This is a genomic window from Desulfuribacillus alkaliarsenatis (assembly GCF_001730225.1).
Taxonomy (GTDB): domain Bacteria; phylum Bacillota; class Bacilli; order Desulfuribacillales; family Desulfuribacillaceae; genus Desulfuribacillus; species Desulfuribacillus alkaliarsenatis.
The window spans coordinates 173,015-288,357 of the sequence record NZ_MIJE01000011.1 but is presented as its reverse complement, the minus strand read 5'-3'; the positions used below and the strand labels follow the sequence as shown (position 1 = coordinate 288,357).

The 115,343-nt window shown below is 38.8% G+C and carries 99 protein-coding genes and 1 pseudogene (2 of these 100 running past the window's edge); 24 read left to right on the top strand and 76 right to left on the bottom strand.

Annotated elements, in window-relative coordinates; translation table 11 throughout:
• The 3 genes from BHF68_RS07080 to BHF68_RS07070 all read right to left on the bottom strand — a co-directional run.
• On the bottom strand, window positions 1-518 hold the 5' portion of the coding sequence (locus BHF68_RS07080) for a putative bifunctional diguanylate cyclase/phosphodiesterase (RefSeq protein WP_069642936.1). Its footprint begins 2,041 nt before the window's first position; 518 of the gene's 2,559 nt are visible here — the first part of the coding sequence; it begins with the start codon at window positions 516-518; its stop codon lies beyond the left edge, outside the window.
• 147 nt (window positions 519-665) lie between these two features.
• Complete coding sequence (locus BHF68_RS07075) at window positions 666-1,766, bottom strand: baeRF3 domain-containing protein (protein ID WP_069642935.1); 1,101 nt, start codon at window positions 1,764-1,766, stop codon at window positions 666-668.
• Between the two features lie 25 nt (window positions 1,767-1,791).
• On the bottom strand, window positions 1,792-2,244 hold the full coding sequence (locus BHF68_RS07070) for a CBS domain-containing protein (RefSeq protein ID WP_141706246.1): 453 nt from the start codon (window positions 2,242-2,244) through the stop codon (window positions 1,792-1,794).
• Between the two features lie 200 nt (window positions 2,245-2,444).
• Here BHF68_RS07070 and BHF68_RS07065 point away from each other — a divergent pair, with 200 nt between their 5' ends.
• The 4 genes from BHF68_RS07065 (at window position 2,445) to BHF68_RS07050 (ending at window position 6,665) form a co-directional block, all read left to right on the top strand.
• Entirely contained in the window at window positions 2,445-3,095 is a 651-nt protein-coding gene (locus BHF68_RS07065) for a hypothetical protein (protein ID WP_069642934.1), read from the top strand.
• Window positions 3,096-3,174: 79 nt separating this feature from the next.
• Complete coding sequence (metA, locus tag BHF68_RS07060) at window positions 3,175-4,092, top strand: homoserine O-acetyltransferase MetA (protein ID WP_069642933.1); 918 nt, start codon at window positions 3,175-3,177, stop codon at window positions 4,090-4,092.
• A gap of 109 nt (window positions 4,093-4,201) precedes the next feature.
• Window positions 4,202-4,855 carry a 50S ribosomal protein L25 gene (locus BHF68_RS07055; protein ID WP_069642932.1) on the top strand — a complete coding sequence of 218 codons (654 nt, stop codon included), beginning with the start codon at window positions 4,202-4,204 and terminating at the stop codon, window positions 4,853-4,855.
• Window positions 4,856-4,952: 97 nt separating this feature from the next.
• Window positions 4,953-6,665, top strand: coding sequence for a hydrogenase maturation protein (locus BHF68_RS07050; protein ID WP_069642931.1), 1,713 nt, complete (start codon window positions 4,953-4,955; stop codon window positions 6,663-6,665).
• A gap of 26 nt (window positions 6,666-6,691) precedes the next feature.
• Here the strand turns inward: BHF68_RS07050 and BHF68_RS07045 are convergent, their stop codons facing one another.
• The 15 genes and pseudogenes from BHF68_RS07045 to rarD form a co-directional block, all read right to left on the bottom strand.
• Window positions 6,692-7,777 (bottom strand): AI-2E family transporter, encoded by a 1,086-nt coding sequence (locus BHF68_RS07045; protein WP_069642930.1) that lies wholly within the window; start codon window positions 7,775-7,777, stop codon window positions 6,692-6,694.
• Window positions 7,770-9,152, bottom strand: a complete 1,383-nt coding sequence (locus tag BHF68_RS07040) for an NAD(P)-dependent oxidoreductase (protein WP_069642929.1) — start codon at window positions 9,150-9,152, stop codon at window positions 7,770-7,772. The genes BHF68_RS07045 and BHF68_RS07040 overlap by 8 nt, the downstream gene beginning before the upstream one ends.
• 212 nt (window positions 9,153-9,364) lie before the next feature.
• Window positions 9,365-10,474, bottom strand: coding sequence for a two-component system sensor histidine kinase NtrB (locus BHF68_RS07035; protein WP_069642928.1), 1,110 nt, complete (start codon window positions 10,472-10,474; stop codon window positions 9,365-9,367).
• Window positions 10,475-10,600: 126 nt separating this feature from the next.
• On the bottom strand, window positions 10,601-12,229 hold the full coding sequence (locus BHF68_RS07030) for a restriction endonuclease subunit S (protein ID WP_069642927.1): 1,629 nt from the start codon (window positions 12,227-12,229) through the stop codon (window positions 10,601-10,603).
• 117 nt (window positions 12,230-12,346) lie between these two features.
• On the bottom strand, window positions 12,347-13,477 hold the full coding sequence (locus BHF68_RS07025) for an ABC transporter permease (RefSeq protein WP_069642926.1): 1,131 nt from the start codon (window positions 13,475-13,477) through the stop codon (window positions 12,347-12,349).
• A gap of 11 nt (window positions 13,478-13,488) precedes the next feature.
• Entirely contained in the window at window positions 13,489-14,709 is a 1,221-nt protein-coding gene (locus BHF68_RS07020) for an ABC transporter permease (protein WP_069642925.1), read from the bottom strand.
• A gap of 12 nt (window positions 14,710-14,721) precedes the next feature.
• On the bottom strand, window positions 14,722-15,666 hold the full coding sequence (locus tag BHF68_RS07015) for an ABC transporter ATP-binding protein (RefSeq protein ID WP_069642924.1): 945 nt from the start codon (window positions 15,664-15,666) through the stop codon (window positions 14,722-14,724).
• 165 nt (window positions 15,667-15,831) lie between these two features.
• Window positions 15,832-16,512 carry a response regulator gene (locus BHF68_RS07010; RefSeq protein WP_069642923.1) on the bottom strand — a complete coding sequence of 227 codons (681 nt, stop codon included), beginning with the start codon at window positions 16,510-16,512 and terminating at the stop codon, window positions 15,832-15,834.
• A 46-nt stretch (window positions 16,513-16,558) separates the two neighbouring features.
• The gene (locus tag BHF68_RS07005) at window positions 16,559-17,704 is read right to left on the bottom strand and encodes a sensor histidine kinase (protein WP_069642922.1); all 1,146 of its coding nucleotides are present in this window, start codon (window positions 17,702-17,704) and stop codon (window positions 16,559-16,561) included.
• 37 nt (window positions 17,705-17,741) lie between these two features.
• Entirely contained in the window at window positions 17,742-19,583 is a 1,842-nt protein-coding gene (locus tag BHF68_RS07000) for a pyruvate kinase (protein WP_069642921.1), read from the bottom strand.
• Window positions 19,584-19,680: 97 nt separating this feature from the next.
• Window positions 19,681-20,856, bottom strand: coding sequence for a DUF362 domain-containing protein (locus tag BHF68_RS06995; RefSeq protein WP_069642920.1), 1,176 nt, complete (start codon window positions 20,854-20,856; stop codon window positions 19,681-19,683).
• An 86-nt stretch (window positions 20,857-20,942) separates the two neighbouring features.
• Window positions 20,943-21,506, bottom strand: a pseudogene (locus tag BHF68_RS06990) (peptide-methionine (S)-S-oxide reductase); the annotation flags it as partial.
• A gap of 172 nt (window positions 21,507-21,678) precedes the next feature.
• On the bottom strand, window positions 21,679-24,744 hold the full coding sequence (locus tag BHF68_RS06985) for an efflux RND transporter permease subunit (RefSeq protein ID WP_069642918.1): 3,066 nt from the start codon (window positions 24,742-24,744) through the stop codon (window positions 21,679-21,681).
• A 14-nt stretch (window positions 24,745-24,758) separates the two neighbouring features.
• Window positions 24,759-26,042: an efflux RND transporter periplasmic adaptor subunit gene (locus BHF68_RS06980; RefSeq protein WP_069642917.1), complete on the bottom strand. Its 1,284-nt coding sequence runs from the start codon at window positions 26,040-26,042 to the stop codon at window positions 24,759-24,761.
• A 55-nt stretch (window positions 26,043-26,097) separates the two neighbouring features.
• Complete coding sequence (gene rarD, locus BHF68_RS06975; RefSeq protein ID WP_069642981.1) at window positions 26,098-27,096, bottom strand: EamA family transporter RarD; 999 nt, start codon at window positions 27,094-27,096, stop codon at window positions 26,098-26,100.
• Window positions 27,097-27,244: 148 nt separating this feature from the next.
• Between rarD and BHF68_RS06970 the strand changes: the two genes are divergently transcribed.
• The 3 genes from BHF68_RS06970 to BHF68_RS06960 all read left to right on the top strand — a co-directional run bounded on the left by BHF68_RS06970 (window position 27,245) and on the right by BHF68_RS06960 (window position 30,723).
• Entirely contained in the window at window positions 27,245-27,889 is a 645-nt protein-coding gene (locus BHF68_RS06970; RefSeq protein ID WP_069642916.1) for an endonuclease III domain-containing protein, read from the top strand.
• 10 nt (window positions 27,890-27,899) lie between these two features.
• Window positions 27,900-28,181, top strand: coding sequence for a metal-sensitive transcriptional regulator (locus tag BHF68_RS06965; RefSeq protein WP_069642915.1), 282 nt, complete (start codon window positions 27,900-27,902; stop codon window positions 28,179-28,181).
• 76 nt (window positions 28,182-28,257) lie between these two features.
• Window positions 28,258-30,723, top strand: coding sequence for a heavy metal translocating P-type ATPase (locus BHF68_RS06960; protein ID WP_069642914.1), 2,466 nt, complete (start codon window positions 28,258-28,260; stop codon window positions 30,721-30,723).
• 9 nt (window positions 30,724-30,732) lie between these two features.
• Here BHF68_RS06960 and BHF68_RS06955 read toward each other — a convergent pair whose 3' ends face one another.
• From BHF68_RS06955 to BHF68_RS06930, 6 genes are all read right to left on the bottom strand, one after another.
• Window positions 30,733-31,305 (bottom strand): TVP38/TMEM64 family protein, encoded by a 573-nt coding sequence (locus tag BHF68_RS06955; RefSeq protein ID WP_069642913.1) that lies wholly within the window; start codon window positions 31,303-31,305, stop codon window positions 30,733-30,735.
• A 66-nt stretch (window positions 31,306-31,371) separates the two neighbouring features.
• Window positions 31,372-32,799 carry an aldehyde dehydrogenase gene (locus BHF68_RS06950; protein ID WP_069642912.1) on the bottom strand — a complete coding sequence of 476 codons (1,428 nt, stop codon included), beginning with the start codon at window positions 32,797-32,799 and terminating at the stop codon, window positions 31,372-31,374.
• 39 nt (window positions 32,800-32,838) lie between these two features.
• On the bottom strand, window positions 32,839-33,405 hold the full coding sequence (locus BHF68_RS06945; protein WP_069642911.1) for a TVP38/TMEM64 family protein: 567 nt from the start codon (window positions 33,403-33,405) through the stop codon (window positions 32,839-32,841).
• A 207-nt stretch (window positions 33,406-33,612) separates the two neighbouring features.
• The gene (locus BHF68_RS06940; protein ID WP_069642910.1) at window positions 33,613-33,921 is read right to left on the bottom strand and encodes a DUF5658 family protein; all 309 of its coding nucleotides are present in this window, start codon (window positions 33,919-33,921) and stop codon (window positions 33,613-33,615) included.
• 6 nt (window positions 33,922-33,927) lie between these two features.
• Window positions 33,928-34,407 carry a TspO/MBR family protein gene (locus BHF68_RS06935; RefSeq protein WP_069642909.1) on the bottom strand — a complete coding sequence of 160 codons (480 nt, stop codon included), beginning with the start codon at window positions 34,405-34,407 and terminating at the stop codon, window positions 33,928-33,930.
• Between the two features lie 155 nt (window positions 34,408-34,562).
• Window positions 34,563-36,269: a glutamine--tRNA ligase/YqeY domain fusion protein gene (locus BHF68_RS06930; RefSeq protein WP_069642908.1), complete on the bottom strand. Its 1,707-nt coding sequence runs from the start codon at window positions 36,267-36,269 to the stop codon at window positions 34,563-34,565.
• Between the two features lie 140 nt (window positions 36,270-36,409).
• Between BHF68_RS06930 and BHF68_RS06925 the strand changes: the two genes are divergently transcribed.
• From BHF68_RS06925 to BHF68_RS06910, 4 genes are all read left to right on the top strand, one after another.
• Entirely contained in the window at window positions 36,410-36,790 is a 381-nt protein-coding gene (locus BHF68_RS06925) for a hypothetical protein (RefSeq protein WP_069642907.1), read from the top strand.
• Between the two features lie 213 nt (window positions 36,791-37,003).
• Window positions 37,004-37,381: a GntR family transcriptional regulator gene (locus BHF68_RS06920; protein WP_069642906.1), complete on the top strand. Its 378-nt coding sequence runs from the start codon at window positions 37,004-37,006 to the stop codon at window positions 37,379-37,381.
• Window positions 37,382-37,393: 12 nt separating this feature from the next.
• Entirely contained in the window at window positions 37,394-38,278 is an 885-nt protein-coding gene (locus BHF68_RS06915) for an ABC transporter ATP-binding protein (RefSeq protein WP_069642905.1), read from the top strand.
• A complete protein-coding gene (locus BHF68_RS06910; RefSeq protein WP_069642904.1) occupies window positions 38,275-39,348 on the top strand; it encodes a hypothetical protein in 1,074 nt (357 codons plus the stop codon). Before BHF68_RS06915 ends, BHF68_RS06910 begins: the two co-directional genes overlap by 4 nt.
• Window positions 39,349-39,499: 151 nt before the next feature.
• On the opposite strand, the gene BHF68_RS06905 is transcribed toward BHF68_RS06910, so the two are convergent.
• From BHF68_RS06905 to gltB, 4 genes are all read right to left on the bottom strand, one after another.
• Window positions 39,500-40,519, bottom strand: a complete 1,020-nt coding sequence (locus BHF68_RS06905) for an alpha-hydroxy-acid oxidizing protein (RefSeq protein ID WP_069642903.1) — start codon at window positions 40,517-40,519, stop codon at window positions 39,500-39,502.
• 63 nt (window positions 40,520-40,582) lie between these two features.
• Window positions 40,583-41,317: a hypothetical protein gene (locus BHF68_RS06900; RefSeq protein ID WP_069642902.1), complete on the bottom strand. Its 735-nt coding sequence runs from the start codon at window positions 41,315-41,317 to the stop codon at window positions 40,583-40,585.
• Window positions 41,318-41,515: 198 nt separating this feature from the next.
• Window positions 41,516-42,988, bottom strand: coding sequence for a glutamate synthase subunit beta (locus BHF68_RS06895; protein ID WP_069642901.1), 1,473 nt, complete (start codon window positions 42,986-42,988; stop codon window positions 41,516-41,518).
• Between the two features lie 20 nt (window positions 42,989-43,008).
• On the bottom strand, window positions 43,009-47,607 hold the full coding sequence (gltB, locus tag BHF68_RS06890) for a glutamate synthase large subunit (RefSeq protein ID WP_069642900.1): 4,599 nt from the start codon (window positions 47,605-47,607) through the stop codon (window positions 43,009-43,011).
• Window positions 47,608-47,879: 272 nt separating this feature from the next.
• Here gltB and BHF68_RS06885 point away from each other — a divergent pair, with 272 nt between their 5' ends.
• The gene (locus BHF68_RS06885; RefSeq protein WP_069642899.1) at window positions 47,880-49,112 is read left to right on the top strand and encodes a DUF6612 family protein; all 1,233 of its coding nucleotides are present in this window, start codon (window positions 47,880-47,882) and stop codon (window positions 49,110-49,112) included.
• A 118-nt stretch (window positions 49,113-49,230) separates the two neighbouring features.
• On the opposite strand, the gene BHF68_RS06880 is transcribed toward BHF68_RS06885, so the two are convergent.
• The 6 genes from BHF68_RS06880 to BHF68_RS06855 form a co-directional block, all read right to left on the bottom strand.
• A complete protein-coding gene (locus BHF68_RS06880) occupies window positions 49,231-49,764 on the bottom strand; it encodes a DUF6512 family protein (protein ID WP_069642898.1) in 534 nt (177 codons plus the stop codon).
• A 48-nt stretch (window positions 49,765-49,812) separates the two neighbouring features.
• On the bottom strand, window positions 49,813-51,048 hold the full coding sequence (locus BHF68_RS06875; protein WP_069642897.1) for a DUF2225 domain-containing protein: 1,236 nt from the start codon (window positions 51,046-51,048) through the stop codon (window positions 49,813-49,815).
• Window positions 51,049-51,122: 74 nt separating this feature from the next.
• Window positions 51,123-52,166, bottom strand: coding sequence for a polyamine ABC transporter substrate-binding protein (locus BHF68_RS06870; RefSeq protein ID WP_069642896.1), 1,044 nt, complete (start codon window positions 52,164-52,166; stop codon window positions 51,123-51,125).
• 93 nt (window positions 52,167-52,259) lie between these two features.
• Window positions 52,260-53,042: an ABC transporter permease gene (locus tag BHF68_RS06865; protein WP_084019264.1), complete on the bottom strand. Its 783-nt coding sequence runs from the start codon at window positions 53,040-53,042 to the stop codon at window positions 52,260-52,262.
• The gene (locus tag BHF68_RS06860; RefSeq protein ID WP_069642980.1) at window positions 53,039-53,887 is read right to left on the bottom strand and encodes an ABC transporter permease; all 849 of its coding nucleotides are present in this window, start codon (window positions 53,885-53,887) and stop codon (window positions 53,039-53,041) included. The genes BHF68_RS06865 and BHF68_RS06860 overlap by 4 nt, the downstream gene beginning before the upstream one ends.
• 11 nt (window positions 53,888-53,898) lie before the next feature.
• Entirely contained in the window at window positions 53,899-54,912 is a 1,014-nt protein-coding gene (locus BHF68_RS06855; protein ID WP_069642894.1) for an ABC transporter ATP-binding protein, read from the bottom strand.
• Between the two features lie 202 nt (window positions 54,913-55,114).
• On the opposite strand from BHF68_RS06855, the gene BHF68_RS06850 reads away from it, so the two are divergent.
• Entirely contained in the window at window positions 55,115-57,043 is a 1,929-nt protein-coding gene (locus BHF68_RS06850) for a diguanylate cyclase (protein WP_069642893.1), read from the top strand.
• 68 nt (window positions 57,044-57,111) lie between these two features.
• On the opposite strand, the gene purT is transcribed toward BHF68_RS06850, so the two are convergent.
• Both purT and BHF68_RS06840 read right to left on the bottom strand, forming a co-directional pair.
• Window positions 57,112-58,293: a formate-dependent phosphoribosylglycinamide formyltransferase gene (gene purT, locus BHF68_RS06845; protein ID WP_069642892.1), complete on the bottom strand. Its 1,182-nt coding sequence runs from the start codon at window positions 58,291-58,293 to the stop codon at window positions 57,112-57,114.
• Window positions 58,294-58,364: 71 nt separating this feature from the next.
• Window positions 58,365-59,885, bottom strand: a complete 1,521-nt coding sequence (locus BHF68_RS06840) for a hypothetical protein (RefSeq protein WP_245669646.1) — start codon at window positions 59,883-59,885, stop codon at window positions 58,365-58,367.
• Window positions 59,886-60,201: 316 nt separating this feature from the next.
• Between BHF68_RS06840 and cspD the strand changes: the two genes are divergently transcribed.
• Both cspD and cshA read left to right on the top strand, forming a co-directional pair.
• Entirely contained in the window at window positions 60,202-60,399 is a 198-nt protein-coding gene (gene cspD / locus BHF68_RS06835) for a cold-shock protein CspD (protein ID WP_069642890.1), read from the top strand.
• Window positions 60,400-60,593: 194 nt separating this feature from the next.
• The gene (gene cshA / locus BHF68_RS06830) at window positions 60,594-62,075 is read left to right on the top strand and encodes a degradosome RNA helicase CshA (protein ID WP_069642889.1); all 1,482 of its coding nucleotides are present in this window, start codon (window positions 60,594-60,596) and stop codon (window positions 62,073-62,075) included.
• A 94-nt stretch (window positions 62,076-62,169) separates the two neighbouring features.
• Here cshA and BHF68_RS06825 read toward each other — a convergent pair whose 3' ends face one another.
• From BHF68_RS06825 to BHF68_RS06805, 5 genes are all read right to left on the bottom strand, one after another.
• A complete protein-coding gene (locus tag BHF68_RS06825; protein ID WP_069642888.1) occupies window positions 62,170-63,420 on the bottom strand; it encodes a stalk domain-containing protein in 1,251 nt (416 codons plus the stop codon).
• Between the two features lie 14 nt (window positions 63,421-63,434).
• Window positions 63,435-63,932, bottom strand: a complete 498-nt coding sequence (locus BHF68_RS06820) for a hypothetical protein (protein ID WP_069642887.1) — start codon at window positions 63,930-63,932, stop codon at window positions 63,435-63,437.
• 11 nt (window positions 63,933-63,943) lie between these two features.
• A complete protein-coding gene (locus BHF68_RS06815; RefSeq protein WP_069642886.1) occupies window positions 63,944-64,396 on the bottom strand; it encodes a hypothetical protein in 453 nt (150 codons plus the stop codon).
• Between the two features lie 139 nt (window positions 64,397-64,535).
• Window positions 64,536-65,939 carry a sensor histidine kinase gene (locus BHF68_RS06810; RefSeq protein ID WP_069642885.1) on the bottom strand — a complete coding sequence of 468 codons (1,404 nt, stop codon included), beginning with the start codon at window positions 65,937-65,939 and terminating at the stop codon, window positions 64,536-64,538.
• A 4-nt stretch (window positions 65,940-65,943) separates the two neighbouring features.
• Entirely contained in the window at window positions 65,944-66,642 is a 699-nt protein-coding gene (locus BHF68_RS06805) for a response regulator transcription factor (protein WP_069642884.1), read from the bottom strand.
• A gap of 159 nt (window positions 66,643-66,801) precedes the next feature.
• Between BHF68_RS06805 and BHF68_RS06800 the strand changes: the two genes are divergently transcribed.
• The 3 genes from BHF68_RS06800 to BHF68_RS06790 are packed head-to-tail and all read left to right on the top strand — an operon-like array spanning window position 66,802 to window position 69,289.
• Entirely contained in the window at window positions 66,802-67,536 is a 735-nt protein-coding gene (locus BHF68_RS06800; RefSeq protein ID WP_069642883.1) for an ABC transporter ATP-binding protein, read from the top strand.
• Between the two features lie 4 nt (window positions 67,537-67,540).
• A complete protein-coding gene (locus tag BHF68_RS06795; RefSeq protein ID WP_069642882.1) occupies window positions 67,541-68,596 on the top strand; it encodes an ABC transporter permease in 1,056 nt (351 codons plus the stop codon).
• A 27-nt stretch (window positions 68,597-68,623) separates the two neighbouring features.
• The gene (locus BHF68_RS06790) at window positions 68,624-69,289 is read left to right on the top strand and encodes a TetR/AcrR family transcriptional regulator (RefSeq protein WP_069642881.1); all 666 of its coding nucleotides are present in this window, start codon (window positions 68,624-68,626) and stop codon (window positions 69,287-69,289) included.
• A 36-nt stretch (window positions 69,290-69,325) separates the two neighbouring features.
• Here BHF68_RS06790 and BHF68_RS06785 read toward each other — a convergent pair whose 3' ends face one another.
• From BHF68_RS06785 to BHF68_RS06745, 9 genes are all read right to left on the bottom strand, one after another.
• Complete coding sequence (locus BHF68_RS06785) at window positions 69,326-69,694, bottom strand: response regulator (protein ID WP_069642880.1); 369 nt, start codon at window positions 69,692-69,694, stop codon at window positions 69,326-69,328.
• Between the two features lie 140 nt (window positions 69,695-69,834).
• On the bottom strand, window positions 69,835-71,409 hold the full coding sequence (locus BHF68_RS06780) for an FMN-binding glutamate synthase family protein (RefSeq protein WP_069642879.1): 1,575 nt from the start codon (window positions 71,407-71,409) through the stop codon (window positions 69,835-69,837).
• Between the two features lie 173 nt (window positions 71,410-71,582).
• Complete coding sequence (locus tag BHF68_RS06775; protein ID WP_069642878.1) at window positions 71,583-72,164, bottom strand: CDP-alcohol phosphatidyltransferase family protein; 582 nt, start codon at window positions 72,162-72,164, stop codon at window positions 71,583-71,585.
• Window positions 72,158-73,231 carry an ABC transporter ATP-binding protein gene (locus BHF68_RS06770; protein ID WP_069642877.1) on the bottom strand — a complete coding sequence of 358 codons (1,074 nt, stop codon included), beginning with the start codon at window positions 73,229-73,231 and terminating at the stop codon, window positions 72,158-72,160. Before BHF68_RS06770 ends, BHF68_RS06775 begins: the two co-directional genes overlap by 7 nt.
• Window positions 73,221-74,096 carry an ABC transporter permease gene (locus BHF68_RS06765; protein WP_069642876.1) on the bottom strand — a complete coding sequence of 292 codons (876 nt, stop codon included), beginning with the start codon at window positions 74,094-74,096 and terminating at the stop codon, window positions 73,221-73,223. Before BHF68_RS06765 ends, BHF68_RS06770 begins: the two co-directional genes overlap by 11 nt.
• 4 nt (window positions 74,097-74,100) lie before the next feature.
• Window positions 74,101-74,994 (bottom strand): ABC transporter permease, encoded by an 894-nt coding sequence (locus BHF68_RS06760; protein WP_084019261.1) that lies wholly within the window; start codon window positions 74,992-74,994, stop codon window positions 74,101-74,103.
• Window positions 74,945-76,210: an ABC transporter substrate-binding protein gene (locus BHF68_RS06755; protein ID WP_245669645.1), complete on the bottom strand. Its 1,266-nt coding sequence runs from the start codon at window positions 76,208-76,210 to the stop codon at window positions 74,945-74,947. Before BHF68_RS06755 ends, BHF68_RS06760 begins: the two co-directional genes overlap by 50 nt.
• A 174-nt stretch (window positions 76,211-76,384) precedes the next feature.
• Window positions 76,385-77,281, bottom strand: coding sequence for a DMT family transporter (locus BHF68_RS06750; RefSeq protein WP_069642875.1), 897 nt, complete (start codon window positions 77,279-77,281; stop codon window positions 76,385-76,387).
• 68 nt (window positions 77,282-77,349) lie between these two features.
• On the bottom strand, window positions 77,350-77,658 hold the full coding sequence (locus BHF68_RS06745) for a hypothetical protein (protein ID WP_069642874.1): 309 nt from the start codon (window positions 77,656-77,658) through the stop codon (window positions 77,350-77,352).
• A gap of 213 nt (window positions 77,659-77,871) precedes the next feature.
• On the opposite strand from BHF68_RS06745, the gene BHF68_RS06740 reads away from it, so the two are divergent.
• The gene (locus BHF68_RS06740; RefSeq protein WP_069642873.1) at window positions 77,872-78,360 is read left to right on the top strand and encodes a rubrerythrin family protein; all 489 of its coding nucleotides are present in this window, start codon (window positions 77,872-77,874) and stop codon (window positions 78,358-78,360) included.
• 100 nt (window positions 78,361-78,460) lie between these two features.
• Here BHF68_RS06740 and BHF68_RS06735 read toward each other — a convergent pair whose 3' ends face one another.
• The 4 genes from BHF68_RS06735 to nhaC form a co-directional block, all read right to left on the bottom strand.
• Complete coding sequence (locus tag BHF68_RS06735) at window positions 78,461-81,394, bottom strand: CBS domain-containing protein (RefSeq protein WP_069642872.1); 2,934 nt, start codon at window positions 81,392-81,394, stop codon at window positions 78,461-78,463.
• Window positions 81,395-81,587: 193 nt separating this feature from the next.
• Window positions 81,588-82,565 carry a diaminopimelate dehydrogenase gene (locus BHF68_RS06730; RefSeq protein WP_069642871.1) on the bottom strand — a complete coding sequence of 326 codons (978 nt, stop codon included), beginning with the start codon at window positions 82,563-82,565 and terminating at the stop codon, window positions 81,588-81,590.
• A 191-nt stretch (window positions 82,566-82,756) separates the two neighbouring features.
• Window positions 82,757-83,080 carry a YbjQ family protein gene (locus tag BHF68_RS06725; RefSeq protein WP_069642870.1) on the bottom strand — a complete coding sequence of 108 codons (324 nt, stop codon included), beginning with the start codon at window positions 83,078-83,080 and terminating at the stop codon, window positions 82,757-82,759.
• Window positions 83,081-83,115: 35 nt separating this feature from the next.
• Window positions 83,116-84,636, bottom strand: coding sequence for a Na+/H+ antiporter NhaC (gene nhaC / locus BHF68_RS06720; protein WP_069642869.1), 1,521 nt, complete (start codon window positions 84,634-84,636; stop codon window positions 83,116-83,118).
• Between the two features lie 309 nt (window positions 84,637-84,945).
• On the opposite strand from nhaC, the gene BHF68_RS06715 reads away from it, so the two are divergent.
• Both BHF68_RS06715 and BHF68_RS06710 read left to right on the top strand, forming a co-directional pair.
• Complete coding sequence (locus BHF68_RS06715) at window positions 84,946-86,502, top strand: ABC-F family ATP-binding cassette domain-containing protein (RefSeq protein WP_069642868.1); 1,557 nt, start codon at window positions 84,946-84,948, stop codon at window positions 86,500-86,502.
• Window positions 86,503-86,537: 35 nt separating this feature from the next.
• A complete protein-coding gene (locus BHF68_RS06710; protein WP_069642867.1) occupies window positions 86,538-86,786 on the top strand; it encodes a hypothetical protein in 249 nt (82 codons plus the stop codon).
• A 101-nt stretch (window positions 86,787-86,887) separates the two neighbouring features.
• On the opposite strand, the gene thiT is transcribed toward BHF68_RS06710, so the two are convergent.
• Window positions 86,888-87,442, bottom strand: a complete 555-nt coding sequence (gene thiT, locus BHF68_RS06705; RefSeq protein ID WP_069642866.1) for an energy-coupled thiamine transporter ThiT — start codon at window positions 87,440-87,442, stop codon at window positions 86,888-86,890.
• A gap of 89 nt (window positions 87,443-87,531) precedes the next feature.
• Between thiT and BHF68_RS06700 the strand changes: the two genes are divergently transcribed.
• The gene (locus BHF68_RS06700; RefSeq protein WP_301553607.1) at window positions 87,532-88,380 is read left to right on the top strand and encodes a nitrilase-related carbon-nitrogen hydrolase; all 849 of its coding nucleotides are present in this window, start codon (window positions 87,532-87,534) and stop codon (window positions 88,378-88,380) included.
• 141 nt (window positions 88,381-88,521) lie between these two features.
• On the opposite strand, the gene glnA is transcribed toward BHF68_RS06700, so the two are convergent.
• From glnA to BHF68_RS06605, 19 genes are all read right to left on the bottom strand, one after another.
• Window positions 88,522-89,850, bottom strand: a complete 1,329-nt coding sequence (gene glnA, locus BHF68_RS06695) for a type I glutamate--ammonia ligase (protein WP_069642864.1) — start codon at window positions 89,848-89,850, stop codon at window positions 88,522-88,524.
• A 267-nt stretch (window positions 89,851-90,117) separates the two neighbouring features.
• Window positions 90,118-91,299, bottom strand: a complete 1,182-nt coding sequence (locus BHF68_RS06690; RefSeq protein ID WP_069642863.1) for a GGDEF domain-containing protein — start codon at window positions 91,297-91,299, stop codon at window positions 90,118-90,120.
• 33 nt (window positions 91,300-91,332) lie between these two features.
• Window positions 91,333-92,334, bottom strand: a complete 1,002-nt coding sequence (gene gshAB / locus BHF68_RS06685; RefSeq protein ID WP_069642862.1) for a bifunctional glutamate--cysteine ligase GshA/glutathione synthetase GshB — start codon at window positions 92,332-92,334, stop codon at window positions 91,333-91,335.
• Window positions 92,321-93,787 carry a glutamate--cysteine ligase gene (gene gshA / locus BHF68_RS06680; RefSeq protein WP_069642861.1) on the bottom strand — a complete coding sequence of 489 codons (1,467 nt, stop codon included), beginning with the start codon at window positions 93,785-93,787 and terminating at the stop codon, window positions 92,321-92,323. Before gshA ends, gshAB begins: the two co-directional genes overlap by 14 nt.
• Before the next feature lie 113 nt (window positions 93,788-93,900).
• Window positions 93,901-96,435, bottom strand: coding sequence for a WG repeat-containing protein (locus BHF68_RS06675; protein WP_069642860.1), 2,535 nt, complete (start codon window positions 96,433-96,435; stop codon window positions 93,901-93,903).
• Window positions 96,436-96,522: 87 nt separating this feature from the next.
• A complete protein-coding gene (gene metF, locus BHF68_RS06670; protein ID WP_069642859.1) occupies window positions 96,523-97,416 on the bottom strand; it encodes a methylenetetrahydrofolate reductase [NAD(P)H] in 894 nt (297 codons plus the stop codon).
• A gap of 95 nt (window positions 97,417-97,511) precedes the next feature.
• Window positions 97,512-98,831, bottom strand: coding sequence for a YheC/YheD family protein (locus BHF68_RS06665; RefSeq protein WP_069642858.1), 1,320 nt, complete (start codon window positions 98,829-98,831; stop codon window positions 97,512-97,514).
• A gap of 132 nt (window positions 98,832-98,963) precedes the next feature.
• Window positions 98,964-99,179, bottom strand: a complete 216-nt coding sequence (locus BHF68_RS06660) for a hypothetical protein (protein ID WP_069642857.1) — start codon at window positions 99,177-99,179, stop codon at window positions 98,964-98,966.
• Window positions 99,169-100,350 (bottom strand): ArsA family ATPase, encoded by a 1,182-nt coding sequence (locus tag BHF68_RS06655; protein WP_069642856.1) that lies wholly within the window; start codon window positions 100,348-100,350, stop codon window positions 99,169-99,171. Before BHF68_RS06655 ends, BHF68_RS06660 begins: the two co-directional genes overlap by 11 nt.
• A 125-nt stretch (window positions 100,351-100,475) precedes the next feature.
• Entirely contained in the window at window positions 100,476-100,955 is a 480-nt protein-coding gene (locus BHF68_RS06650) for a MarR family winged helix-turn-helix transcriptional regulator (protein ID WP_069642855.1), read from the bottom strand.
• A 76-nt stretch (window positions 100,956-101,031) separates the two neighbouring features.
• Window positions 101,032-101,664 carry an ABC transporter ATP-binding protein gene (locus BHF68_RS06645; protein WP_176719892.1) on the bottom strand — a complete coding sequence of 211 codons (633 nt, stop codon included), beginning with the start codon at window positions 101,662-101,664 and terminating at the stop codon, window positions 101,032-101,034.
• Window positions 101,657-102,442, bottom strand: a complete 786-nt coding sequence (locus BHF68_RS06640; RefSeq protein ID WP_069642854.1) for an ABC transporter permease — start codon at window positions 102,440-102,442, stop codon at window positions 101,657-101,659. The genes BHF68_RS06645 and BHF68_RS06640 overlap by 8 nt, the downstream gene beginning before the upstream one ends.
• Window positions 102,417-103,424 carry an ABC transporter substrate-binding protein gene (locus BHF68_RS06635; RefSeq protein WP_069642853.1) on the bottom strand — a complete coding sequence of 336 codons (1,008 nt, stop codon included), beginning with the start codon at window positions 103,422-103,424 and terminating at the stop codon, window positions 102,417-102,419. Before BHF68_RS06635 ends, BHF68_RS06640 begins: the two co-directional genes overlap by 26 nt.
• A 25-nt stretch (window positions 103,425-103,449) precedes the next feature.
• Entirely contained in the window at window positions 103,450-104,187 is a 738-nt protein-coding gene (locus BHF68_RS06630; RefSeq protein WP_141706243.1) for a TspO/MBR family protein, read from the bottom strand.
• 79 nt (window positions 104,188-104,266) lie between these two features.
• Complete coding sequence (locus tag BHF68_RS06625; RefSeq protein WP_084019257.1) at window positions 104,267-106,156, bottom strand: sensor domain-containing diguanylate cyclase; 1,890 nt, start codon at window positions 106,154-106,156, stop codon at window positions 104,267-104,269.
• Between the two features lie 253 nt (window positions 106,157-106,409).
• Window positions 106,410-107,300 (bottom strand): Gmad2 immunoglobulin-like domain-containing protein, encoded by an 891-nt coding sequence (locus tag BHF68_RS06620; protein ID WP_069642852.1) that lies wholly within the window; start codon window positions 107,298-107,300, stop codon window positions 106,410-106,412.
• A 93-nt stretch (window positions 107,301-107,393) separates the two neighbouring features.
• Window positions 107,394-108,122, bottom strand: a complete 729-nt coding sequence (locus BHF68_RS06615) for an Rv2686c family ABC transporter permease subunit (RefSeq protein WP_218070330.1) — start codon at window positions 108,120-108,122, stop codon at window positions 107,394-107,396.
• The gene (locus tag BHF68_RS06610; RefSeq protein WP_069642851.1) at window positions 108,122-108,847 is read right to left on the bottom strand and encodes a fluoroquinolone export ABC transporter permease subunit; all 726 of its coding nucleotides are present in this window, start codon (window positions 108,845-108,847) and stop codon (window positions 108,122-108,124) included. Before BHF68_RS06610 ends, BHF68_RS06615 begins: the two co-directional genes overlap by 1 nt.
• On the bottom strand, window positions 108,840-109,694 hold the full coding sequence (locus BHF68_RS06605) for an ABC transporter ATP-binding protein (protein WP_069642850.1): 855 nt from the start codon (window positions 109,692-109,694) through the stop codon (window positions 108,840-108,842). The genes BHF68_RS06610 and BHF68_RS06605 overlap by 8 nt, the downstream gene beginning before the upstream one ends.
• Before the next feature lie 135 nt (window positions 109,695-109,829).
• Here BHF68_RS06605 and BHF68_RS06600 point away from each other — a divergent pair, with 135 nt between their 5' ends.
• Window positions 109,830-110,987 (top strand): N-acetylmuramoyl-L-alanine amidase, encoded by a 1,158-nt coding sequence (locus BHF68_RS06600; RefSeq protein WP_069642849.1) that lies wholly within the window; start codon window positions 109,830-109,832, stop codon window positions 110,985-110,987.
• Between the two features lie 7 nt (window positions 110,988-110,994).
• On the opposite strand, the gene BHF68_RS06595 is transcribed toward BHF68_RS06600, so the two are convergent.
• Window positions 110,995-112,851 (bottom strand): ABC transporter ATP-binding protein, encoded by a 1,857-nt coding sequence (locus BHF68_RS06595; RefSeq protein ID WP_084019256.1) that lies wholly within the window; start codon window positions 112,849-112,851, stop codon window positions 110,995-110,997.
• Window positions 112,848-114,575 (bottom strand): ABC transporter ATP-binding protein, encoded by a 1,728-nt coding sequence (locus tag BHF68_RS06590; protein WP_069642848.1) that lies wholly within the window; start codon window positions 114,573-114,575, stop codon window positions 112,848-112,850. Before BHF68_RS06590 ends, BHF68_RS06595 begins: the two co-directional genes overlap by 4 nt.
• A 278-nt stretch (window positions 114,576-114,853) precedes the next feature.
• On the opposite strand from BHF68_RS06590, the gene BHF68_RS06585 reads away from it, so the two are divergent.
• Window positions 114,854-115,343, top strand: the 5' portion of a protein-coding gene (locus BHF68_RS06585; RefSeq protein WP_218070329.1) for a hypothetical protein. It continues 173 nt past the right edge of the window; 490 of the gene's 663 nt are visible here — the first part of the coding sequence; it begins with the start codon at window positions 114,854-114,856; its stop codon lies beyond the right edge, outside the window.

The window sequence follows — 115,343 nt, the reverse complement described above, 5'->3', positions numbered from 1 at the left end:
AATGATAGTAAGTATAAGAGCGTATCCCTGCGTGCATCCATCACAATCGGCGTTAAATCCTCACTTACCTCTAAAACGCCAAACACTTCTCCAACCGTTGCATAGTAATGACAGCTCAGGCAACCCGTTTCTATTGTCATTGGGTATATGTAGGTAACTGTGCGCCCATCCTGTATGTGCTTTACTTCCCCCGAGTTGAATGTATCGGCTATAGCTGGCGACAACCCGTTATCCCCGCGAAAATCTAGCCCATAATAATTAACCTGCATATTAATTTCTTCATAAGTGTTTTGGTTAGCACTTAAAAACTCCTCAAGCTGCTCCCCAGTCCAGCCCTTACGCATTAGTTCGTATAGTGATTGGAATTTAACTTCTGCTGTTTTTTCTGTCTTTTGGGCAGTTTGCTTAGTAACATACCATTCATAACCAAGGGTTATCCCTACAAACATAATTAGCAGCATAACTGCAGTGCCAATTACCGCACCATATAACAAAAAATCCTTCAAACTTCGATTCATCGATAACCCCTCCAGAAAACCGAGCTTACTTACTAACTCCTATTTACTATTAACTATTCTGCTACCAACTAAAAAATCCTGCTTTTCCCATGTTTTTTTATATAATAAAAAACCCTGTCTTTAAACGACAGGGCTATAGGTATTATTTTAGTAACGCAACACTGCTGCAACTTCTTGTTTATCAGGTGCTTCATCGCTACCAATTACATAAACAGCGCCACCTTGGATATAGGCTTGTATCGCTGCATCATTTAGTAAATCTCTATTATCAGGTGAAGCTTGTTCGTGAAGTGCTACAAAGAGTGTTTCTATTCGACCAGCATAGGCAGCTCTAATAATTTCTTCAACATCGTTCAAAGTTCTACCAGTACCCTTGAATTCATTATAGCGATCCGTTGCTTCCTTACGCTTCTGCGAGAATATAGGCTCTACAATATTCCAGCTGTGCTCGTGCATTTCCTTCAGTTGCATCTGTTCAGTGCTACCTATTACTCCGTCCGCTACGACTCCATTGTATTTATTAGCCTCACGGTAAATTGGCAGGTAGTACTCAACGCCTGCTAAAACCATTGGCGCATTCGTATCATTAATTGTTTTACGAACGCCTTTATCGATTTCTTGGAAAAATCGTAGCAAATTGGTTTTTTCTTCGTCACTAACACTATGCCCATGGTAGGAAGCTGCCCTTACTGCCCCACCACCTCCTGGCGTGTGTGTAGAAAATTGTAGCTGCTTCTCAGGATCATCATACTTTAAATATGTCTCGATATCAGTCGGTACATCTTCTAAATGTAATTCACTAGCAAAGTGCTTAGAACAAGAGAAAAGTCGTACATGCTTCTGATTTAGACTTAGTATATAGAAATGACCGTCTTCTGTTAACAGCTGCATAAGCGGCTTTAGGTGATAGCCATCTGAGACTACGGCAAGCTCAGGAACTTCAACAGGCAGCTGGTAGTAGCACATGCCCTTCTCTGATAAAAATACCGCCAGACCACCACCCTGGTAGCTCCAAAACAACGTATTATCAATAAGCTTCTGAACGGAATCGGTCATTTCTTCAATTCCAGGTTTTTTATAGCCATGCTCAATAAGCTGATCTTGGGCAGCCCTTAATACATTCTTTAGTCTAATTTGTCCTTGTTTTGCATCTGCGCCTGTGATTCCTGTAGGCATATACAACGATATGTAAATTTCATTATCCTCGTTAACAAGCCTTTTAATTTCCTCACGAGTTATTATACTCATGGAATCCCCCTTCGTGTAGTAATTATTATCTATGTGCAGCTCGAATTAAATCCTGTCTTGTTATAATGCCTACCAACTTATCGTTGTCCACTACTGGTACACGATTTATATTCTTATCAACCATGGCTGTAGCTATATCTTCTATAGTAGTATTTGTATTTACGGTGAAAACATTCTTAACCATTAGCTCCCTAACCGTAGTTGCTAACGTACGCTTAAGGTCATTAAAGTACTTTTCCTGGCTGCCAACCGTAATAATCGCACCAAGAATGTCAACCATAGCTGGAGGAGACAGCTTTTTGTTTTGAAAAATCAAATCACCTTCACTTATCATCCCCACTACTTTAAATTTTTCATCAACTACAGGTAATCCACTGATGCCATTTTCCAATAGAATTTTGGCAACCTGTTCAACATTATCCTCAGGTTTCACTACTTTTACTTCGGTATTCATAATGTCCTTCGCAGTCAACGTCATAAATTTGGCCTCCATTCAGTAAACATATTAACTACTACAAACATTTTAACACCCTTCTTTTTATCTATACAATTAATCTGCTGCATATATTAGCCTATCCAAACATCCCTTAATAAATGAGTAAAGGTTTATTTCCTGGTTGTCGATATAGAAAATGATATATATTGAGCTAGAAGGATATTTATTGAGGAGGATTACCAATGGTTAGAGTCAGCAGGTACTCATCACTTAAAAACAACAGATTCCAGCTTCTATACACCAATCATATTAATAACCCTGATTCTGTACGCAGAGTTGAAGCAGCCGATGCCGCTCGAAAACCCAGAAATCACACAGAACATCCCTCTGACCATTTCTTAAATTTCTTCAACAACTACTACCAGTCAATAGACGAGCTTAAACAGGAATTTAAGAATTTTTACCACAATGAGCTTGCATTGCGAAAAGCACTAGAGGACCTTGACGCTAATAGTGATTTATTAGAAATTAACATGCGCACCCTAGTAAATAAATTCAATAAAACCTTGGAATCTCTGCGAGCACTTGATGATTCACTCAACACTAGACATACAAGCTATGTAGAGAAAAGAATAATAAAGCACCTACCCGTTTTACAGCACTACGGTATATATTTTATGGAAAATGAATTTATCGATTTTGATTCGCAAAAATTTATAAATAAATTAAGTAAAGCAAGCAACACAGAGATAATATTCGATCCCCTCAAACAAGTAATAGTATCAATTCACCGTGCATTGTATAAACTTCGTATCGTCGATGATCATAATAAAAATAGCTATACTAAAAACAAACTTGATACTAGAGGCTTGTACATCGAACGAAAACTATAGCTAAACCATTTACATTATTATTATAAAAATGGTATTATATTTTTTAATCCGTGTTTTTAAGAAGAGGAGGGGTTGAGCTGTGCCAGTAAAGATACCGGATCATCTTCCTGCAACAGAAATTTTGCAAAACGAGAATATTTTCGTAATGGGTGAACAGAAAGCATATCATCAGGATATCAGACCATTACGGATTTTGATTTTAAACCTTATGCCAACAAAGATACAAACAGAAATTCACCTTTTACGTCTGCTTGGTAATACACCTTTACAGGTTGACGTTGTACTATTGCATCCAAAGACATATTTATCAAAAAATACGCCTTTAGAGCATTTGGGTGCTTTCTATAAATACTTCGAAGACGTTAAGCATGAGAAGTTTGACGGAATGATTATTACTGGGGCACCTATCGAGCATCTCTCATTCGAAGAAGTGAAGTATTGGAAGGAACTAAAAGAAATCATGGATTGGTCCGCCAAAAACGTTACCTCTACGTTCCATATTTGCTGGGGCGCACAGGCTGGACTTTATCATCATTACGGCGTCCCTAAGCATAGCTTAGATGCTAAACAGTTTGGTGTGTTCGAGCACATAGTAAACGTTCGAAATACCCGTTTACTAAGGGGCTTTGATGATATATTTTACGTGCCACACTCTCGTTATACCTATACACGTAAGGAAGATATCGAAAATGTCCCAGAGCTAGATATTATGTCAGAATCTGCTGAGGCTGGCGTATATATCGCCGTAAGTAAGGATCGTCGACAGGTGTTCGTAACTGGGCATTCAGAATATGACCCACTAACTTTAAAATACGAATACGACAGAGACATTAACCTCGGTAAAGAAATTGCAATACCTAAAAACTACTACCCAAATAACGACCCAACTAAGGAACCAATAGTCAGATGGCGTTCGCATGCAAATCTACTTTTTTCTAACTGGTTAAACTACTACGTCTACCAGCAGACACCATATGACATAAATGAAATTGGATAAACTAGACAATCATATTAAAATTCTCGACCCTTGCTCTATGAGTAGGGGTTTAATTATGTTTAAAAACCTATAAATAAGGAGATAACAAAAATAAAGGAGTGTGATTTTTATGTCAGAACCAACATTATCATTATTAGACCGTAATACAAGCCAGTATAACAACGCCAAGGCTGCACGTAGAGAAGGGCATATTCCAGGGGTTCTTTATAGCAAGGGTAGTCCTGGTCAGCTCTTTTATGTAGATGAATCTGAATTAAAAAAGCTTATTAGCAGCTATGGCATTAGCCGAAAAGTAGCAGTTACTTTAAACAACGAAAATTCCTTTGCTATTTTCAAGGATTTACAGCGTAACAGCCTTAAAAACCAGTTCGTGCACATTGATTTACAAGCTTTAGATGAAAACGAAAAAATCAAAGTAACGTCAAGTATCCATATCACAAATAAGGATACTGTCGAGGGCGGAGACAAAATCTTACAGGTACAACTTAATGAAGTAGAGATTGAAATGTTCCCAAGGTTTATGCCTGAGAATGTCGAAGCAGATGCATCCTTGCTACAGGAAAAGGATGCAATTACCCTAGGAGATTTAAATATAGCTAATGACAGTAATATAGAAATCTTAAGTGACTTGGATAGTGTTGTTGCCACCCTTGTATATGCTCAGGTGGCACCTGTCGAAGAAGATGAAGTCGTTGAAGCCCCAGAGAAAGCACCTGACTCTACAGGTAATCCAGAAGAAACAAAAACACATGGAGAAGAATAATTTTCATCAGATAACTGTGATTTATTGCACTGCATTCTCCCTCATTTAAGTTATAATAGATAAATAGCAAAAATACTGAGGGGTAGAGATAAAAAAGATGAAAATACTATTTATAGTGACTGCACATAATAGCCTTAGCCAACGCGCATATGTAGAGCTCACCGACCGCGGACATCAAGTAGATATACAACTAGCTACAAGCGCAGAAGCCATGATATCTGCAGTTAATGATCTTTCTCCAGATCTTATCATAGCACCATTCTTAAAAGCCTATGTGCCTGATGTTATCTGGAAAAACCATACCTGCCTAATCGTACATCCAGGCATCAAAGGTGATCGAGGTCCATCATCGCTTGATTGGGCGATTACCACAGAGCAAGAAATCTGGGGTGTTACTATCCTAGAGGCATCAGCAGAAATGGATGCTGGAGCTATCTGGTCAACGCAGGAATTTCTAATGCCTATCGCCTCAAAGAGCGCTATCTATCGCAAGGAAGTTAGTAACGCTGCTATCAAAGGCATCTTAGATGCAGTTGCGAAATTCCAGCAAAACAATTATACCCCTGAGCCTTTAGACTATAGCCAGCCAGATGTTAGAGGGCAGTTATTACCTTCAATGAAGCAAACAGACAGAAAGCTCAATTGGTTCGACACAACTGAGAATATTGTTAGAAAAATAAGAGCTGCCGATAGTCAGCCTGGAGTATTAGATAGTATTAACAGTCAGGAATATTATCTGTATGGTGCGCATGAAGAAGATGCTTTAACGGGTCCAGCTGGAGAAATTATCGCCAAACGTGACGGCGCAATCTGTAGAGCCACAGGAAATGGCGCTGTGTGGATAACACATTTAAAGAAGAAATCAACGAACGGAAGTATTTACTATAAATTACCTGCAGAACAGATCCTTAAGGATACATTAGCTAATGTACCAACTGTTCAGTTATCTCCTTTCGATGCATATGTAGGTAGAACATATCGTGATATCTTTTATGAAGAAAAAGATGAAGTTGGATATTTGCACTTCCCTTTTTATAATGGTGCTATGAGTACTGAGCAGTGCCAGCGTCTAACTGACACCTATATTAAAGCATGTCATAGGGATACGAAGGTGCTTGTACTCAAGGGTGGTAATGATTTTTGGTCTAATGGTATTCATTTAAATGTTATAGAAGCAGCGAATTATCCTGGTCATGAGTCATGGAAGAACATAAATGCAATTAATGACTTAGTTCGCCAAGTCATTACGACAGATAACAAGCTTGTCATATCAGTTATGCAGGGTAACGCTGCTGCAGGTGGCGTAATTCTAGCATTAGCCGCAGATTACGTGTTCGCTAGAGAGGGCGTCGTATTAAATCCACACTACAAAAAAATGGGACTATACGGGTCAGAATATTGGACATATTTGTTACCAAAGAGAGTAGGTAGCGGATTAGCTTTGCGCTTAACTGATGATTGCCTGCCTATTAGTACTCACTTTGCTAAGAATATCGGATTAATCGATGATTTCTACCCTGATACTGTGTTAGCTAGTGAAATTCATAGCTTCGCCCGATTGTTAGCTACGCAATCTGATTACGAACAGCTTATTATTAATAAAAAGAAACGTCGTAATCTTGATGAGCAAATCAAGCCCCTTGCCCAATATCGCAAGGAAGAACTAAAGCAAATGTGGAATAATTTCTTTGCTGAGGACTCTAAATACCATGACTTACGCAGAGCTTTTGTATACAAGCTAACCTGCGATACAACTTCAAACTATACAACTTCAAATATGTCACCTATGATCAAAGAAAGACTGAGATGATGAATTATCTCAGTCTTTCTTAAGTATTAATCCCAACCTAACCGTAAACGCACAAGCCTATATGTATGTGATATAACAACCTTCCCTATTGCGTAAGTAGGAACAGCTAATATTAGACCTAAAAATCCCGCTAGATTTCCTGCTACTAAAATTAGTAGAATAATAGTCACTGGGTGAATATTTAGCTTGCTACCCATAACCCTTGGTGAGATTAGCAAACTTTCTATCTGCTGAACAACAATAATTACAATCAATACCTTTAGTGCCATAAATGGCGAGTGCAATATCCCCACGATAAGTGCGGGAATAGTTCCGATAAATGGTCCAATAAACGGAATTACGTTAGTAACCATAGCTACCAAGGCTAGTAATAATGCATACTCAATTCCTATTATTAGAAAGCCTATATAACAAAGGACACCTACGCTCATACTTACAATTATCTGACCTTGAATAAACGCCCTCAACGTCTGGTTCATATCATTAACAATGGACCTACCTTCATCCTGATGCTTACTAGGCAAAAAGCGAATCATCGCACGGGGAAGTTCGTCTCCACTTTTTAGCATATAAAATAGAATGAACGGAATCATTAGTAGTGTCGTAACAAAATTCGTCAAAGTACCCAAAAACGCTGAGATATTGTTGACCACTGCAAAGAATATCTGGTTAATATATTCAGAGAATCTACGTGCAACCTCTTCAACAGTAACCTGTTCAGGGCTTACGAAGGTCGTCAGCATTGGGTGTTGCTGAACTTCTAGCAACCAGTTTCGCACCTCGTTAAATAGTCCAGGAGCGTTATCTATTAAGCTCATTACCTGCCGCTGGAACACTGGTCCTAATGTTACGACTAACATTGTTACTACAAATATAAATCCAAGATATATTAAGATTATTGATATAGTCCGCGGAACTCTTCGTTCTGTCAGTCTATCAACTATAGGAACCATTAAGTAATAGAGCACCCCTGCTAAGAGGATAGGAAAAAATACCGTTTGCAGTAGTATAATAAATGGAACAAAAACAAACGGAATATGTGATCCCACTAGAATTATTAAAAAGATTAATAAAATCCATACTGCAAATCTAAAATATCGCGAATCAGTCATTTGATTCTAACTCCTCTAATAATCTTTTAGCTTCTACATATTTTGCAATCCCTTGTGCTACCAGCTGCGCTTCCTTCATAGCTAGTACTACAGTAGCAGGTTGATGCACAACGTCCCCTCCTGCAAATACGCCTTTCTTAGTAGTCATACCGTAAGGGCGCTCTTTCGTTATAACATATCCTTCTGGATTAACTTCAATGTCCGTAGCCGTGCTAATAACCTTAGCTGCTGGACGCTGTCCAATTGCGATAACAACCTTATCTGCAGCAAGTGTTTGTAACTCCCCTGTCCCCGTTATGTTCCCTTCTTCATCAACCTGCTGCACTTCGTACTGCAGACTGCGTACATTTTCATCTCCTTCGAATGCTACAGGGCTAGACAGCCATTTGAACTGCACGCCCTCGGCCATGGCATGCTCATATTCCGACTGCAGCGCAGGCATCGTCTCCCTTGTTCTCCGATATACAATCGTAACCTGCTTCGCACCAAGTCTTAGTGCAGTACGCGCTGCATCAAAGGCGACATTCCCAGCTCCAATAACTACTACCTCATCACCTTCATCAATCGGGATTTCTTTGCGATCAATATCTCCGTGATTAAATAAAGTAACCATGCGCAACAGATACATCGCTTGCATTATGCCCGTTAGCTCCTTACCAGGAATATTCAAATTCTTCGGCAATGCTGTACCCGTACCTATAAAAACAGCGTCAAATCGTTCTCGATTTAGCATTTCATCGATTGTAATATCTTCGCCAACAACAACTCCTGTTTTGAATACTACTCCAAGGTTTTCGATTTTCTTTATCTCTCTTCTTACTACCTCTCGGTCTAGACGGAATTTGGGAATACCGTATGTTAAAATTCCACCTGGCTCTAGCTGAGATTCATACACTGTAACACAAAAACCTCGCTTCGCTAAGTCACCAGCTACTGTTAATCCAGCTGGTCCAGAACCAATAACAGCAACATCACCTTCATAGTACTTGGACTTCTCAACGCTACTAATACCCATCTCCGCTTCGAAATCAGCAATAAATCGTTCTATTTTGCCTATTTTAATTGGTTTTTTCTTTATATTAAGCACGCAAGTTCCTTCGCACTGGAGCTCGTGTGGACACACACGGCCACATACAGCAGGGAGGTTACTACGCTTAGCGATAATGCTTCCTGCCTCGCCTATATTTCCTTCTGCTAAGGCTTTAATAAACTGTGGTATTTCATTGTCTATAGGGCAACCCTTGCGACAGGTAGGGTTTTTGCATTGAAGACAGCGCTTTGCTTCTTCTATAGCTTCCCTAATACCAAATCCTTGATCAATTTCACAAAAACCAAGATTCTCTTTATCAAAGTCAGATTGTTTATCTATTTTCATGGCATTGCCCCCCAATATAATAATTTGAGCACCACTCTTTATCCATGACACAATATTACCAGAAGATGTAGTCTAATTCTAGTAGTTTGTGCATTTGTGAAATAATTCACTCATTCTATTAGTATTGCTTAAATTCACAAAAAGTAAACATCCCTGCAGCTTACTCAGGGATGCGTAGGCTTGTTGACTAAAACCTTGATTGTAATACTTATTCATATGCAATAATCTATAATTTCATCTTTGGTCTTCACTGGGAAATGAAGATAGAAGGTAGTCCCTTGAACACTTGTACAGAAATTCATTTTCCCACAATGTCTAGCCATAATATTTTTAACAACTGATAAACCAATACCTGCTCTGTTTGTTTTTGTCGTTACAAAAGGTTTGCCAATAAGCTCCTGAATCTCCTCTGGAATTCCTGTTCCTTGATCAGACACAGCTATTGTCGCATACGTACAATCGTTGAAAGTAGTATTAATAGTAGTAATTTTAACCTCATCTCCCGAACTACTTGCTTCTATTGCATTTTTTAATACATTTATCAGAACCTGCTTAAGCTCCTGTTTACAAGCATGTATTGTTGGTATTGGCTTTACAAGTGTAGTAATCGTTATGTCTTCTTCACGTGCTTGAGCTGTGATTTGTGGTAGGATGCTTTCAATTTCATCTGCAATATTAACTTTTGTAAATACTGGTAGCTCCGTCCGCGACAGGCTTAGGAATTCGGAAATCATATCATTAGCACGATTGATTTCGTTATCAACTAGTTCAAGGTGATGCTTATAAGGAAGGAATTCTGGCTTTGTCTGAAATATTTGTACAAACCCTTTAATTGTCGTCATAGGGTTACGCACTTCGTGGGCAATTGCTGCTGCCACTTTTCCTGTTGTGTTCAATTGATTAAGACGATTTATTTCTTGCTCATATTTTAATTGCTCCGAATAGTCAATAACCATACTCCGAATTAATTTTTCACCATCATATTCAAGCAGATTACTCCTTATTTTCACGGGTATATCCCGTTTCTTTGAGCGGAGCGTTAACTGAATAAGTTCTTCTTCATTTAACCTATCACTTGACAGTTGTTTAATATAACAGCAAAATACATCTTGGCTATCGGGATGAATCCATTGTTGTAGCTTTCTCCCTAATACATCTATTTTATTTAATTCTAGCAAGCTACGAAAGGCACTATTGCACTTCCTAACTGTACCTGCAAAATCAAAAACAACATAACCTATTGGTGCATTATTAAAAAGCTCATAATTAAGTTGTTCTTCGCTTTGTTTTCGCACACCATCGTGTCCAGTCTCCCTCACCATAGTACGTCCCTCCAAGCCTAACAAGGCAATTAAGCTACTAAAAAGACTGACACTAGTTGTTGTATCAATTATTCACTTTTCCCATTATTTTTTCAAGTTTTTTCATGTGTTTGTTAAGAGCAATAGTTACTGCCTGCGCATATCCAATTTTGTATCAATAATACTTTCATATATTTCTGCCCTTTTGTAATTCCAACGTAGCTCTAATTTCTTCTTTTCCTCTAAGTAGTATTGATGCTCTTCGTTATATCTTTTTATTATCTGCAGTTGTTTGGCGTGTGAAACCACTGGAATTTCTATTTCTCCAATATCACTAGGATTAATGTTCATTACTATTGTGCCCCGTTGATAGCTTTGAATTACCTTTTTACCTACAGGACTTTCTAAAAATATTTTAACGTATTGGTTCTCTATGTATTCCTTCAGCCTGATTACGATAATATTCGCTGATGGGATATATATATAATGCTTTTGGTTTCTCTTGTTAAAAATTGCAATTTTGTTAACGGTTCCTCTGCATGTAATTAATATGTCGCCGTCTGTCAAACGGTATCTATCTACCTTTCTTTCCTGTTCATCTATGCTATCCAAGTCTAAATCAGAAATCTGCCCATGCTTGTCTATATTCGAGATGTTGATAACTTTAATCTCCCCTGGTTTTATGTCCTCTTTTTTGATAGATTTACCGCGGAAAATCTCTGCTATATCTTTCAGCTTAAATTTTGATTTTTTTTGTAAAACAAAGCGTTCTATAGCTTGGGCTTCAGCGTCTAAGAGTAACTCAACCTTCCAGTCTGCAAACTGTTGGAACTTACCTTGTGTGATACTGCGTGACGCTGTAATTTGTAGCCTACGGTCATCTTCCATCTTGTCATTATCCTGCGTTTGATTAGCTTCCAATTGCCCAATCAACACGGCCTTCGATGTACGCATCTTACTTATGTTTAGCATATATGTTTTTACGTTTGTGTATGGTCGAAACGTATGCTCAGGAAGCTTATAGATAGAATCTACTTGATAGTTATCTACTAAATGCTTTCGCAGTTCTAGATAACGTCCTCCAGAAAATGTGACATTAGCAGGCACGATAGCCTGCAACTGCCCCTCATCCGTCAGCTGTTTAGCTAGACCCTTGATAATTTCTTCTTTATAAAAATCAGGTAGTGTAAATATAAAATCGAACTGTTTGTCAGTATCACAGTCATTAGTTACTGCCACTTGCTCTATAGTTACGCTCTGGTTTTCTGCAAATACAAGGGTTAACAAGTAATACATCGATTTTTGCGCTGTTGTGAGCATAAATTCAGTATCAGCATTTGCCCTAACTAAATCACTCAATCCAAGCAAATGTTTTTCAGCATTTGTTATTAATGCGCGTTTAGGTTGTACAAATTGTAGCACTTGCGATATATGCATCGTAACATGTTTTGGACAAAGTAGTTTGCTATTTTTAGGCTTCTCTAAAGCTAGTAAATATTTAGTAAAGCTAAATAAGTCAAGACCATCCCCCAAGCTATATAGCTCAAAAAACAAGTCTCTATCTCCTGGAAAATAACCAAACTCTTTTTCTGTAAGTGTTTTCATAGAGCTAAAAATTTCTTCCCTAGTAGTAATGGTAGCACTTATAAGCCTACCTTGTTGCTTTAGCTTTCGCTCAGTTATTTTAATTCTTAGCATTTCATTAAGGATAACATCAAATTCTTCAATACCCCTACTAGATAGCAATTGCAGGAATTCTTTAATTCGACTCTCCACTAATATTCACCCACTAGCGTCGATTATTTTCTTTAATATTAATACAAGGAATTTGGTATTGCAATACCAAATTCCTTGTCATTTGAGTCAATGAGATAATCCATAGTAAAATACCTTCTAATAGCCAAATCTGCTTATCTTATTTAATAACTGCCATCCTCCAAAGAAAACGATAGTGAGTATAGTTAAAGACATAATAGGAGGAAGCAACTGCAATGGGTCTTTATTTAATAGCATGGCATCCACAAGACCATTTAGAGCCCAATATTGCGGCATTAGCTTTGCAAAACTAACCATAAACTCTGGCACAATTTCTAATGGCCAAAATATACCCGAAAGCATTGAACTAGCAATGATAACTAAACTCCCAATAGTCTGTTGTTGTAGATAGTTTTTGACTAACTGACTTAACAACAAGCCGAGGGCTATAATGCTCGCTAAGAATAAGGACACGACAGTTATAACAGAAATTATATTCCCCCAACTGACACCAAACAATACGCTTGCTACCACCATTAAAATGATAAATTGTAGCCAACCAATAACGAAGTACCCGATTCCATAGCCGAAAAATATCTGTGAAGAACTTAGCGGAGCCATCAACATACGTTTCCATGTACCCTGTCTTTTTTCCTCAATCACAGTACCTGCACCGATAACGACATTCATCATCATGAACATCAGAGCAAAGCCAATCGCCATACTAGCTTGGGAGAAGGATACTGTTTTATCTCCTATAGCTTCATCAGCATTCTCAACAGCGTACCTAGGCTGCCATGTAAAACCAACTGTTAAGGTGCTCCATGATTGTTCGATGCGATCGCGCATATCTAAATCAGGGACTAATTGATTTAGCATCGCTAACTCCTGTGCTCGCATTTTTAATAGCGCTTCTAGCTGCATTTGTTCTGGGTAATTATAACGCTTATATACGGTTATATTATTAGTGTCTGCTTCTACCACCGCTATTAGCTGCCCTTGCTGCAAGCTATCCATTAGCTCAGCATAATTACCTTTTATCCATACAAAGTCTTTAGCCGTTTCCAGTTGATTATAGTATAATGAATCCGCCACCTCTGATTGCAGCAATCCCACTGCAGGTAAGTTGCGATTGCCATCTGTGCCCCCATGCACTGAACCAAAGATGACAGTAAATAAAATTGGTAAACCAATAAAGAACACGTACGACTTTTTATCTCTAAATAACGATCTGATTCGTAAAATTGTGATTGCCAGGATTTGAGTCATTGTTTCTCCTCCTAACCTTTCCATTGTTGTGTTAATCTATAGGTTCCAAGTAGGACAAAAGTGGTTCCCATAATCATAAACACTGCAACTGTCTTTAATACTACGGCCCAATCTGTACCTATTATAATTTCTAGTATCGTTTGCAATGCTAAAGCATTTGGTAGTACTTTAGCTATTTGATTGATAAACTCAGGTAATATATATATTGGTGCCATACTCCCACCAATAACAGCCATAATAAGTACAGCAATCGTTCCAAATTGATCTGCTGCTTCACTTTTCGCAAGTAGGGTTGCCAAGATAAAACCTAGTGCAATAACAACAAATACATAACTAATGCTTAATAGTACGAGCTGTACGAAGTTGTTTCCCCAGTCTACGCCGTAGAGCAACTTACTACCAGCAATAAGTATCATAATTTGAAGTACTCCTAGTAGGACCCAGCCTGAAAACTTCCCTAGTAAAACACCGAGAATGGACTGCGGAGTAGCTAGTAATCTCAGCATAGTTTTTTGTTGAACTTCTATCATTAAAGCCTTAGCAGCTGTAACTCCTAGAAACAGCACATACATTACGCCCATCCCTACAGCGTAGTAGGCAAATGAAGAAACTATATTACCATTCGAGCTTCCCACTGAAAGCTCTTGTATTACTGGCAAATCAATTGCTCCTTGCCCTCTGTCTCCACCAAACAAAGCTTCCGGACCTGCGAAGGCGCCTGCACTACTGTTACCCTTTGCTCCATCAGGTACACCTATATGTTGCTGTTCATACATTAGGTACAGCATTTTCGTTTGACGAAGAAACATCTCTACTACCGACTCTACTACTTTAACACCTATCCGATTAGGATTATCCGTTGCTATACGGATTTCAATTACATCACCCGCTAGGCTCCAGCCCTTTTCAGTAAAGTCCTCCGGAATTATGACAAAGACTTCAGCCTGATCTCGGGCATTAGTCAACTTTAGTAACTTCTGGACTTCTTCTGAGGTAAATGCAACCTTCTGTAAATAGTCCCCCATTGGACCTCGATCTAGATTTTCCACATAGACTGACATAGGAGCGACTTTAACTTCCCTAGCTTCCCCATCACCAGTGTCGAAAGCATTCGAGAGTGAGATTCCTAATATTCCAATCAAAATCAGAGGAACCAGCAATAATGAAAACAGAGATGTTTTATCTTTTACAAAGGCATAAAACTCTTTGTGTAGCATCCAAAACCATGCCATAATAATCTCCTCCTAATCTCTCAAGGCGCGCCCAGTCAATTGTAAAAACACTGACTCGAGACTTGATTCGACTACTTTCACACCAAGTAGCTTCATGTCTCTCTGCTTAAGGGTTTCTGCAATTCGTTGGATTACCAATTCAGGTTGTTTGTGTAACAGCGTCATTTGATTGTCTGAAATCTTTATCGTCCCTTGGCTCAATGGCTGAAACCATGCTTGTAATTTCTCTGCGGGAGCTAACTCATCATTATCAAAAGCAAACTGTATCTGAATCTCTGCTAAATCTCCAAACTGTTTAATAATATCTTTTACATATCCATTAGCAATCAATTGCCCTTGATCAATTATCCCGACTGTTTCACACAAATATTGAACTTCTTCCATGTAATGACTTGTGTATAGAACTGTCATGCCCTGTCTGTTTAATTCTTTCACCGTTTCCAGGATATGATTGCGTGACTGCGGATCAATCCCTACCGTTGGTTCGTCCATGATCAATAGCTTTGGTTCATGTAATAAAGCGCAGGCGATATTTATTCGGCGCTTCATCCCACCTGAAAAGGTTTCAACTTGGTCCTTCCTTCGTTCTGTTAGACCAACAATATCTAAAGTCCGTTGAACTGCTACCGTAAGCTCTTTGCCAGTTAAATTGTACATACGACCCCAGAACTTCAGGTTATCTTCGGCAGAAAAATCTTGGTATAATGCAATCTCCTGAGGAACAACCCCTAAGCGCATTTGCGCCTGCTTACGACTGTTCTGAATATCATGGAAATCTATTGATACAGTTCCACTCGTCGGCTGCAATAGCCCTGCAATCATATGAATTGTAGTTGATTTGCCTGCTCCATTAGGCCCTAGTAAACCGAAGGATTCCCCTTGATCTACAGAGAACGAAATATTTTTTACCACTTCCTTGCCTGCAAAAGCTTTTGATACGTTTTTTACTTGTAACATGTCTATTAGCTCCCTTCCTTACATTTATCATTTATTGATTGAATATCGCATTTATTTGTTTCACTTGCTTTATTGTTCTATTTGTTTTAATTGTAGCAACGAAAATAACCGACCACCATATGGCAGTCGGTATATCTTTTTTCTATGACTCAGGGCATAGATTTTCTATTGATTTGGTTTTTCTCCTGTTAGGGCGTATATTACTAGATGACTACGTTCGTGCAGGTCAAGCTTACTCATAATATTCGTCACGTGGTTCTTAGCAGTTCCTTCAGTAATATGTAAACTTTGAGCGAGTTGTTGATTAGAGTACCCTTTTCCTATTAACGAAAGAATCTCCCGTTCTCTAGCTGTTAAGATTCCTTCGTCTATTGGAGCTTGTCTTTTGGACAACGAACCCTGCAGCATGCCATTTTGTCCATAGCCTTGAAGTTGAATATGGGTAAGGAGTTTAGCAGTAATTTGTGGTTCTAGCACAGAGCCCCCTTTATATGTTGTGCGAATAGCGTCCATCAGTTCTTCAGAGGGAATATCCTTTAATAGGTATCCACAGCCACCCACTTTAATTGCTTCAATTACGTACTCTTCATCATCAAAGGTCGTTAAAATCAATACTTTTATGCTTGGATTCCACTGATGAATAAGCTTTGTTCCTTGTACGCCGTCACCCTTAGGCATGCGAATATCCATAAGAATAACATCGGGCAAACATTGTTTTGCTACTTCTAAAGCATCTTTACCGTTGTCTGCTTCTCCGACAAATTCCAAATCTTCTTCCAGGTTTAGCATGATTTTCAACCCATCTCGGATAAGCTTTTGATCATCCACTACCATTACCTTTATCAAGGCTATCACCTCATACTGATATTTGAAGCTTGCTAAATTTGTTATGCTAAGAAGGAATCACGATAACTATCTGAACGCCTTCATTCGATGAATCGAGTTGTAATGATCCGTGCAATTTCATAATCCTTTGCTGCATAGCCTGTAGTCCAAAACCGTAATCAAGATTGTCGCTACCCTTGCCGTTATCTTTTATTTGCATTTCAATTGAGCTTGCTAAGTATTTAATAACAATTTGAACTTCCGTAGCTTCTCCATGCCTTTTCGCATTTGTTAGTGCCTCTTGAATTGCACGATAAAGTGTCACCTGTTGTTCACTAGAAAGCTCTTTTCTATTACCATAAAAATCTACTTCTATCTTCATCCCAGTCTGATTTGAAAAATTATCCACTAGCTGCTTAAGAGTTGTTTCCGCTAATAAATTCTCCGTATCCTCTGGCGCTAAAGCACGGACTGACCGCCTCATCTCATCTAGCATTTGTTTGGAAACTTGTAAACAATTTTCAATTACTGACTCTAGTTCTTCTGGCCGCTTCTTTTTTGATAGGCTTCTAGCTGCTTGCAGCTGCATTATTAATCCTGTTGCGCGGTGAGCGACAGTATCATGAATATCTCGAGCTAAGCGATTCCGCTCCTCTGTTATTGCAAGCTCTTTCACGCGCTCCGTAGATTCTTTTAGCTTATGATTTAGTGATTCTAATTCTTCCTTCTGTTGTATCAGCTTACTTACAGCGCTACCTACAAAGTAGAAAAACAAGTATGGAAGTAACTCTAGCATAATCTGAGATATCGTCATGCCAGTTTTATAGTACTCCCAACTATAAGACAATGAATAAATAAAGGCTACACTCGCTAGTAATATACTATATATATTTCTCTCCCACATGTTGCTAAAGAAAATACAGACAGTGATAATTTGAACTGACAATAATCCGATGTAAATGAGATTGGGTGAAAAAAACAGCAGTATCAAAAACAAGATTGTTTCTATTGCTATAAATATTCGTTTCTTAGTAAGGGTGTCAACAAGTCCACGCAGTAGTAAAGTGTTTGTAGTAATTACTACAAGTGCCAAAAATAAAGTATATACCTGACCAGCTACTGAGTTTGTAGGGTATATTACTGACAACATAATCAATAGACCTAGCACCCTTAATATGCCCATATAGTCGTAAGACTGGAGTTCCTTAAACATTACTGCTCACCTACCAATTAAAAAAATCAAGCAAGAATTAAAAAATTCCGTGTTGCATAGTGAAACGCTTATAGATTTGGTGCTTTTTATGATACCTAAGCTGCTGGCTGCAAAGTATATAAGAGAGGGTCTCAACGGCATTTGCTACATGCTTTCCTTTGTTCAGCATAACGCATTCCGCTCGCTGGGCAATCGCTGCATCTATTGCCTCTCCCCTTGCAGGCACACCTTTTTTCGCAAGGTTCTCTAGGTATTGAGTGGCCAATATTACAGGAGTATGTGCTGCATCACAGAGATCCAGAATATCTTCCTGAACGAATGGCAGAGCTTCAATACCTACCTCAACTGCCAAGTCACCACGGGCAATCATAACAGCAAAGTTTGGCACCTCTAATCCCGCTAATAAAATTTTAGTTAAATTATAGACTGCTTCTTTTGTCTCGATTTTTGCGATAACACCTATATGCTCAGCATTTAATTCTTTCAAGGCGTACTTAAGGTCATAAATATCTGCTGGTGTTTGTACAAAGGAATAATTAATGGCATCGGCGTTTTTAACAATAAACTCTAAATCATTTCTATCTATTTGCGTCAGTGCAGGCATGTCTATACTGCCATCTGGAAAGTTTAATCCTTTATGTTCACCGATTTTTGCAGTTCTCGTCGTTGGACTGACGATGAATAATTTCAGGTAGTCTGAATGAACTTCCTCAATAACTGCACTGATTTTACCGTCGTCAATGTAAACTCGTTCTCCAACCTTCATATTATCTAGTGCCCCTGCTGCAATACATGCGATCCCTAAGTGCTGAGATTCCCTAGCCAAATGACCTTGACGTTCAGGGTCTCTATATAGTAACAATATGTCGCCTGCGCTACACTGTAGCTTCGCAGGTCTAGGTCTCATTGGGCCAGTCTTGCATGCAATGTCTGTTTGCTTTTTTAGCGTTAATCCTTCTGTGACAACGGCTGTTTGCTGTAGCTGTACTTTGATCCTATGCTTATTAATATTTTCGATTACATAGAACTTCCGTTTTTTCCCTCTTGCATCGCTGAATTCTAAGCAGTCTCCTGGCTTTAGCTGATTGAAGTTACTTGCTTCGCGTGCTGCAATTATAAAACTACCTTGGGAGCTACCTGTTTTTACTTCTGAAATATTAAATTCAACTGTTACTTCTTCAGTATATTGAGCTTCAATGTCGATAAATCCTTCACGCAAGCCACCATTTTTGACCGTCAGCTTTAATGGTCTACTAATTTGTTCAATACTACCTGTGCGGAGCTTAGGTCCACCTATATCCATTACAATTTTGCATTTCTTCCCAACTCCTCTGTTGCTAGCTGCTAGTTTTCCTTCAGCAATTCGCAAACCTTCAATGAGTCTTGTCCATTGTTCACGATTATGATGTGCACAATTAATCCGAGCTATGTCCATGCCATTAAGTAATAGACCCTCTAACATTCCATCTTGCTCTAAGTAACTAGAATCTAAAGTAACCATAATCCTAGTCTGTCTACCTTTATGCGGTTTCCCTAAGGTATTAATTGCGCGCTGTTCCGTCAGTTTTTGCGCTTGCGCCTTTGTCAATATTGGTAACGTCTGTGTATCGAACGAGTCATTGACTAGGTGGCTAGCTACCTGCTGTATTGAATGGAGTACATGTCCTTCAATATTCGATAATGAGTTCAGACCATGCTGCTCGAGCTGCAATTGTAGTTGATGAATATCGAATCCCCTCAAAATAGCGTAGCATAGTAGATTATCGCGACTAAGCTGCTTCTGAGAATCTGTTACAGTTATTGAATGGTTTTTTGCAAGCTCAGTTGCTTTACTAACAATCGCATCATGAAGTGCTAGTAGATCTTTTCCAATATCCATACTAAATCTCCCGTCGCATACTTAATTATCGTCGTTTTTTGTCTAATATAGTATTGTTCATGCCTAGCTAAATCATTATCGGAGCTTATTGCCAATTTCACCACTTAGCAATCTTGCGCATAAGCCAAGGGCGGTGGATTGTTACTGCCTTCTTTGGACATAGCTCTTGGCAGCAGAAGCAGCGGATACAAGGATTCAAATCGACAATCGGTCGCTTGTCTACCATCGAAATAACATCTGCTGGGCAATGCTCAGCACATACATTACAGCCAACGCACATGCTGTGGTCAAAGATTGGCTTAGGCTGTAGCATTGAATTCAGAATTGGCTGCAGAAACTTAGGTGTGTTTTTCATAAATAACGTGACTTGACGTATTGGTGGGATATCAAAGTCTTTGATTAAAAAATGTTCAATTGATTTTCCTTGCACGTCAATATCAGTTAAAGTGCCTGTACACAAGCCGCGTAAGCTACTTAATTTAATTGTCGGTACATCAAGGGGGTTAAGATTAATTAGTGAGCTAGCAACGACATCTAAGTGGTAAGGACTCGTTGACGCAATCACTGCACCAATATTTCGCGGATTCCCAGCCGACGGACCAGCACCTTCCATGCCGACAATACCATCCATAAATGACAGCACAGGATTTCCATAAGCACAGATATCAACCAACGCATTACAAAAATCGTCAAGCTCTGGCATTTTAAAGTGATATTCCGCCTTCAGCATACCAGGAATAATACCAAACATGTTTTTCACAGCACCAGTAAACATTGTCATACCATGGGTCTTTAACTTCGATACGGAAATTACCTTGTCTACATCCAGTAGCATTTCTGTAACCGTCAAATGTTTTAATAAAAGGCCGTCTGGATTATCTACGTTCATATGGTTTGTGTTGTAGTTTAATTGGATTCTTGTTCCATAGCCTTGTGCTTCTGCAAGCTCTTCAACAACATTAGTAATTCCACAATACTTATAGATGCCCTTGAGCATTTTCTCGTTAAAAGGTCCTCCAGGACTGTCCCCGATAATAACGTCAGCTCCATATTCTAAGAGGGTTTCTGCCAAAGCCTTTACGAACAGAGGGTGGGTGGTCGTTGCTTCCTCAGGCCGCTTTTTCATTAGCAGGTTCATTTTAAGTAAAACCTTGTCCTCTGCTGCAATATAGCGCCCAATGCCCCCTAGCTGCTGGAAACTTTCTGCGATGGATTGCTTCAGTTGTCCGTACTCATACTCTCTACATTCCACTAAAGAGACAGTTGTTTTCACTTAATAACGTCCTCTCTGTTAATATCTCTGTTATTATCTCTGTTATAATTATGTGATTCTAAACCTGCGTATCAGTTATGCTATTTCTAATATCTGCGTATCAGTCGTAGTAGCCGCTCCTGACCTTTACTTGATAATCCAAGCTTGTCTATCTCTTGTTCGAGCTTGTCATTGTCGCCGTAACCAACAATATATCCATTTACCCGCGCCGTCGCTGTTGAATTTATAAAATCCTGCCAATCTGGATATATGGTGCGGTATTCTTCTGCTATTTCCTTATCTAGCTGCAGGTAATATTTTTGATGATAATTTTCAGCCAAGTAAAAGCTTCGCATTGGCATAAGCTGCGTATAGATTTTCCCATACTGCTGTTCAGCTCGCAGGTAAGATTTCTTTGCAACACGCTCTTGTTTTTCATCATGATATAAAAGGATAGGCAGATATTGCCTAGAGTATACGCGCCTGCTTGGCGTATGGTACTTCCAGAATAAATGCACTACTTCCTCAAAACTGATTTCTAAAGGATTGAAATCAATTTGCAGTACCTCTGTGTGATCCCCAATCCGTTCGTAGGTTGGGTTTGCTGTCGTTCCCCCTGCATAACCGACGCGGGTACGGTAAACCCCCTCTGTGATGCCAAACCTAGCATCAGGACCCCAGAATCAACCGAGGGCCAATGTCGCCGTCTCTAAATTGCTAGGCGCCTCTATATCTATGATTGGTATATCAGCTACTCTTAGGTCACTAGCATGATTGTCATGGGTTTGCATTGTGAAGACTCCTTTCTATTCATTATCGCTATTTACTTATTTGCTCGTTTGCTTAATGTGTATGTTCATAGCTTTGAGTTCTTTCATTAGCCAAAGTCGGCTGTCTATTAAGCCTCGATTCAACAATTGTATAAAAGACAGGCAGCACGATTATCGTAAGCAGCGTCGACACTAGCAAGCCACTCATAATCGAGATGGATAACGGCCTGAACAATTCACTCCCTGAAAGCACTAGCGGAACCAGCCCCATGGTTGTCGTGATTGTACTTAACAAAATCGGACGGATGCGTTTCTCCACGGCTTCGTAGCAGGCCACCTGGATTGCTACGTTGTTGCTTCGTTCACGGTTAATATAGTCCACTAGAACAATCGCGTTATTAACCACAATTCCGAACAAGCTGACAATTCCAAGCATTGCCGTAAAGGATAACGGCTGCTGGAAAAGATAGAGACCAACAATTGAGCCTGTAGCTGACAAAGGAATTGTAATTAATATTAATAACGGCTGACTAAAGGAGTGGAACTGAACAAGTAAGATACCAAAAATCAATAGCACTGCGAATATTGCTGAATAGCCAATTTCACCGAAATATTCATTAATCTTTTCTCGTTCCCCATCAAAGGCAATCCCAACTCCCTGGATGTTAGCAGTAAGCAAGCGTTGCTCTAATTGCTCTTGAATGCGAACAGGATTATAACCAGATAAAACATCACTATATATGGTTACTGATTTGTCTTTATTATATTTATTTATGGCTGGAATTTGTTGCTGTATACGAATTTCAGCTAAATCCTTCAAGGAAGTTTTACTACCCGTTACCGAAGAGGTTATACCAATTCGCTCTAGTGAATCCAGTGCTAGGATGTCGCTTTTGATAATAACTGGATACTCTTTGCCAGATTGCCTTAGGACTGTAGCTTCCCTGCCCCGCAAGGCATTACTGATTTCCCTTTGGATATCGTATTTAGAAATTCCGACAATTGCAGCACGGGTGTCATCGACGTCAATAAATAACTCATGGCTTTTTTTCGGAACATTAGAATGGACGTTGGTAGTGCCTTCGATGTCCTCTAATAGCAGTTGAATTTCATTGGCTACAGAGTACAGATAATCTAAATCCTCACCGTAAACGCGCAAGCGCACTGGCGACCCAATTGGTTCACCTTGTTCTAATTCAGTGACAATGACAGTGCCCCCCGTAACCATCTGATTAATTTCGCTTTGTAGCAGTTCAACAAGCTGTGTATTTTTCACAAAGTCACTACGACTTAAGTCTAGCTCTACGGCGATTTGAGCAAAATCCTGGGAAGGAATAGAAATGTTCATTGTATTAAAAAACTTAGGTAGTCCTGCTCCCACAACTGTTGTATAGTTCGTTACTTCAGAAAACTCATTAATAATATCTTCAACCTGGAATGCCAATGATTCGGTATAATCAAGGTCTCCAAAGCGCTCAGCCGTTATATCAATATGGATGAGCTGTTTATCCGCCTTCGGGAAAAACTGCAATCCTAGCTGGGTGACCGTGAAGCCAGCAAGTCCGATAACCGCCACTAAGCATAAGATAGTAAGAACTCGCCAACGCATAGCCGTAGTTAACACGTATAGAAACAAAGCACGAACTGGCGAGCTTTTGCTTTCCTTTAGCTCTGGCTTGAAAAACAGGTACGCTAATGTAGGCGTAACTAAGATTGCTATCAAATACGAAGCAGATAACGAAACGATTACAATTAGCGGTAAGCTGCGAATGTATTCACCTGCCACATTAGGTAATAACAATAACGGCAAGAACGCAGCTATTGTTGTTAGCGTGGATGTACCTACAGGCATTGCCACGTCACGCACTCCTTCTATACAGGCATGGAGCCGTTCCTCACCCCGGTCGAGACGAACCTGAATCGTATCACTAATGACAATTGCGTTGTCTACAAGCATACCTAAAGCAATGATTAAGGCCACAATAGAAATCTGATGAATTTCTACCCCTAAGAAACGCATCGCTCCAAGGGTTATTAATATTGCTATGGGAATCGCTGTCGATACTACAATTGCGTTTCTAAAGCCCATACCCAAAAACACAACTGTCATAACAAAGGCCATTCCTAGCAACAGGTTTGTTACGAACTCCTTGACTGCTTGATCCACATCCCTAGGCTGGTTTAACACATAGGATACGTCTATATGTGCTGGCAGCTGCTCAATAAGTTCACTTAAGTGCTTATCAATCTCCGCACCAACATGGACTATATTTACGTTGTCTTTAAAATAACCTGTTAATAAAATTGCTTCTCTGCCATTATGATAAATTCTTTGGTTATCTTCAGCGTGCACTACGTTTATCTCTGCGATATCACGCAAGCGTAAAATTGATCCTGACTCAGAGGCCAGCAGAATTGTTTCCTTAATATCTTCTATCGTCTCATATGATTGGGGCGTTTTCACAGGGATTCTTGATTGATTATTCTGCAGATTGCCAGATGGTAAATCTGTATTTTGCAACTGTAGTCTTTGGCTAATGGCATCTAACGACAGTGGCAGGTAGAATAGCTGATCCATATCTACTGCAACTTGGATCTCTTTATGTGCTTCTCCTTCTAAGTCAATCCGCGAAACACCATTGACGCGCCGTAGCTGCTGTCTAATAAGTTCACCATATGCCACTAGCTGCTCATTACTATCTCCTGATACAGCAAGAATAAACCCTGCTGTATCGGCAAGGTCAACATTGATATCTATATCTTCAACTCCATGGGGCAAGCGTCCCTGGAGGTCTCTCATCTTAAGACGCAAATCCTCCCAAGCTTTGTCTATATTTGCATCTTGATGAAGTCGCATGACTACTATAGACAAGCCTTCTGTAGAGGTTGATGTGGAATAATCAAAGCCACGTATTGTAGCTATTTCATCTTCTATTTTATCCGTAACCATCAAATCAACGTCTTCAGGAGAGGCCCCTGGATATAAAGTAGTAATTACTGCTATTGGCGCTTCAATTTCAGGAGCTTCCTGCTTGGGCGCTATATGATAGCTATATACGCCAAAAAATGCCGTTAAAATAACTGTAAACAGCGTAACCTTTCTATATTGAATCGCTGACTTAATGATTCTATATAGCACATCTGGCCCTCCTCTTAATTAAGTACCAATATTTCGTCGCCGTCAGTTAAGCGTCTCATTCCCTCGATGATAATACGCTCCCCTGCGTCGATTCCGTTAATACGAGCCTCACTAGCTGTAAACTCTTCTATGATTACATCACGTCTTTGGGCACGCTGCTGATTAACTACATATATAAAGTCTGTATCATCAGCCATAATTACATGTATTGGCACCCATACTCCCGTGCTATTTTCAATGGTAAATGTAACTGTTGCAAGTGCCCCTAATAGCAACCTATCATTGTTTGCTGATGCTGAGTCTTGTGGTGACACCGATGCTGATGCTGATTCTTGACCTTTAATCTTTTGCAAAGTCACTGGGTATAACCTTGTTGTGTTATCTGGAATTGTACTAATTGAGCTCACTTCCCAGGTACTCGCCTGCTGGTTAATAGTAACTGACGCTTGCATACCTACTGAAATACTATCTAAATCCCGTTGCGGCACCCCGACGGTAATTACCTTTTGCTGATTGCGAACGACGACCAGAGGCTGTCCTGCTCCAATAACTTCTCCTTCTTTAAAAAGTACATCTAATATATACCCATCAATCGTAGCCCTTAGTTCTGCATCCGTTCGCATTTGTAATTTGTGCTCGTAATCTACTTGTGCACGCTCGAGCTGGGTCTGCAGATACTGCAAATCTTCAACATCTGCGCCCCGTTCTACCTGTGCTACAAATTCTTCTGCCTGCTTCACTTCATTCTCCCGGATATCAAGCTCTAGGTTAATAGCATCTAGTTCTTGACGAGGAACTGCACCAGCATCATAAAGAGCTGAGATTCGCTCCTGTTGGTCTTTTGTATACTCATAGGCATCGATAGCCTGTTGTAATCTTAACCTTGCTTGGTTGATCTCCTCCGCAGCCGCGCCACGCACAGCTTTGTCATATTGAGCCTGAGCAGCTTGAATTTGGGCTTCAGCGTCACGAATCGCAAAATCAATCTCCCGTGTATCGAGTTCAGCTATCAGCTGATTCCTACGGATGAACTGATCTTCCTCTACATACAGTTTGTTAATCTTCCCTGAATTTTTAAAACCGAGACGTGTAACTTCATCTATTTCCACAATGCCTGTATAGCTTAAGGTGACAGCTCGCTCTTGCTCCTCAGCCTGCTGAACACGAACTGGCTTCCCCTGCTTTTCAATAACAGGCGCAGCTTCAGGCGAACATGCACTTAATAAGCCTAGCAATATAAAGCTAAATAAAACAACTATGAATTTATTACGCTTTATCTGATGATTTTGTAAAGTCACCGATTCTCCTCCTAAACAGTTACTGCTATGCTATAAAAAATTTATCACCATTCTACTAATCATGTTTTACTTCTTCTATGTTCGTAATCGTCGTCTGTACTGGCTCGATACTAGCAGTCTTCCCTTGCCCTTTGTATATTTGAATAGTAGCTATAATACGCTCACGAAGCCACAGCATAGCCTTCGTGTTAGAGCAAGAGTAGATAGCCAGGGCGCACCAGATAAAGGCAAAGCTTACAGCGTGCACAAGCGTAAACGGCTCTCTAAAAAGAAAAATCCCAATACCTAAACTAATCGTCGGCGCCAAATATTGAATAAAGCTAATTGTTGATAGCTTAATGCGATTAGCCGCCTGGGCAAACCAGAGCAGTGGCATTGCCGTTGCAATTCCTGCACCCATTAGTAGTAAGGTAATACTATCAAAGGCAAAGGTGAATGAACCTATTCCGTCCTGCTGTAAAAATATTATATAAATCAAGGCAACCGGGGTAACAAAGGCTGTCTCCGTAGCCAACCCTGTCATTGAATCGAATTTAACCATTTTCTTAACTAAACCATAAAAACCAAATGAAACCGTCAAAATCAATGCAATCCAAGGAATGCTACCATGCTGCACAGCGATAATTAGTACCCCTGTCGCAGCAAATATCAAGGCAACACCTTGCCAGAAATTTAATCGTTCTTTTAATATTGTAATCGCCAAAAACATACTAAATAAAGGACTAATATAATAGCCAAAGCTAGCTTCTACTAGCTGATTACTGTTAACAGCGTAAATATAAGTGAACCAGTTACCACTAATTAATAGCGAGCATACTAGCATCGCCAAACGGTTCTTCCGACTTGATAATGTAACCTTAATATCTTCCCAACGACCATATATCGCTAAAATACCTATTACAAATACAAAGGACCAAACAATTCTATGGGCTAAAATCTCTGCCGCTGGCACTGATTCTAGTAGCTTCCAATATAAAGGCAACACGCCCCAGGCTATATATGCCAGCAAAGCGAAGCTGACACCAGCCACTTGTACTTTTTGTCCTTGATCCATCTTGTCCCCCATGGTATAACTCCCTATCTTTCATATATTGATTTTCTTAAAAACCACACCGCTAAAGTGCTAAACATTGATTTCTATTGTATACTAAATAATTATAATATAATAGCATCCGAACTTATATAGCGGAGGACTTTTAACTATGATTTATAAAACCTATGACACATTATTAAAACATTATGATAGCCAAAACTGGTGGCCAGCAGATACACCCTTTGAAATAATGGTAGGCGCTATCCTTACACAAAATACTTCCTGGCAGAATGTCACTAAAGCTATCAATCAATTAAAACAATATCCAGGTAATAACCCACTTAATCCTCAGCTTATGTATGCAATGACTCAAGAAACTTTAGCAGATTTAATTCGTCCAAGTGGATTTTATACAATCAAGGCGAAGAGATTACATAATTTTTTGGAATGGTTTAATAGTAAGGATTTCGATATCTCAAATCTATTACCTATAGATACGCAAACATTGCGGGCAGAATTACTATCAATCAATGGTGTTGGAAAAGAAACGGCAGACTCTATATTGCTTTATGCCTTGGACAGACCAATCTTTGTTATAGATGCATATACAAGACGTATTTTTGAACGACTTGGGTTACAAATCCCTAAAAACTACGATGAATTTCAGTCGATATTTGAACAAAGCCTCGAGCACAATCCAAAGCTCTATAATGAGTACCATGCCCTGATAGTCAGACATGCAAAAGAATACTGCAAAACGAAACCACTTTGTAATAACTGCTTTATCCAATATTGTCAAGCAAAACGAAAGTGAGGTTAATACTATGAAAGAGTCTTTAGGTAATCCAGACGAATTAAAAGACAATCTAATAAAGCGACTTAATCGAATTGAGGGACAGATTCGTGGCGTAAAAGGTTTAATAGAAAAAGATACATACTGTGATGATGTTCTAAACCAGATTGCTTCTATCCAATCTGCTCTAAATGGTGTAGGAAAGGCAATCATTGAAAACCATATGAAGCAATGTGTTACAAGAAGAATTAAAGCAGACGACCTAGATGTAATCCCTGAGTTTCTAAAGACGATTAACAAGTTAATGAAATAAGTAAGCGCATAACAACTTGACACATATAGGGTAGGGGGGTACACTATGTTTATTAGGCATTGAAGGGGGATTTATAATGAATAAGGTAATCCTTAGTATTGAAGGGATGTCATGCGCCGCATGCGTGAACCGAATAGAAAAACGGCTAGCCAAAATTGACGGCGTGCATGAAGGTAACGTTAATCTCAGTAATCATAAAGCGATGGTTGTTTTCGATGAGCAGAAAACATCATTATCAGAAATCACTGCAGCGATTGAGAGGCTTGGCTTTAAGGCGTACCCTGCTCAGCTTGAAAAAGTTACTATCCCTATAGGTGGTATGTCTTGTGCAGCCTGCGTAAATCGTATTGAAAAAGCCGTTTTGAAAATAGACGGCGTCGTAAGCGCCTCTGTTAATTTAGCAACCCATAAAGCTGTTGTTGAATTTGACGCAGCTGTTACCACTTATAGTGTCATTAAAGAGCGGATAGAGTCCCTAGGCTTTGAAGCCTTTGATTTAAAGCGGGAAACCTCTGAGGATCGTGAAAAAGAACAGCGCGAAAAGGATATGAAGAAGTTAAAGTTCGACTTCATTTTAGGCGCTGTCCTTACGACAATTGTTCTTATCGGTTCCCTGCCCCATATGATGGAGGGCTGGGGCGAATGGGTTCCAACAATACTGACTTTGCCAATTACACTACTGGTTCTTACTACACCAGTACAATTCGTGTCTGGTTGGAGATTTTATAAAGGTGCATACGCTGCACTATCCCACGGCACAAGTGATATGAATGTACTCGTAGCGATGGGGACAACTTCCGCATGGCTATATAGTGCGCTTATGACCATATTCCCTACTGCTATGACAAACCTTGGCTTCCCATATCAGCTTTACTATGACGTAGCAACCGTAATCACTACGTTAATCTTACTTGGTCGTATATTAGAAGCAAAAGCCAAAGGCAAGACATCGGAGGCAATTCGTCGCCTTATGGGCATGCGCTCTAAAACTGCCAAGGTAATCAGAAATAACGAAGAAGTTGATATACCAATCGAAGAGGTAGTTGTCGGGGATGTAATTGTAGTGCGTCCTGGAGAAAAAATTCCTGTTGATGGTGTACTTGTCAGCGGACAATCAGCCGTCGATGAGTCAATGTTAACTGGAGAGAGCATCCCTATCACTAAACGTGAAGGCGATGAAGTTATTGGTGCAACAATTAATAAGACTGGTTCCTTTAGATTCAAGGCTACTAAAGTCGGAAAAGATACAATGCTTGCCCAAATTATCCGACTCGTCGAAGACGCCCAAGGTTCTAAGGCGCCTATACAGAAGATTGTTGATAAAATCTCAGCTTACTTTGTTCCCGCTGTTGTAGTGACAGCTATCTTAAGCTTTATCCTATGGTGGACATTTGGACCTGAACCATCATTAATATTTGGATTGACTACTTTCATTGCTGTATTGATTATCGCTTGTCCTTGTGCTTTAGGCTTAGCCACCCCGACTGCAATTATGGTTGGTACGGGTAAGGGAGCAGAAAATGGCATTTTAATCAAAGATGCACATAGCTTAGAAATGGCGCACAAAATTACCACTGTCGTTCTTGATAAAACCGGAACAATTACTGTCGGTGCTCCTTCATTAACAGATATAGTGCTTGCTACGGATTTTAAAGAGAATGAAGTGCTCCAGTTAGTCGCTTCTGTTGAAACTGCTTCAGAGCATCCTTTAGGTGAGGCGATTGTTAAAGCTGCTAAAGAACGAAAACTAACATTAGAAGAACCAACAGAATTTGATGCAATTCCAGGTCAAGGAATACGTGCGAGTGTAATGAATCAAGAGATACTAATCGGAAACGCTCGCTTAATGTCTAATAACAATATTTCCGTATCTGAGAATTTATCAGTAGTTGCCGACAAGCTAGCAGACGAAGGAAAAACGCCGATGTTTATCGCAATCAACAATGTATCAGCAGCCATAATTGCAGTTGCCGACACCGTAAAAGAACACTCAAAACAGGCAATTAAGCACTTACAGCAACAAAACATTGAAGTTATCATGCTGACAGGAGATAACCGTCGCACCGCGGAAGCGATTGCACGGGAAGTAGGTGTGGATCGTGTCTTCTCAGAGGTTCTACCTGACCAAAAATCGGAAAAGGTAAAAGAACTACAGGATGAAGGGAAAATCGTAGCAATGGTCGGTGATGGCATTAATGACGCACCTGCCCTCGCACAGGCAGATGTTGGAATCGCCATCGGCACTGGTACCGATGTGGCTATGGAAGCATCCGACGTTACATTGATTTCAGGCGATTTACGTGGTGTTCCGACATCAATAGATTTATCCAAAGCAACAATGAGAATGATTTGGCAAAACCTTTTCTGGGCATTTGGCTATAACGTCGTCCTTATACCTGTAGCTGCTGGACTATTGTGGCCATTCTTCGGCATCCTATTAAACCCAATGCTAGCTGCGGCCGCTATGGCCTTTAGTTCAGTGTCCGTAGTTATGAACACAATGCGCTTAAAATACTTTAAGCCAGCTAAGGAATTCTTATAAAGGCTTGTGTTATTTTTCTGTGTTAACGTGTTTACGTATGAATACCCTTTTCCTAAACACGTAATATAGGATACCGAATGCTACAATGGCTAAAATCAACTTTCCTATCCAATTAAACTGTGTTACCTGGTATACGGAAAACGCTTCAAACAACAATGCTGGCATTTTACCTAAAGCACTAGCAAAGGCAAATGTTATGAAGGATACCTTTCCTACTGCTCCACCAAGGGTCACAATCGCAGAGGGCAAAAATGGCATCATGCGCATCGAGAAGATAATCATAAATGCTTCTGAGCCCTCTGCATCAATTAATCTCTTAGCCCTTGGATAGTTATCCAGTTTCTTTTGGAAAAAGCCACGAAAGCCCATTCTATATAGCTTAAAGGTAATAATAGTCCCTAGCGCTTCCCCTACAAAAGAAATAATTGTCCCTTGCCAAAAACCAAATACCATAATATTAGCGGCCGTAAGTACAAATGGTGGGAATACAGCCGTAATTGCAATTACTATGTTTAAGGAAATGCTAATAATAATTGCCCAGTATCTATACTCATTTAACAGATCTATTATTTGTTCTACCATGTTGTCCCCTAATCTAAGTATTAATAAGTTTTCTTTATTCGAGATTCAATAAAATACTATACGACGTTACCTGAGAAACTTTTTCACGAGCTTTAGTGCGTGCTTGTAATTCGGGTAGCGGATTGGCAAATCAAATAATGTTGTTTGCTTCAAGATGCTTTTCCTATGGGAAAACGTTAGAAAGCTATCTTCACCATGGTATGATCCAACTCCACTTTCCCCAACACCACCAAAAGGTAGGTATGGCGATGCTACATGATAGATGGTATCGTTAATGCAACCCCCACCAAATGATAGCCTTTGAACTATATCTCTTTGAAATGTTTTATCCTCAGAAAAAATATACATAGCTAGCGGCTTCGGACGTTCTTCAATTCGAATGATAAATTCACTAATATCTTCGTATTCAATAATCGGTAGTATCGGTCCAAAAATTTCATCATCCATGACTGGGTCTGTCCAATTCACATCTACCAGTAGTGTCGGCTCAATCTGGAGTGTCTCACGATTTGACTTCCCACCAACGGCAATCTGTCTATTAATCCGACCATCACTAACCTGACCATCATCAATCTGGCCATCATCAATCTGGCCATCACTAAGATAGCCTAGCAGTCTATTAAAATGGTGCTCGTTAACAACCCGCGTGTAGTCGCTGTTCTCTAAAGGATTTTCCGTATACAAGTCTACTATTGCTCTCTTCATCTGCTCTATAAGTTCATTTCTAATATTTTTATGGACGAGCAAATAGTCAGGGGCTATGCAGGTTTGTCCTGCATTTAAAAATTTCCCCCAAATAACCCTTTTTGCCGCTACTTCTAGTTTTGCGTCCTTGTGCACGATACAAGGACTCTTCCCACCTAGTTCGAGGGTAACAGGAGTTAAGTGTTTAGCCGCAGCCTCCATAACTTTTTTACCAACTGGGACACTACCTGTAAAGAAAATATAGTCGAATTTTTCTTCTAGTAGCAATTGACTGGTTTCCTTACCACCCTCAACAACGTGAATATACTCTGGCCTAAAGTTCTGATTTATAATCTTAGCCAATAATTCCGATGTCGCAGGAGTGAATTCTGAAGGTTTAATGATTGCACAGTTTCCAGCAGCTAGTGCACCAATCAGGGGCGCAATGGCTAATTGAAAAGGATAATTCCATGGAGCAATAATGAGCACTGCCCCATAAGGCTCGTAGTGAATGTAGCTTTTCGCACCAAAATGGGTAATTGGCGTCTTAACTTTCTTGGGCTTCGACCAGGATGGTAAATGCTTAATGGTATAACTTATATCTTTCAGCAAAATACCTATTTCAGTCGTATAAGCATCTAGCTCTGATTTGTTAAGGTCTGATTTGAGGGCATTGATTATCTCTTGTTCATAATCAATAATCAACTGTTTTAGCTGCTTCAACTGCGATATTCGAAAAGAAACTTTTTTAGTTTCCTGACTAGCAAAAAACCGTTTTTGCTCCAACAATAATTCTTTCAACGGTTGCATCGCTATTCCCCCTCGCATAATGATTAATCTCCAAAAGCACTAAAGTTCCTCGCAGGTTTTGTCCTGCTTGCGTTTAGTGTATACATAATAAAGTAAGTAAGCCGCTACACCTATTATTATAACTTTACCCACCCACGTAAGCTGCGTAACCTGGTAAACAGCAAATGCTTCTATCATTAAAGCTGGTATTTTCCCCAACGAGCTAGCCAATGCAAATGTCAACAATGACACTTGACCAACCGCCCCACCAAATGTAACTATTCCAGATGGCATAAAGGGTAGTAAACGCAAAGAAATAATTATAATAAATGCGTCCTTACCTTTTGCGTCTATCAAGCTTTTAGCCTTAGGGTATTTCTCAAGTTGTCTCTGAAGATAACTTCGAAACCCCTTTCGATATAAAACAAATGCTATAATAGCACCTAGCGATTCACCTACAAAGGATATAAATGCTCCCATCCAAAAACCAAAAACTACTAAATTCGCTGCTGTTATGAAATAACTAGGAACTACCCCCATCACAGCAATCACGATATTTATAGTAATGCTAATTAAAATTGCCCAATTACGATATTCATTTAATAATTCTATTACGTATTCTATCATGTTAGCTCCTATATGCATTACTTGCAATTTTAAATTCTTCTTGTGATGGCTTAATTCGAATATTCATTTGTCAATCTCCTTGCCTATATTAAAAAACCATGAGTAAATGCTCATCGCTAGTTTTATTAATCAATTATAAAATTGCCCCCTTATAAAGAAGGCTATCTCTATCAATATAACATATAAATCCTCAATATAGTATTGTGTCTACACCAAAAACACCAGATAGACAAAAATATTCCAGCTTACAACCAGCACATAAAATGCAGATAAGATTATTGCTGTTAAATAAACGCGATATCGATTTGAGTTTCTGCGAATCCATAGGTAATACAACACAAATAGAGGCATTAATAATTTTAATGCCCCACCAATATAACTTTCTATTATTGGCGCTAATAGCGGATTAAGTTCCATTGCTCCTAATGGTAACGAAATTCTTGTTATTACGTAATCAAGGCAGGATAATACATAGATTAAAGATAGTTGATTAAGTAATTTGTTATCATAACCCATTATATTTTACTCATGCACACGGTCTGGCTTGTTCTTAATATATATTGCAGTCGAGAGTGCACTCGCAAATGTACTCCATAAAACATACGGCGCTAGCAGAGCTGAGGCTAATTTAGATTCCTTCCTCGCAGTAATTGCCATTAGTAGTGCTGTAAAAGCAACTATTATCGCATCAGCTGTAGATGCCATCATGTTTTTATATCGAAATTGTAGTAATGGAAATATTTGATTTGCAACATAATTAGTGCCCAAGGTAACCATAAACTTTTTATTCTTTTTCGTTGCGCCTTTTTGTATCATGATCACAACGGCAAAGGATATTAAAGCAAAAAGTATTGTCCAAACTAAACCAAAGGTTTTGTCCTTTGGCGACCATGCCGGCTTCTCAAGTTTGTTATACCATGTCTTGTCTGCTGGAATTATTGAACCTATATTAAACAATAAAAAAGTTGCTATTGCCAAAAAAACTGATGATTTTCTCAACATGCTTATCCCTCCATAAATGCTAGTTTTTCCACTACTGGCTTTTTTATGTAGGACATTTTAGGGTGATAACTCATCATCAATATCAAAAAATCACCCTGCAAAGTAAATTGCAGAGTGATAGTATATATCCTCATATCTATTAATGTTATTTCATGTTATTTCATCTTACCCCAACTATCTTTTAACGAAACAATCCGATTAAAGACTAATTTATCCGTTGAAGTATCTTTAGAGTCTAAGCAGAAATAGCCCTGACGCATAAATTGAAAACGGTCGTTTACTGTTGCTTCTGCAAGCGCTGGTTCCACTAAGCAATTTTCTATGACTTCTAAGGAGTTTTGATTGATGTTTGCCCTGAAGTCGCCATCGTCATCGCTATCCAATTGCTCTGGTTGTTCCTTAGTGAATAGCTCTTCATACAGGCGTACTTGTGCTGGAACGGCATGTTTAGCTGATACCCAATGCAGTACTCCCTTTACCTTACGGGCACTACCTGGTAAGCCACTTCTAGTTTCTGGGTCGTAGCTGCAGCGCAGTTCAATAATTTCACCTGTTTGCTCGTCCTTAATGACTTCATTACATTGGATAATATATGCTCCTTTAAGGCGCACTTCTTTCCCTGGTGCAAGTCGGAAAAATTTCTTCGGTGGATCTTCAAGAAAATCGTCTTGTTCTATATATAATACCCTAGAAAACGGCACCTTTCTTTTGCCTGCGTCTTCCTGTTCGGTATTGTTCTCAATTTCTAAAAGCTCTTCATGATCCTCTGGGTAATTATCCAGCACTAGCTTCAATGGCCTTAATACCGCCATCGCCCTAGTTGCATTTTTATTCAAATCTTCACGTATACAATGCTCTAAAAGCGCTTTATCGACAAGGTTACTTGCCTTAGCAACTCCTATCCGGTCACAGAAGTCACGAATCGACTCTGGAGTATAGCCTCGACGACGAAGACCTGATATCGTTGGCATACGTGGGTCATCCCAGCCAGTCACATGGCCTTCCTCCACCAGTAGCTTAAGCTTTCTCTTACTCATCACAGTATAGCTAAGATTCAGTCTGGCAAACTCATACTGATGCGGTCTACCATCAGCTTCGTTAGAGTAATCAACATTTTCTACAAGCCAATCATACAGTGGACGATGATCAGCAAACTCTAATGTACATATAGAGTGTGTAATATTTTCAATTGCATCCGATAAAGGATGGGCAAAATCATACATCGGATAAATGCACCATGCATCTCCAGTACGGTGATGCTTAGCATGCATAATACGATAAATTACAGGATCCCGCATATTTATGTTGCCTGAAGACATGTCAATCTTTGCCCTTAGAACCTTAGCACCATTAGGAAATTCACCTTTACGCATTCTTTCGAATAAATCTAAATTTTCCTCTGGGGTGCGATTACGATATGGGCTTTCTTTCCCAGGCTCAGTCAACGTGCCTCTGAACTCGCGCATTTCTTCCGCAGACAGCTCACATACATACGCTTTACCAGCTTTTATAAGCTGTACCGCATAGCTATAGAGCTTTTCAAAATAGTCAGATGCAAAGTACATCCTGTCCTGCCAGTCATATCCCAGCCATTTCACATCTGCTTTAATCGACTCTACAAATTCTTCGTCTTCTTTAGTTGGATTTGTATCATCCATGCGCAAATTACATAAGCCATTATTCGCATTTGCTAGCCCGAAGTTCAGACAAATAGATTTAGCATGTCCAATATGTAAATAGCCATTTGGCTCAGGTGGAAACCTCGTATGTACTCTGCCGTTATTTTTACCAGACTTTAAGTCTTCAGTTATTATGTTTTGTATAAAATTCACAGGGGTTTGGACTTGTTCATTCGAACTCATGCACCTTGCTCCTTTAGTCAAATTTAATTTCTTATAATACTACCGTTATTTTCGTTTATTGTAAAGAAACTGCAGGTGTAACATTAACATTTTTACTTTACCTCATTTTTTGGTAAAATATGAGCAAGGAGGCTACGCTTATGGGGAAAAAAATTGTTGGCATACCTAACGCTGCTTTACAGGACGTAATAACAACAGAATTAGACGGTATGAAGTTCACTAAAAACTTTCGATCAGCTACCGCTGAAGAATGGTACGTATTTTTACCGAGCTATAAGGACCCTGCCACTGAAGGCGCAGTGGGTAAAGCTATTATACACTATGACCTTTATGGTAATAGGGATGTTTTTATAAACACAACCTTAATACTTGATGACCCAAAATTACACGAAACAGAGCTGCGCCCACTTGTCTATGCAATAGGAGAAGAAATAGTCAATCGCTTAGTTGGCTACGCAGATACCTTGCTGTCAATCCACGCAGGTGCCAATTCTCTTGACGCTGAATTTATTCGAGATTGATATCTATAGCTATCACACAGCATAATATACATATTAGAGCACACCTTGTCAGGTGTGTTTTTCGTGCCTTCAGATTTTGTAGAACTTTTTGCTTGACATATATGTTAATTGGTTGTATGGTTAGTTACACAAGTAATTAACTAATTAAGTTCTCGTATAGCTATTATTAAATGTTAGTAATAATTTAGTTCTGAAAGATTAGAGGTGAACAAAATGCTGCTGTCGCATGATAGTACCAAACCAATTTATATGCAAATTGCAGAACAAATTGAAGATGAGATACTTACGAGCGTATTAAAAGAAGGTGATCAAGTGTACTCTACTAACCAAATAGCTTCTATGTATAAAATTAACCCCGCTACTGCTGGCAAAGGTATTAACCTGTTGGTTGATGATGGGATTCTTCATAAAAGACGCGGACTCGGAATGTTTGTATCAGACGGAGCGGTAGCAATAATCCAAGCCAATCGTAAGCAACTTTTTTATGATGATTACATGCTTAAAGCTTTAATTGAAGCGAAAAAGCTTAACATCAGCAAAAATGAACTACTTAACTACATCAACAATTTCGATTTTTCTAAAACTGACTAGGAGGTACAAATTATGATTGATGCAATTCGGACGGTACAGCTGTCAAAAGCATTCCATAGCGAAATCGCTGTTAACAATATATCGTTAGCGTTACCAAAGGATAAAATCTACGGATTACTTGGTCGAAACGGCGCTGGTAAAACAACCTTGCTTCATCTTATGGCCAGCCAATATATTCCTACAGAAGGTGAAGTTACAATTCTCGGTGAGTCTGTGTACGAAAACAGAGAGGTCTTAAGCAACATATGCTTTATTCCTGGTTTTACTAAGCACGTGCACGCGTATCGCGTCAAAGACTTTTTAGCAACAGCTGCAAGTTTTTATCCAAACTGGGATCAAGCTTTTGCAGATGAACTGCTAGAAACATTTGAGCTGTCACCAAAAAAGAAATACAAAGAATTATCTGCAGGCATGGTTTCGATGCTATCGATAATTATCAGTATGGCTAGTAGGGCTCCTGTTACTTTGCTAGATGAGCCTTATACAGGCTTAGATGCCACCGCTAGACATCTTTTTTACGATTTGCTAGCTGATGATTTCGCCAAAAATCCAAGGACAATAGTATTCTCAACTCATCTAATTGACGAAGCGAGTCGCCTTTTTGAAGATGTGATTTTAATAGATAAGGGTTCACTTATTTTTCATCAGCCGATTGAGGTTCTTGAGGAGCAATCATTCACAATAAGTGGCCAAACTAGCATTATAGAGCACGCTCTCTCTACAAAAAACATTATTCATAAAGAAGCATTAGGCAATACTACACATGTCGCTATTTTCGACCATCTGACAAAACAGGAAATGACAGCTTTAATGGAGGCAGGTATACAGGTTTCTAAGCTAAGCCTACAACAATTATTCGTATATTTAACAGCTAAAAGAAAGGGGGACTCAGTGTGAATACATTATCTGCTCACCTATGGGTATACTGGCGCTCATTAAAGTATGTATTCTTAATCCTTCTGACGATTATGATTATTAATAGCTCTCTGCAATTTATTCTTTATTATATAACTGGAAATGGTTTTGAGAGTATACAACTTGTAACCCTATTATCACCTTTATGGGGGATGATGATTGGCTCTTTAATAGCCCTGCCCCTTGTGCAAATTTACTCAATACCTTTCTTATTAAGCTTTAATAGCCGCCGAAAGGATATATGGTTTTCAAGCGTGGTGCTGAATACGGTGCTAGCAGCAGTCATTGCTATTATTGTGCTGCAACTACTTTTGTTGAGTATATCTGAATCTACTAATGCCCTGCCAGACTTTTATATGGGAATCATCTTAGCTGACCTACAGCTTGTCGATAAATTGTTGATTCTTCTGCTGAGCTTCTGCCTGTTTTTTGCTGTAATTAGTGCTGTATATTTTCTCTGTACGATATTCTTTCGCTTTGGAATAATATACGGTCTTAGCAGTTCTATAGCTTTTGTTGCCATTGTATTATTGTTGTTTGTCGAGAGACTGTACGTATTCTTTGTATGGGGTGGAAGTCATATAGGCCTTAGTCTAATATTGCTAGCTATAGGTGTTGCTTTCATCAACGCAAGTAAGATTGTATTAGCTAAAGTTGATAGCAAGATGCCTAGTCCGAAGGCACGGGATGCAATTTATTTAATTCTAGCAATTATAATATTAGCTGCGAGTTTTCATTATACTGCTATTGCACCAACTAATCAGAAAACCATGCAGGATAGAGGCACTTTTTCTTACTGGGATGAGGGCATTGTCGGAAGAAGCTTCGAGGCTTCTGAGAATCAAAACCTTTACCTAAGCTGGAGGTCTGCAGCTGAAACTGGTTCAATCACGCTGAGAATAGAATCATATCCAACAGCCGAAGTAATATATGAGTTGAAAAATGAATCTATTATTACACAAATCCCCCTTTCTGCAGGCACATACAATCTTATAATTGATATAGACAATGTAACAAACGGACAGTACCGCTATAACAGTATGATTAAATAACACTTAAAAATTTTAACAAGCCAAACACATATCAACTGATCAAAAAAAGAATGACGTTTTATCCACTATAGATAAGCGCGTCATTCTTTTTATAACTATACTATTGTTAACTCACTATTCCCTGAGCTATTTCTTAATTTATCCATTAAATCTATCCGTTAAAAATCTTTGATTCATCGATGTCTTTAATGCTATGGCAGCCTGTCATAATCATAGTTTCCAGTAACTCTTGACCAAGCTTTTCAGTGTAAATCTTTACGCCTTCTGCCTCACCGCCATAGGCTGCTAGTACATAAGGTCTTCCTATAATAACTGCATCAGCACCTAGTGCTATGCCCTTGAACACATCCATTCCACTTCTAAAGCCGCCATCAACAAATATCTTTAATTTGCCTTTAACAGCTTTTGCGATTTCTGGTAGGACTTCAATCGTTGCTGGAGTATGGTCGAGCACACGCCCACCATGATTAGATACTACTATTCCATAGGCACCAGCTTCCATTGCCTTCTTCGCACCTGCTACTGTCATAACGCCTTTAAGGATAACTGGTAGCTTAGTTGCTGAAATCAGCTCTTTCAAATCATCAACGGATTTAGTGCCAACTGGTTTACCTAATAACGCTAAAGTAACTAGCCCCGCAGCATCTATATCCATCGCTACTGCTGTAGCATTACTTTCTTCTGCTTTTTTGATTTTCGCTAGGATTTCTTCCTTCTTCCAAGGCTTAATTGTTGGAATTCCATTTCCTCCATTTTCAGCAATCGCTTTTAATGGTAGGTCGTAAAATTCATCCTTTACACCATCACCAGTAAACCCTAGTGTGCCAGCATCTTGACATCCCTTAAGTATCGCTTGCGAATATGTGTAGTCATCCATATGACCGCCATAGTTAAGCGCTACAGCACCAATCGGCGCAGCAAATACTGGAAATTTGAATTTTTGACCGAATAATTCAACGCTAGTGTCAATCGGCTGCTCTTCGACAATCGTATCTAAGTTTACTTTAATCTCGTTAAGCTTCTCTCTACTACGAATAAAGGCTGCTCCACTAGATTTCCCACCAACTCCAGGTACTTCTCCTACACATACCTTTCCATTACAATCTCTACAAACCTTACAGTATTCCTTCACTACTTCCTTAGCACGGCCTAGAACATCTTCATACTTCATCAATTTACCCTCCTTGATTTATCTTCATTTTAATTTATATTTGTTAGTTTAATTAAATTATTATCATTCTATAACATTATCATCTTCAAAATACTTAGATATATCAGCTACATTTGGCATTCGTTCTTCGAATATCTTTTTATTAATATCTAATAGGTTTTGTTGTTCAAAGAACGTTACGTAGCTCTGTTGATTCAACTCTCTAATTATAGTCAATAGTATGGTTGCCTCAATCTCGATAGTACCTTTAATCAGTTTCTCAAATCTACGGTAAAGGATACGATAATCTGGCTTAAAATTAGTAAATATATAATCAAGAACCTGTCCTTTTAGCTCTTGTTTTTCTGCTTCAGTTAAATCTTTTTGATTGCTAGATGAATTTTCTTCTATAGGCTTCTCGATTATTTCTTGCCCATTATCTTGGTGGTGTTTTGCCTTGCTATTTAGTCTACCCCAAGGTGTTGGTTTTTCTTTTTTAGGTGGCTTCTCTTTTATCGAATGCTCGTCTTTTACTGATTGCTTCGATTCTGAAATTACTTCTTCTTTAGTAGCAGGTTTCTCTTCAAGAGATTGCTTTAGCGGCTTCGTCTCTATAACATCAAGCAACCTGCATATTGCTTCTTCAAGAAATTGACTGTCTTTCATGTTATACTTTTTTGCTGCCTCTTTAATTCTATCTATTGTCGATTCTTTCATATAATAGCTGACAGCTTTTTTCTTGTCTTTTTTTGCAAGTCCTTCGACTACCATTTCTAGCTGTCCATCTAACTCACTAAAATCTGTTTCTTCATTAGACATGCCCAATCCCCCTTTAAAAGTATGTTGGGTAATCTCAATATATTACTTAATATGATACCATATACCTATGATTCATGCACTGTTTCCTTAATATTTTATATTAAAAAGCAGAGAAGCCTTTTTCGTATCTCATTTAAGGGCTTCTCTACTTTCAAATTGATTCATTTGCTAGTTTTTCACTTACTTGCTTCTTTATTTTTATTTATCCGCTAAGTAGCGATCACACTCCGCTGCCGCCGAGCGACCTTCATTGATTGCCCAGACGACCAAGCTTTGTCCGCGACGCATATCTCCAGCAGCAAATACTCCGTCTATATTTGTACTATATTTGCCTTCATTGGTTTTTGCATTTGAGCGCCCATCACGTTCAACCCCTAGCTCTTCAAGCATTGTGTCTTCTGGACCCAGGAAGCCCATTGCTAACAATACAAGCTGTGCTGGCCAAACCCTAGATGTGCCTTCGATTTCCACAGGGATAAAGCGACCTTGTGCATCCTTTTCCCAGTTCACTTCTACTGTGTGAATCTCTTTAACATGACCATTTTCGTCACCAACGAACTTTTTCGTCATGCAGCAATACTTTCTAGGGTCACTACCGTACAAGGCTATTGCTTCTTCTTGACCATAGTCCGTTTTCAACACCTTCGGGTACTGTGGCCAAGGGTTGTTTTCGGCTCTGTCCACTGGTGCTTGTGGCATAATCTCAAGTTGTGTTACAGTTTTGCATTTATGACGGATAGATGTGCCGACACAGTCAGTTCCAGTATCCCCACCACCTATTACTATTACATCTTTACCTTCTGCAGAGATGAAATTCCCGTCTTCAAGCTTAGAGTCTAAGAGACTCTTTGTGTTAGCATGTAAAAAATCCATAGCAAAGTGAATACCCTTAAGCTCCCTACCCTCGGCTGGGAGGTCACGCGGTTTAGTTGCTCCACCCGCTAGTATTATAGCGTCATAATCTTCTTTAAGCTTTTTCGCAGATATGTCTTTACCAACTTCGGTGTTAGTAATAAAAGTGATGCCTTCCTGCTCCATTATCTTAGCACGGCGTTCTATAAAGCTTTTATCTAGCTTCATATTTGGTATACCGTACATTAGTAGCCCACCAACTCGGTCAGCACGCTCATAGACAGTAACACTATGACCTGCTTTATTAAGCTGATCTGCAGCAGCAAGTCCAGCTGGGCCAGAGCCTACAACGGCAACTTTTTTCCCAGTGCGTTTTGTAGGTGGTTGTGGTTTTATCCAGCCTTCCTTATAGCCTTTTTCTATAATTGAGTATTCGGCATTTTTTATTGATACTGCTTCACCATTTAAACCCGCCGTACATGATCCTTCACATGGAGCTGGGCAAACCCTGCCCGTAAACTCTGGGAAGTTATTAGTCTTGAAGAGACGGTCTAATGCTTCCTTCCATAACCCACGATACACAAGGTCATTCCACTCAGAAATTAGGTTGTTAACTGGACATCCTGACGCCATACCTCCGACCATTGCACCTGTGTGACAGAAAGGAATTCCGCAATCCATACAACGGGCTCCCTGCTTACCTAATTCTTCCTCAGATAATGTTAGATGAAATTCCTGCCAATCTCCTATGCGCTCAAGCGGATCGCGATCAGCTGGCAATTGGCGTTGATACTCCATAAATCCTGTTGGTTTTCCCATTTTCCTGCCTCCTCGTCCCTTTAGTTTCCGCTAACGCGCGATTGGTCATTTTTATTTTCTTCAAATGCCGCCATAACAGCCTCTGAACCTGTTAATCCAGCTTCATGGGCACGATTAATTGCTTCTATCATGCGCTTATAGTCCTTAGGAATTACCATGACAAACTTCGATACCATTGCATCCCAGTTGTCTAAAATTGATTGTGCATAGGTACTACCTGTATATGCCACGTGCTTTTCAATCATGCCTTTTACTTCAGCTGTTTCCTGTTCGCAATCAAGTTCTTCTAATAAAACCATTTCTTTATTACACAGGTCTCTGAAATTTCCATTAACATCTAGCACATATGCAACTCCACCAGACATTCCCGCTGCGAAGTTTCTACCTGTTGCGCCTAATATTACAGCACGGCCACCCGTCATATATTCGCAAGCGTGATCACCAACGCCTTCTACAACAGCATGAACGCCGCTATTCCTTACACCGAAACGCTCCCCAGCGATTCCCCGGATATAGGCCTCCCCAGAAGTAGCTCCATAGAACGCTACGTTACCGATTATAATATTTTCCTCTGGTACAAATCTGGAAGTCTTTGGAGGATATACAATTAGCTTTCCGCCCGATAACCCCTTACCAAAGTAATCGTTAGCATCACCTTCTAGCTTCATTGTCATTCCCCTTGGCACGAATGCACCAAAGCTTTGACCTGCTGAGCCCGTGAAATTCAAGCGAATTGTATCCTTAGGCAGACCCTGCTTCCCATATTTCCTAGTAATTTCGCTGCCTGTAATCGTTCCTACAACGCGATTTATATTGCATATTGGCAAATCAGCCTCAACTGGTTGCTTACTTTCTATTGCTGGCTTACAGATACCCATGATTTTCGTCATATCTAAAGATTTATCTAGACCATGATCTTGCTCCATCGAGCAATATCTGCCCACGCTCGGATGTACCTCAGGCTGATGTAATATTGCTGAATAATCTAAGCCTTTCGCTTTCCAGTGGTTTCTTGCTCTCGTTACTTCTAGCCTGTCAGTTCTGCCAATCATCTCATCAATCGTACGGAAGCCTAACTGCGCCATGTATTCACGCATATCCTGAGCAATAAATTTCATGAAGTTAACAACATGTGCTGGGTCTCCCTTGAACAATTTGCGCAGCTCTGGGTTTTGCGTCGCTACACCCACTGGACAGGTGTCCATATGACACACACGCATCATTACGCAGCCAAGGACTACTAATGGTGCCGTTGCAAACCCATATTCTTCTGCACCTAGGAGTGCCGCTATAACAACATCACGACCTGTCATCATCTTTCCGTCTGTTTCTACAACAATGCGGTCACGCAGGTTATTTAGAACTAGGGTTTGATGGGTTTCTGCTAAGCCTAACTCCCATGGAAGACCTGCATGTTTAATACTCGTCTTTGGTGATGCTCCTGTTCCGCCGTCAAAGCCGCTGATTAGTACAACATCAGCCCTACCCTTTGCAACCCCTGCTGCAATCGTCCCTACTCCTACCTCAGACACTAGCTTTACGTTAATCCGAGCGCGCGGGTTAGCGTTCTTAAGGTCATGTATTAACTCTGCTAAGTCTTCAATTGAATATATATCGTGGTGTGGTGGTGGTGATATAAGACCTACACCAGCTGTCGTTCCACGAACTTCCGCAACCCAAGGATAAACCTTACGACCTGGAAGTTGCCCACCTTCACCTGGCTTTGCTCCCTGTGCCATTTTAATCTGAATTTCATCTGCGTTCACAAGGTATTCACTGGTTACTCCGAAGCGACCAGAAGCTACCTGTTTAATAGCACTACGACGTAGGTCACCATTAGCATCTGGAGTGAAGCGGTCAGGATCTTCTCCACCTTCTCCGGTATTACTTTTACCGCCTATGCGGTTCATAGCAATCGCTAGCGCTTCGTGGGCTTCTTTACTAATTGACCCAAAGGACATTGCACCAGTCTTAAAGCGCTTACAAATCGATTCTACCGATTCTACCTCTTCAATTGGTATCGGATTAGACGCATATTTAAAATCAAATAATCCACGTAATGTCGCTTGATTTTGTGTCTCACTATTTAACATATCTGCATAGCTTTTAAACTGCTTATAGCTATTATTGCGGCACGCTTCCTGCAGTATTGTAATTGACTCTGGGTTAAACAGATGGTACTCACCGTCTTTACGCCACTGGTGCTCTCCACCACTATCCAAGCTGCGGTCACGTCCTTCAATATCATCGTAGGCACGCTTGTGTCGGGCTTCCACCTCTTGGGCAATTACATCAAGCCCAATTCCTCCTATACGAGATGGTGTCCACGTGAAGTATTTATCGATTACATCCTGAGCAATTCCTATACATTCAAAGATTTGTGCACCGTGATAGCTTTGAATTGTAGAAATACCCATCTTCGACAGGACTTTAACAACGCCCTTTGTTGCTGCTTTCACATAATTACTTATGGCTTTTTCATAATCAATATCTGTAATTAAACCTGTGTTAATCATATCTTCAAGGGTTTCAAAGGCTAGGTAAGGGTTAATAGCGCTAGCACCATATCCAATAAGAAGTGCAAAGTGATGTACTTCTCTTGCTTCCCCTGTTTCTGCTATGAGGGCAATCTTCGTCCGTGTTCCCTGGCGAACCAAGTGATGATGCACTCCCGAGGTTGCTAATAACATCGGTATTGCCGCTTGATCTTTATTCACGCCACGGTCAGAAAGGATGATAAAGGTCGCTCCCGCTTCAATCGCACGGTCTGCTTCTGCACTTATTCGCTCTAGGGCAGACTCTAGTCCTTTGCTTCCTTCCTTTACATTGTACAGTACGGAAAGTGTAACGGATTTAAAACCTTCACGTTCAACATGAGAAATCTTTGCTAATTCATTATTTTTAAGGATTGGTGATTTTATACGAATTTGTCTACAGCTTTCTGGCTCAGGCTTGATTAAATTTCTTTCTGGCCCAATCGTAGTGTCACTGGCAGTGATAATTTCCTCTCGAATCGCATCAATTGGCGGATTCGTAACCTGTGCAAATAGCTGTTTGAAGTAGTTGTATAGAAGATGTGGTTTTTCGGATAATACAGCAAGTGGCGTATCAATCCCCATCGCTCCAACGGGATCAATTACATTCACTGCCATAGGTTCGATTGTTTTTCTTAGGTCTTCATAGGTGTAGCCAAAGGCTAATTGACGTTCTAAAACAGAATCATGATCTGCCTCAGGTACCTGTGGCGCTTCTGGTAGGTCTTCCAAGTTTACTAAATATTGATTAATCCATTCACGGTATGGCTTCTCTGCGGCCATTTGCTGCTTCAATTCTTCATCGTCAACAATACGACCTGCAACCGTATCCACTAGTAGCATTCTCCCTGGCTGGAGACGTTGCTTATAGACCACGTCTTCTGGATTAACATCAAGCACGCCAACCTCAGACGCCATGATTATCAGGTCATCCTTAGTTACATAATAACGTGCAGGGCGTAGACCATTACGGTCAAGTACCGCACCTATGATACTTCCATCTGTAAACGCGACAGCAGCTGGACCATCCCATGGCTCCATTAAGCAGCTGTGGTACTCATAGAATGCTTTTTTGTTATCATCCATACTCTCATGGTTAGACCAAGGCTCTGGAATCATCATCATAGCTGCGTGTGGCAAGGAATATCCTGACAATGTTAAAAACTCTAAGCAGTTATCAAAAATCTGCGAGTCACTACCGTCTGTGTCAATAATAGGCAGAATTTTTTTAATATCATCGCCGAACAGCTCAGACTCACACATCGCTTGACGCGCGTGCATCCAGTTGACATTACCACGTAAAGTATTGATTTCACCATTGTGAATAATATATCGATATGGGTGTGCACGCTCCCAGCTCGGGAATGTGTTCGTACTAAACCTGGAGTGTACAAGGGCTAAGGCAGTTTTCATTTCTGGATTCTTTAAATCTGCGTAGTAAACGTCGACTTGCTCAGGAATAAGCATGCCTTTGTAAACAATAGTTCTGCTAGAGAGACTAGCAAAGAAAAACTGTTCTCCTCCTGCTACATCTCCGAAACGGATTTGTTGCTCTGCTAGCTTGCGAATAACATACAGTTTGCGCTCAAACGCTAGCTGATCTTCTAAGCCGTCAGCTGCGCCAATAAATACTTGTCGCATGCACGGTTCTACCGACTTCGCCGAGTCTCCTAAGGTAGAGTTATTTGTTGGTAGAGTTCTCCAGCCTAATAGAGTCTGTCCTTCAGCTTCAATAATCGACTCTAGCATCTTTTCACAGACTGACCTTTGTTCAGCATCCTTTGGCAGGAACATCATCCCCACCCCGTATTTTCCAAACTCAGGTAGCTCAATGCCAATATTCTTACACTCAGAGGCTAAGAACGAGTGCGGGATTTGCATAAGGATTCCTGCACCATCGCCTGAATTTGGTTCACAGCCCTGTCCGCCGCGGTGGTCTAAGTTTAGTAGAATCTGCAGCGCCTGCTCAACTGTTTCGTGGGACTGTCTCCCTTTGATATTGGCGACAAAACCAATACCACAAGCATCATGCTCAAACTGTGGGTCGTATAGACCCTGTTTTTGGGGTATACCATTTTGCATCATGTTTTGTTACCATCCTATCCATTGTATTTTTGCTCATTTAGCAAGCTCTACTAATCTAGAACTCTACTAATAAACGTATTTTTCACAATTAAGTGAATTTTTTTAATATTACCACTACTTTGCTTTGCCTTCAATTATATATTATGTATTTATTATAATTTTTTTGTGATTACACTCAAATTCTTAATATGTACATTCGTCTATGTTATAATAACCCCGCATAGGCATTAAGAATAATTCCATAAAATTATGAGGAGGGGAAAAAAATTAATATGAGATTTACTAAAAAAGTAGTTAGCATTTGTGTGATTTTCATGTTTATATTAGGTACAGCTTTGCCTACGGGTTTAGCTGCTGAACAGCAGATTCAAATTAATTTTAATGGTCAATCCTACAATGCAGATTTTTACCTAGAAGATGATATCACCTACATAAATGTAGACTCTTTAAAGAAGATTCCAGGGCTTGAGGTAAATGAATATAACTATGTACCTTTAAGAGCTTTTTTTGAAGGACAGGGCGCTACAGTAACATGGAATGCTCAATCTAAGGTTATTGATATCTCCTGGCGGGAAACTAATGATGGATGGACTGCTAATGATTTAGTAGTAAAAGCCGAGGAAGTCTTAAAGGAGTATAACACTTATAGGATGGCTGGAGACGGTACCATCGATATCAGTATTTCAGGGAACGATGCTGCTGATGCATTTCCATTCGACGGGATGACCTTAGCAATTGAAGGAAGCTTCAGTCAAGAGCCACTTGCTATGTATATGAAACAAACCATGACTATGCCTATTAACTTTGAAGAAATGGGACTTACTGAAGAAGAGCTTGCATTAATGGGTATGGACACTTCTATGGTAACAGAGATGGTCTGGAAGGATAATGCTATTTACCAAAGAATTCTGCCTCTGCAAGAACAATGGATTGTAAATAATATCGAAGATTTAGGGATGTCCGATACCTTTAATGATTTATTGCAGATGACCCCGCAACAAAACCTTGAGCTTATGACTAAGTACGGTGTCTTTTACACCTTTGGGGATGATGTAGAAGTCGATGGCATAGAATATTATGTTGTTAACTCGACATTAAGTGCAGACACTTTTAGAAATCTTATGGAAGATATGTTTGATGACCTAATGCCACCTGAGCTTTTAACAGAAGAATCTGATGAAGTTTCAGTTATGATTGATGAAATTTTTGCAAACATTAACATGAACTTTTATCAGCAAACGTTAATCAATAAAGAGACTTTAACGACTGACTTTTTAATCTATGATATGGTTATGAGCTTAGCCCTTGCAGATATGTTCTCACAAGAGGATGGGCTACAAGAGGATGCTCCTGAATCGATGTTGATGAGCATGAGTGGAGTATACCATTTGTATGACTTTGGAGTAGAAATCGAATTGCCAGATGTTAGTGATGCAATTACTCAAGAAGAATACATGGAGCAGCAAATGCAGCTGTTCGAATCTCTTGAACCAGAAGTTCAGTAGTAGATAAATAAAATCGAACTAACTTGAACTGAATAAACCCCACTAGCTTTGTGAGCAGCAAGAATTGCTTGTTTGTATCACAACTGGTGGGGTTTTATTTTACATTACCTATGGTAGGTTATCGCTTAATAACTACTTCCTCAAACACTGGATATTTGGGTATGTGCTTAGTAAATCTTACAAACAGGAATAATAGCATTAGCGCCAGCACTACTAGTATTATTAAAGGTGAGGCATTCTGTTCTATTGGGTACTGGAATGCTAGCACTTCAAAATAGTACGCGCACAGACCACCAGCCCAAGTAAGAGTTACTACAGAAACAACTTTAATTACTTTATGTTTAATAACTCCAAAGGCTGCATACATAAAATAAAAGAACAAAAAGATAATTGGAACGACTAATAAAGCCCCAATAAGTCTTGTAAACAAAAGACTTGTGACAGAGACCGTATTATCTAAAATAACTGATACCACAAACAACTCCCCCACCGCAAGCAATATCGCCACGTAATACGCAATCTTTAAATGCTCCCAGATAGATTCTGATATTGCAAATATTGGCCAACGAACATAGTCATGCGCAAAATGAAAGAGAGTATATAGAAACAAAAACACTATCGATTTAATAATAATATAGGTGAATGTCAGCATCTTAATTTCCTCTTAACTTACTTATTTCAATTAACATATGTTTTCTAATCATTCCTTGAGGTTTTTGTATTCCATTAAGCGCTCAGACGCTTGCTCCCGTTCCCTCTTTGGCTCTGTACGCATCTGAACAGCTTTGTACAGGTATTTTACTGCCTCATCAATTTTACCCTGTTTCTTAAATAACTCCGCAATCAACATGCAAAGTCGTATTTCTTGACCTTGTGCTAATTGGACTGTATCGTTACTATAAAAATCAATGTATGCATCTAGCGCCATTTGGTTAGCAAATTGAAACATTTCCGTATCCCCAGCATCTTCATAAATCCAAGAAAGATATAGCCAGACCTTTGCAAATGGTAACCGTTCCTTTGGAATCATATTAAATATATCCTGACAGAGGAAAAATTTTGCTATTACTTGTTTTAAAGTTAATGTTCCACTTTTTAGAACTGAGTACTTTGATTGCATTTGATATTTTTGACCTGCAATTTCTTTCTTTTTTAAATAATGAGCCTTTGTAAATGCATGATCAAAATTCCCATAAAAACAGTGCGGACATACCCATATATTGTACCAATAAGGCTCAAAATCTTTATATCGCACACGGAAGTCACAATCCTCACCTGCTTGTTTTAATAACGTGTTACGTATGCGGTCTGTTTCAAAATTTTGTTCACACACAGGGCATTCTACAGTTGACTTTATAAGATACTCTGTATCCATCTTAGAAGCATATATACGTTCATAGTCTATTTCTTTTGAAATCGTCTCCTTGGCGGAAGCGGCAAGCTCTTCTTTAGCTTGAAGATACCCTTGATTTTGCTTTAGCATCTCCATTTTTTGTGCGATTCGCTGTTCAGTGGAATCTACTTCTAAAGATTCTTCCTCAAGACTTTTAGCAGTGTCCCATAGTTCCCTATAGCTATCATTTAGCTTGCGTATTCGTAAGCTCATGCCCTTCATTATCTTAACTGCTAAATCCGGACAAGTTGCTACCACTTTCTCTAAATTTTCATTATCAATGACAAACAATGTTACGTCCTCTAAAGCCTGGACATCAGCACTCCTTGGCTGATTATCTACTAATGACATTTCGCCAAAGAAATCTCCTGCACTAAGTACCGCCAATTCAATTCTAGATCCATCCAGATTATGCTTATAGACTCCCACTGACCCTTGGAGCACAAGGTACATCTCATCCCCTTGGTCATTCTCATAAAAGACAATTTCGTCAGCTGAACACTTTTTCAATCTGCCAATCTGTAGTAGTTTATTTACATCCACCAACATCACCACCCTATGGCTTACTATTCCTACTGTCCTTGCTGCTTTTGCTGTCCCTGCTGCCCTTGCTGCTATTACCTTCCGCCCCTTAGCTCCGTCCAGTAGCGATCATAATCCCTTAATGTTTCACCTACATCAACTAACCATTCAGTCACATTAAGCACCGAATCTGGTAAGAATATCATTTCATTTGTCAAGTATTCTTCACTATGGTATTGATGAGCTGCTTGATTTGGGTTACTGTAGCCAATCCATTCGTAGTTTTGAGCACTTATCTCAGGCTCCATAATAAAGTTAATAAACTTCTCTGCTAGCTCTTGATTCTTTGCTCCCTTAGGAATGGCAAAGGTATCAGCCCAAACTGTAGCGCCTTCCTTCGGCACTACAAACTCTACGTTTTCACTTTCTTCATATATAAATGCTGCATCTCCAGACCAGACAGTTCCAATCCAAGCTTCTTCGGCAATAAATTTCTGCTTAATTGTATCCGTATCAAATGCTAATACATTCGGCAGAAGTGTCTTTAAATCCTCTACAGCTATAGCAAGCTCATTTAAATCCTGTGTACTATTAGAAAAACCATTCTTAATTAAAGCCATACCAATAGTTTCTCGAGGGTCATTCAGTAAAACAACGCGGCCTTGGTATTCATCATTCCATAAATCATTCCAGCTCGTGATTGGCCCAGTTACATAATTCGGGTTATAGGCGATACCTGTAACACCCCAAGTATAGATAATAGAGTATCTACTCTCTGGATCAAAAGGAGGCTTTTGTAGCGTCACTACAATATTATCCTTATTAGGTATGTTATTATGATTTAACTCAGCCAGCATATCTAACTCTATCATTATTTCGACCATATAATCTGATGGTTGAATTAAATCATATTGAGCGGCACCAGCCTGCAATTTTGCTAGCATTTCTTCATTGCTAGAAAACACATCATAGTTCACACGTACATCATAACGCTTCTCGAATTCGCTAATTACATCTGGATCAAAATTGTCTGCCCAGCTATAAATATTCAAAGTATCTTTAGATGATGAACACCCAACTGTTAAAGCTATTGACAATACTAATACAAATGCATAGACTGCTAATTTTTTCACTTTCATCCAACTCCTCATATTGTTATTTTCTAATTATTTTCTTAATATACATTTCATTGCTATGTAATCAAATGATACCTATCCTAATACAACGGTGTGTCAATATATACTCCTTGCGTTCTTATTTCCTCTGCGACGGATAAATTCTGCTGTAACTACTAAAATTATAGTAGTTAGAATTAACAACGTTGCAAGCGCGTTTACTTCTGGCGTAATACCCCTCTTAATCATCCCGTAGATGTATATTGGTAGAGTAGTAGAGTTAGGCCCTGCAACAAAGAAGCTAATGATAAAATCATCTAATGATAACGTAAACACTAGCAGCATACTAGCTATAATGCTTGGGGAAATCACAGGTAATGTAACTTTAAAAAATGTCTGGGCAGGGCTTGCCCCTAAATCTTGTGCTGCCTCCTCAAGCTCTCGGCCCATATCTTCTAGGCGAGTCATAACAATCAAAAAAACAAAGGGTATACTAAATGTCACATGTGCAAGTATTAGTGTAAGTTTACCTAAGGGAATCTGTAGCTGCGAAAACAAAATTAACAGCGACAGCCCCATAAGCAGTTCAGGTATTAACATCGGTAGATAAATCAAGGCCTTCCACAGAAATCGCAGACGGAATCGATACTTATAAAAGGCGTAAGCCGCCATTGTACCAAAAATAGTTGCTATTATAGTTGTTGATACAGCAACTATTAAGCTGTTACCCAAAGCCTCCAATACATAACGATTATTTATTAGCGATATGTACCAATCAAAGGTAAATCCTGTCCAGGCTGCATTTATTCTAGATTGATTGAAGGAAAATATGACTAAGATGAGCATCGGCAAATACATAAATATTATCATTCCATAGGAAAAGACCCTTAAACTCCTCATTTCGTCCCCTCCAGACGCTCTTCCCATTTCATCGCCTTATAATACAAAGCAATTAGTAGTGCAGACATAATCATCATTATTATGGAAATAGCCGCTCCAAACGGCCAGTCCCGTGCTGAAAGAAACTGGTTTTGAATTACGTTGCCCAAGAGCATCGATTTAGCTCCGCCCATAATATCTGGTACCACGAACATACCAAGTGATGATACGAATACTAAAACTGACCCTATAAGTATTCCAGGTTTAGTCAGTGGTAGGGTTATGTGCCAAAAAGCCTGCCATGGTTTTGCACCTAAGTCATGTGCAGCTTCAAGCTTTCTAACATCAAGCTTCTCCAGTGAAACGTATAATGGCAGCACCATAAAAGGCAGCAGTGTATAAATCATACCAAGCATCACTGATCCCCAGTTATATAGAAGTGCCAACGGTACATCTATAATACCTAAATTAATCAAGGTCGTATTTACCACACCCTGGGAACGTAAAATAATTACCCAAGCATACGAACGAATTAAAAAATTGATCCAAAATGGAATCATTATAAGTATTAACCAAATCATTTGCTGCGCTCTAGGTAGACGGGTTATATAGTAGGCAAGTGGATACGCCAGCAAGAGCGTCCCTAAAGTTGTCGCAACTGAAACAACTAAGGTGTCAAACAAAATCCTAAGATACAACGGCTCAAAAAAGCGTATGTAATTCTCCATCGTAAACTCAGCAATTAACTGACCATAAACTCCTCGCTGATAAAAGGAAATAATCAGCATGAATATCAACGGCAGTGCAAAAAATAAAGCTAACCACAAAAGCCCAGGCAACGCTAACAATTTGCCTCTAATTCGCATAAGTACTGCTATCAATTTAGCATCACCTCATCCTCCTGGGACCAAGAAAGCACTACTTCATCATTCTTTTGCCAGCTTGTTTTGCCTTTATGATAATCATATACGATGATTTTCTTATCTGCTTCATCCTTCGGAACGACATAGATTTTGTGGACATTACCTGTAAACACAATTTCTTGAACCAACCCTTGCTTCTTATGTAATAAGTGTTTTTGCAGGTCATTATCTGATCTTTCATTTTTATTAGCCAGTTCAATCGTTATATCTTCAGGTCGCACACAAAACCTCAAATCACCCTGCTGAAAAAAATTATTCTCACCAATAAATTTAGCTGCAAATGTTGTTTTAGGACTCCGATAAATATCCTGCGGTGAACCTATCTGCTCAATTTTCCCCTCGTTAACTATCACAATCCGATCCGACATCATCAATGCTTCTTCTTGATCATGGGTAACATAAACGAAGGTAATACCTAAGGTTTTCTGAAGATTTTTCAAGTCTAGCTGTAGACTTTTCCGTAGTTGGTAATCTAGCGCCCCTAATGGCTCGTCTAACAGCAAGACCTTCGGTCGATTAATAATTGCCCTAGCAATCGCCACTCGCTGTTGTTGTCCACCAGAAAGCTGAGCTGGACGGCGTTTACGAAAATTCGCTAGCTTAGTATAACTTAACACTTCTATAAGCCGTTTTTCCTGTTCGGCTTTTGGTACATTTTTAATTTTCAGTCCAAATAATATATTATCTTCTACATTCATATGCGGAAATAAAGCATATTGCTGAAACACCATATTCATATCCCGTTCATACGGTGCTTTACCCTTTTGGGGTATTCCATCTAGGTATATCTCACCACTCGTAGGCTGCTCAAACCCAGCTACCATACGAAGTAGTGTTGTCTTTCCACAACCACTTGGCCCTAATAACGTCAAGAATTCACCTTCATATATCGATAAATCCAACGGATGAATTACAACCTCGCCATCAAACTGCTTCTCAATCGCCTCTAAACGGATGATTGTTTGCATAGAACACCATCCTTCTATATATAAAATACATTACAAAGCATACTATAAAACCTATTAAAGCTTTTGTAAATAGCATTCAACAAAACACTATAACAGTTATTAATAATTATAGTTAAATTGAAATAAAAATGGTACAATATAATAGATATATAGTAATTTATTCCCATGTATTTGCTATGTTTTGCAAAATGGAGGTGTGCAGATGGAGCTTATTTTAACTGATCACGAACGCTGTGTTAATTGCAATAAGTGCATAAATGTATGTCCGACTGAATTCGCAAACACCGTTGTATCATACAAAGGTAAGTTAGTTCATTCTGTTAACCATGACCTCTGCATAGGTTGCGGCGAGTGCGTCATAGCTTGTAACCATAACGCCAGAGATTACATCGATGATACTGAAAGATTTTTCTCCGATTTAGCTAAGGGGGAAAAAATATCTCTTACCGTTGCCCCTTCAGCAAAATTTAATATCCCAAACCTATATAGGCTGTTTGGTTTTCTAAAAGCCAAAGGCGTTCGTTTGATATATGACGTAAGCCTTGGTGCCGATATAACTACATGGGCTTATATAAAAGAACTGACTGAATTAAATTTAGAAACCGTTATTGCCCAACCCTGTCCTGTGGTAGTCAATTATATTGAGAAATATAAGCCTGAGCTCATAGATCAACTTGCAGCTATCCAAAGTCCTTTAATGTGCACCGTTACCTATCTAAAAGAGTATAAGAAAATTAATGACAGCATTGCTTTTCTCTCGCCTTGTATTGCTAAATTAACAGAGATACGAGATGCAAATACTAACAATATGGTTCAATACAACGTTACATTTAAAAAACTCACTAGCTATCTCGAGAAGTATCAGGTTAACTTAAGCGAGTATGAAGAAATTCATTTCGACGATATCGATGCAGGTCTTGGAGTTGTATTTTCTAAACCTGGTGGCCTGCGGGAGAATGTCGAGTATCATAAACCAGGAGCTTGGATACGGCAGATTGAGGGAGCAAGACATTTATACAAGTATCTCGACCACTATAGCGTCAGATTAAAAAAAAACAAACAGGCCCCATTGCTTGTAGATTGTTTAAATTGTGTAGATGGCTGTAATATAGGTACGGGGACAGAAAAAGCAATTCCAATAGATGATATTGATGTTCAGATAAAGGCTATCAAGAAAATGCACTTAGAAAAGTGGGAAGAGCCAACTACATCTGGCAAACCAAAATACAACCTTTTTAATAAATTCGATCAAGAATTAAAGCTTGATTCATTCAAGCGCAGCTATACTGATAAATCAGACCTCGTTAAAGTTACAGAGCCTACACCCGAGCAATTAGATACTGTCTTTAAGAGCATGTACAAAATGCATGAAAAATCCAGGAAGGTAAACTGCTATTCATGTGGCTATCAGTCATGTACTTCATTTGCCAAAGCGGTCTTCAACGGGTATACACAAAAAGAAAATTGCTTCCGTTATAATTTAGAGATTAGCCGCCTTGAGCATGAGGAAAACGAAATAGTATACGGAGAGATTCAAAGATTAAATGAATTACTAGAACAAAAGGTTATCGAAAGAACAGAGGAGCTAGAAATTGTTAACGCTAGACTCGAAGAACTGTTACGCATAGACGCATTAACGGAAATTCCTAACCGAAAAGCATTTGATGAGCAGCTTGAGCGTGAATGGAACCGCTCAATTCGCGAGCAGGAACCACTATCTTTAATGATGCTCGACATTGATTGCTTCAAGCAATACAACGATAATTATGGTCACATACAAGGCGATTTATGCCTTAAAAACATTGCCAGTGCATTAGTCTCTAGCTTATTACGCACTACTGATTTCGTAGCCCGCTATGGCGGAGAAGAGTTTATCATACTATTACCAAACACTGATAAAAAAGGCGCTATCACTAAAGCAAATACAGTCCTTAAGCAAATTGCAAACTTAAGGTTAAAACACGATTATTCAGTAGTTACAGATTACGTTACTGTGAGTATAGGAGTTAACACAATAGTAGCGAGCGCACTCGATTCTAGTGAAGACTTTATAAAAGATGCCGACTTAGCCATGTATCAAGCAAAGGCAAACGGCCGTAATTCTGTCTTTCATATAAATGAACAAAAGTAAAGCCTAAGGGAATCTGATATGCTCCCCTTAGGCCTTTTTTATATACGTTTATGAATAATTTAATATGTTTAAGAATAGTAGTCTATTCTTAAGCTTTTTGCTGCCTTCGACGCAGTTTCTCTAGCAAGCTCTGTAGTTTGTTCTGTGCTTAACGCCACTGCCATCCTTCTTCCTACCTTAGTTTCTGGCTTACCAAAAACCCTAACCTGCGTGTTATTAAACTGTAATGCATCTCCAATATTTTCGATGGAGAAATCAGTTGTCTCACGACCTGCCTTTAAAGTATAAGTGGCACCAGGTGTAAGTAGCTGTATTGATGGTATCGGAAACCCAAGAATCGCTCTGACGTGCAGGGCGAACTCAGATAAATCCTGGGTAACAAGGGTTACCATGCCCGTATCATGGGGGCGCGGCGATACTTCACTGAAATACACCTTATCTTTTCCTATAAACAACTCAACACCGAACAATCCATAGCCACCTAGCTCATCTGTTACTACCTTTGCAATCCGTTTCGATTCCTCTATTTGCCAATCATCCATGTTGTGCGGCTGCCAGGATTCTATATAATCCCCATCTTTTTGCACATGCCCTATTGGCGCACAGAAGGTCGTACCACTAATCGAACGCACCGTTAACAACGTAATCTCTGATTCAAACTCTATGAACTCTTCGACAATAACCCTAGTACTTTTTCCACGGCTACCCTTCATAGCTATGTCCCAGGATTTCTCTACTTCACTATAATCCTTACATACACTTTGACCTTTACCAGATGAGCTCATGACAGGCTTAATAAAGCATGGTGTCCCAATATCTTCTACCGCTTGCTTTAGCTCCTCTAAGCTATCTGCAAATTTATAGCTAGCTACTGGTAGCTTCAGCTCTTCAGCAGCCAATCTCCGAATACCCTCACGATCCATCGTCAAACGCGTTGCCCTAGCCGTAGGCACAACATGGAAACCCTCTTGCTCGACCTCTAATAATACCTCAGTTGCAATAGCCTCTATCTCTGGCACAATAATGTCAGGCTGTTCTGCCTTTATTACCTCCATAAGGGCATCTCTATCAAGCATGTCAATCACATGAGACCTATGTGCTACCTGCATCCCAGGTGCATTTGCGTAGCGGTCAACAGCTATTGTTTCTACTCCTAATCTCTGCGCCTCAATAATTACTTCCTTACCTAATTCCCCTGATCCTAATAGCATCATCTTCTTTGCTCGTTTTGATAGCGGTGCACCGTACATCAAACAACCTCCTTACTATTATTATCGAAAGTATATACTAAATATATATTTGCTTCAATAACATTCGGTTGTTATCCTACCAATGCGTAAATTACGCCCACTACGCCTATTAGAGCAAAAACAAAGGCTGTTTTCGCTGGCATTTGTCCATCTCGCTCCATTGCTTTACCAAACATCCAAAACACAAACGGATGAACCAGAAATGGCATCGCAAAAATAAAAGGAATTAGCAACGCAGCCTCATCACCAAACATACCGCCTTGGATAGCTGCAAATAGACCAAAATGCGACAATGCAGAGCTTTGCGCCATAACAGCATGATCAATAGAAAAGTTACCTAAGCTAACAAGTAATAATCCGCCAAAGATAGCCGTTAGCTGCCAACCTAGGGAGAACTGCATTAAGCCTTTCACTTCATTTCTTTCAGACAAATCTGATGCTCTTAATGTCCTGATCGCCAAAACTGTGAAAACTATTCCGACAAGGGCAATCAACAGAGCCCAGCCAATCATTAGCTCACCCTGTTGTGCACTAATTGCTAACACAGAAAATACAAATATATGGGCAAAAAACGGTATGTTAATCATAATCGGTGCCCTTGAGGCCGCTTTGCCACCTAGGTCCCCAGCAGTACAAGCTCCTGTCAAACCAGAATGACTTAATCCCCCAGCCATCGCAGGGGCAATGTTACGCACATGATTAGATTTAGCTAAAAAGATTAAAATGCTTATCCCGCCAAACATCCAAAATATTTGACCAAAAAATCCATATAGCATTACATCTGTCATACCTGGCAATTGAAAAGCATCCGCTATTCGTGATCCGCCAATCATAAAATTCGCCGCCAATACAATCGGTATACCTGCGAATAGCATTGACCTGACCGTTGGCCCTGGAATCCAGCTATGCGCAATCGCCCCGATACCAGCTGATAGGAGCATTGCAAAGAAAATGTGCGGCAGCGCTATAACTGGTCTAATCCATTGAGCAAAATAAAACGAAATTACAACTACAGCGAGAATTGTTAGAATTTCTATTACACCTTTACGTATATATAACGGTTTATCTTTGACCGTTGCTTTGTGGTCAATAAATATCATAGCCCCAGCAATGCCTATATACGCTAACAAAGGATAGTATAGCGTTAAACTGTCATTGATGTTAACTGTAATTCTAAACAACGCATCAATACCCATCATTACAAAAAACGCACGTACAATATAAAATAACTGTGTACTTTTTGTGCCTAATATAATTTCTTCTTGAGATGGATTTACTAATGTATCCTCTTTAGTTTCGATGTTAGAAATAATTTTCCGTAGCTCCTGACCACCGACAAAGAACGATACCGTCAGAGCTACAAGTGTCATTTTACTTACCAAATCAATAACAGGAAATTCAATTAAACCAGGAGAAGCGATACCACTTAGCTGTAAAATATACCCCATCGCTAAGCCGAAGATTACTATTATCAATACTGGTGAATACCTTGTGCCCGCTACGGCTGTGCGAGCAATCAGAATCATTGTAATGACAAGAAACAACGTAATAAGTAAATGATTTAAAAATTCTAAGCCTCCAAACTGTCCCATAATAACCTCCACAACTTTTCATTTGTTATACACAGTGCCAACAATTAAATATCTAACAATTTCGCACTATCTATTACCTGTATCATATATAATATCACATCTGTATCATATATGGTAATATATCACTACTATAAAATATACTTTTTACTTTGCATTTAAAGTTCTTGCTTTTATTATCAATATATGATAACCTAAACAGGTGAAAAGTATAGATGATATATAGTTGTTGCGGCCTCTACAAAAATTAAGATGGTTTAGCAAGAGAAATGTTTCAATTTTATGCTTTTTGAATACTTTTTATTAGGAGGCCAATAATATGACTGGCAAAGTAAAATGGTTTAATGCAGAAAAAGGTTTTGGATTTATCGAGCGTGAAGGTGGAGACGACGTATTCGTACACTTCTCAGCTATCCAAGGCGAAGGTTTCAAAACACTTGAAGAAGGTCAAGAAGTTACATTTGACATCGTTGATGGAAACCGCGGACCTCAAGCAGCAAACGTAGTTCGTGCTTAATTAATAAATTAAACATCGTATTACATGAAGGCATTATTCTACAAGTGGAATAATGCCTTTTTATACGTATTATAAATACATCGATATTACTTATGGAATTTCTATTGCATTCATGAGCATAATAATATTAGTTATAATACACAAACAATGATATGCTTATATTTAAGAAACAAACAAAAAAGGAGTTAGATACATTGATTACATTTTATGATTTAGGTTTAAGCCATCACGTTATTAAAGCCATCTCAGATATGGGCTTTGAAATGGCAACACCAATCCAAGAACAAACAATTCCAAAGGCTTTAGAAGGCGCAGATTTAATTGGACAGGCTCAAACTGGAACAGGAAAAACAGCAGCATTCGGTATACCTTTGATAGAGACTTGTGATATCAAAAACAATTCTGTTCAGTGCTTAGTAGTTGCTCCTACGAGAGAACTAGCTATGCAGGTTGCTGAAGAGCTTAATAAGCTCGGTCAATACAAGGGTGTAAAGACAGTACCTATTTACGGTGGACAGGATTTCCAAAGGCAAATCCGCGCTTTAAAAAACAATCCTAGCATCATCGTGAGTACACCTGGACGATTACTCGACCATATTCGCCGTCGCACTATCCGTTTAGACGCTGTAAAAACAATCGTACTAGATGAAGCAGACGAAATGCTACAAATGGGTTTCATTGAAGATATCGAAAAAATTCTGGAAGAGCTGCCTGAAGAAAGACAAACATTATTGTTCTCAGCTACAATGCCTCCGAAAATACAGGCTTTAGCTCAGCGCTTCATGAATAATCCAGAGAGCATTAAAGTTCAATCGAAAGAAGTTACTGTAACAAACATCGAACAACAATACATAGAGCTTCCAGAAAAACAGAAATTCGATGCATTATGTCGCCTATTAGATATCCACTCGCCAGAGCTTGCAATTGTCTTCGGCCGTACAAAAAGGCGTGTAGATGAATTAGCTGAAGCTTTGAGTAAGCGTGGATACGATGCAGAAGGTATTCATGGAGATTTGACGCAGTCTAAACGTGAGCAAGTCTTACGCAAGTTTAAAGAAAAAACCATCGAAGTACTTGTAGCAACTGACGTTGCAGCACGTGGTCTTGATGTTAGCGGTGTTAGCCATGTCTTTAACTTTGACATCCCACAGGATCCAGAAAGCTATGTCCACAGAGTTGGCCGTACTGGACGAGCTGGCAAAAGCGGACTTGCTATTACCTTTGTCACTCCTAGAGAAATATATCACCTTAAAACTATCGAGAATATTACTAAGCGTAAAATTGATCGACATCCAGTACCAAGCATGAGTGATGTAATAGAAGGCAAACAGCGCCAAGCAATGGATGAGCTGCTAGATATGATTGAATCTGGTGACTTCAAAAGTTACCGAGAGTCAGCAGAAGAATTGCTAAAGGATTACGATTCTACAACTGTTGTTTCTGCCGCACTTAAGATTTTAATCAAAGAACCTGATACAACACCAGTTACGCTTACTGGAGAAGCTCCAGTAAGGGCGAAAGGACCTAAAAAAGATTTCAAACAGGGTGGCTTTTCAAACAGAGGCAAAGGCAGCCGTAGCCGCAACTTTAGCGATAAAAACTACGGTGGCAAAAAAGGCGATAAAGGCAAGTACACTGACCGATCAGCAAAAAAACACAGAGATAAGAAAAAATAAATACAAAATAAAGAAACAACAATTTCCTGCTCATAGGCAAGAAATTGTTGTTTCTTTTTTAATTTCAAATTAAATTCAGATAGTTCGTTGTAATTTATTCTTCAAGTTCTTCTTTAAGCTCTTCTTCAAGCTCTTCTAACAGCTTATCAAGCTCAGTCTCTTCTTCATCTTCATCTAATAAATCAAGGGCGTCTAAGTCCCCAAGACCTATATCAATATCTCCTGTTTGGTCTTCATAATCGACACTTTCCCCTAATATCTCACTAACAAATCTAAGCGGAACTAAGGTTCTATTGTTCGTAAGCTGCGCTGGCACTTCCAGTTGATATGCCTCTCCGTTTACTATCACTTCAGCGCTATCTAGAAATAGGATAATTTCTTTACCGTCTTTAGTTATTGTAATCTTCTTTAGTTCTTGATCCCACTGTACCTCTGCTCCAAGACCTTCGGTTATCGCCCTAACAGGCACCAATGTTCTTCCTTCACGAATTACTGGCGGCACATCATACTTCAGCGTTTTACCTTTAATAAATAGTCGTTCTTGCACTGCCCTCGCACGTAGTGCCTGTTTCTCAGCTTGCTCTAAACGCTCCTGAGCTTGCAGCAGCTGCTGTCTCTCAGCTAGCTGCTGGCGTAATTCCAACGCACCTTCTCTACCTAACTGGTTTGTTAAAGCTTGAGCTCGCTCGAATTTCTGCTTGAATGCTACCGCGTTTTCACCCTCTTGGCTGTATAAATCGTAAATCAGCTCTTCTAACTCAGCGATTCTCGTAATCTTATTCTCAAAGGAGTCTCTTGTATTATGAATTGCCTGCGCTTCTCTAAGTAATCGCGTTTTAATTTGCGGGTCTCCGATGCTAGTAATCATTTGTCTGAGTTTTTGCATTTCTGCTAGGTACAGACGATGAACATCTCTTTCCTCAGCTACATTAGGCTGTTTTGGTTCAATCTGCTCGCGCTGCGGTTGTTGCTCGCTACTCAAAATCGCCCTAACCTCTCGCTCAACTTGATTTAAGCGCTTTATTTTTGATTCAAAACTATCCCGTGTATCGTAAACAGCTTGTACGTTTTGGATGTACTCAGATTTTTTATCATTGTTCCTAATTTTAGCCACCATATCTCTAACTTCTGCCATCTTAGTAAGATACTGTTGCTCTATCGACAACTGCTCTCTGATATTTGTATTTTGCTGATTTTGAGGTAATATCTGAGGCCGTTCTACTGAAGGTCTCTCATTTGTTTGATTTGTTGCTCGGTTATTCGAAGTATCTGCTATTGCAATACTGCTAAGCGCTAACATTGCAGCCGTAGATATTACAACAACTCTTTTAATGTTTTTCATCATTGTCACGCTCCTTCTTAATTTATAATCGCTTTCACGCTGTTAATATCAGTTCGTACTCTTGTAATTGCCTGTATTGTTCGGTTTTGGGTCGCTAGTAATTGGTCTAATTGTTCAATAGTATTGCTGCCCTGCGTAGACCGATGTAATCTATTGATGGCGGCTAATTGCCTTTGCAATTCAGCATTAGAACGCTCTAGTAAATGCCTACTGTCTTGCATTAGACTAACTAATTCTCTAATAATTCGAACCTGTTCTTCCGTTATAGATTCTGGCCTCTTCCTCATAGCTTCAATTAGTCGTTGCGTTTCCATTAAATTCCTACGCAGTTCGTTTTGCTGACGAAGCAGGTCTGTCTGCTGACTGCGCACTTCTCTAATTTTCATTTGTACTAACCGGTTTTCGGCTTCTGCACCTATTACCCGCTCTTCTACATGACTACGAGCATACGCTGAATTAGAGGAAACGACAATACATAATGCTAATAATATCAATATAAGTTTTTTTTTTAACATCATCGCTCCTCCTAGTCAGCTTCTGACTCCGTAATTATTTTTTCCATATCATCTAACGACTTTAGTAATTGTTCGATTTCACTTTCAAGCTGCTCAAGTACTTCTTGAGAGCTTGTTACAAGCTGATTTTCCGATTGAATTATAAGCTTCTTGTTTGTCCCTTGTTCATCGTTCTGATTAACAACGTGGGGGTTTTCTTGCTTTTGTTCTTGAGTATTGCTTTTGGTTTCTTGTTGATTAGTTTCTATAGATTCAATAGAGTTTTTATCAGTGTTCATCTGCTGCTCATGCTGTTCTTGCAGCTCTTGCTGCGCTTCTTTAGCTTTTGGTGCTTTTGGTGCTTCTTGCTCTTGTTGTGCTTCAGCCTCGTTATTGTTTTGTAATTGTCCATCCCTAGTTACTCCGCAACCGGTACTGGTTACTAGCAAAATAATAGTTACACTCAGTAACAACAACTTTTTCAAGCCTTTCCCCTCCTTCAGCCCCCTTTCGCAACCTGTTAAGATTATTGTAACGGGAACTTGTTTCTATGGTATGAGCAAATTGTAAACAGTTTGTAAACAAAAACCACATTAATCTTTAACCGTTTACGCTTTGGTAGTTTTATGCTTTAGGTAATTTCACTATCATCGTAGTTCCATTATGCAACTTGCTTTCAACTTGTATTTCGCCATTGTGTAAATTAACGATATTTTTTGCAATAGCTAACCCAAGACCTATACCCCCATGGCTTTGATTCCTAGATTTTTCTACACGATAGAATGTATCAAAAATATATGGTTGTTCAGACTCTGGAATTCCTATACCCGTATCTTCAATAATAATATTTATTGAAAACAGTTCTTCCTTCACATGCACTCCAATTTTTCCACCTTCAGGTGTATATCTAATGGCATTCTCTAGTATATTCCTAACCACCTGCCTAATACGATCATCGTCAATTTCCATTAGCATTTCTCTATTATTATTTATATTTAAATGTAATTGTTTAAGGATTATCTTGTCTTTTAATAATTCTATTACATCGTTAGTGAGTCGCTGAATATTAACTACTTTTTTGTTCAGTCTAATATTGCCAGACTCTAGTTTCGCTAACTCTAGTAAGTCATTTGTAATCCTTGTCAGCCTATTAATTTCTTGCAGCGTGATAGTTAAGTATTTTTGCTGGTCTTTTATATCTATTACTCCATCTAAAATCCCTTGAACAAATCCACGAATAGCAGCTAATGGAGCCCTCAATTCATGGGAAACTCCCGCTATTAGCTCACGACGCATTTTCTCCGTCTGCTGCAATTGCCATTTCATTTCATTAAACGAGTTAACAAGCTGACCAATTTCATCGTTACTAGAGACTTGTAAATCCATCGTGTCCTTACCAGCGGCTAGCTCCTGTGCGCTATTACTAACTGCAATTATTGGTTTTGAAATGCTCTTTGATACGAAAAATACCAAGATAAAGCCAACCGCAAATGCAACCATAGCAGTTATTATAATCATATCTATGACTTTTTCTAAAGTAAGATCAAGTTTACCCACTGGCGTAAATAGTATAATCGCTCCAATAACTTCGCCACCAATTTTTGCTGGCATCCCTACTCCGGTTACATATGAATCGAGGCTTTCCGAATATTGTCTATGGCTAACAACTGTATTACCATAGTAGATTTCCTGTAGGTTTTGCAGCAGCTCATCATCATCAAGGTTAATCTGTTCTTTTAAATATTCACGATTACGCAAGTAATCTCTGCCTTCAATTACTATAATACGAGCATTAGCAATTTGCCCAGTTGTGTTAATTGAGCGAATTAAATCCTGTTCATTTATGTCACCACGTTGATATTGAACAAGTAATGTATTAATATACTGTCCTGCGTCTAATAACATATTTTGATTACGCTCAAATAGCTCAGCTTTAAAAAACTGAAATACGAGCATCGATAAAATAGCTATTATAGCAGCTAGTATTAATAGATATGTGATTAGTAGCTTCCTATAAAGTCCAAACATGTTGTTACCCCTTTGTTTCGATTTCTAACTTATAGCCTACTCCCCAAATCGTCTTCAAGTTTACACCATTGTTATCACCAATTTTTTCCCTCAGCCTTTTCACATGTACATCAACAGTTCTTGTTTCTCCGTAGAACTCATGACCCCAAACCTTATCAAGTAACTGCTCTCTTGAAAAAACGGTTTTAGGATTCTTCAGCAAAAAGAATAATAGTTGAATCTCTTTCGGCTTTAGCTCTATAGGCTTGTCATTAACTAATACTTCATAGGTAGCAAGATTAGCTTTTATATCTCCTGCAATTATAATATTAGCATCTAGCATTTTATTACCATTGGTTACTTTGCTACGTTTTAGCAAAGCTCTCACCCTAGCTACCACTTCCTTGGGGTCAAAGGGTTTAACTACGTAATCGTCAGCACCGTAATCAAAACCCATTAGCTTGTCCTCAGTAGTATCCTTAGACGTCAGCATTACAATAGGAACTTCACTATCTTTACGGATTAACTGACATACTTCCCAGCCATTAATTATTGGTAGCATAATATCTAAAATCACTAGATTTGGACTTTCTTTACGAAACATATCTAAACCTTGACTACCATCACTTGCAAATACTAGACTATATCCTTCACGTTCGAGATATAGCCTAAGTACTTCATGAATATTCAAATCGTCATCAACAATCAACAGTTTATAATCCATTTATACATCACCTTACACTTATTAATTTTCACGTTATCTTAATTATATCGGTTATTAAGATATTATGTTAATTAAATCACTTTACTTCCTACAACTTCCATATTATAATGAGTGAGTACTCACTTTTAATCTAACTTTGAATGAAATGGAGAGGATATTGTGTCTACTAATAACTGTGTTGTTGTAAATGACGTCTCTAAGTTTTACGGGACTAGCCAGGTTCTTAAAAATATTTCCTTGGAAATTAACACTGGTGAAATTTTTGGACTATTAGGTCCATCTGGCGCTGGCAAAACCACTTTAGTCAAAATGCTATCTGGAATCGAACAGGCTACTAACGGTTCTGTTAAGGTACTTAATGACTTGATGCCTAATTTACATACGATGGGACGAATAGGGTTTATGGCGCAATCAGACGCGCTCTATGAAGAGCTGACTGCTGAAGATAACTTGGATTTTTTTGCAGAAATATATGGACTTAATAGCTCACAACGAAGCGCAAGAAAAAAGCAAGTAATCAATCTTGTTAATTTGAACAATGATATCAATAAGCCTGTCCGTCAATTTTCTGGTGGAATGAAACGCCGCTTATCCTTAGCTATTTCTCTCTTACACAATCCCGAGATTCTTATCCTAGATGAACCAACTGTCGGCATAGACCCTATCCTCAGGCAGGCAATCTGGGACGAATTAGAAGCACTACGGTTGCAGAATGTTACGATAGTAGTCACAACCCATGTTATGGATGAAGCTGATAAATGCACACGACTAGCAATGATTCGCGATGGTCATATTATTGCCGTTGGTACTCCCGAAGCATTAAAAAGCAGCACTAATACTTCATCACTTGAAAAAGCCTTCTTACAGTATGGTTCTACAGCTTTGGAGGTGTAATCGCATGCGTATATTTGCTATTGTAAAACGTATAATCAAACAATTTGCCAGGGATAAACGCACCCTCGCCTTAATGCTTGTAGCGCCCTTACTAATTCTTACCTTGATGTATCTTGTGTTTGCATATGATGAATATAAACCAACAATAATCACATACAATCTTCCACCTAGTATCACTGAAGCTTTAGAGCAACGAGGCGCGATAATACTTGTAGATTCCGTTGAACGAAATATTTCACCAGAAAAAGAGCGACGGATAATGATAGAATCACATAACGCTGACGCATACGTATCCCTTAACGTGCACGCACAGACACCTAAATTGTCTGTTACTTTAGAAGGTAGCGACTCGATAATTAATCAATCAATTTTGTTATTAGTCCAGCAGGCCGCCTCGGACTCAATGGTTAGCAGCGATTTCGCCTACGAATTATCCTACATTTATGGCGGCGCCGATTTAACATTATTTGATACAATCGGACCTATACTAATAGGCTTTTTCATATTCTTTTTTGTGTTCTTAATTTCTGGGGTGTCATTTCTTCGGGAACGTACTACAGGCACACTAGAGCGTCTATTAGCTACACCACTAAGACGCTGGGAGTTGGTATTGGGTTATATTCTTGGTTTTGGCATTTTCACAACACTACAAGCTGCACTTATATCCTGGTATGCTATTTCTGTGCTGGGAGTTATACAGGCTGGTGCCTTCTTCAGCGTTTTGTTAATAACATTCCTGTTAGCTATGACGGCATTAACATTAGGAACATTATTATCTGCCTTTGCAAACAACGAGTTGCAGATGGTACAATTTATCCCTATAGTAATTATTCCACAGGTGTTTTTCTGCGGGTTGTTCAATTTAGACGCAATGCCTACTTGGCTTAGCTCTATTAGCTACATTATGCCGCTAACCTATGGAGCTGAAGCCCTACAGGAAATCATGATTCGTGGCAAAGGCATAAATGACGTCCTGCCGAACATCTTAATTTTACTTGGCTTTGCAACAGCTTTTTGCTTGTTAAATGTTCAAGCACTTAAAAAGCACCGTCAGTTATAACGATTAGAAAGGAGCATTGAATTTAACGTGGAAGAGCATAAATGGGTAGAGGAAATTATAAATGCAGCAGAACAAAACAGTTCATCTAGCAAGCTTTCTGAAAAGCAGCTTAAAATAGTAGAAGCCGCGATTGAAATTTTTGCAGAAAAAGGCTATTCCAATACATCAACTAATGAAATTGCAAAAAAAGCAGGGGTCGCAGAGGGGACAATTTTTCGACATTATAAAACAAAAAAAGAGCTTTTATTAGCTATCGTAACGCCTACTCTAACTAAGGTTATAGCGCCTTTTCTAGCGAAAGATTTCGTTAAAGAAGTGTTTGCTCCTGATTATAAGAGCTATGAAGAATTTTTAGAGGTATTAGTTCGTAATCGCTATCATTTTGTAAAAAGTCGTTTGCCTATATTGAAAATTTTCCTTCAAGAGGTTGCATTCCATAATGAACTGAATAAAGAAATTAAAGATTTATTCACAAAACACGTGTACGTAGAGTTCACTAAAATAGTCGACCACTTCCAAGCAAAAAATCAGCTTATCCCGCTCCCATCAGACACGGTAATTAGACTAACGATTACAACAGTAATAGGCTTTCTAATTACCAGATTTATTATTTTACCTGATTACGATTGGGATGATGAGCAAGAGATTGCTTATACTGTTAAGTACATTGTGGCTGGACTTAAAGCCAACTAATATAAATGCTAGCTAATTAGCTATTTAATTAGCTAGCTAACCTAGCAGCTTATGCACTGTCTCAGTAATTCGTTCAAGATTAAATGGCTTTTCAATTAAAAATTGGTATGTACTATCTTCTGGGAAATTGCTAAATTGTTTCTCTGATCCAGTTATTACTATTACAGGTGTTGTTGAATATCTAGGATTCTGCCTCATTGTCTCTATAACCCGCCGACCGTTTAGATGTGGCATGCAGTAATCGACAATCATTAAGTCAATATGCTGTTTCTTATTGAAGATACTTATAGCTTCTAAACCATTATATGCTTTAATAATTGTGTAGCCTTCTTCTGTTAAAAGTTCTTCTAGAACAGCTACAATTGCAGCTTCATCATCGACTATAAGAATTTTTTTGGTTGTCATATACATGCTCCTCAATTTTAGGCCATGGGTTATACTTTAACAACTTAACATTCTATACTTAAACATCTTATACTTACTTATAACATATCAAAAACCCCCTGAAAAGCATTAAAAATTTATACAGGGGGTTTCGCTGTTATTTAGTTTAAAATCTGATTAACTTCTTCTTCATCAACTTCAGTTATGTACGTTATACCACTGATTTCTGCAGCTTCTCTGGTTAGTGTTGCGATATCAGTTCGCTCAATTAAATCTAAACGGAACTTCCTCGATCCACACATAAGCTGCCGCAGGCCTTGCTTCAAACGATCAAAATATGTATAAATACCTATTGCTCCAGGTGGTAGCTTTTTGAAATCGTCTCCTAGCTTTTCTTTTAACTCAGTCGCTAGGATACATATCTCCTCAATGCTATTACCATAATGACTATATTGTTTAAATGGCTTTCCTTGCTCTAATGTGCTGGCGATGTTTTCTCCTACAAATGAAGCTAACACTGCCGTTCGCGACATTCCAATTGCTTTCACAAATGGTGCACCCAGGGCAAAGCCTTTGAACATATGGTCTTCAAGTGAAAAGCCCGCCGCAAGTGATACATTAGGCACAAAGCGCCCTTGATCCTGTAAGCGCTTTAAATATTTGTAAAGTAGGGAGTGCAGCTCAACCATCGGCACACCCCACTCATTCATCATTCTCCACGGGCTCATACCTGTTCCACCACCAGCTGCATCAACTGTTAACAAATCAATCTTAGCATCGGAAGCAAACTTAACGGCGCGCGCTAAATCCGCAGGTCTATATGCACCTGTTTTAAGAAACACCTGTTTCGCTCCAGCGCTACGCAATTCCTGCACGCGCTTGTGGAAAGCTTCCTCTTCAACCATTCCTACTCTTGAGTGCCTTTCAAACTCTTTAAATGCCCCTGCCTTAAATGCTTTAATGACCGTTTCCTTTTCTGGATCTGGTAATACGATGTAACCACGCTTTTTTAGTTCTTGCGCCTTTTCTAAGGAATCAATCTTTACTTCGCCACCAATATCTTTAGCTCCTTGTCCCCACTTAACTTCAACCGCTTCTACACCGAGCTTTTCAATCGCATACTCCTGAACACCTAGTCTTGTATCCTCAACATTAGCTTGGACTACGGTTGCTCCAGCCCCTTGATACCAATTTCTAAAGTAATTCACTCTGCTTTCAAGGTTAGGAGAACTTGTAACCCTACCATTTTTTATTTCTAGCTTTGGATCCATTCCGCATACATTCTCACCGATGACGATTATTGAACCTGTAATCGCTGCACCTGCAGCCATACCTTCCCAATGCTTTCCTGCAATATTTGTTGAACCCATACCAGCAATCACAATTGGGGTCTCTAGCTTAATTTTATTGTCCACCCCAATTTCTGTACTTACGTCAACATTAGGGAAGATGGCTACATCGGAATCTGCTTCAACTCCATGGGCGCCTACTGCAGTGCCCATAATATTAAAATGACTATAATCAACAGGATAATCTTTTTCAGAACCAGCCGTTATCCTACCAAAAGGCTGTGGGTAAAGTACTTCCTTTCCCCTATAAGCTGACTTGCCTACTTCGCAAAGCCCTGGACACTCGTCATTACAGGTTGCACATAGCCCACTAAATGGCGATATTGAGTTTGGCGTTCTATTCTTTGCTAAAATTGCATCTGAGCGATTAGGTTTACTAAATGTCATACATAACTTCCCCCTAATAATAAAGTTACCTTCCAATATACAATCAGAAGGTTATTAGACGTTATTAGTATGACAATTTCCAGCAAATACATGCATTTATAGGAATTCGATATGGCTTCTATAGCTCCTGCTCTAGCTTTTTCTGAATATATGGAACTAGCATTCTATATCCCCTAACCTAAGATTTTCTTAGCTTCCCATAGTCTTTGACAGCCTGTAAAGGTAACGGCAGCTGCAAATAGCAATGCTGTAGCCAAAAGATATCCTGGCAGTAATAGCATAATTGAGAACAGTAGAAAACCTTCTGTTCGCTCAGCCAGACCAGCTTGATAATAGAATGATTTTCCACCCTTTTTCTCAGACACGGCCCCGACCGTTAGGAATACTGTCATCGAAAAGATGATTGCAACACTAAGAAGCAATAGAGTCCAGATTGCTTCGGGAAACTGATAAGCGAGTGCTAAAATGATACTTATTTCAACAATACGATCGAAGGTAACATCAAGTACAGTTCCCCATCCTGATGTTTTAGTCATACGTGCCATTGTGCCATCTACTGCGTCCAAGAAACCCGATATCCACAAAACAATCAGCGCAACATAGAATTGACCAAACAGAGCAAATAATCCAGCCGACACCCCAGTCACAAAGGAGAGCACAGTTACTTGATTAGCTGTCATACCGATTCTCACAAATGCTTGTGCAGCTTTCTCTATTACTGGTTGTACATATGGTCTTGCGTGGGTGTCTAACATCTTAACTCCCCTTTATTGCTAGCTTTTTTATTGCTAGCTTCTTTATTATTTAGCTGATGTACTTTTGCATCATTATCAAAGTAGTATATATCTTGAGTATTAGCAGTCACTATAACTAAGTTACCAACATCTATATTTGTATTAGCTTTAATAATTAATTCAAGGGTGGCAGGTGTGCTTTTTTTACTTTTACTATCATGATTAATAAGCGTTACTTTATCAAACCATTGTCCATGCTTGATAAAGCGGCTGTTGATTTTACCCTGCCAAGTCAACTCTCCCTTAGTGATTGCCTGCAGCTTCGATGGTAGTATTTTTAGCTTCTCTAATGGAATAAAAGCTTCTTGATTAAGAACAATTCCATTACAATAAAACTCTGCTACAAAAGGAGTTTCTGGTCGATTGTATACATCTAGTGACTTACCAATCTGCTCAATCTTTTGCTGGTTCATAATCGCCAGCTGATCACCGATAATCATAGCCTCTTCCTTATCGTGGGTAACGAAGATTGCCGTAATTCCCTCTTCGTTAAGAACAACTTTTACCCAATCACGAATACTTGTTCTTAAGTCAGCATCTAAACTGCTAAATGGCTCGTCTAGTAGTAGCAGCTTTGGCTTCAAAATCAACGCCCGCGCAAGTGCTACCCGCTGCTGCTGTCCCCCAGATAGCTCATAGGGATAGCGCTTCCCATAGTCTGGCATTTCAATCCGTTCTAATAGCTGATACCCTGACTTAATTGCTTCGTCCCTGTCAACTCCCCTAACCTTTAAACCATAGGTGATGTTTTCAAGTACCGTCATATGCGGGAACAATAAAGGCTGCTGGAACATCATTACTACGGGACGTTGCTCAGGTGGCATCTGAGTTATGTCCTGATTGGCCAGTATAACCTTTCCTGATGTCAAATTTTCAAAGCCTGCAATACAGCGAAGGAGCGTAGATTTTCCTGTCCCAGATGGTCCTAATAGACTTAATATCTGTCCTTGGCTAATCGCTATGTCTACTTGATTTAAGACTGGCTTGCCGTCATATTCTTTTGTAACTCCACAGCAGTTAACAAACATGCCCCTTACCTCCTTCTTGCACAGCTTCTTCACGATAACTAAAGCTTCTTTGGTATGGTATTGCATAACGGAAAAATAGCTCTATCACAGCTAAAAACAAAATAGGTATAAGTGCAAACAACAAAGAAAAACTTGCAATTACAGCATTATCTACCGTCTGTAAAAACGGGTAGTAAATCATTGCTAGTGTAATAACACTCCCACCACTAACGATAGCCGTTAACGCATATTGACTTAATGAAATTAAAAATACTAAGAAGATTGTCGTACGTATACTAGGTAATAACATTGGTAATGTCACAGTTAAAAAGCACTTCCAGCTTGACGCTCCTAATGTTCTCGCTTGCTCCAGCCACCTTTGACCCATCCGTTCATATCCAGTGCGTAATATTCTTATTGCATAGGGTACAGTTGGTATACAGTGGACTAGTACAACTCCCCAGACCGTATTTGCTAAACCAAGCCTAATCATTGTTAAATGAATACCCATAGCAACTGCTAATGCTGGTACAAGAATAGGCATAAAAAGTATAACATCTACGATGGTTTTTCCTTTAAAGTCATTAAAGGCCATAGCCCTGCCTGCTGGAATTGCAATTAACAAATTTATAGCAATAACGATTGTCCCCACTAGCACTGTAATGCATACTGCAGATAAAACCTTAGGCTCTTGTAAAAGCACCTGCCAGCCACGCAAACTAAATGCCGTTGGCAAAACACTTCCCCAGCTCCAGCGAAAAGCAAAGCTTTGTATCACTAAAAGTGCAATTGGCAGCACTACCACCAATATAAAACTGCCAACCAACAGATATTTCAAATAATTAACGTGCCCAACCTTTTCACAAGTATTTCTACTATTACACATATCATTATAGTCCCTTCATCATTCGGTATCGTGATTTTTGCAGCAGGAACAGCGCTAGGAATGATACAAATAAAATCATCACCGTCAGCAATGACATCGCAGCCATTGCCAATGGTCGTTGACTCCAGCTTCCTTCATAAAACCACTGATAGGTAACCACTGACAGCATCTTTGGAAAGGTTGATCCTAACAGGTAGGGAATCTCAAAGGCCGCTATGATAAAGGCAAACAATATAATTCCTACCTCTATAACCACTGGATAAAGCCAAGGCCACTCCACCGTAAAGAATACTTGACGCTTATTACTACCTAGAGTTCTAGCAACTTCTAAATAGCGTTTATCTAGCTGATAATAGACTGGTAAGACCATCAAGACAACAAAGGGCACCTGCTTCCATATATACGCCAATATAATCCCAATTCCCGCACGATCCATCACTAGAATCGGGAACTGAGACTGATATTCTATCAAACCTAGTTGATAGCCGATGCTAGAAAACCACCCACTTGGAGAGAAAAGTAAAATAACCATGTATGCTGCCACAAAATGGGGTATCAGCATTGGCACCCAAGTAAGTAATTTCGCATAATCGCTAATAAAGCACTGATATAACGTTCTAGCTATAATGACACCAATAAATAGCGAAATCAACGTTGATATTGACGTTACTTTTATACTAAAAATGAAGGATTCCCAAAACACATCATTAGCTATTAGGCGTTGATAGTGCTCTAGTGTCCATGATTCTCCTACTCCCGTACCTCCTGAAACACTTTCTACAAATGCACTGACAACTCCATAACCAACGATTACAACTACAAATAAAATACCTGGAAGTAGCTGTAGCTTAGTTGCGGACAACCTCATTAAACCATTGTTCTTGAATCCAGTTAACATATTCAGCACTCACTTCTGGCAAAAACCGTTCTTGTAATACATCTGCAGGCAATACAGATTGTCCGCGATCAATTGAATCTAGCTGCTGGCGGTATGTCTCTGACAGCTTCGTTGGATCTAAAGACATGTTTTCCCCCCACATGCCTGGTTCCATCTTTGCCAGCTGCGCCTCTGGGGATAATAAGTAATTGATAGCTACCATTGCACCTGCTGCATTAGGGCTATTGAATGGTATCGATAGGAAATGGGTGTTACCTATTGACCCAGGCTCCATGACGAAGGTTCTTGTTGATTCTGGGAATGTTCCATTGGCGATTAGGCTTTCAACACGAGCTTCATTGTAGCCCATAGTCATCCAAACCTCACCCTGGCTATATAAGCGATCCAATTCCGTTAAAGAAGTAGGATATGTCTCGCCTTTTCTCCAAAGATTTGGCTTAATATCATTTAGATAGTCCCACATAGGAACACTGCTTTCCTCTACAAAAGCATCAGGGTCAGGGGTGTTTAGTAGTGTTTCTACATCGACTGTATTATATAGTAAATGACGTAAAAACGCATTACCAGTAAAATCGCTCGCTTCTGGATATGTAAATCTGCCTGGATTTTCAGTCATCCACTGCCTTAACTCTTCAAAACTAGCAGGCGGATTCGGAACTTTATCCTCATCATACACATAGACAAATTGCACTTTACCCCAAGGTGCTTCTAAGCCTTCAATCGGTGTGCCAAAATCAAATTGTGCATCTAAGCTTGTCATATCTATATATGCTTGAACATTTGGCAGCTGTTGTACAAAATCTCCCCATAAAAGTTCATTTTCTTTAGCATTTTTAAAATTCTCACCATTTAACCAAATAACATCTATAGTACCTGCGCCTCTATTAGCGCGTTTCTCTGTCATTAGCTTTTGTAATACTTCATTTATATCCATCGGTGTTCTGTTTAGCGTTACATCGAATTGCTCCTTCAAGCGTGGTGCAATCCATTCATCCATATAGCGGTTAATGCCCTCATCTCCACCCCACATAAAGATACGCACCTCAGAGCCTTTTGCTAGACTTTCAATAGTTGACCAATCTTCTTGCAATAGATTTACTTCTTCGTTTTTAACTTCTATACTTGAATTACCACAGGCTGCAATCAATAAAGCTATTATGCCTATTGTTGCTAGTAACATAATTTGCTTCATTTTTTTAGTTAATCTTAATCTCATTACTAATACCACCCTTTTTATTTGTTGTTTAATGCTAGCTCTTTAATAGTTAGCTCGCAATATAAAAAAAGAAGCCTATAAGCTCCTTTTATAAATTATATAACTCTTGTTTATAGATGTCTACGGAGAGCCGACAGTATAAATACCATCATTCCAATTCAGAATAATAGACCGTTATCCAAAACTAACAATCATAATAGCGCCCGCAACAACAACACATGCAGCTACTATTGTGTAAGGCATTATAACTTCTTCCTTACGCAAGATAAGCTTACTTAAAATAATTGTTAGAATCGGCTCTAGAGCAACAATCACAGACACGTAAGAAACCTGAATGAACATCATTGCTAAGAAGAATGACAGGACGGCAATACTAGTAAATACCCCAGCAATTACAAAATAATAGTTTATTGTTTGATATTGCTGCTTTATCCTATCTACAATATCACCTTTTCGCCCCTCCATTACTAACGTAAGCACAAGCGCCACAGTTGCACTTATAAAGGCTCCGAAAAATGGATCTGGCAGGTGTTCAACACCTAGCTTGCGCACTCCTTGTCCTACACCAAATGCTATTGCAGAGGCCAACCCAAATAAGTATCCCGTTCTTAAAAGCTGATTTTCCATGCTAGCTTTGCTAGTGTGTCTTACCATATAAAAGCCTTGAATTCCTAAGCCGCTTAGCACAAGAAGCATACCTAAAAAAGGTAGAAACTTAATAGACTCATTTAAAAACATGACAGCAAACAAGATTGTAAATATTGGCGCACTGTTTTTTATCGCTGTACCCCTAGACGGACCAACCTGCCTAATACTTTGAAACAACATGACCCTTCCAATAAAAGTAGTAAACACACCCGCTACTATATAAACAATTAATCCTATTAGCGTGATTTCAATTGCTACAAAAAAGAAACGATAGATTAACCATGCAATTGTAAGAAATATTGCATTTATGAACACAGTCATAAGCATACCATTATCTTTGCTTTCGGGCTTCATGCCCTTGCGAATCATAATATTGCTAGTTGCAAAGCATAATGCCGTTAGAGCTGCAAAGAAAAAGCCCATTCATTCATCTCCTCAATAAATACCACTAATATGTATTATCCTATATTATACTAAAATTGCTTTTCTATCTAGAATGCCAATAAGCTAATCCCTGTATTATAGATTATATTAGCATATGTGTCTTGTTCGCTCCTATATTTATACCATTCCTCCTTGGTATAAATCATTACATCATAATCGAAATCGGCCGCTATTTCTCTAGAAATACATTTTAGAAAATCTCGATTATTATCTACATCTAAAATCAAGCATAAGTTGCAGCCTGTTACATAGGTAAACAATTCTTTGTTTGTGCATCCAAATAAATATATGTCATACGGATTATATTGTTTAACTATTTCACTCTTCATAACTTGAATGTCTGTTTGAGTTTCCATGTGTTTGTATCCTTTCAACTGTGTCTTACTTATCCATTTGTATGTTCTTTTCGTTGCAATTATAAGGATTAGATAATATACAATTATTTAATACATTTATTTCTACATTTTCTTTCATACATTTTCTTTCAATAATGTATTGACTATAATAGAATAAAGGTGTATAAATATAATATACATTAGAATAATTCTAAATTAGGAGGAAGTTATTTTATGAATACTGACAAACATTTAAAAGAAGCCTTTGCAGGTGAATCTCAAGCAAACCGTAAATATTTGGCTTTTGCTAAGAAGGCTGAACAAGAAGGATACATAGGCGTTGCAAAGTTATTCCGTGCTGCTGCGGAGGCCGAAACTGTACACGCGCACAATCACTTAAAGGCTTTGGGTGGTATCAAATCTACGGCTGAAAACCTCAAGGAAGGTTTTGACGGAGAAATGTATGAATTTGATACTATGTATCCGCCAATGCTTGACGACGCTAAAAACGAAGGGCGCAAGGATGCTGAACGCAGCTTCTTATTTGCTATGGAATCAGAAAAAGTTCATGCAGACCTTTATAAAGATGCCCTCGAGAATTTAGACAGTAAAGAAGATGTAGATTATTACCTATGTCCAATCTGTGGATATATCGAAAAGAACAGCACCCCAGATTCATGCCCAATTTGCAAAGCAAAAAGTAGTGTGTTTGTTAAATACTAAGTCTTAAAACCGCATATAATCATAAATATCACACGAGAAAGCCGATGTTGAACTAATAACTGTTCATCACCGGCTTTTTATCATTTAAGTCTATTTATCTTTAAGTCTTATTACCATTTAAGTTATCTACTACTTTTTCTATAAAAACATCGACAACATTACTGTCAAATTGCGTTCCTGCATTTGCTTGTAATTCTTTAACTGCTTCAGATACAGTCATAGCCTCTCTATATGCTGTATCACGGGTCATTACTTCAAAAGCATCTACAACTGCTAAAATCTTAGCAATTTTAGGAATACTATCACCAGTTAGACCCCGCGGATATCCTTTGCCATCAATCCGTTCGTGGTGACATAAGATATACTCTGCCACAAACGCAAACTCTGGAATCGCACTAACAATTCTGTAGCCGCTCTCAGGATGCTTTTTAACTACGGTCCATTCTTCGTCTGATAAGGTTTCAGGTTTTTTAAGTATATTTTCTGGAATTGTAATATTCCCTATATCATGTAGAAGTGCTAGTATTCTTAGTTTTTCCTGTTCGTCCTCTGACAATCCTATCGCCTTACCAAGCTCTACTCCTAGCTCCATTACCCTTTGACAATGGGCACGGCTTTCTCCTGTCTTTTCTTCTAGTACTCTAAGTAGGGATGTTATTAAGTGGTTTTTGGCACTTTGACTCTCCATTAGCTTGCGGTTATACATCTGCACTTCACTAGTTTTAACTACATCAAATATGCTAGTAGTGGTATTATCTTTAGTACCTAATCCAAAAGAAATACTTAATTGTATTCCTTCTATCTGCAACATATCAGCACGAGTCTTAAGTTTATCTATAACCGTCTGCCCTTTATCCTGTGATATGCCAGGAAGGATAACGGCAAATTCGTCGCCACCAATTCTAGCAACAATATCTTCTTCACGGCATACTTCTTTTATTAGCTTAGCAGCCATCTTGATAAGCTCGTCGCCTTTACCATGGCCAAATGCATCATTTACAAGCTTAAGACCATTTAAATCTGCCATAATAATGCATGTAGGAACCTTACTTTCCTCATCAATTTCTTTAAGGGCTTTATCAAAATAAGCTCGATTATGTACATCCGTCAGGATATCATGATATATTAAATACTGAATTTTATCCTCTTTTTGTTTTTGCTCCGTAATATCATCAAATACTGTAGCTACATAACCTGGTTTTGGTGAAAAGGCCGATATCCTAAGATGTTTATGGATAAAACTGACATAACTTTCGAACTTAATTGGTTTTCTAGTCTTATCTACCCTTCTATATATTTCGAGATTAGGCGCTTCATCTACCTCATACACTTCTGTCGCTAAATTCCCCAGCACATCATGCTTCGAGAACCCTGTATGTTCTTCAAATGCTTGATTGACCTCGACAAACCGATAATTACTCACTTGTTCATTATTATAAATAAGCTCGACCAATGCCATTCCTTCGCCCATACTCTCAATTAGTGTCCGGAATCTCTCTTCACTATCTCTTAAATCATTAATAATCTGTTTCTTATCAGTAATATCAGCATATACTGCATAGCCACCAGTCACCTGACCATCGACGATAACAGGACCGCCCTTTAATAATACATAAATAGGATCACCAGACTTTTTATACCTACAGGTTTCCCGATTTATAGTATCTCCCAAAAATATCTCATCAGCTATATGATCAACTAGCTTATCTTGTCTGTCAACTAGGCTAGAAATAGACTGTCCAATCACTTCGTCCCTTGAATATTCAAACATTGATAAGAATTGTTGGTTTGCCATCTGAATCTTTTTTTCCCTATCAAAAATAGCAACAGCATCAGTTGTATTATCAAACAAAGCTTGAAATTGTCTTTTTTGTTTACGAAGTCTTTCTTCCATCTTTTTACGATTCTCTATCATGCTTGTAACGTCACGAAGCAAGATGCGATAGGATATTCGCTTGTTTATATCATCAGTAATTACGTCATAGGAGATTAATGTTGTAATTGTCCTTGCTTCAAGCTTGATTCGACACTGGTAGTTATTTTTCGAACGTAAATGTTGAAAATCCTCCTTCAAAACATCTCTATCCGCTTCATCTATCATATCAATAAAGCTTTTACCAATAGCATCCCCTATAAATTCATAGCCAAATAAAGCCGCCCCTGTTTTGTTAATCCACTGAATTCTACACTCTTCATTATCAATTTCTACTACACCTTCATGTATCAAATCTAATATTTTACGTGTGCGCATTGCTTCTTTTTCAAGATAGCTACGATAATTATCACGAATCGACCTCACTATATCTGTGTTTGTTACAAGGCCAACTGCCCCTCTGCCATTCCATACAACTAAATGTCTTATTTTATGCTGCTCCATTAATTTAGAAGCATCAAATAGTGAAGTTGTTGGATCTATCTGAATGATAGGGGCGCTCATATATTGTTCTACTGATGCATTTATAGAAGCTTTCTCCTGTAGTAGTTTAACTATATCTCTTTCCGTTATTATCCCAACAGGAATTTTACCATCGACTACAATAATACTGCTTATCCTTTTTTCGTGCATTTTACGTATAGCTTCATTTAAACTAGCTTTAATAGGAACAGCCTCTAAGCTTCTACTCATATATTCTTTTACTGGCCTAGGCGCCTTGAAAAAATCCTCCTCAAGCTTACGCACAATATCTGTATGAGTAACTATACCAAGGGGTTTATCATTAGCATCTACTACCACAAGGTGTCTAATTCCATTTATATCCATAACAATTAATGCTTGGTCTAGCAATGTGTCTACTTGTAAAGAAACAATGTTAGTGGTCATTACGGCTCTAATTGGTGTGTTCTCTACACAAATTCCTGTGGCGACAACTTTAACAATGTCTCTTTCAGTAAGCAAGCCTATTAACCTGCCTCCCTCTTGAACTAATATGCTGCTTACTGATTTAAGCCTCATTTCTTCAATCGCGTCTTTTATCAGCAATTCAGGAGATATAGTATGCAATTGTCTACAGATTAAAGATTTTAATAGACCCATTTTCCCACTCCATTGTTAAATTGATTGTTCACCACTACATTTTATCTTAAAAATGGTTATTTGTGTTATATAAATTAAAATATTCTTTATGCATATTAAAAAGGAGTAAAGTAAGCTTTATCTAGTCTGCTTACCCTACTCCTAGTTAGTTTCTATTTAATTGTTCTATTTAGTCGCTTCTATTTATGTGTTTCTATAACAGCTCTTTCCGTAACTGCTCAGGTGATTTTGGTGATAAGTAGCCAAAAGGTATATCAAACACCGTGCACGCACCTGTTGTTCCTGCCTGCGCTAGCTTATATACAGCTCTAGTATAGGCAACAAGTACGCTTGCTGTAAATTCTGGGTTGCTTTCTAGCTGTAAGCTAAACTCCATTCTCTGTTTAGTATCTTCACCTGTTTTTCCTGTGCGGATAACAAAGCCACCGTGTGGCATTCCAGAGTGCTCCGCTAATAATTGTGCCTCTGAAATAAAATGTACCGTAGTATCATAATCCGCAAAATAGTTAGGCATATTTACAATTTCCGCTTCAATGCGTGCCAAGTCCGCTCCCTCTTCTGCTACAACATAGCAAACACGCTCATGCTTTTCTCTCGTTGATAACTCAGGATTTTCTCCAGTTCTAACCTTTTCTAAGGCACTAGCTTGAGGGATTGTATATTGCTTTCCGTCTTTAACACCCTCTACCCTTCTGATGGCATCAGAGTGTCCTTGACTTACACCTTTACCCCAAAAGGTGTACTCATTCCCCTCTGGTATAATCGATTCATTAAGCAATCTTGCTAACGAGAATAAACCAGGGTCCCAGCCAGTAGAAATTAAGCTTAATGTGCCCGCTTTCTTAGCTACAGCGTCTACCTGCTCGAAAAATTCAGGAATCTTTGCGTGTGTATCAAAGCTATCCACAGTATTAAAATGTTCTGCAACCATAGGAACCTGCTCCACTAGGTCAGTTGCTGAGCCTCCACACATAACCATAACATCAACTCGATCTTTATAGCTAACGATATCACTCATATGTACAAAAGGTAAATCGCTTGCAAACGACTCTGGTTGCCTGCGCGTAAAAATTGCCTCCAGTTGCATATCAGGATTTTGATTTAAAGCCTTCACCACGCCTTTACCTAAATTACCATAACCTACTACACCTACACGAATTTTGCTATTCATAATCTACATCCCTTCCTGCAATATTTTCTACAAACCAACTATTAGTATAACAAAAAAGCCATTCATTTTCACATCGAAAACAAATGACTTTACTTACTTATGATATTTGCTTATGTTATTTGCTTATGTTATTTGCTTATGTTATTTGCTTATGTTAATTAATATATTATTTGCTATGTTAATTACTTGTATTAATTATCATCTTCTACAATAACCGCTGTCCCAAAAACTAATATTTCTGCTGCACCCTGAGCTACCTGCGCGGTCATAAAGCGAATATTTACGATAGCATTGGCTCCCTTTGCAGTTGCTTCGTCCACCATGCGTTTCATTGCTTTTTTACGGGCATCGTCCATTAGCTCTGTATATTCCTTAATTTCTCCACCAACAATACCACGTAGGCCAGCTAGTATGTCCTTACCAACGTGTCGCGCCTGAATAATGCTACCCTTTACATAACCAACATTACTTACAATCTTTTTACCCGCAATTGTTTCCGTATTAACTATAATCATACCATCTACCTCTTTCGTTTTTTATGAATATAAAATCATACATCCTTAGGTAAATCATATTCCTTATTGTTCGATTTATCAACATTATTATGATTTTCAACATTATTATGATTTTCAACATTATTATGATTTTCAATATTTTTAGTATTAGCGTTAGACTCATGCTTAGCCATCGTGATATTTGCAAAACCGTAAATTCCCGCTATAATCATTGTCATCCAGCATACAAAGGCAAACGGTGCATACGCTAGAGCATCTACACTCAATACTGACATTACAAATACACCACTGGTATTCCATGGGATTAATGGTGCCGTCAAAGTACCGCCACTCTCAAGTGCACGGGTAAGATTCTTCCTATGTAAATTTAGTTTATTATAGCAGCTCTCATACATTTGACCTGGTAGAATAACTGCAAGATATTGATTTGCGCCCACTATGTTAACTGTAACTGATGTTGTAAGTGTTGTAAGTACAAGGCGACCTTGGCTCTTAACAAATTGCTTCATTTTTCTTACAATGACCCCAAGCATGCCAGTGTGGTGCATAGTACCACCGAATGCAAGCGAGAGAATTCCTAATACCACAACGGAATACATGCTTTCAAGCCCACCATTAGACAAGAGCTCATCCAACTCTTCGTTGCCAGTAGACATAGAAAAACCATGGTAAAGATACTCGAACACGTCACTAACAGATTGCCCCTGAACAAAAACCTGTAGTACAGTGCCCAAGATAACACCTGCCATCAAACTTGGGATTGGCGGAGTTTTCCTTAGAATAAGCAGGATGATAATTATCGGTGGAACTGCAAGCCAATACGAAAATGTAAAATTCTCCAGGATATATACTTGAAGCTCAACGCCGTTTATAACTGAATCGCCATTTTCTGATAACCGAAATCCCACAAACGTAAACAAGACTATAGAAATTACAGCGGCAGGGATTGTTGTGTATAGCATATGCTTAATATGATCGTACAAGTCAACTTTCAGAATAGCCGCAGTAAGGTTTGTAGAGTCCGATAGTGGCGACAGCTTATCTCCAAAAAAGGCTCCCGAAACTACAGCCCCTGCTATAGGAGCTGCAGGAATTCCGATACCCTGTCCTACTCCAATTGCGGCTACTCCCAATGTCCCAATTGTTGTCCACGAGCTACCTGTAAGCACAGATATAAAGCAACACAATATAAATATAGACGGTAAAAACCAAGCTGGTGTGATAAACTCCATACCAAAGTATATTAAAGCTGGTACAATCCCACTACCAATCCAAACACTTATAATCATCCCTATAATTAGTAGAATTATTAGTGCTGGCACAGCCCTAGCAATACTGTCTTTAATACCCTGCTCAATGTCCTCAGTACTAAATCCGTAAACATACGCAATAATACCTGCAATAAGTCCACCAAATAACATTGACATATGGGGCTCTGTCTCGAAAACAAATACTGAAAAACCTAGCAATACGGCAGTTGACAGAGTTGGTATCATCGTAACCATAAAGGGTATTTTTTTATTCTGCTTATGGTTTTGAGCTTTCTTCGCATTCATATACATCACCTAGTTGAACTGCCATCGCCTATTCTGTATTTTTTAAAGGTATAACTTCTTCTGTGTCATTTAAAAGTATAACTTCTTCTGTATCCTTTACAGTATAGCTTCATCTTTATCTTATGACTGCTTATAGTTGTAGTCAAAGTATTGCATGCCAGAACTCTTGAAAAATAATGGTACTAACAAAATTTTAAATTCACCATAGTGAATGCTTTACACATCGTGTATAATATAATGATGTACACTTTATTTTTTCTTACTGATTACAACGTAGTAGCTATATATGGAAAGGAAGCAAGTTAAACAATGAGTATTTTAACGGTAAAAAACTTAAGTCATGGCTTTGGAGACCGCGCCATATTTAATGACGTTTCATTTCGTCTATTAAAAGGTGAACACATTGGTCTAATTGGAGCTAACGGCGAAGGTAAGTCATCTTTTATGAATATACTAACAGGGCAGCTAGAGCCAGATCAAGGTTCAATCGAGTGGGCTAAGCGCGTTCGTGTTGGCTACTTAGACCAACACACTAAGCTAGCAGCAGGAATGACTATTCGAGATGTATTACGTGGAGCCTTCCAGTATCTATTTGACCTTGAAGCGGAAATGAACGAAATCTGCGAAAAAATGGCCGACGCCTCACCAGAAGCACTTGAGCAAATGCTTGAAGACATGGGGAATATTCAGGATATCCTCACTAGTAATGACTTCTATATTCTAGATTCAAAAATAGAAGAGATAGGTCGAGCATTAGGTCTTAATAGCATTGGACTCGATAAAGAGGTTCAAGACCTAAGCGGCGGACAACGAACAAAGGTATTACTAGCAAAGCTTTTACTCGAAAAACCAGATATTCTTTTACTGGACGAGCCTACAAACTATTTAGATGAACAGCACATCGAGTGGCTGAAGCGTTATTTACAGGAATATGAGAATGCATTTATTCTTATTTCCCATGATATACCATTCTTGAATAGCGTTATCAATATTATCTACCATATGGAAAACCAATGCTTAGATCGCTATGTTGGTGATTATGATAACTTCAGACAGGTATACGAGGTCAAAAAGCAGCAGCTAGAAGCTGCTTATAAGAAACAGCAGCAGGAAATTGTTGAACTAAAAGACTTTGTAGCACGTAATAAGGCGAGGGTATCTACCCGTAATATGGCAATGTCTCGACAGAAGAAGCTAGATAGCATGGATGTCATTGAGCTAGCTAAAGAGAAGCCTAAACCATCATTTAACTTCCTTAGCGCTCGAGCATCTGGTAAAATCATATTCGAAACAAAGGATTTAGTAATCGGTTATGATGCACCACTGTCGAAACCACTCAACTTACAAATGATACGCGGACAGAAAATTGCCTTAGTAGGCGCTAACGGCCTAGGAAAAACTACATTGCTTAAGAGTATTTTAGGAGAGATATCCGCATACTCAGGCTCTGTCGAGCTAGGTGATTATATTCACATGGGCTACTTCGAACAGGAAATGCGTGAAGCTAACTACAAAACCTGTATCGAGGAAGTGTGGCAGGATTTCCCAGCTATGGAGCAAAGAGAAATTCGCGCTGCTTTAGCAAAATGCGGTCTCACCACAAAACACATCGAGAGCAAAATCGTCGTATTAAGCGGCGGAGAACAAGCTAAGGTGCGTTTGTGCAAGCTCCTTAACAAGGAAACCAATGTATTAATCCTCGACGAGCCTACGAACCATTTAGATGTTGATGCTAAAGATGAGCTTAAACGTGCACTACAAGCTTATAAGGGTAGCATATTACTCATCTGCCACGAACCGGAATTCTACCAAGACGTTGTTACGGACGTATGGAATTGCGAAGAATGGACGACAAAAATAGTCTAGATGATAGAATTTATGTAAAAGGAGACGTGTATTACATGGCTAAAAATGAAACTAACGAAACAGAAGTAAAGCAAAATGTATCTGTAGCTACAGATACAGAAGAAACTAGCGAAACAGGCGAAAAGAAAAAAATCAGCTTAAAAGACGCAATCAGACAGCAACTTGCTAATAAAAAGCAGTCGCAAACTAAGGGTAACAATGCAAACAAATCACAGGACACTAAAAAAATGACCCATCAGAACTCTAAGAAAAATACCATCCAAAGACGTAAAATGGGCGGTTAATAACGAATATTGATTTGAAAAGGGAGCACTCCTAACTACATAAATGTCAGTTAGTGGTACTCCCTTTCATATTTAGTTATTTCCTCGATGCTTTAATACTGCTATTTCTTCGATACTTGGAAAAATTGTGGATAGTTCCTGTTAATGAGGATTATGACAGCCACTGTAATTAAACTTTCAGGTGCTAAGTAAGATATGTTATACACAAACGAATACAAGGCCACCGGCCAACCATCTGGTGCCCACTGGCCAAACCAGACTATACCAGATATGAAATGACTTATAAATCTTAAGCTTGCTCCTAAGATGACCCCTAAAATAATGTTACGTGTAGTTAAGATTTTCTCACTGTTATTACGAACTGCCATAATACCTGCAAAGCCTAATACAGTAAATGCTACTGGGTAGTCTAATACAAGTTGAACGGGATGCACGACATAACCACCTGTCAGCAAATTAATAACCCCAACAATAAACCCTGTTATCAAACCTACGAATAAACCCCTACGAAAAGCCATGATAAAGATTGGTACCATAATCAATGATATTGAACCACCCATAGCCCATAGGGCACCAAATTTCACATATCCAAGGACAACCGATAACGCCGCTAAAATAGCAATTTCCAACATAATAATTAAACGTTCTCTATTCATTACTAACTCAACCTCTCTCAGTCTTACGACACCTCTAGTGGCATATAGTTTCTTTATTTTTCTGTATACTTAATGTATCATAGTGACTCATGGATGAAAAGAATAGATGCGAGGTGATTTCTATCTATCAAGTAGCAGGAATACAAATGACTCCAATAATGAATGATGTAAAGGCAAATCTAACTCGTGGAATACAATTTGTACGACAAGCAACTGATGTAAAAGCTGATCTTATAGTTCTTCCTGAGCTTTGGACAACTGGCTACTATCTCTCTAAAGAAGCCTTCATAACCTTAGCAGAAAGGCAAGATGGTAGAACAATAAGCTTATTACAGGAAGAAGCATCCCGTTCTGGTGCAACTATCGTTTGCCCCTTCGTCGAAAAAAATGACGCTGATCAAATATTTATTTCCGCAGCAATCATCGATGGTGACGGTAGCCTAGCAGGTGTAGTTAGAAAAAGTCTCCTCTGGGGACGGGAGCAACAGATATTCACAAAAGGCGACATAACTTACCCTGTTTTCACAACGTCGTTCGGAACAATCGGCGTGTTAATCTGTTATGAAATGGAATTTCCCGAACCTAGTCGTATACTAGCCTTGGAGGGTGCGGAAATAATCGTATGTCCATCCGTTTGGAGCCTCGGAGCTTCTAGGCGTTGGGATATACAACTGCCAGCAAGAGCATTGGATAATACTGTCTATGTTTTTGGTGTAAACACCGTAGGCAATAATAGCTGCGGAAAAAGCAAGCTTGTAAGTCCACTAGGCGATATACTTGCTCAAGCTTCCGATAGTAGAGAAGAGGTGCTAATCCGCGCCATTGATAAAGAAGCCCTGAGCTGGGCAAGGGAGCAAGTATCATACCTTGACGACTATCGCAGCAAACTGACCCCAGGTGGAAGTAGTATCTTAATTGAAGAGTGTCCAAATAAGTAAAAACTCAAACCTTATATACCTGACTCAATTTTAAAAATAGATTTAACAAAAGGACTAGCAGTCTGTATAAAAACTTCCACAGCCACTAGTCCTTTTTAATTTAAATAATTTTGCTTTAATTACTTGTTATTACGTAATGCCTTAATACTTCTTCAGGTAGTTATCAATTTCCCATTGATGAACCTGTTCAGCATATTCGTTCCACTCTTCGTACTTTCCTTCTAAAAAGCGTTTAAAGCAATGTGAACCAATAGCCTCCTCGATTAAAGGATCCTTTTCCATTTCCTTGAGGGCTACATATAAATCCCTTGGCAAGTATTCTAGCTCTAGGTCGGCTCTTTGCTTAGCTGTTAGGTTATATACATCTTCCTCCACGGATTGAGGTGGCATAATCTTGTGCTTAATACCTTCTAGCCCCGCCTTAAGCATAGCAGCATATATTAGATATGGGTTTGCTATCGGATCTGGACTTCTGAATTCTATCCTCGTTGAAGAACCGCGTCTCGCTGGAACTCTAATCAATGTACTTCTATTTTTGTTAGACCAAGCAATGTTAATAGGTGCTTCATAGCCAGGACGCAAGCGCTTATAGCTATTAATTATCGGGTTTCCAAGTGCGGTTAATCCTTTTGCATGCTTCAATAAGCCACCCATATAGTATAAAGCTTCATCACTTAGTTGGTATTCCTTATCTGGATCAAAAAATATATTTTTGCCGTCTTTAAAAAGTGATTGATTACAGTGCATTGCTGATCCGTTTTCGCCAGCAAAGGGCTTTGGCATAAATGTTGCATATAAATCATGCTGCTTAGCAATGTTTTTAACAACATCCCTAAAGGTAACCCATTTGTCAGCTGTACGCAATGCTTCATCATATTTAAAATCGATTTCATGCTGTCCAGGAGCAACCTCATGGTGAGAAGCTTCTATCTGGAAGCCCATCTTCTTCATAGTCAGTACAATATCTCGTCTAGCATCTTCTCCATTATCAATTGGCGATAAATCGAAGTATCCAGCATGGTCGTGGATATCAAATGTTGGTCGTCCTTTCTCATCGGTATGGAAAAGGAAAAACTCACCCTCTGGTCCCATGTTTAATTCATATCCTAGGTCTGCAGCTTCTTTCAAGACTTTTTTAAGCTGCGTACGCGGACATCCTTCGAATGGTGTGCCGTCCGTGTTATAGACGTCGCATATCATACGCGCAACACCCATTTCCTTAGGCCTCCATGGCATTACCTGAAAAGTGTCTGGGTCTGGTAGCAAACATTGATCAGACTCATTAATCCGGGCATAGCCATCGATAGATGATCCGTCAAACATTTGATTTCCTTCTAAGGCGTCTTCTAACTCATCAGGCGTTACATTGACGCTTTTCAGCATTCCAAAAATGTCAATAAACTGTAGCCTAATAAATTCAATGCCCTCTTCTTTAACCCTTTCTAAAACCCTCTTTTTCTTTGTATCCATGTACTTGGTACTTCCTTCTTGCAAATTGATACACGTATCCCCCTCAAATATTTTTACATTATTTTTACTTAAAAAAGTCATATTCTAGAACCTAACAAAAAACTTTACTAGTAAAAATTGTATAATAAATTCCCGTCACTGTCGAACTTGATAGATTCTAATAATCAGAACTATTCAAAGATTATAAGGTCTGGCAAAAAAATAAAAACCAATTGTATACAATTGGTCTCGAACTGTCGTAAATACTCCCTAATGCTAGCCACCTTATTAAGTTGCTGTTTCAACTTTATTCCTTCCTAACTCTTTAGCTTTGTACAAAGCTCTGTCTGCCTTGTAGTAGCTCTTACTTACTGGGTCCTGCTCACTACATAGCATCGACGCAATACCAAAGCTAGCAGTAACGACTATTTGATGATTATCGTAAATGAACCTACTAGACTCTATTTCACTTCGCAATTTCTCTGCGATTTTCTTGGTTTCGTTAATCGTTGTGCGCGGCAAAATTATTAAAAACTCCTCACCACCAATACGCGCAATGATATCAAATTTCCTTAGTCTAGTTTTCAAAATATTTGCTACTTCTTTTAAAACTTTATCCCCTGCTGGATGACCATAATTATCGTTAACTTTTTTAAAATGGTCTATGTCCATTATTACTAAGTTTATTTCTAATCCTTCTGCACAAAACCCTTTAATCTTTGTATCAACATGCTCCATGATATACGTTCTATTATATAGACCTGTCAGTGAATCACAATTTGCTAGCTGTTCCAATTGTCGGTTCTTATCTTTTAGCTCTAGCTTTTGCTTTCGAATTAATTGCTGCTGTTGGATTTTTGTAATATGTATTCTCCATAGCATTACAGCGACTCCAAATCCAATACCAATCACCGTTATACCATTAACTCTAATTGATAATAGTAGCTCTTGCTCCAGTTGCGTAATAGCAACTGCGTGGTACAGAATTACGTATGCCGCTAGGTAGTTTGTTGCAGCCAAAAGCGGATGTATTAATAGAACAACTGCAATCCCTATGGTTGCCATAAGAAAGGGAGTTATTTCAGGTGTTACAAGTTGATCTATTGTGCTAACCACTATGCCAAATAGTAGGTATGCAAGAATCACTAAACCTTGAAATGCTATACTTGTCTTTGATGTTAGCCTTTGCTTGCTCTTTTTCAATAGAAATGCAATTATACTGAAAACCAAAGCTATTACAAACATGATAGCATGAACAGTTATTATTCCATATCTCCAAGTAATTGCAGTCGCAGAGTCAGAAGGTGGTATATGAAACCAAAACAATAACACATGGGCTACATGCACAATTGCCATAACCCAAGCTAGATACTGTATTCTCTGTAGGTTAATAATACATACCTCTGCCCAAATTACTGAATCTACTTTAAAATATCCTTTAAGTTTATCTACGTATCTCTCTATCCCCATTTTCTTTAAACACCTCAGAGCTACAATTTACTGTTAGCAGTTACTTTCACTAAAACCAATGGCATCAAGCACCTTCTTCTCCACTTGTCTGTTTATGCCCTTGTATGGGAAGTTATGCAGATATATTGCAGGGTTGAAGTTTAGTTCGATAATGCTGTAATTATCTGGGCTTGGTTTAGCATTTATATCGTCTATCATCATATCTAATCCACACATCTTGGCACCGACAGCTTTTACTGCTTTTATTGCTATTTCTTTATATTCGGTAGGTATGTCGTCTGTGAAATCGATACTATCTCCACCTGTACTGACATTAGAGTTCTCACGCAGGTAGATTATCTGTCCTTGCTCCGGAACATCACTTGCTGTTTTTCCTTGCATTCTTAGATTTTCTCGTTCGATAGCTCCTAATTGGATTTTCTCAAACGGGGTAACATGGCCTGTCCCCCTTAGTGGATCATCATTTTTAGCTCGGATTAGCTCCTCAATAGTACTAACACCGTCTCCAATGACGTTTGCTGGAATCCTATGTAGAATTGCTACAACTTCATCCGCAATGACAAGGAATCGATATTCCTTCCCAGTTACAAATTCCTCTATCATTACAGAGCTATCAAAGGTAAGTGCTTGCTCGATTGCGACCTTATAATCTTCTAGGGTATGATTAGCCTTAAGAATCTGTACGCCTTCACCAAAATTTGTCGATTTTGGCTTTACTACGATATCCTGACCCTTATAGTTTGACCATTTTACTATTGCCTCCTGCTCAGATGAGACTGAAATACCACCAGGAACATTTATACCATGCTCCCGCAATATTATTTTTGTTACTTCTTTATTTTCCATAATCAGCGGTACTACATATGAATCTATCGATGTTTTAGTTGCTTGCTTTATGTATTCTACTTTATCGCCTTTACGTAAGCGAATAAATTGTCCTTGTTCGTCAAGTATCTCTACTTTTATATTTCTTCTTAACGCTTCCTCTATAACAATTTTAGTCGATAATTCCAGCTTATATTTACTTAAATCCATCGTAAAACCTCCTCATTCTTGCAACCCCGAATTCTAAGAAACAATGCTTGTGATTTTTCATTTCCGTTGCTATTAGTGCCGATGGCAGTAAGCTAGTGTCTTCAATTTTCATGTATTCTTGTTCTACGATACGCATGTATTTATCATCGCCGTTAATATCATCTAGCATTTTAGCTATTATTTTTAGCTTATGGAATATTTCTTTTCCCCAGCTATTGATAGTTCGGCTACTTTCTTGTAAATCTTGTAATTGTAAGTCCGTTCTCCGCCCCGACATTGCTACCAGGTGGTGGTTTTCATTAATACGCTCAAGTTCATCGTCAACTATATCTCTATTTTCTTCAAATAAACAAAACAACATAAAGACTTGCATAAAATATAGCTGCTCTATGCCGATACCGACGCTCTCATCAGGATTGATATCAAGAATCCGTACCTCTAAGTAATGAACTCCGCGCTTTTCTAGCGCTTCAAGCTGAGACTCGCCAGACTCCATCTTAGGCTTAAGTCTAATTGACGAATAAAATTCATTCTCTTTTTGCAGCACGTTATCATTTAACTGTACTTGCTTACCATCATTGTACAAACCTAGCTTTGAAAACTTCTCGCTTTTCGTATTAATCAGCTTGCGTATATCACTTACGTATTCTTCTAAGCTATTAAATGATATGCGATACATTTGTTCGATAACGTTCGAGTATCCATAACGACTCACCCTTAAGGATGTTGCATACTTCTCAAAGTCTTGCACAGCCTGGTAGCAATCTGGATAGTCTTTTCTAATTAGTTCTAATTCCTTACATATTACTGAATGGTATGTTTCATCAACGTTTGGCGATGCACCGAACAAATAAATTAGCAGCCAACGATAGCGCAGAAAGTTTCTTGCTATCGCAAAATGTAGCTGATTCATAAAATCTATCCTGCTTAAGTGTTTACCATACTCTTGGTAAAGTGCTTCCAATAGCTGCTCACCTAAGGAATAGTTGTAGTGAATACCCGAAATCATTTGCATCTTTTTGCCGTAGCGGGTAGCCAGACCTTGTCTGTAAATCTCCCGTTCCTTGCCCTCAGGGGAATCTCCAAAGGTAGCGATTGGGATTGCTTGTTCATCAGGTAATTTGGGCGGCATACTCAACGGCCACAGATATTCTTTGTTTTTTGTTATTTCTTTGTCAACCTGTGATTGTATCGAACGTAAAGAAGCCTGTGCTTGCTCGATAGTGGCATACGCAGGCGTCACTAATTCTAACTGACATTCAGAGAAATCCGTAGTAATTATCGGATTATCAAGTTTGCTCCCAAAGGCTGGCGGATGTGGGGTTAGGGCTAAGCTGCCATCGCTGGTTACTCGCTGTGCTTCACGTTCAATCCCCCACAACCCATCTAACAAGCTTTGCTTTCGCTCATCGCTCGAAAATATACTTATCATGCTAGAAAAATCCCAATGCATAATTGTCCCCCTAGGTAGTTTTGCTATTAATGAATCTGCTACTATTGTAATATTTTAGTTAGGAAGACGCAAAGTATACTTTATCAATTTATACTTTATCAATTTATAATTTATCAAACATAAAGTTTGTGAAAAGCTCTCCAGAAACTACCGCGCTTGTTTATTATGTCATCAATTTCTCTGAAAGGAATTTTAAAAGTCGGGAACCCCGCAACATAAGGTGCTATTTCATATGGTGCAAAATAAATATGCAATATATCGCGCGAAACATAAAATGGTTGGTCAGGCTTAATGCCCTTAAAACTATCAGGGAACACATAGGAATATTGTGGGTCAGTCTTAATTTGTTCTGCTATAATATCGCTTAAAGCTTTGACATAGTTACTGCTTTGCTTAAACAAATCTTCAAGCTTATAGAACTCACCCGTAACTAAGTCCACATGTGGGTATGTTTTGCTTGGCATTCCATGTGCCGCTCCGAATGGAAAATGGTAGCCATTAAGCTCCAAGACTAACAGTCTCATCTTATAGTATTCTATTGAAAAGTCGCCGTTATAGCTATAATCAAGCTGCTTGTCACCATCTATTGGCTTAACATTTGATAGCTTTTTCAGCCTTTTATTTACTTCGTCTTGCTTCTTCTTACTTTTCATTCCCTCTATTATCGGCAAATAAACCAGATAATCCTTGTTTGGCATATATTTCTTTTCTAGCACTCTGTAATTGCCCTTCAGAGGTATTACGGAGTTTTGTCGCCATACGATTTCACCTGTAGGCTTCAAATAAAATATGCGCATATCTATATTTACTTTAACTAGGCTTTCGTTCCCAACTAGTTCCATTGTTCCAGTTCCACTAATAGATGGAAGGTCTTTCACTTTCTGACCTTGTAGGTCAATAAAAAAGGTTCTCTCACCGTCATTTACGGATGCTACACCATTTCCATACTCCATAACATTTCGATACAAGTAGTCTGTCAATATGTTACCTTCAGTATCTGCAAGAGCATATAAAGACCCTATAAAAGGCTGTTCCTCATCTATTGCTTTGCCGACTGCATAGCGTTCTTCCTTTAGGTCTAATATGCTATTGTATCTTGGTTCAACAATGTACTTACCTTGCTTATCGATTAAACCCGTTCTGTTTTTATAGTTTTCTTGATTCGTTACTATAGCTTTACCATCTGCAAAATCTTGTGCCCAAGTATATTTAGGCTTTATAATCACTTCGCCTTCAGCGTTTATATATCCAAATTTACCACCAGGCTGTTCTTGAAACTTTAGTAAACCATCACTATAAGACCCAACACTACTATACGGGTAGGTTTGATATACTTCTCCATTTAGCCCTATTAGCGCTGAACGCTTATCGTCAACCTGCACGACCGCCCTACCTTCATTAAAATCAGTTCCAGACCGGTACTTCATTGGAATAACTTCACTACCTTGTCTATCTAGATACCCATATAGGTAATTTCCTTGTTTATCTATATCTGTATAAAGTGCTCTCCCTTCATAAAATGTTCCGATATAATTATATGCTTTCTTCGTTATCATTTTACCTTGTTCATCTATTAGCCAATATCCTGTATTATCAACAGCCGATGCCCTGCCTTCCCTGAAGCTTGTAATCATATTATAGGTCGGCTTTATTATATATTCACCCTGCATATTTATAAGTCCGCTTAGCCCTGATGCATCTTCAATCACCGCTAGACCGTTAGCCTGAAAGTCCATAGCATAGTGATATTTAGGCTCAATAACGAAAATCCCTTCTTTATCAATATAGCCCCACTTACTGCCCCTTGTTGTCTTCATTGACGCTGGGAATAAATTTATCTCAATAACATTTTCAGCCTCTATTATTGCTGAATTATTAGTAGGTACAGAATCAATTTTACTAAGAATGCGTTTTTCTAGCGACTCTAGAACTTCTCTTGATGGGAAAGAATTCTCAAAGGCTTGGGCTGTTTCTAATGTCGTCAGTGCTTCTTCTAACATACCTGTTTTATATTGAGCATCGGCTAAGTAATACCAGTAAACTGGAGATTGTGGAAACTCTTGTGTTAATACAGTATAGTATTTTACTACTTTTTTGAAATATGCTGGATAGACATCGTAGGCCTGTACTAGCTTATCATCTTTCCAACTCCAAACATCCACTTGATAGGCATCGCCTGTATCATGCTTCCATAATGCTACTTTATAAGCGTCATAGCCAATACCCCGTTCTGTGAACGGGTTCACTTCAATATTACTGAAATACATGCTTTCTGGAGCGATGTTTACCAGCTTGTTCTGCGTCCATGTATAGATTGCTAGCTCACTCCACATAACGCCAACCTTCCAGCCTACTACAAGATTGTTAACATTTTTCCCTGTAATTGGTGCTACTTTGCAATAATTAACGTTATACCCTTTACCTTCAATCGTAGCAAGTACATACCAACCACTTACGTGTTTTTTCAAAATCATTAAATGCATCTGCTCTTGAAAGCGATATCCACCAACTACTTCTTGGCAGCCATCACCATCAATATCAACTGCAAATACCAATGCCCGCGAGCAGTCCTTGGTAGATACCACCAGCTCTGCCCCTATCGGCAGATGTGCTTTTATTATATTTTCATAAGCAATTTGTTGAAACATAACAAAATCTCCCCACACTATAAATTTAAGATATAGTATGGCGAGATATGGGTTTTTGTCACTACTATTTACCTACTACTTACTTGCTTATGATGGCTTGCCTGCGAGCGCTCCACGCACCTCTATAATGCGGTTAACAATTTCTCTAGTTGCGTCAGGCTTGTTCATCGTATATATATGAATTCCATCAATACCCCAAGACATTAAGTCTATCATCTGTTCAATAGCATAGGCTAGACCTGCTTCTCTTAAAGCCTCTGGATTGTGTTCATATCTGTCAAGAATTCTCAAGAATTTCTTTGGCATCGCGCAGCCTGTTAGGGAAACAATTTTCTCTACTTGGTTTTTATTTAGAACTGGCAGAATACCTGCTACTACTGGAACATTTATATTATACTTCTGTGCCTGCTCCATAAATCTATAGAAAATCTCATTATCAAAAAATAACTGCGTAACTAAGAAGTCAGCACCAGCATCAACCTTATCCTTTAGATATGTGAATTCCTCATGCTCTGATTTAGCATCTGGATGACCTTCTGGATAACAGGCTGCACCAACACAGAAATCACCTTCTTGCTTAATATGTTTAATTAAGTCAAGGGCACTGGAATAAGCACACGGAAACTCTGCATTTGAATCGACCTTTTGTGGATAGTCTCCACGCAAGGCAAGAATATTTCTTACTCCCTTTGAATTTAATGCTTGTAGTATCTCCGTAATCTCTTCCTTAGAAGACGTCAGGCAAGTTAAATGAGCTAACGCTGAAAGCCCATACTTCTCCGTTATATATGATGCAATATCAACTGTCGTTCCTTTGGTGCTGCCTCCAGCCCCGTAGGTTACACTGATAAAGTCAGGCACCATATTATACAAATCATCAATAGTTTCATATATGGTATCAACAGGATATTCTTTTTTCGGCGGAAAAATTTCAAAGGAAATCAACGGTTTTTTCTCCCTAAACTTATCTCTAATTAACATTTTACTACCCCTCCACTTAATAACTTGTCCTATAGGACCTCTGCTATGCTATTTCATATGTGAATACTATTATAGCATAACAAAGTTCTTTGTCTCTAAAAACCTGCAATCGCTTTCGCATATTCTATTGGTTTAGATTTTACTTTATAAAACAATTCTTTTTTATCATCTAATAGCATTAATGTATTTGTCAACAATCGCTTGTTCACTTCTAAGAACCATATATCTAAATTGTAATCTACAATTAAATCTATAGCAACATCAGCATAATGTCCCCGCTGCTTATCTACGTATTCACAGAGCTCTTTACAGGTTGTAAACATTTTTCTTTCTAGACTTCTAGCCTCTATTTCTGTTATGCCGTACACTTGCATCAATGGATTGATTCCTTTATGCACTTGATCTATGTTAGTTGCTGTTGGATTCGTGGTTATTTTCCCTTTTTTAGCAAATCGAACGATAAAACCAGGGCTTTCCCAGGCTCCCTGCTTGTTTCTTTGCATATAGACACGAATATCCACTCTACGATTTCCGTGTGCTACTTCGATACTTTGTTGTACGAGATAGGTCTTTCCAGAAATTTTTTGCAGGTATTTTAGTAGCCCTTGCTTGCGATATTTCTTAAACTTCGTTTTTTGATGCTCTTTTACTAGATACTGCCCTTCTTTTTTAGCAACGTATATTATACCTTTAGCTTTTGATCCCGCAGTGGGCTTTAAATAAACAGCCCTAAAATCATCCAGTATCTTTATAACATGCTCTGGGCTTTTTACTTGCTCCGTGTAAGGGAATAGCTGTTTTAGATGTTCATTATTTTTTACCCAATTCCATAATTGAAGTTTGTCGTAGTTAAAATCATTAAATAGCTTATCTCCAATTTCTGATTTAATATCGTTAATGACCCGTTCATCCATCTTAGCACGGATATAGACAGCATCTGGGTATGGTATCGAACTTTTAACAAACTTCTTTTCTAAATCGTTTTGATTAGGAGCATAATAGTAGCCATCAATAGTCTTCTTATTAGTGTTTACTCCTTCTGCCGCGAACAAAAACATAACGCCTTGTATTTCCTTATATTTAGTAAACCTAGGAAGCTCCCCTGCCATACGACTATAACTTAAGCTACTATTAAATTTACAAACACAGATTGCTATTACTGGACCAATTTGCAGTGTTTTATTTGTTACCTTTAGCTCGTATGGTATTTTAGAAGGCATGGAAATTGCACTTGCTAGCTTTGAGGATAGACCTATTGTATCTGCATCCATCTGATACGACAATTGAATACGTATCGGTCTTTGCCATTGCCCAAATTTGAAAATCATATAACGTGAAGGAATTCTATGTTTCCAAATTGCTTTTCTATTTAAATATATTACGTCTTCATTACTAGTTATAGTTTTTATAAACATCTGCTTGCCCCCTTCCATGAAAACACAATAATTATCCTTTAAAATACAGTATGTGTTTCGTTGTAGATTTGCTAGATTGCAATACCTAGACATTGATAAATGTGCTTTTGTATTGATAAATATACTTTTGTATTAATCAATATCCACCTTTTGTAACGAATCTTTATTCGTGTGCTTTGTGTTTTCTTTTTCATTAAGATATTCTCCTGTTACTGTACGCAGTGCCTCTAGCACTGCATCTTTTGTTGCTTCAGCCTGCCTCCGCATAGGATTTGGCAGTGTGCGAATACATGAATTGGTCAATTCTAGCTTTGCTTTAATTATATTGTTTACAAGATTATTCCTCATTCGGAGTCACTCCTACTAAAGATATATTTAAGTACTCGTTTTCAAACTTCGCACCATTTACATTGTATCCGCGCAATGTACGTGGTAGTGTAACCGTCCGTTTAATTAGACCAGCACGGATAATTAGTTCATCCCCTTTTTGATTCAGAGATAAGTCGTGTTTTTCTACGAATGGCATATAAATCTTTAACAAATATCCAGTGTCAGTTTTTTCAATCGTCTGTGTGCGCTGGTTATAAAACACCTTAGTTGCATCATTGTCGGCAAAAATTTCTTCTGCCATACGACTTAACATATCAAATCCTAGAACTTCCTTCTCAAACATCGGAGCTTGAAAAATAGGTACAGGCTCAAAACTATCACGAATCATGCCTTTGTATTTAGATTGAATATCCTTCCAAACAGAAAAGTATGGGTCTGTAACCTCTTCTGGTATCACACGATTAACAACGATTGCATCGACATTAAAATTATAAATATTTAGATACGTAAAACTACGCTGTGCTTCTTTTACAACCATCTTCTCAGGATTAACAACGATTCGAATACTTGTCGTGTCTCTATCAGTAAAAATCTGTCTCATTTCATCTAATTGGTTGTAAATTCGTTCAAACTCACCCATAACACCGTCGCTCGGCAATGGAATGCCTATTAATGGTTCTGCTATTGGTTTAAGCACTTTAATCGTTTTCCGCTTCATTGAGAAGAATCGCTCCATCCACCAGCGGAACATATCTGGAAAACTTAACAGTGCTAACGTCTCGCCCGTAGGTGCGCAATCAACAATAATTAAATCATATGTTTTCTCTTTATAATATTTAAGAATCCTTAACAAGCTGAGCAGGTCTTCAATGCCTGGAAATATCGTCAGCTCTTCAGTAGTAATATCGTTAACTGCGTTTGCCGTGAATAGTGTTGTTATATACTTCTGTACCATACCCCAGCCTTGCTCTAATTCGTGGTTCGTATCAATTTCTTGTGCCCATAGATTATCCTCTAATTGCATTGGCTCTGGTGACAGCTTTTGGTCAAATGAGTCTCCCAAGCTGTGGGCCGCATCTGCGCTAATAATTAGCGTCCTCTTGCCTTCTCTAGCACTTTTCACTGCTGTAGCAGCAGCAATACTTGTTTTCCCTACTCCACCCTTACCTGTGTATAAAATAATTCTCATTTTCAATTCCTCCTGTTTTTGTTTTATTTTTTACAAAACACCACCATGCTTCGTCCGCCAAATATTACGTCAGCCGAAATATCGTGCAAAGTAATTGCCCGCTGGATTATAAACCCTTGGGCTAATTAATCAATTTCAATTTTCTGTATCTTAGCTGTTGTCTCTTGTTTATCGGCCTTGTGCTGCTTATTCTTAAAGATATTAACGACCTTGAAAAAGACTTTTATCAAAAGCTGCTTTTCTTCATCAGTTAATTCGGCTTCGATTTTAGAGATATAGTTAGTTACCAGTTCTTTCATTTGCACAATTAGTTGGTTACCCTCATCTGTTAAGCGAACAACCACGACACGTCTGTCTAACTCACTGCGCTCTCTCTTTAACAAACCACTTCTAACCATCCTATCAGCTATGCCTGTGGCAGTACTCATCGGCATATTGATAGCTTCCGCCAGTTGACTCATGCTAAGCTCACGCTTGCGCTCTACAAGTAATAGTGCCATCAGTTCTGTTTTTGAAAAATTCAAGTCAAGTTCTAGCCATTCCTCAGGGTAGAAAAATGTCTTCGCATGGTCAAGTATAATATCATATAAGTTATTGACATCCATCTTTTTATTTCCTCCAAAGAATATTTCGCCTTTCGTAATATCTTGATGCAAGATTATCATGTAGACAAAACAATTGTCAAGTTTTATTTAATTTCAGGGGTGGCCCTTCAAAATAATATACTTCATCTGCTAAGTAGTCCGCTTCAAAGCGGTCATGGGTAACTAACAAGCATATTTTATTTGCTTGCTTATATTCTTGTCGTATTAAGTCCATGATTTTAGTTTTAATCTTTATATCTAACCCTTTAAATGGCTCATCTAAAATCAACACCTCACCGCCGTAAGCCAATGCCCTAGCAATAGCTACACGTTGTCTCATGCCCCCACTTAGCTGCCTTGGATAACTATGTTTATAATTAATTAAGTTCACTGCTTCTAAATAATAATCCACCTTTTGCTTAGCAAGTTCTTTTGGATAGTGATGTTTAAGTACCAATAGTACATTCTGCTCTACAGTTGACCATGGCAACAAGCGCTCCTCTTGAAACACAACAGCAATCCTTCGCCCACTAAGTCCAGAAATATCCCCCTGATCAAATGGTACAATTCCCAACATCCCGTGTAGCAATGTGGTTTTCCCACATCCCGAAGGTCCGAATAAACTGTAAATTCCATTGTATTCAAATGAAACTGAAAGATTTTCAATTATAGATTGTTCCCCATAGGATTTATATATCCCTTTTAATATTAACCTACTGCTATCACTCACAATTAGCACCACCTTTAGTCTCCTGCCTTTTTACGACCCAGGTGAAGATTCTTTCAAACACTAGACTTAATATAACAACTACGATTGTCCATGCAAAAAGCTCCGCAGAATCCAAATATACTTTAGCACTATAAAGATTGCTTCCTACGGCTAAACGAGGGTGACTTAGCACTTCTGCCGCAACTGTAACCTTCCATCCAAGTCCAAGGGATGTAACAGCTGCTGCTAAAAAGTACGGTTTAAGCGTAGGTAGATAAATCTCTTTTAGAATTGTGCTAATTTTAACATGATGGACTCGTGCCATTTCTACTAGCTTTATATCTGTATTGCGTACGCCTTCAACAACATTTGTGTAAATAATTGGAAAGCACATTAAAAAGCAAATAAAAATCGGTACATTTGATGATGTGAACCAGATTAGTGCAATGATAATAAAGGACATTACTGGAGTAGATTTAATAGTAACAACAAGCGGATGCAGCAAATCATAAATAAAGCGATTCAAACTTGCTAAAACTCCAAGCATAAGTCCAATTATCATTGACAAAAAAAGCCCTACAGCCACACGATACATCGTATAGGCAGTAGAGATCCAAAATGACTTTAATAAAACCAGCTCCTGCAGCTTAGTAAATACGGCTACAGGAGATGGCAGATATATATCCTTTTGTATCATCATATAGCCAAACTGCCAAACCATGACCCAAAAGGCTAAGATTAGTAGCTTGTATATGATTGCGTTTAAGCTTTGTTTACTTATTAAAGTAAAATCCTTCATCCGGCAAACTGCCTCCAATAGATCTCGGCTCATATTCTAGTAATACTTGATAGTATGCTTCTAAGTCATTTCTAGCTTCTAGCGCATCAATAAATACTATATTAGAATTAGGAATCGCTGCTTTAGCAATTACTGCATTTGGCAAAATATCATGCTTCTCTATCAGTGCAGCCGCCTTATCATGCTCAGAATTAACAAAATCTACAGACTGTTTGTATTCTTCAAGAAACTTAGCAACTAACTCAGGATGTTCTGTAGCATATGATTTTTGTACAATTATGCTCCCCATAGGTAAACGTAGACCGCCCGTTGCTTGCTCCCAAAGCTCGTTTATATCCAATGCAATTCGCAGCTGATTATTTCTCGCCATGGCTGTCGTAACATGGGGCTGAGGTAATATAGCTGATTCAACATCACCCGCTACTAATGCCGCCGCTAAATCGGCGTGCTCTAACTTGTAATCAAGCATAACATCCCGTTCTGGGGTTAGCCCTTTATATTCTAGTAAATAGCGTGTAATAAAATCCGGAGTTGCTCCCTTACCGCTAATACTTAAATTCTTCCCTATTAAATCCGTTAACGACTGAATCGATTCTCCGTTTTCTAGTAAATAGAGCACCCCCAAGGTATTAACAGCTGCTAGCTGAACTTCTCCTTCTGTTCTATTGTACAGTATTAGTGCGAGATTAGTAGGAACTGCAGCTATATCTACTTCTCCGTTAATAATTTTTCCAACTAATGCATCTGGACTATTAAATAGTTCAAAATCATATTCAAAGGCTCCAGTTCCCTGTTCCTGTTGGTCTATAAGTTGAACCATACCCATGCCTGTTGGTCCTTTGAGTGTTGCAATCTGGATTCCTGGTTTTTCTGTTAATGGCTTTTCTGATGTGGTGTTTTCAGCTGTTCCGCAGGCAGCCAAAAGTACCGCTATACATACTATACTAATAAAACTAAGTAATATCTTTTTCTTTAAATTCATAGCTTCCCCCTATAAACGTAGCTTACTACTGATACATTCTATCATTCTTGAAAAAAAGTAGCCACAAACTAACTACAAACAATGTTGCTGCAAGTAAATATGCTGCTATAGCTACAGTTTGATAGGCTTGATAATTCTGTACCCCAATACCAACAAACGCCCAGATAAAGACTAGTACATAAAGCCCGTCACAATAGCGCCACATAATATAAAGAGCAAGCACACTCGCCACTACTAGCATAATTAAAGTCCAGGTCACAGCAGATAACCCCCACTGTCCCCAACCAATATATACAAGCCAATAGCTAATATTTGCAATCGTGGCTACGCTAATCCAGCCTAAGTAAATTGAAAAACTTGCCTTCTCTAACCTTGAGCGCGATAACCTTCGAACCTGTCGGTAAATTATTATTAAAGTAGTCAATAATCCAATCATTACTAAGACCGTTAAAGTAAAGTACTCGTAGTGCCATAGCACAATCCAGATAGCATTTAAAATGCAGCTAACGATAAACATTGGTCCAATACGACGTTGTAGCAAGTACTCTCCATCTTTATTAAACCACTGCCTGACAATCCATGTTCCAAGCAGCAGGTAAATTACGCCCCAAATCGAAAACACATACCCCGCTGGAGTAAACAAGACCTCTAAGCGATTTGATATTTCCCCTGTTGTCTGACCATTAAGTGGTATCCAATTGGCTAAAAAGTTTACTAGTACCATCATTAAATATGCTAACGTGTTTAAAACTACTATTATCACAATAATCCTCCCCTTTGTTAACAAATGATTTGATAGTACAATTCTATTAACCTTGATGAATTAAATATGCCATCCGTTATCATTTATTCACAGCCGTTATATGTACCACTTTATTCCTACCAGTCTGTTTCGCATTATATAACGCTTTATCTGCTTTTCTTATGAAATCTTCAGCATTGTCACTTTCCTTAACAATCTGAGTGTTTACACCTAAGCTCACTGTGCAATAACTACCTACCCTTGAGTATTCATGCCCAATTCGCAAATCCTCAATAGCCTTTCGAATCACTTCAGCTTTATATAACGCTCCCTCCTCCTCAGTATTAGCTAATAGCACGACAAACTCTTCCCCACCAAAGCGAGCAACAAAATCTGTACTCCGCTTAACGACATCAGTTAATGCTGCTGCAATTTGCTGTAATGTAGTATCCCCCTGTAGATGTCCATAATTATCGTTATATTCTTTAAAACAATCAATATCTAGCATAATAATTGATATTGGTGTCTGTTCCCTTAATGCCCTACGCCACTCTTCATTTAATCGTTCGTCAAACAGCCTTCTATTTGCTATGCTTGTTAACGGGTCAATTTTCGACAACTGTTCTAATCGCATATTTGCAATCTCCAGCTCTAATGTTCTATCCTTTACTTTTACCTCTAATTGTTCATTTAACTCTTGTAGCTCCTCATACATAACAGCATTTTCCGTTGCTAGCTTGGTCGCCCGTATATACGCATCATTAAATCTCCAAGCTAAAAATATAGCTTGCAGTAGCACGAATATTAAAACAGCAATTGATAGCATTTCCACTGAACGAATGACATGCAAATCACTCAGATAGTCGTTCAATGCAGCCACTAATATAACACCACTACCCACAGCCATAATCCAGGCGCCGCGTATTTTTTTGAAAAAGCCTTCCGTTATTAATATATAAATCATAAATAAAGCTGCGAGCAAGATTAGCATTAAAGCGTATTGAAATAACCAATCGTAGAAACTTACAGACGTTATGAATATCAGAGCCGTAAGAGCTACGACCACATATTTCGAAATATGGGCCGCTTTATCTAAGGTTGGTGAATAGAAAATCTCTCGAACATATAAGATTACCAAAGGCAGTAAAATAAACACTGGCAAGTAGCCTATTTTAGTAAATAATTCTGGTGGAAGCTCCGGAAGCAACCGACTTAATATCCGGTCTCCCATGACTGCATTACGTAAGGCTACTATGAATGCAAACACGGCAATGTAAAGTGCTGCCTTATCTCTCCTTTGAATAAAATAGAGTATTAAATAGTATACTGCAATTAGCATTAAGCTGCCAAAAATGATACTTGATTTAATAACTTCTCTATAGGTCATGGTATGTATCTGCTCTTGCGTCCCGAAAAATACCTCATTTAGTTTTACCCGTCTATGGTGATAATTCGCCACTTGTACAATTATATCTATTTCATGGGTATCTGTAATAAAAAAGACTTCCGCTGGTATGTAACGTCCTATATAGTCATCTGCAGACTCCGCCACTAAACCTGATGAATGGGCAAGATTTCCATTAATCCATAAATTCATAGCTGAAGCAAAATATCTGAATTTCAATCCATACACCTGCTCTAAATCATCAACTGTAATAGTTAGCCTAAGGGTAGCATAACCTTTAGAAGGCAGTGCAACACCCTCATGCTGGTGTGTTGTCCAATCTGCTGGGATTGAAATCCAGTCCCCTCGCTGATCGTTCTCTCCCACAAAGTCCGCAGGCTCTAACAACCGTTGCCAATAGAAACTCCAATCTCCATTGAGCTTTAATATACCATCAGCCTCAAAGTCCCAATTGCTTGTATCAATAATTCCGTCAATAGCTCGCGGAATCCCCTTGTCCTTATCAATGACACTAGCCCCGTAAGAGATTGTTGCTAGGCTGAGAATAACTATGCATATTAGAAAAGTAAATTTGATTTTGTTCATACCATTACCTCATGTATATCTTTAAAATCAACATTTAAATAGTTATTTGTATTAAATGCAGTTTTTTACATATTTTTATTCTATTTCGACAATAATTGACATCTTCCTGCTTTTTCAGCTTTTTAATCAAAAAATCCTTGTAACCATCGTCACAATAGAGCAACCTATGCAAATAAGCCAACCCTTATCGGATTGGCTTTGATTGACTTTGGATGAATTTTCATCCTTTAGCTTATGCAGTTATTAATAAGCTTTAGTTCTCTACAACTAACGGAATCTCAACAACAAACATCTTAGAACCATCCTTCATACTAACACTATACAACTCAAGAAGTATATCACCTGTAGTTCCGCTAGGTATTTGAATTTCTTCCTCAAAATATCCCCAGTCACCCATCATGCCCGTTGTAAAACCTGTGCCTATAACATCTCCTGTATTTGATATAAGCTCATAGCTCACTGTACCCTCAAAAACGCTTGTAAGGCCTGTCAGCTTAAAGCTACCCCAAACCTTCTCGTTCGGCTCAGGTGAGAATACCTTAATCCACTCTGAGGATGCAACAATTGGCTGGTCAATATAATCAATACCATACACACTCATAAAATATCTATCTGATTCATCAATATCTATCGCCCTTAACGGCAGCGCCTGCTCTTCAACAATAACCAAATCATAAGGATAGGTTATCGCTGTTGTAACAGGGTCTCCTTCCGCTGGCTCTTGTGTTTGAACATTTACCACGAGCTCTTCCTCTGCACTTACTACATCTACTACTTCTATGCTATAGCCACCAGTAGGTTTTGTTCCCATAGTAACGAGAACAAAGCGGTAACCATCATATTCCCGCTCCTGAACAGCTTGTAATTCACGGGAATAAGTAATCCACTGACGTATTTCGTCTGGAAGGTTTTGTTCATCTGGTCGATAAAAACCTTGCTCGAATACCATCTCTTCATCAACACCGATACCATTTGCTTCCCCATTATCTACTCCATTGTCTCCAGGGAGTGCAGACTGCTCATCTCCATTGCCATTTTCAGGATCAACAGGCTGCTCAGCACAACCCGTTAGTAAGCCAATCGTTAATATCATAGCTACGATTATAATTAACGCTCTTAGATAACTTATTTTATTCATTAGCATTTCTTGCCCTCCTCATAGAATAATTTATCATACTTATACTTCCATAATAGTAGCTAATGTATTCCATGTAAAACCTTAGCCTGTTTTATACCACTACCCTTTTCGTATAATTCTTCTTATGAACACCCTATACATTATTATATTAAGCATGATAATATATCCGAATCCAACAGCAATATACTGGTACATTGCTAAGTACAATATCCCGTCGCCCCTGACAATGCTACTAATAACTTTCGCAGGCCAATATCCTGGTACTGGTGAAAACATTAGCTCTTTGGCATCAAAGAAAAACAAGGATACAACTGGGAGTATTAACAGCGTTCCAACACCCTTCATAACCGCAAATCCTTCAATTTTATTACTGGATAGGGAATTGATTAACAGTCCAGTAAATGGAGCTAGCAATGACGCCAACGAAGCTATCACGATTAATTGGAGCCATGTAAAGCTAATAATGTTAGAAAATAAAATTACAAAGATACAAGCTATAAATGACAACGCTACCATGATTATGATACGTACAGATAAGAACCCATGAATACTTAATGGTGTCACCCGAATTGAAGTTAAAATCTTATCGTCGCGATCCTCTAATAGTGAAAAGCCCATAATCGCACCATAAACCTGCGGAATAATTAGAACTAAAACAACAAGTATAACATCTGCAAAAAGCTCAACCTCAAAACCAGCCGTATCTGCTAACCAAGGTACTAGATACCTGCCAATTAGGGCAAACAAAACTGGATAAAACAGCATAAACCTCAGCATAGAATCTCGTAGCCACTTTTTTAATTCATTAGCCATAAAGTCCGAAAGCACTATATACCACTCTCCCTAGCAGCAAACTCATGAAACTTAATAATTGAGTATCTTAATAATAAAGCAGCTGCGATACTTAAATAACTAACCGATAGCAGTATCTCCCACAGTTCTACCGCCTCCACTGAGGCATTGATCAATATCATCGATGCTTTTGTAGGCACTGCATACAATACTGTGGTTATTAAATCACCTGTCAAGATTTGTAGCTGTTCAAGTAGTACTGGTATTAATAACACAAAAACATATTTCATCATGTTCATTAATAGGCTTGTAAAGTCCTTTGAATAAAATGTTAGTAGTAAACCTACCAGTGAGTGAAATAGCGAAACTAACAATACAGCAAACAATAGTAAAAATATGTTTATACTAATATCTTTGAAAAAAACCGCATAGACATACAGAATTACAATCGTTTTCATATTCAACAAAATATTTGCACTAATCTTAGCCAGCACATATTCAAACTTAGTAATTGGTGCGACCATTAATGTTTTCAAGACACCTTCTTGCCTTTCAAAAAACACCGTCACTCCAATCATAATTATTGCCATCGAAGTAGCATCTAAAATCACTAATAATGGAAATATCGCACTCACATCTTCAACCCCTGAGAAATGTAGCATACCTAACCATATCAGTAAAACCACAAAGCTCGCTGCTAAAATATTATATTTTTTGATTCGTTGCAGTTCTCCAGTAAGTAATACCGCAAAATTACTCATCGGTATCCACCCCTGTCACCTTGATGAAAATGTCGTCTAAGGTTGTCTCCTTACTATGAATCGTGATGATTTCCTTTGTTTTTACAATTTCAATGAATTCCTCGTTGTTTTTCAGACTATCCAAATCAAATAATTGTTTCACAGGCGCTGAATCCTGTATATACTCCACTTCGACCACGCGCTGTCCGTGTTTAAGTTTTAAGCTCTTTGGTGAATCGATCTCAGCAATAACACCGTTAGCCATAAAGGCAACACGATTACATAATTCATCAACATCATTCATAAGGTGGGTTGTTAAAATTACCGTACCTCCTGCTTGCCTGAATTCGCGAATCATATCTTTGATAATTCTTGCGTTTTTAGGGTCTAGTCCATTTGTCGGCTCATCAAGAATTAGCACCTTCGGGTTATTCAATAGTGCGCGCACAAAGTTTAAGCGCGCCTTCATACCCTTTGAGAATTCGCCCACTTGCTTATCCTTATCTGCGTACAAACCTACCCGTTTTAACAGCTCATCACAATCTGCGTTATTAGCATAGAGTTTTTTGAAAAATGTTAAATTCTCCTCCGCAGTCAGCTTTGAGAAATGGACTGGCATTTCAAAGCCTACACCAATTTCTTGATAAAACTCCTTGCCATAGCATTGCAGGTCCTTACCCTTAAAAGTAACCTCGCCCTGATAATTCTCTAGTAGTTTAATTAAAATTTTTTGCGTAGTACTTTTCCCAACTCCGCTCGGTCCTAACAGTCCAAAAATCTCACCTTCTTGAATCTCGAAAGATATTCCCTTTAAAGTTTTTTCATTGTTTTTCGGGTAGGTAAAACTTAAATCTTTAACAGCGAACATTATTAACTTCCTCCCTTTTCGCAAGATTATAGTAAAATCTTATAATTTTTATTGTGTGTATAATTTTGGCATTAACGTTAATAATGTATCTACTTATATACCCAAAACTGAAAACTAGACAGGAGTCGGTCTTAAATGGCTAAGAGAGTAACTTCCTTAATGTGCTTGCTTATTGTTTTATTCATTATTTTAACAAACTCAAGCAGTACCGATACATCTACTACTAATATTCAATCTAGCAGCAATGATACGAAGGAAATTAATGTTTTTTTTAATAGAGATAAAGTTAATTTTGCCGATGCTAAGCCTTTTATCGATGTAAATCATAGAGCATTAGTTCCAATTAGATTTCCTAGTGAAGCAATTGGTGCCAATGTTTTTTGGGATGGCAATCGACAACAGGTGGTTATAACCAAAGGAAATAATAAGATTACCTTTACAGTCGGGAAAAACTCCTATGTAGTAAATAGCGTTACACACTACATGGATACAGAAATGGTTGTATATAATAATCGGGCTTATATTCCAATTAGATTCCTAATGGCAAGCCTAGGCTACGATGTATATTGGTATGATAGAACTATATTTATTAGGGATGATAGCTATAAGCCTATAAGAATATTTATAGATTCTGGTCACGGTGTCGGTGCAAATGCTGGAGTTTATCCTAGATATCCTGATGGTGTGTTTGAATATCTAGTTACTAGGGGGTATCCTATCGGACAACAGACTATAAGTAATTTCACCTCTGGAGCACATGGTGAAATGCAGCTCAATTGGGCAATTGGTTCAAAACTAGAACAAATCTTGTTAACAGATACGCGTTTTAACGTTATGAGAGATAGAGCTTCTGTAAGTGCTACTGGCTTGCCAAATTACTTGCGTGCAGAAAAAGCAAATGCCTGGGGAGCCGATTTGCGAATATCATTGCATGCTGAGCGAACAGGTAATTCATCAGGCTATTTTATAGCGCTACCAAGCGACCGATTCGTCCTTCCCGAAAGCTTCGGAGGGTATTATACGCAACAGGTGAAGGACGATTCTGAGTCGTTCGCTAAGCTTTTATTAGAAACCTTAGATTCCTCTCCACTACATTGGAACCGCTTTGGTAGTGGCTACCTTCGTAATAACTCTGGCTATGTTGCTTATCATTTCGCTAAGCATCCAACAGTAATCGTTGAGTTAGACAGAAACAGAGATTGGTCTAGAAGCATTGAGCTAGAATCAAACCAAGAAATCATTGCAGAATATATACATCTAGCTATTAGTAATTATTTTTTCTCATCCAATTAACTATAATTTAACTTTCAACAATATGATTGAGGGAGAATTGACTATTGTATAAGTCTGCATAAAAGCCTTTTTGCTTCAGTAACTGTTCGTGGGTGCCTTGTTCGATAATATCTCCACGATTCATTACTAAGATGAGGTCTGCATCCCTTATCGTTGATAGTCTGTGGGCAATTACAAAGCTTGTGCATCCTTGCATCAATTGACCCATAGCCTTCTGAATATTCATTTCTGTTCTTGTATCTACACTACTAGTTGCCTCATCTAGAATAAGGATTTTCGGATTGGCTAGAATTGCACGGGCAATTGTAAGCAGCTGTCTTTGTCCCTGTGACAGATTGACCGCATCCTCTCCAAGCATTGTGTTATAGCCCTGCGGGAGTGTTCTAATGAAATCGTCAGCATGGGCACCTTTTGCAGCGGCTATAATTTCCTGTTCACTAGCGTCCGCTTTGCCATACGCGATGTTGTCGCGGATCGTGCCGTTGAATAACCACGTGTCCTGCAGCACCATAGCAAACATTATCCGTACTTGCTCGCGCGAGAAATCATTTAGGCTATGTCCCTGAATACGAATAGCTCCTTGATTTACATCGTAGAAGCGCATCAGCAAATTAATTAATGTTGTTTTTCCAGCACCAGTAGGGCCTACAATCGCAACTGTTTGCCCTTCTTTTACATCAATTGTCATGTCATTGATGATCGGTTCGCCCTTCTTATACCCAAAACGCACATGCTCGAAGGCTATGCTTCCACCTATGCTTTCAATATCAAGATTTGAGTGCTTATCTGGAGCTTCCTCTTCTTCATCCAATAGCTTGAAAATTCTTTCCGCTGAAGCGATAGCTGTTTGAATCATGTTCGCAATCGCTGCCATCTGAGACATCGGATGTGATATTTGCTGGGAGTACTGAACAAAAGCCTGCACATCACCAATTCGTACATTTCCTGATACAACAAGTAGCCCACCTACAATACAAACTAAGACGTAGCCAATATTACCGATGAACGTAACTAGTGGCATCATAATCCCAGAGATAAATTGTGCCCTCCAGCCTGCATTGTATAGTCTGTCATTGATTGCATCAAACTCTTCAACAGCTTTGTCTTCATATCCAAATGCTTTAACGATATGATGTCCACTAATCATTTCCTCTACATGTCCATTGATATTCCCTAGCTCCTCCTGCTGTCTCTTAAAATGCTTCTGCGAAATCGAGGTAATATAATGAACAACTACACCACTTAATGGGACAGTAAGCAACACCACCACCGTTAAAAGCGGACTAATAATTAGCATCATAATAATAATTCCTACAACACTGATGACGGAGGTGATTACTTGGGTAAGTGCATTCTGTAGTGATGCACTAATATTGTCAATATCATTCACGGCGCGACTAAGAATATCTCCATGGGAGTGCTGGTCATAATATTGAAGTGGTAATCGTGCTAGTTTTTCGCTTACCTCCTGGCGTAGTTCGGCAATCGTCCATTGTGAAACACCCGCCATTATATATTGTTGTAGAAACGCAAATACAGAAGAAAACGCATACAAAAATAACAGCATAATAAGCAATTGACCAATAAATGAAAAATCGATTGCCGTTCCTGCCATAAAGCTTTCAAAGATTGATGACGTTGCATCCCCTAAGAGCTTTGGACTGATTACATTGAACAGGGTAGAGAGAACGGCCGCAAAGGCCACAAAAACAATCTGCTTGCTTCTAGGCTGTAAATACCGCAACAAGCGCAATAGCGTCTTCTTAAACTCCTTGGGTTTTTCTACAGGCATCATTGAACGATTCCCAAGACCAGTATTATTACTTTTCCCTCTAAAGGAGGGGGATTTTTTGTTTTCCGTCATGCACTCTCCCCCTCTGTTTGCTGAGATGCAACAATCTCTTGATAAATTGAGTTGTCCTTAAGTAACTCTTCATGGGTTCCGTTGCCAACTAGCTTGCCTTCATTTAATAAAATAATTCTATCTGCATTCATTACTGTTCTAACACGCTGCGCTACAATAATAACAATTGCATCTTCAATTTTCTGCTTTAGAGCATGACGAAGTCTAGCATCTGTTTTATAATCAAGGGCAGAGAAGCTATCATCAAAGATGTAGATATTTACCTTCCTAACGAGCGCCCTCGCGATTGCCAGACGTTGCTTTTGTCCACCTGATAGGTTAGCCCCAGCTTGTGATATGTGGCTATGAATCCCCTCTTCTTTTACTTCTATAAACTCCATTGCCTGCGCTGTCTTTAATGCCTCAATGACTTCAGTATCCGTCGCGTCATCTTTCCCAAAGCGCACATTTTCGGCTATAGTACCGCTAAACAAAGAAGCTTTTTGCGGCACATATCCAATCTTGTTTCGTAGATCTTTAATTTTTACATCACGGATATCTGTATCCCCAACCATGATTTTTCCTATATCTATATCATAATAACGTAGAATTAATTGCACTAATGTAGACTTCCCTGCCCCAGTACTACCTATAATCGCTATCGTTTCACCTGCTTTAGCTTGAAATGATATGTTGTCTAGGGCTGGTTTTTCCGCTCCTTCGTAATGGAAGGTCACATTTCTAAACTCTAGTTTAGAGACATCACTAACCAGCTTTCTTGCCGTTGATGAATCAGTAATTTTTGCTTGTATGTTTAGCACTTCATTAATTCGTTCAGCGGATGCCTGAGCCCGAGGAATCATAATAAAAGCATACGACATCATAATCAGTGACATTAAAATCATCATCGCATACTGAAGGAACGCCATTAAATTACCAACCTGCATTGCCCCCTGATCAATTCGAATCGCACCAAACCAAACTATAGCTATATTTGTGAAATTCATCGTAATCAGCATAATTGGAAATACAACAGCAATAATCCGATTAACCTTTACACCCGTATCCCGGTACTCATTATTAGCTTCAGTAAAGCGTGCCTTTTCAAAATTCACACGATTAAAAGCACGAATCACCCTAATTCCCGATAATGTTTCCCGTAACAAAAGATTAAGGCGATCCGTTCGCTTCTGAAGCAATCCAAACAAAGGTATAGCCTTCCGCGCTATAAGCACAATCGACCCAACCAAAATTGGCATCGCCACTAAAAACACTAGCGATAGCACTGGCTCCCTCGAAACCGCCATAATTATACCACCAACCAGCATTAATGGCGCCCTTGTCATCATACGCAGCATCATATTGACGACATCTTGAATCTGCTTAATATCATTCGTTGATCTCGTAATCAGCGATGCAGGTCCAACCCTTTCGAACTCCTGTAGCGAGAAACTCTCTATTTTTACAAACAGCCTGCGACGAATGTCTCTTGCAAAGCCTAATGCTACTCGGTTAGATATATAAGCTACCGCAATTGTAAAAAGAACAGCAAAGAAGGCAAACAGCACCATCCAGCCACCTGTCTTTATGATAAATGGTACGTCCTCATTTACAATTCCCACATCGACAACGTCAGCCATTAGTGTCGGCAGATACAGCTCTAGCATAATCGCTATTAGTGTAAACACCATAATTAATGCAATCAAGTACTTATAAGGTTTTATATATTTCAAAATAGCTAACATATCAATTTCACCTTTTCATATTGTAGGTACCTTATACATTCATTCGTAACATGACTAGTAATTGTGGAGTAACTGTGGAGATTAATCGGAATTTGTGTGGTCTTTTCTGACATTTATTGAACTGACAGCAATAAGGAAGTAAAATTATACTATATAAAACCGATGTTTATAGTAAGGTTTGTCTAGTCATATACTACGACTGCGAGGCGTTGACTGTGTATTTCATTTTATCGATATTCATTTTAATTATAGTATATATATCTATGCAAGTTGTTTTTATGTATCAAGCTGGTGAAAATATCCCTGATTGGTTCTCAAATATTATTGGTGCGGCAATTGGTGCTCTAATTGCTATCTTGGGCTCTGTTTTAATCCAAATTGCTTCACAATCTCAGAAAAACAAAAAAGCATTAGAAATCCAGCTATCTCTTTTGAATAAGGAAATCTATGATAATTTTATGGTTTGTCTATATCGTATTAAAAACACGTCCAGCGATATACCTTACTTTCACAATATGTACGATAAATTAACTAGTAATGGTACTACAGCAACTAATAACAAAGAATTTCAGGAGGCACTATCTGATCTTTATTTTTTGATAAAACGCGGCACATATAGTAAGAAGACTTACAACTCATTCTACGAAGACGTATTTAAAAAGCAAAAAGCCCCCGCAAATTTCAAAGATGTGCGTGAAATTATCGAATGTGTTGGAGTTGATCAAGTCTACGAATTTGCCATATTACAGCAGATAGTGTTTTTAAACA

What these genes read in the sequence shown, in the direction of transcription:
- BHF68_RS07075 (WP_069642935.1), bottom strand. Translation starts at nt 1,766, where the DNA reads ATGAGTATAATAACTCGTGAGGAAATTAAAAGGCTTGTTAACGAGGAT.
- BHF68_RS07070 (WP_141706246.1), bottom strand. Translation starts at nt 2,244, where the DNA reads ATGACGTTGACTGCGAAGGACATTATGAATACCGAAGTAAAAGTAGTG.
- BHF68_RS07065 (WP_069642934.1), top strand. Translation starts at nt 2,445, where the DNA reads ATGGTTAGAGTCAGCAGGTACTCATCACTTAAAAACAACAGATTCCAG.
- BHF68_RS07055 (WP_069642932.1), top strand. Translation starts at nt 4,202, where the DNA reads ATGTCAGAACCAACATTATCATTATTAGACCGTAATACAAGCCAGTAT.
- BHF68_RS07050 (WP_069642931.1), top strand. Translation starts at nt 4,953, where the DNA reads ATGAAAATACTATTTATAGTGACTGCACATAATAGCCTTAGCCAACGC.
- BHF68_RS07045 (WP_069642930.1), bottom strand. Translation starts at nt 7,777, where the DNA reads ATGACTGATTCGCGATATTTTAGATTTGCAGTATGGATTTTATTAATC.
- BHF68_RS07040 (WP_069642929.1), bottom strand. Translation starts at nt 9,152, where the DNA reads ATGAAAATAGATAAACAATCTGACTTTGATAAAGAGAATCTTGGTTTT.
- BHF68_RS07035 (WP_069642928.1), bottom strand. Translation starts at nt 10,474, where the DNA reads ATGGTGAGGGAGACTGGACACGATGGTGTGCGAAAACAAAGCGAAGAA.
- BHF68_RS07025 (WP_069642926.1), bottom strand. Translation starts at nt 13,477, where the DNA reads ATGACTCAAATCCTGGCAATCACAATTTTACGAATCAGATCGTTATTT.
- BHF68_RS07020 (WP_069642925.1), bottom strand. Translation starts at nt 14,709, where the DNA reads ATGGCATGGTTTTGGATGCTACACAAAGAGTTTTATGCCTTTGTAAAA.
- BHF68_RS07015 (WP_069642924.1), bottom strand. Translation starts at nt 15,666, where the DNA reads ATGTTACAAGTAAAAAACGTATCAAAAGCTTTTGCAGGCAAGGAAGTG.
- BHF68_RS07005 (WP_069642922.1), bottom strand. Translation starts at nt 17,704, where the DNA reads ATGTTTAAGGAACTCCAGTCTTACGACTATATGGGCATATTAAGGGTG.
- BHF68_RS07000 (WP_069642921.1), bottom strand. Translation starts at nt 19,583, where the DNA reads ATGGATATTGGAAAAGATCTACTAGCACTTCATGATGCGATTGTTAGT.
- rarD (WP_069642981.1), bottom strand. Translation starts at nt 27,096, where the DNA reads ATGGATCAAGGACAAAAAGTACAAGTGGCTGGTGTCAGCTTCGCTTTG.
- BHF68_RS06970 (WP_069642916.1), top strand. Translation starts at nt 27,245, where the DNA reads ATGATTTATAAAACCTATGACACATTATTAAAACATTATGATAGCCAA.
- BHF68_RS06965 (WP_069642915.1), top strand. Translation starts at nt 27,900, where the DNA reads ATGAAAGAGTCTTTAGGTAATCCAGACGAATTAAAAGACAATCTAATA.
- BHF68_RS06960 (WP_069642914.1), top strand. Translation starts at nt 28,258, where the DNA reads ATGAATAAGGTAATCCTTAGTATTGAAGGGATGTCATGCGCCGCATGC.
- BHF68_RS06955 (WP_069642913.1), bottom strand. Translation starts at nt 31,305, where the DNA reads ATGGTAGAACAAATAATAGATCTGTTAAATGAGTATAGATACTGGGCA.
- BHF68_RS06950 (WP_069642912.1), bottom strand. Translation starts at nt 32,799, where the DNA reads ATGCAACCGTTGAAAGAATTATTGTTGGAGCAAAAACGGTTTTTTGCT.
- BHF68_RS06945 (WP_069642911.1), bottom strand. Translation starts at nt 33,405, where the DNA reads ATGATAGAATACGTAATAGAATTATTAAATGAATATCGTAATTGGGCA.
- BHF68_RS06940 (WP_069642910.1), bottom strand. Translation starts at nt 33,921, where the DNA reads ATGGGTTATGATAACAAATTACTTAATCAACTATCTTTAATCTATGTA.
- BHF68_RS06935 (WP_069642909.1), bottom strand. Translation starts at nt 34,407, where the DNA reads ATGTTGAGAAAATCATCAGTTTTTTTGGCAATAGCAACTTTTTTATTG.
- BHF68_RS06930 (WP_069642908.1), bottom strand. Translation starts at nt 36,269, where the DNA reads ATGAGTTCGAATGAACAAGTCCAAACCCCTGTGAATTTTATACAAAAC.
- BHF68_RS06925 (WP_069642907.1), top strand. Translation starts at nt 36,410, where the DNA reads ATGGGGAAAAAAATTGTTGGCATACCTAACGCTGCTTTACAGGACGTA.
- BHF68_RS06920 (WP_069642906.1), top strand. Translation starts at nt 37,004, where the DNA reads ATGCTGCTGTCGCATGATAGTACCAAACCAATTTATATGCAAATTGCA.
- BHF68_RS06915 (WP_069642905.1), top strand. Translation starts at nt 37,394, where the DNA reads ATGATTGATGCAATTCGGACGGTACAGCTGTCAAAAGCATTCCATAGC.
- BHF68_RS06905 (WP_069642903.1), bottom strand. Translation starts at nt 40,519, where the DNA reads ATGAAGTATGAAGATGTTCTAGGCCGTGCTAAGGAAGTAGTGAAGGAA.
- BHF68_RS06900 (WP_069642902.1), bottom strand. Translation starts at nt 41,317, where the DNA reads ATGTCTAATGAAGAAACAGATTTTAGTGAGTTAGATGGACAGCTAGAA.
- BHF68_RS06895 (WP_069642901.1), bottom strand. Translation starts at nt 42,988, where the DNA reads ATGGGAAAACCAACAGGATTTATGGAGTATCAACGCCAATTGCCAGCT.
- gltB (WP_069642900.1), bottom strand. Translation starts at nt 47,607, where the DNA reads ATGATGCAAAATGGTATACCCCAAAAACAGGGTCTATACGACCCACAG.
- BHF68_RS06885 (WP_069642899.1), top strand. Translation starts at nt 47,880, where the DNA reads ATGAGATTTACTAAAAAAGTAGTTAGCATTTGTGTGATTTTCATGTTT.
- BHF68_RS06880 (WP_069642898.1), bottom strand. Translation starts at nt 49,764, where the DNA reads ATGCTGACATTCACCTATATTATTATTAAATCGATAGTGTTTTTGTTT.
- BHF68_RS06870 (WP_069642896.1), bottom strand. Translation starts at nt 52,166, where the DNA reads ATGAAAGTGAAAAAATTAGCAGTCTATGCATTTGTATTAGTATTGTCA.
- BHF68_RS06865 (WP_084019264.1), bottom strand. Translation starts at nt 53,042, where the DNA reads ATGAGGAGTTTAAGGGTCTTTTCCTATGGAATGATAATATTTATGTAT.
- BHF68_RS06860 (WP_069642980.1), bottom strand. Translation starts at nt 53,887, where the DNA reads ATGCGAATTAGAGGCAAATTGTTAGCGTTGCCTGGGCTTTTGTGGTTA.
- BHF68_RS06855 (WP_069642894.1), bottom strand. Translation starts at nt 54,912, where the DNA reads ATGCAAACAATCATCCGTTTAGAGGCGATTGAGAAGCAGTTTGATGGC.
- BHF68_RS06850 (WP_069642893.1), top strand. Translation starts at nt 55,115, where the DNA reads ATGGAGCTTATTTTAACTGATCACGAACGCTGTGTTAATTGCAATAAG.
- purT (WP_069642892.1), bottom strand. Translation starts at nt 58,293, where the DNA reads ATGTACGGTGCACCGCTATCAAAACGAGCAAAGAAGATGATGCTATTA.
- BHF68_RS06840 (WP_245669646.1), bottom strand. Translation starts at nt 59,885, where the DNA reads ATGGGACAGTTTGGAGGCTTAGAATTTTTAAATCATTTACTTATTACG.
- cspD (WP_069642890.1), top strand. Translation starts at nt 60,202, where the DNA reads ATGACTGGCAAAGTAAAATGGTTTAATGCAGAAAAAGGTTTTGGATTT.
- BHF68_RS06825 (WP_069642888.1), bottom strand. Translation starts at nt 63,420, where the DNA reads ATGATGAAAAACATTAAAAGAGTTGTTGTAATATCTACGGCTGCAATG.
- BHF68_RS06820 (WP_069642887.1), bottom strand. Translation starts at nt 63,932, where the DNA reads ATGTTAAAAAAAAAACTTATATTGATATTATTAGCATTATGTATTGTC.
- BHF68_RS06810 (WP_069642885.1), bottom strand. Translation starts at nt 65,939, where the DNA reads ATGTTTGGACTTTATAGGAAGCTACTAATCACATATCTATTAATACTA.
- BHF68_RS06805 (WP_069642884.1), bottom strand. Translation starts at nt 66,642, where the DNA reads ATGGATTATAAACTGTTGATTGTTGATGACGATTTGAATATTCATGAA.
- BHF68_RS06795 (WP_069642882.1), top strand. Translation starts at nt 67,541, where the DNA reads ATGCGTATATTTGCTATTGTAAAACGTATAATCAAACAATTTGCCAGG.
- BHF68_RS06785 (WP_069642880.1), bottom strand. Translation starts at nt 69,694, where the DNA reads ATGACAACCAAAAAAATTCTTATAGTCGATGATGAAGCTGCAATTGTA.
- BHF68_RS06780 (WP_069642879.1), bottom strand. Translation starts at nt 71,409, where the DNA reads ATGACATTTAGTAAACCTAATCGCTCAGATGCAATTTTAGCAAAGAAT.
- BHF68_RS06775 (WP_069642878.1), bottom strand. Translation starts at nt 72,164, where the DNA reads ATGTTAGACACCCACGCAAGACCATATGTACAACCAGTAATAGAGAAA.
- BHF68_RS06770 (WP_069642877.1), bottom strand. Translation starts at nt 73,231, where the DNA reads ATGTTTGTTAACTGCTGTGGAGTTACAAAAGAATATGACGGCAAGCCA.
- BHF68_RS06765 (WP_069642876.1), bottom strand. Translation starts at nt 74,096, where the DNA reads ATGTGTAATAGTAGAAATACTTGTGAAAAGGTTGGGCACGTTAATTAT.
- BHF68_RS06760 (WP_084019261.1), bottom strand. Translation starts at nt 74,994, where the DNA reads ATGTTAACTGGATTCAAGAACAATGGTTTAATGAGGTTGTCCGCAACT.
- BHF68_RS06755 (WP_245669645.1), bottom strand. Translation starts at nt 76,210, where the DNA reads ATGAGATTAAGATTAACTAAAAAAATGAAGCAAATTATGTTACTAGCA.
- BHF68_RS06750 (WP_069642875.1), bottom strand. Translation starts at nt 77,281, where the DNA reads ATGGGCTTTTTCTTTGCAGCTCTAACGGCATTATGCTTTGCAACTAGC.
- BHF68_RS06745 (WP_069642874.1), bottom strand. Translation starts at nt 77,658, where the DNA reads ATGGAAACTCAAACAGACATTCAAGTTATGAAGAGTGAAATAGTTAAA.
- BHF68_RS06740 (WP_069642873.1), top strand. Translation starts at nt 77,872, where the DNA reads ATGAATACTGACAAACATTTAAAAGAAGCCTTTGCAGGTGAATCTCAA.
- BHF68_RS06735 (WP_069642872.1), bottom strand. Translation starts at nt 81,394, where the DNA reads ATGGGTCTATTAAAATCTTTAATCTGTAGACAATTGCATACTATATCT.
- BHF68_RS06730 (WP_069642871.1), bottom strand. Translation starts at nt 82,565, where the DNA reads ATGAATAGCAAAATTCGTGTAGGTGTAGTAGGTTATGGTAATTTAGGT.
- BHF68_RS06725 (WP_069642870.1), bottom strand. Translation starts at nt 83,080, where the DNA reads ATGATTATAGTTAATACGGAAACAATTGCGGGTAAAAAGATTGTAAGT.
- nhaC (WP_069642869.1), bottom strand. Translation starts at nt 84,636, where the DNA reads ATGAATGCGAAGAAAGCTCAAAACCATAAGCAGAATAAAAAAATACCC.
- BHF68_RS06715 (WP_069642868.1), top strand. Translation starts at nt 84,946, where the DNA reads ATGAGTATTTTAACGGTAAAAAACTTAAGTCATGGCTTTGGAGACCGC.
- BHF68_RS06710 (WP_069642867.1), top strand. Translation starts at nt 86,538, where the DNA reads ATGGCTAAAAATGAAACTAACGAAACAGAAGTAAAGCAAAATGTATCT.
- thiT (WP_069642866.1), bottom strand. Translation starts at nt 87,442, where the DNA reads ATGAATAGAGAACGTTTAATTATTATGTTGGAAATTGCTATTTTAGCG.
- BHF68_RS06700 (WP_301553607.1), top strand. Translation starts at nt 87,532, where the DNA reads ATGGATGAAAAGAATAGATGCGAGGTGATTTCTATCTATCAAGTAGCA.
- glnA (WP_069642864.1), bottom strand. Translation starts at nt 89,850, where the DNA reads ATGGATACAAAGAAAAAGAGGGTTTTAGAAAGGGTTAAAGAAGAGGGC.
- BHF68_RS06690 (WP_069642863.1), bottom strand. Translation starts at nt 91,299, where the DNA reads ATGGGGATAGAGAGATACGTAGATAAACTTAAAGGATATTTTAAAGTA.
- gshAB (WP_069642862.1), bottom strand. Translation starts at nt 92,334, where the DNA reads ATGGATTTAAGTAAATATAAGCTGGAATTATCGACTAAAATTGTTATA.
- gshA (WP_069642861.1), bottom strand. Translation starts at nt 93,787, where the DNA reads ATGCATTGGGATTTTTCTAGCATGATAAGTATATTTTCGAGCGATGAG.
- BHF68_RS06675 (WP_069642860.1), bottom strand. Translation starts at nt 96,435, where the DNA reads ATGTTTCAACAAATTGCTTATGAAAATATAATAAAAGCACATCTGCCG.
- metF (WP_069642859.1), bottom strand. Translation starts at nt 97,416, where the DNA reads ATGTTAATTAGAGATAAGTTTAGGGAGAAAAAACCGTTGATTTCCTTT.
- BHF68_RS06665 (WP_069642858.1), bottom strand. Translation starts at nt 98,831, where the DNA reads ATGTTTATAAAAACTATAACTAGTAATGAAGACGTAATATATTTAAAT.
- BHF68_RS06660 (WP_069642857.1), bottom strand. Translation starts at nt 99,179, where the DNA reads ATGAGGAATAATCTTGTAAACAATATAATTAAAGCAAAGCTAGAATTG.
- BHF68_RS06655 (WP_069642856.1), bottom strand. Translation starts at nt 100,350, where the DNA reads ATGAGAATTATTTTATACACAGGTAAGGGTGGAGTAGGGAAAACAAGT.
- BHF68_RS06650 (WP_069642855.1), bottom strand. Translation starts at nt 100,955, where the DNA reads ATGGATGTCAATAACTTATATGATATTATACTTGACCATGCGAAGACA.
- BHF68_RS06640 (WP_069642854.1), bottom strand. Translation starts at nt 102,442, where the DNA reads ATGAAGGATTTTACTTTAATAAGTAAACAAAGCTTAAACGCAATCATA.
- BHF68_RS06635 (WP_069642853.1), bottom strand. Translation starts at nt 103,424, where the DNA reads ATGAATTTAAAGAAAAAGATATTACTTAGTTTTATTAGTATAGTATGT.
- BHF68_RS06625 (WP_084019257.1), bottom strand. Translation starts at nt 106,156, where the DNA reads ATGAACAAAATCAAATTTACTTTTCTAATATGCATAGTTATTCTCAGC.
- BHF68_RS06620 (WP_069642852.1), bottom strand. Translation starts at nt 107,300, where the DNA reads ATGCTAATGAATAAAATAAGTTATCTAAGAGCGTTAATTATAATCGTA.
- BHF68_RS06610 (WP_069642851.1), bottom strand. Translation starts at nt 108,847, where the DNA reads ATGAGTAATTTTGCGGTATTACTTACTGGAGAACTGCAACGAATCAAA.
- BHF68_RS06605 (WP_069642850.1), bottom strand. Translation starts at nt 109,694, where the DNA reads ATGTTCGCTGTTAAAGATTTAAGTTTTACCTACCCGAAAAACAATGAA.
- BHF68_RS06600 (WP_069642849.1), top strand. Translation starts at nt 109,830, where the DNA reads ATGGCTAAGAGAGTAACTTCCTTAATGTGCTTGCTTATTGTTTTATTC.
- BHF68_RS06595 (WP_084019256.1), bottom strand. Translation starts at nt 112,851, where the DNA reads ATGACGGAAAACAAAAAATCCCCCTCCTTTAGAGGGAAAAGTAATAAT.
- BHF68_RS06590 (WP_069642848.1), bottom strand. Translation starts at nt 114,575, where the DNA reads ATGTTAGCTATTTTGAAATATATAAAACCTTATAAGTACTTGATTGCA.